The sequence below is a fragment of the Bosea sp. OAE506 genome, assembly GCF_040546595.1.
GTDB lineage: Bacteria > Pseudomonadota > Alphaproteobacteria > Rhizobiales > Beijerinckiaceae > Allobosea.
The window spans coordinates 1,222,009-1,332,341 of record NZ_JBEPOB010000001.1 but is presented as its reverse complement, the minus strand read 5'-3'; the positions used below and the strand labels follow the sequence as shown (position 1 = coordinate 1,332,341).

Sequence of the window (110,333 nt, the reverse complement as noted above, 5' to 3'; positions counted from 1 at the left end):
TCCTCCCAGCGATATGGCTCGATCAATGGGCTTTTCGCTAGCCAGCCTTAGGCGCGGGTACAACATTGATAAGCTGGCAAGACTGGTCGGATGCGATGAGTTACTCCTGGCATTAAACTCCTTCAGCTTCGCGGTCGGCGAGAAGGTCACGATACGCGGCCAAACGATTGGGCTGCGGCGGGATCTTTTGCGCAAGAAGCGTCGCGTTTGCCGATGCTGTCTCGCGGAAGCTCCTTATCACCGATTTTGGTGGGATCTAAGATTTATAGACTTCTGCCCTCGTCATTGGATCAATTTAGAGGACCGATGTTTCTGTGAAAATTCTCATCATTGGAGTTGGTTTGACAGCAGCGTTGGTATATGTCGGCATTGCTCAGAGCAAATGACATCGCGAAAGCCTGATGAGCTCGCTGAAAGGAAGACCGCTTTCGACCGGCACATCATCGATACAAACGCATATCTTTTGGGTCGTCTCGGTGTATGTACAAAGAAATTTGTTCCGATACTGGATGAATTGCCGTTAGATGAGGTCATCGACGTCATAGAGCGCGTTGGGGCATTTGAGCTCGGTGGCTACTCAAAAAAATGGAAAACAGCCGCCAATCTCCGACTACCTGTTGAGGAAGTTCGGGCGCGAGGATTCAGCATGCTTGCAACAGGTTTCTGGGCCGAATCGCGTGCCCGTGATCCCAGCAAATATATTGAAGCATTTTCTCACGATCCGAACCCTACGATTAACAAGAAGCTCGGATGGTTTTACCATTGGTTCAACGGAAAGGGAGGCAAACGTTTCTCGCCCCTAGAGATCGTGACCTGGTTCGGAAGGGGCTCCCTTTTCGACTCGAAGCCGAATTCGTAGATAATCTGCGGAGCGTGCTAGAAGAAAAATGCAACTTTGATGAAGTCCGAAGAATTCTCGGCGCAGGCCATCTGAGCGTTCAGCGTTTCATCAAGTCAGGCTTTTTCACCCCAGTTGTAAAGGGTGGCGGTGATCGCCACGAATATGCGTTTCGCCGTGATCATATTGAAAAGTTTCTCGAACTCCTAGGAAGGGGCGCTCCTGAGCTGACAGACTGTCCCGACGACGCGCTTCCACTCCAGACGGCTGCGCGCACGTACGCCACGCCACTCGACCGGTTATGTATGAGTATCATCCTTGGCCATACTGAGCTTGCGGGTCGTATCAAGGACGCAAGCGGGCTGGGGCAGTTCGTCATCACGAGGGCGGCCATCAAAAACTTCAAACGACAGTTCCGCGAGGAGGGAGAGGATTACCTCTTAGAAGGCATGTTCCGATTTCGGCATATGCAGCAGTTGGAATTTGATCTCGATGAAAAGGCAGTGCGGTCGGCGGGCTAGCGTAGCAGCCAAGGGCAACCATCGGTTTCCCGGCGATAGCCGGAACCATGAGGTATGACAGAGCAAGAGGCCCGCCGTACCCCACGGCGGGCTTATTCATTTGAAGGCACAATTGATAAGTTGTGACGCCGGCGCCGGCTTCTGTCCGCGATGAGTAGTCCGTTTCGCGTCGAACGCCCAGTCCCAACCGCTCTTTAGCTTCCGCCATATGAGGTGCAAACGCTGTTGCATTTCGCTTTTATGGGGTGAAATGCGACAAAGTTATGCAGGTCAGCGGCGACCAGATTTCAATGAGTTAGATGGTTAACGCTGTTCACCTTATAGGGTGCGGCACACCTCGTCTCAGCCGCGCATCGTGCCCTTCAGGCCGAGCAGGGCCAGCCCCAGCAGGCCGAGCGAGGCCAGCGCGTTCCAGCCCGCCAGCGACAGCCCGAGCCAGCGCCAGGCCGCTTCCGTGCAGGCGACCACACGCGTGGTCTGGAGCTGCTTCATGAAGTCCTGCACGCCCGCCGCGACGGGCGCAGCCGCGCCGCCGCAATCATTGGGGCCGGCGAACCAGCCCCATTCGACGCCGGCATGGTAGATGCCGAGCCCGGTGCTCCAGGCCATCAGCCCCGCGAGCCCCAGCAGCGCGAACCATTGCAGCCGCGGCGAACGCGCCAGCACAAGCCCGGCCGCAGCGAGGCCCATCGCGGCGTAATGCGGCAGCCGCTGCTCGAGGCAGAGCTTGCAGGGCCTGAGGCCCACCACGATCTCGAAGAACCAGGCGCCTGCGATCAGGGCGAGGCAGCCGAGCCCGACCAGGGCGATGACGCGCGACGGCGCGAGCGCGGGGCGCGGCGGATTGAGCGGGATGGACGTCATGGCCGAGGCCCTCAGCAGGACAGAAGCTGGCCGGACCCTGCGACCAGCTTGAGGCCGAAATACAGCAGGATCGCCGCGCCCGCAGCCAGCACGGCCATCACTTTCAGGCGACGCTCGATGAAGTGGCTGATGGCCGGGCCGTAGCGCCGGAGCAGGAAGGCCAGCGCGAAGAAGCGCAGGCCACGCGCCAGCACACAGGAGAGCACGAAGAAGCCGAGCCCGATATGGACGGCCCCGGCCAGGATCGTGACGACCTTGATCGGCGGCAGATGCGCCAGCCCCGAAGTCGCGAGCAGGATCAGCGTGGTGTCCGGCCCCGCACAAGCGCGCAGGCTCTCGAAGGCGGCGAGCTTGCCGTAGAAGGCCAGCACCGGCCGCGCCAGAGCCTCGAACGCGTAATAGCCCAGCGCATAGCCGGCGATGCCGCCCAGCGTCGAGAACAGGGTGGCGATCAGCGCCAGCCGGTAGGCCCGCAGCGGCCGCGCCATCGCCATCGGCACGAACAGCACATCCGCCGGGATCAGGAAGAAGGAGCTCTCGACGAAGGCGACGACGGCGAGCCAGATCTCGGCCCGCGGCCGCCCCGCCAGCGACATCGTCCAGGCATAGAGGCGCCGGATGGGGCCGCCGCGCGAGGGCTCGGCGGCGGGAGCGGAAGCGGGGCTGGACATGGACGGGCTCGGGATCGGGGGCGCATGCGCTGGCAGCGCGGTCTAGCCCCCCCAAGGGGCGGCGTCCATCCGGCCAGGCCTTTTTCGACCCCTCCGGTCCGATTGACCGCCCGCGGTCGATCGCTATAGTCCGCCCCGCCCGCAAGGGGCCCCTGTGGCGGAATTGGTAGACGCGCTCGACTCAAAATCGAGTTCCGCAAGGAGTGCTGGTTCGATCCCGGCCAGGGGCACCATCTCGCATGCGAGGCTGTGGCGCGGCGGAACGGTCAGCCCCAGCTGTCGCCGTCGTCCTCGTGGCGGGCTTCCCACTTCTCGATCGCGTCGACGAGCCCGATCAACTCGGCTTCCTCGGGGCTTCCAGGCGCCGGATGGCCGAGCTCGGCCACCCGTTCAAGCGCGCGGTCGTAATCGTCGGCGCAGCGCACGATCGCCTTGCGTTCAAGGATCATCCTGGCCTCCCTGATTGAGCGCGGGGTGGTTGCGGGTCTCATAGGCCAGCATCGCCGCGCTGATCGCGAGAAATTCGTCCTCCTCGGCCCCTTCGCCTGGGGTATTCCCCAGAGCCGTGAGCCGGGCGAGCGCGGCATCGTAATCGTCGCTGGTCTCGATGGTCATGATGCCCTGCCCGCTCGTCCGCTCCAGCGGAAAACCGATGGCAGCCGGGATCGTTCCCGGCCCCGCCGCTTCAGCGCATCAGGCCCGCCGCGCGCAACGCGTCCTCGATGATCCGGCCAGGGCCCGAAGCGACCGCCGGGCCAGCCTGTCCGCCCGCGAAACCGGCTATCGGCGGGGATATGGGCGCGGCTTGACCTGCTGCCTCCCTCGCCGTGGTCGGCTTCGTCGCGGCGAGCGCCACGGGGTCGCCGATGCCCCAGAAGGCTGCGATATGGCGGGTCGACGAGATCCCCGCCTGCAGCATGTGCGGGCCCGGCACGCCGATGCCGTCGCCGGCGTCGATCGGTGTGCCATGGCCCATCCCTGCGATGGTGAAGGCCTCGATCCGGGCGATGCCGCCGCCATCGCGCCAGACCCGGCGGCGATGCGGCCCGATCGACTGGGTCTCGGACGGGCTCTCGGAAAGGCCGTGCAGGCCGCGCCATTGCAACAGGACGGCCTCGCCCGCGGCCGGCACCACGACATGATCCTGCTGGCCGTGCCAGACCGAGAGCGTCGGCCAGGGGCACGCATGGGGCGAGGCGTTGCGGACAGCCCTAAGCAGCGCGGCCTCGCCCGGCAGGCCCTGGCCCCGCATCCGCTCCAGCGCCTCGGGCACACCCGAGGCGCTGCCATAGGGCAGCCCGGCGATGACCGCGCCCCCGGCGAAGAGCTCCGGATAGGTCGCCAGCATCGCCGCGGTCATGGCCCCGCCCGCAGAGAGGCCGGTGACGAAGACGCGACGGCGGTCGAGACCATAGCCGGCGATCGTGCCCTCGATCATCTGCGCGATCGAGTGGGCTTCGCCAGAGTCCCGGCGGATATCGCCGGGCGCGAACCAGTTGAAGCAGAGATTGGCGTTGTTGCCGCGCTGCTGCTCTGGAAAGAGCAGGGCAAAGCCGTGCCGGTCGGCCAATTGCGACCAGCCGGAGCCGAGATCATAGGCCGCCGCGCTCTGCGTACAACCATGCAGCACGACGACCAGCGGCGCTCCGGGCGCGAGCCCCTCGGGCTTGTAGCGATAGGCCCGCAGCGCACCCGGATTGGACCCGAACCCGGCCCATTCGATCAGCCGGGATGGCTGCGTGGTGCCCTGGCCCGGGCCGCGTGCGGCGGCGAGGCGGGCGATGGTGTCGGACAGTCGGGGCATGATGCGCTCCTGCGCCGGCCGCGACGACATGACGACGGCCCTGATCCTCAACGCGACCATAGCGGTTTATGTTGCGATGCAACATGATCAATCTGCAGCCGGCCTCGCGGGATTGCCGCGCAAGGGCCGATCGCGGAGAGTGGCGCGCCTCCAACGGACGACGACCCGCCTTGCGCATCCTGCTGATCAATCCAAACACCACCGCCGAGGTGACGGCGCTGATGGCGCGCCTGCTCGCGCCGAAACTGCCGCCGGGCGTGACGCTGAAGCCCGTCACCGGCCGCTTCGGCGCGCGCTACATCGCCAGCCGCAGCGCCGCCGCCATCGCTGGCCATGCCACGCTCGATGCCTTTGCCGAGCATGGCGGGGATTGCGACGCGGTCTATCTCGCCTGCTTCGGCGACCCCGGCCTGCTGGCGCTGAAGGAGTTGGCGGGCGTGCCGGTGATCGGCATGGCCGAGGCGAGCTGCCTCGACGCCGCGACGCGCCCGGGGCGCTTCGCCATCGTCACCGGCGGCGAACGCTGGGGCCCGATGCTGCAGGAATTCGTCGGCACCCTCGGGCTGGGAGATCGGCTCGCCGGCATCGAGACCGTCGCCCCGACGGGCGCCGAGATCGCGCGCGATCCCGATGGCGCCGTCGAACTGCTGGCGCAGGCCTGCCGGGACGTGGCCGCGCGCACCGGCGCGACCACCGTCATTCTGGGCGGCGCGGGGCTCGCCGGCCTCGCGCCGCGGATTCGCCCGCAGGTCGGGCTCGACGTGATCTGCTCGGTCGAGGCTGGCCTCGCGGCCGTGCTGGCCGCCCTGCGGACGGCCCAGCAAAAACCGCATCAGGGCGACCTCGCCTTTCCGGCAGGGATCGCCAGCATCGGCCTCGGCGAGAGCCTCGCGGCCCGTCTCGCCGAGCCGGCGCCGACCGGCCGCGCCTGAGCGGGACGGGCTGTCTCAGCCCTTCGCGCCGAGCGACAGGCCGTTCTCGGCGGCGATGAAGTCCGACAGCATCGGCACATAATCGTCGCTCTTCCCGGCGGCGACCGCGCGGGAGAAGCTGTTCTTCACGGCGTTGCCGATCGGGTTCGGGACGCCGGCGGCGTTGGCGACGCTTTCGAGATAGCGGACATCCTTGAGCGCGTTGACCAGCGTGAACTTGTGCGCATCACGGTCGCGCTCCAGCACATACTGCATGAAGGTCTGGTAGAAGCCGCAATCCATCCGGCTGCCGCGCAGCACGCTGTCGAAGGTCTGCGGGGTGATGCCGATCTTCGAGGCCAGCGTCAGCGCCTCGGCATAGATCGCCGCATAGCCCATCGAGAGGAAGTTGTTCAGAAGCTTCATCTTGTGGCCATCGCCGACCGGGCCGAGATGAACGACCTTCTGCGCCCAGGCCTCGATCGCCGGCTTGATCCGCGCGAAGACCTCAGGCGTCGTCCCGACCATCGCCGAGAGCTGGCCGAGCGCGGCCTGGGCCGGTGTCCCGCCGAGCGGCGCATCGGCCAGGTGCAGGCCCTTGGCCTCCAGTTCCGCGGCGATCCGCACGGTCACCGTCGGATCCGAGGTCGAGCAGTCGACGATCACCGTGCCGGGCTTGGCGCCCGCCGCGATGCCGTCGGGCCCGTTCACCACGGCCTCGACCTGAGCCGAGCCGGTCACGCACAGGAAGATGATGCTGGCGTTCTGAGCAAGCTCCCGAGGGGTCTTGGCTTCCCTCGCGCCGCCGGCCACGAGGGTCTCGACCGGCTTGCGGTTGCGATGCCCCATGACCGTCAGAGGGAAGCCCTTGTTGAGCAGGCTCTGCGCCATGCCCTGCCCCATCAGACCGACGCCGATGAAGCCCACTGATTCTTTGGTTGCAGTCATCTTCAATTTCTCCAGTTTATATGAGAATGACGGATCGACGTGACGGAACGCCCGACCCCGAACCGGTCGCAAGCTCGTGCTTCCGGCGCCGGAGAAGAGGGTCATGACCAACAGCGGGCCCAGCGGGGCAGGGCACTCCCTCAAGCCGCCGGCGGCCGCTCCGGGGCCCCGCAGCCGCGTCACGCTGCAGATCATCGCGGATCGGCTGGCGGTCTCGACCGCGACGGTGTCGCTGGCCCTGCGCGGATCGCCGCTGGTGGCGGAGGCGACGCGCAGCCGCGTGCAGCAGATGGCCCGCGACATGGGCTACAGCTACAACCGCAGCGCAGCCTCGCTGCGCACCGACCGCACCAACATCCTGGGCGTCGGCTTCCACGACATCACCAATCCCTACTTCGCCGAGCTGCTGGCAGCGATCGAGGAGACCACCACCGCCCATGGCCGCTCGATCCTGCTCGGCACCTATGGCGAGGATCTCGAGCGGCAGGACCGGGTGCTGAACACGCTGAAGGAATACCGGCCCGACGGGATGATCCTCTGCGCGGCCGGCGGCTCGACGCCCGAGACCTTTGCCCATCTCGTTGCCGCCGGGGTGCCGATGGTGCAGCTCTCGCGCGAGATCACGCCCGCGCTCGACTTCGTCGGCTCCGACGACCGCCACGGCACGACGCTCGCCATGGAGCACCTGATCGGGCTGGGGCACCGCCGCATCGCCTTCATCTGCGCCAATGAGAGGATCTCGACCGGGCGCAACCGCTATCTCGGCTATTGCGAGGCCCTCGCGCGTCACGGCCTGACCTTCGATCCGGCACTGGTCTATTCGGGCTACGGCACCCGTGAGAACGGCTCCAAGGGCATCCAGACGGTGCTCGACGCGCCAAATCCGCCGACCGCCGCGATCTGCATGAACGATCTCGCCGCGTTCGGTGCCATGCTCGGCCTGCGCCATCGCGGCCGCGAGGCCGGCATCGACTTCTCGATCATCGGCTGCGACGACGTGCAGGAGGCGGCGCAATGGTATCCCGCCCTGACCACGATCCGGAACTTCCAGGACGAGATGGGCCGGACCAGCGCCGAATTCCTGATCAGCCGGATCGCCGATCCCGACGCGCCGCCTCGGCGCCATCTGCTGACGCCCGCGCTCGTCATCCGCGGCACGACGACGGCGCCCCGCGGCTGACGCAGCTGGCGGCTCAGGCATCGTTCGCCGGCTTGGCGTTGAGCGCGCGATAGGCCCGCACCACCTGCGAATCGTCGCGGCCGCCATGGCCGAGGCCCGATGCCGCCAGGAACATTTGGTGGGCCGCTGCCGCCAGCGGCAGCGCCGTGCGCGCCGCCCGGCCCGCGTCCAGCACGATCGAGAGATCCTTGACGAAGATGTCGACGGCGCTGGAGACCGGCGGTTCGGCCTCGTGCATGCGCGGCCCGCGATCCTTGAGCATCCAGGACGAAGCGGCCGAGCCGCCCATGATCTCGAACAGCACCCGGCCGTCGATGCCCGCCTTCTCGGCAAGCGACAGCGCCTCGGCCGCCACCGCGATATGCACGCCGCAGAGCAGCTGGTTGACCGTCTTCACCGTCGCGCCCTGCCCGGCCGACTGGCCGACATGGAAGACCTTGTCGCCCATCGCATCCAGGATCGGCCTGGCGAGGGCGAAGCTGTCATCGGGCGCGCCGACCATGATCGAGAGCGTCGCGGCACGTGCGCCGACGACGCCGCCCGAAACCGGCGCATCGACGAAGCGGCGCCCGCTGGCCGCGACCTGCGCCGCGATCGCCTCGACCTCGCCGGGCGGGCAGGTCGCCATCAGGATCACGATCGCGCCGGGCGCCAGCGCCTCCAGCGCTCCGCCCTCGAACAGCACCGCGCGCGCCTGGGCGGCGTTGACCACCATCAGCACCAGAGCCCCGGCCCCGGCGGCAGCCTCCTTCGCGCTCGCCGCAGCATGCCCGCCGGCCGCCACCAGCGCCTCGCGCGCGCTCTCGCGCATATCGAAGCCGGTGACGCGGAACTGGCGCCGGACGAGGTTCTCGGCCATCGGCGCGCCCATGGCGCCGAGCCCGACGAAGGCGATGGAGGGGGTGGTCATGCGATCAGCACTTTCGGCTCTGCCGTCGCCCCCGAGACAGCGGCGAGGCGGGGTCCATCCGGGCGGGGCACGCCCCGGGACAGACCCCGCCTCGCTGCGTCAGGCATGACGGCGCAGTTAGAACGGGCGGCGATCCTGGCCGGGGCGGCCTACTCCTTCACGGCCCCGGTCATCGCCGACACATAATGCTCGACGAAGAAGGCGTAGAGGATCACCAGCGGCAGCGAGCCGATCAGGGCGCCTGCCATCAGCGAACCCCAGCGGAAGATGTCGCCATCGACGAAGTTGGAGATGATCGCCACCGGCACCGTCTTGTTGTGGTCCGAGGAGATGAAGGTCAGCGCGTAGATGAACTCGTTCCAGCACAGCGTGAAGGCGAAGATGAACGCCGAGATCAGCCCCGGAATCGCCAGCGGCAGCACGATCTTGGTCAGGATCTGCCAACGGCTCGCCCCGTCCATCAGGGCGCATTCCTCCAGCTCGTAGGGAATGGTCTTGAAGTAGCCCATCAGCAGCCAGGTGCAGAACGGGATCAGGATCGTCGGATAGGTCAGGATCAGCGCAAACGGCGTATCGAACAGGCCATAGGCGTGGATCACCGCCGAGAGCGGGATGAACAGGATCGAGGGCGGCACGAGATAGGCCAGGAAGATCAGCCCGCCCACCGTCGCCGCGCCCTTGTAGCGGATGCGGGTGATCGCATAGGCCGAGAGCACGCTCGCGAAGATCGACAGGAAGGTCGCCGCGGTCGCGACCGTCATCGTCGTCAGTAGCCAGCGCGGATAGGCGCTGTCGAACAGCAGCTTGTAGATGTGCTGGAACGTCGGCTGGCTGACCCAGAGCGGGTTGCTGTTCTCGAGATCGAGCAGCTGCGAGTCGGGTTTGATGGAGGTGATCACCATCCAGTAGAACGGGAACAGCAGCACGAACAGGATGATCGCGAGCGGCATGTAGACGGTGACCAGCTTGCGCGGCAGCGTCTCCAGATAGGCCATGCCCTCGCGGTGATCGGTCAGCGAGCCCGCGTTGGCGCCGGACTTGAGGGCGGCGTCAGTCATTGCTCTCTCCCTGCTGCCACTTGCGGCGCTGAAGGCCGAACCAGCTCACCATGATCGCGGCGAGGAGGAAGGGCACCATGGCTGTGGCGATGGCCGCGCCCTCGCCCAGCCGCCCGCCGAGGATGCCGCGCTGATAGGACAACGTCGCCATCAGCTGCGTCGCGTTCACCGGGCCGCCGCGGGTCATGGCCCAGATCAACTGGAAATCGGTGAAGGTGAACAGCACCGAGAATGTCATCACCACCGCGATGATCGGGGTCAGCAGCGGATAGGTCACAAAGCGGAAGCGCTGCCAGCCCGAAGCGCCGTCGAGCGTCGCGGCCTCGTAGAGCGAGGGCGAGACCGTCTGCAGACCGGCCAGCAGCGTGATCGCGATGAACGGAATGCCGCGCCAGATATTGGCGAAGATCACGCTGCACTGCGCGAGGAACGGATCGCCGAGCCAGTTGATGTACTGGCCCTTGGCGAGGATTCCGGCCTTCTGCAGCAGCCAGGTGAAGATCGAGAACTGCGTATCGAAGATCCACCAGAACGCCACGGCCGAGAGCACGGTGGGCACGATGAAGGGGATCAGCACAATGGCGCGGATGAACGCCTTGAACGGCATGTGGTTGTTCAGCAGGATCGCCAGATAGAGGCCGACCGCGAACTTCACCACCGAGGCGACGGCCGTGTAGACCAGCGTGAAGGCGGTCGCGTTCAGGAAATCGCTGTCTTCCAGCAGGTACTGGTAATTCTCCAGGCCGATGAACACGCCGCCGCGGCCGATGCGCATGTCGGTCATGCTCATCCACATGCCCAGGAGCAGCGGCCAGGCCAGGAAGAACACCAGGAAGATCATGGTCGGAACCATGAACCAGAAACCCAGCCAGTTGCGGTTGACCATCAGCCGCGACCAGGCGGTGGTCTCCGGCGGAGCGGCGAACGAGCCTGCAGCCATCGCGAGCGCTTCCTCGATAGGGGGGTGCCATCCTCCCCGGCGACGCGACAGACGCCGGGGAGGAGGCCCGCAGATGTGGATCAGTATAAATCCCTCGGCGCCCTTGGGGCGCTCCGGCCGGCGGTGAAGCCGGCCGGAAAGGGGTCGGTCAGCGGTAGATGCGCTGGAGCTGCCGTTCGGCGAGTTGCATCGCGCCCGCAGCGGTCTCGCGACCGGTGCAGAAGCTCGCGAACATGTCGACCACGATGAAGTCCGCCATCGCGGTCGCCGCTTTCTCGTCCAGCTTGCCGCGATGACCCGCGACGAGGCTGCGCTTGGAAGCGTCGCGGAACACCTTGTTCTTCGGGTCCTTGGTCCAGACCGGATTGTTGTCGAAGGCGTTCAGCGTATGCGTGAGGTAGCCAGCGGCCGCCTCCAGCCACGGGTTGAACTGGTCGGCTTCCAGCATGAAGGCCATGAACGCTTTGCAGGCGTTCGGGAACTTCGTGTAGGTCATCGCCATCATCGGGAAGCAGAGCTGGATCTCGGTCGGCTTGCCCGCCGGGCCGATCGGCCAGTAGGCGTGGTCCATATCCGCCGCAATTTCCTTCTGCTTCGGATCGTTGGAGGCGTTCGCCGCGGCATAGATCGAGATGCCGTTGGCGGTCAGCCCGAGTTCGCCCGATAGGAACAGACGGTTGTTGGAGGCGTCGTTCCAGGCCGCCGTGCCCTGGATGAAGGTGTCGTAGAGCGACTTGGCGTAGTTCAGCGCCGCTTCCGTCTCGGCCGAGCGGATGATCACCTTGCTGTTCTCGTCGACCTGCGCGGCGTTGTGCGACCACAGCAGCCAGTAGGCGTAGGAGTTGCCGTCACCCGAGGCGCGCCCGAGCGGGAAGCCCGCCGGCGTGTTCTTGGCCTTCAGCGCCTTGCAGAGCTCCAGGAACCCGGCGGTCGTCTGCGGCACCTCGTTGAAGCCGGCCGCTTTGACCTGCGAGATGCGATAGTTGATGTAGCCGCCGTTGATCGCCGCGGGGATCGCGATCCACTTGTTGCCGAGCTTGCCATAGGCCTCGGCCACCGGGACCCAGCCGCCATACTTCTTGCCGAGGTAATCGGCGACGTCGCTGACGTCGACGCAGCGGTTCGGGAACAGATGGGGCGTCGAATAGAGCGACCAGAAGATGTCCGGCCCCGTGCCGGTGTTGGCCGCGACGGACGCCTTCGGCTGCATGTCGTCGAAGGATTCGGAGGTGACGGTGACGCGCACGCCCGTCGCCGCGGTGAAGGCTGCGACGATCTTGTTGAACTGCTCGTCCTCGGCGACGACGAAGCGGCGCCAACGCATCAGGTTGAGCGTCGCGCCCGCCTCGGGCTTGAAGGGCGAGGCCTGCGCCCAGGCCTTGGCCCATTCGGTCATGCCGGAGCCGACGAGAGCGCCGGCGCCCGCCACGCCGGCGAGGCCCTTCAATGCGGAACGTCGTGTCGGTTTGGTCATCAGCGTCCTCCCATGGACTCGGTTGTTCGGCCCGGGGTCTCGAGCGCCCCGTCGGCCCTGCGCTACATCGCGCCCCGGGGGTTTGTCCCCCGTGAGCCCGGATGATGCTGTTACGCAGCCAGGCTTTTCCCCGTGGCGGCGTCGAAGAGATGCGTCACATTAGTGTCGGGCGTGATGCCGATCAGCTCGCCAGGTTTGGCGGTGATGCGCTCACGGAACACGCAGGTCAGGCTCTGCCCGCCGCAACGGACGACGACCTGCGTCTCGGAGCCCATCGGCTCGACCACGATGACCTCGGCCTTGAGGCCGTTCTCGTCGAGCTGGATGTGCTCGGGGCGGATGCCGAGCACCGCCGCCTTGCCGTTGGCATCGACCGGATGCGTGCCGATCGGCCAGACCACGCCGCCTTCGGTCTCGAAGCCCGCAGGCGTGATCTTGCCGTTCAGCAGGTTCATCGAGGGCGAGCCAATGAAGGCCGCCACGAAGAGATTGGCCGGGCGGTCATAAAGGTCGAGCGGCGCGCCCATCTGCTCGACGATGCCGTCATGCATCACCACGATCTTGTCGGCCATGGTCATGGCCTCGATCTGGTCGTGCGTGACGTAGACCGTGGTGGTCTTCAGGCGCTGGTGCAGCTCCTTGATCTCGGTGCGCATCTGCACGCGCAGCTTGGCGTCAAGATTGGAGAGCGGCTCGTCGAACAGGAAGACCTGCGGATCGCGCACGATGGCGCGGCCCATCGCGACGCGCTGGCGCTGGCCGCCCGAGAGCTGGCGCGGATAGCGATCGAGCAGCTTCTCGAGCCCGAGGATGGCGGCCGCCTTGCCGACGCGGTCGGCGATCTCCTCCTTGGGAGCCTTCCGCAGCTTCATCGAGAAGGCCATGTTGTCAGCCACCGTCATGTGCGGATAGAGCGCGTAGTTCTGGAACACCATCGCGATGTCGCGCTCTTTCGGCGGCACGTCGTTGACAACGCGCGGGCCGATGCGGATCTCGCCGCCCGAAATGTTCTCGAGCCCCGCGATCATCCGCAGGAGCGTGGACTTGCCGCAGCCCGAGGGGCCGACCAGAATTACGAACTCGCCGTCCTCGATGTCGATGTCGACACCGTGGATGACCTGGGTCGAGCCATACGCCTTGCGCACGTCGGCAATCTGCACTGAGGCCATCGGCCCTGCCTCCTCAACGTCGTTTCCTCTGGGCCCGGTGATCCGCCGTGTCGGGCGAGGTCCGGGCCGCATCGTCTATCGGCCTGTTGCGACCGATCGATGAAGGTCACGGTCGGCTAAGCACCGCCTCGCTCCGCGAGGAACGGTCGCTTGCGCCGGCCTTCATCTGCGATAAAGTCATACCATACATGCAGGCGTGTCAAGCGCCGGACCGGGGGAGGAGGAGAAGCCAGACGATGCGGGTGCGCGACTATTCGCGACCGACCACGCTCAACCCCGACCGGCTCTTCGGCCAGGTCGCGCAGAAGCTCGCCGTCGCGATCATCACCGGGGCCGTCAAGGCCGGCGAGGTGCTGCCGGACGAGGACGATCTGCGCAGCGACATCTCGGTCTCGCGCACGGCCTATCGCGAAGCGGTGAAAGTGCTCACCGCCAAGGGGCTGGTCGAGGCGAGGCCCAAGAGCGGCACCCGCGCCGCGCCGCGCGAAAGCTGGAACCTGCTCGATCCGGACGTCCTCGCCTGGCATTTCGAGGCCGACGCGAACGAGAAATTCATTCGCGATCTCTTCGAGTTGCGGCGCTTCGCCGAGCCCGCCGCGGCACGCCTGGCGGCGCAGCGGCGCACCGCCGCCGACATCGCGCGAATCGAGGCCGCCTATCGCGGGATGGCCGAGAACCAGCCCTATGACGACGTCACCATCAGGGCCGACCTCGCCTTCCACGAGGCGGTCTTCGCCGCCTCCCACAACGCCACGCTGATGTGCCTTTCCAGCGCGGTCGCGGCCACGCTGCAATGGTCCCTTCTGCTGAAATCGATCGACGACCGCGAGTTCTTCGTGGCCTCGCTGGTCGATCACGAGCGCGTCCTGGATGCGATCGTGCAGCGCGACGGCGAGCTCGCCGCAGCCCGGATGAAGGCGCTGGTGATCGACAGCCTGAACACCACGCTGGCGATGCTAACGCCTCTTTCAGCGGCCGCGATCCAGAAAACAGCGTGATTAAATCATATTATATATGCGTCCGCGCGGCTTTCGCGGAACGGCCCGGCATGGTGGGATGGCCAAGCGCCGGACGACCTCGAACGGTCTTTCCAAAGGCCGGCGATTGCCGCATTTAATCGATTCATCCGCCCCTGATCAAGCCGCCCATCCCTCTCAGAAGCCTTCGGAAACGCTCCCATGACCCGGCCCAACGCCACCGACATCCTGATGACCGGCCCGATGATGGCCTATGCGGCCGACCAGCTGAAGGCCCGCTTCACCGTGCATGAGCTGTGGAAGGCCGAGGACAAGGCGGCCTTCCTGCGCGAGATTTCGGACCGGGTGCGCGGCATCGCCGGCGGCGGCCATGTCCGCATCGACGGGGCGCTGTTCGACGCGCTGCCCAAGGTCGAGATGATCGCCAATTTCGGCGTCGGCTACGACAATGTCGACGCGGCCGAGGCCGGCCGCCGCGGACTGGTGGTCTCCAACACCCCCGACGTGCTGACCGACGAGGTCGCCGATCTCGCTATCGGCCTGCTGATCGCCACCGTCCGCCAGCTGCCGCAGGTCGACCGCTATCTGCGCGAGGGCAAGTGGCTGAAGGCGCCCTACCCGCTGACGACCTCGCTGCGCAAGCGCAAGGTCGGCATCGTCGGGCTCGGCCGCATCGGCAAGGCCGTGGCGCAGCGCGTCGAGGCCTTCGGCCTGCCGGTCGTCTATCACGGCCGCTCGCGCCAGGCCGACGTCGCCTATCGCTACTATCCCTCGCTGGTCGAGATGGCCCAGGATGTCGACACACTGATCTCGGTCGCGCCCGGCGGCGCCTCGACCCACCACATCATCAACGCCGAGGTGCTGAAGGCGCTCGGCCCCGATGGCATCCTGGTCAATGTCGGCCGCGGCACTGTCGTCGACGAGCAGGCGCTGATCGCGGCCCTGCGCGACAAGACCATCCTCTCGGCCGGCCTCGATGTCTTCGAGGACGAGCCGCGCGTCCCGGCCGAGCTGATCGCGATCGACCATGTCGTGCTGCTGCCCCATGTCGGCTCGGCCTCGGTCCACACCCGCGAGCAGATGGGCCAGCTGGTCGTCGACAATCTGGTCTCCTGGTTCGCGGGCAAGGGTCCCCTGACGCCCGTCGCCGAGACCCCCTGGCCCAAGGGCTGATCAGGTTGGCCGGCGGGCTGCGATACGCGCTGGCCGCGGGCGGACTGGCTCTCTGGGGCCATGCCGCCGCGGCGCAGACGGCTCCGCTGCCGCGTGGGGCGGAGCGAGCGCCGGCCGCGATCGCGCCCCTGCTCGGCGCCTGGACGCTCGAGCAGGTCGGGGCTTCCCGCCAGTGCACGATCACGCTGGGTCCGGAGGCGGCCGGACAGGGCCGCCAGATCCGCTTTCCCGCGACCTGCCGGCGCGCTCTGCCGATTCTCGACACCGTCAGCGCCTGGGCGCCGACCGCCGATGGCGGGATTGCGCTCAGCGATGCCGGCGGCAAGCCCGTGATCCCGTTCGGCCCCGCCAGCGGACAGCGCCGGCAGGGCCGCGGCTCCGATGGCAGGGATTACGGGCTCGACGCCACCGGCTTCGCCCGGGCCTCGCCGCGCGCTCCGGCCGGCCCGGCCGAGACGGCGGCAACCGCTGCCCAGCGTCCGACCGTCGTCGACCTCGCCCGTGCGCCCGCGCCCGAGACGCTGCCGGGCCTCTATGCGTTGATGCGTCAGCCGGGCCGCGAGGCCTGCCGCATCCGCCTTGCGGCGCCCGCGGCGGGACAGCAGGGAGCCGCCCGTTTCGACGGTCTCTGCGCCGATACCGGCATCACGATCTTCGACCCCGTGGGCTGGCGCTATGACGCCGGCCGGCTGACCCTGCTCGCCCGCAAGGGCCACAGCGTCGAGCTGGTCTTCGAGAACGGCCAGTGGCGCAAGGATCCGGCGGTGGGCGCGCCGCTGCTGCTGCGCCGGTCGTCGCCCTGAGGCGGTGCGCCGCCGCCGCCGCACATCGGTGCCGCAGTCCTGCGTGGCCTCTCTGGCAGTCCGGCAGGATCGTTCCTAGATGGGCTGCGGGCGCCCGACACTCCGGCGCCGACCGGAGGAGAGCCCGATGTTCAATGCCAAGTCGCTTCTCGATGCCCTCGTCAGCGCCGGCACGCAGGCCGGCAAGCCAGGCGGCCAGGGCCAGACCGGTTCACTCGGCCAGATCCTCGGCGGGCTGGCCGGGAAGATGCAGCAGGGCGGCGGTTTGGGCGGGCTTGCGGGAATGGCGGGCCAGATCCTGACCCAGGCCTCGCAGGGCGTCGGCGACGCCGCCCGCCAGACGGGTGTCCAGCAGAAGGCCGGCGATGTCGTCGGCCAGGTCACGGGCGGGCGCTCGGCGCAGGACGTGCTGGCCCAGGCCAAGGCGATGTTCGACAAGAACCCGGCGATGGCGACCGCCGTGCTCGGCGGTCTCGGCGCGCTGGTCTTCGGGTCTTCGACCGGCCGGGCCGTCGTTGGCTCCGCAGCCAAGCTCGGCGGCATGGCCCTGATCGGCGGCCTCGCCTACAAGGCCTACCAGAACTACCAGTCCGGCAAGCCCCTGCTCGACGGCGGCAGCCCCGAACTCCTGCCGGCGCCCCGCGGCACCGGCTTCGAGCCGGAGGCGGCGACCGAGGCCACCGCCCTCCTCTTCATCCGCGCCATGATCGCGGCCGCCGCGGCTGACGGCGCCATCGACGCCGAGGAGCGCACCGCGATTCTCGGCGGGCTGCGCGAGGCCGGCTTCGACCAGGAGGCCAATGCCTGGCTGGAGAGCGAGATGGCCAACCCGGCTTCGATCGAGACCTTGGTCGAGGGGGCCGAGAGCCCTGAACTCGCGGCGCAGATCTATACCGCGGCACGCATCGCCATCAATCCGGACACGCCGAAGGAGAAGGACTTCCTCGCGGGCCTCTCCGCCTCGCTCGGCCTCGACGCCGAGCTCGTCGCCAACATCGACGCCGCCGCCAGCGCAGCCAAGGTCTGACGCGCGTCAGGGTTGCTGCCTGATGCCTGACGCGGCGGCGCAAAATGGCGCCGCCGCGTCAGCATGCCATTAAGCATCCGCGTCAAATCGCGGTCGATCATTCCAGTCATCCACGGAGGTTTAGGATTTATCGGCGAGGAAGGCGGGTGCCAGGACGGCGCAAGGCCGTTTGATGCTCGCCCGGAACCGACTTTCGGATTCCCGGATGCAGTAACGGCGCTGGGGAGGGAAAGACGAGATCATGTCGGCGAAAGCGATGATCAGGGCGATGCGTCCGCATCACTGGCTCAAGAACGGGCTGGTCTTCGTTCCCATTCTCCTGAATCACGATGTCTTCGACATTGCCGCACTGGGCCATGGCGTCGTCGCCTTCGTCGCCTTCAGCCTCGTCGCCTCAGCCATCTACCTCCTCAACGACATCGTCGATGTCGAGGCCGACCGGCGCCATCCGACCAAATGCAAGCGCCCGCTCGCCGCGGGCGAGATCAGCGAAGCCCAGGCCTATGCGGCCGTGCCCCTGCTGATCGTCGCCTCCTTCGCCATGGCCTGGCTCCTGCCCCAGCCGCGGCTCTTCGTGCTGGCGCTCGGCGCCTATCTCGCTTTGGCGCTGGCCTATCTCTTCGTGCTCAAGCGCAAGCTGCTGGTCGATGTGCTCGGGCTCGCCGCGCTGCACACGCTGCGCATCCTCGCCGGCAATGCCGCCGCCGCGATTCCGCTCTCTTCCTGGCTCCTCGCCTTCTCGATCTTCCTCTTCCTCAGCCTCGCCTTGGTGAAGCGCTATGCCGAACTGCGGATCACGCAGGATCAGTCCGGCCTGAAAAAGGCCGGTCGCGGCTATCAGGCCGAGGACATCGAGGCGCTGTCGCAGCTCGGCATGGCCTCGGGCTGCACGTGCGCGCTGATCATGGCCCTCTATGTCGACAGCGCCGCCGTCAAGGAACTCTACCGCCATCCCGAGCTGATCTGGCTGATCTGCCCGATCATCCTCTACCAGATGGCGCGGATCTGGTTCCTGGCCCGGCGCGGCCACATGCCGGACGATCCGCTCGTCTTCATGATCCGCGACTGGCGCAGCCAGGTCACCGGCGCGGCGGTCGTCGTCATCATGATCGCCGCGACGCTGCTGCCGTGATCCCCCCGCGCCTCGCGCCCGGCTCCTGGGGCGGCCTTCGGGCCCGCGACAGCCTCCTGCTCGCACCCGCCGCCTGGATCGCCGACCCCACGCCGCAGGACGGCCCCGTGCTCGCCTATGGCAACGGGCGCTCCTATGGCGATTCCTGCCTCAACGATGGCGGGCGCCTGATCCTGACGCGCAGCCTCGACCGGGTCCTCGCCTTTGATCGAGAGAGCGGCGTCGTGACCTGCGAGGCCGGCGTCCTGCTTGACGACCTGATGAACCTCGTGGTCCCGGCCGGCTGGTTTCCTCCGGTCACGCCCGGCACCTGCTTCGTCACCATCGGCGGCGCGCTCGCCAACGATGTCCATGGCAAGAACCACCACCGCGCCGGCACCTTCGGCCGCCATGTCCTGGCCTTCGAGCTGATCCGCTCCGATGGCCGGCGCCTGACCTGCGCACCGGACATCAACCGGGAGCTTTTCTCCGCCACCATCGGCGGCATGGGGCTCACCGGCCTCGTCACGCAGGTGACACTCCAGCTGATGCCAGTCGCCTCGGCGCAGATGCAGCAGGAGGCGATCCGCTTCAGCGGCCTCGACGACTTCTTCGCCATCGCCGCCGCCGCCGACGCCACGCACGACTACACGGTCGCCTGGATCGATTCGCTCGCGTCCGGCCGCGATTTCGGCCGCGGCGTCTTCTTCCGCGCCAATCACGCGCCGGCTTCCGAGGAACCCGAGCCCCGCCCCACCCGCCGCCTGACCTTTCCCGTGCAGCCGCCCTTCCCGCTGATCAACGGGCTGACGCTGCGTGCCTTCAACTGGCTCTACCGGGCCGCCCAGCCACGGACGGCCGAACCGCGCCGCATTCCCTACCGGCCCTTCTTCTATCCGCTCGACCGTGTCGCCCATTGGAACCGCGCCTATGGGCCGGGAGGCCTGCGCCAGTTCCAATGCGTGATCCCGATGGGCCAGGCCCGCGGTGCGGTCGAGGAGATGCTGCGACGGACGCTCGCGGCGGGCGAAGCCTCCTTCCTCACCGTGCTAAAGCTCTTCGGCGACGTGCCCTCTCCGGGAATGATGTCCTTCCCCGTCGCAGGCGCGACGCTGACGCTCGACTTTCCCAATCGCGGTGCGCGCACCGAGCGACTGCTGGCGGAGCTGGATGCCGTGACGCTGGCCGCCGGGGGCCGCGTCAACCCCTACAAGGACGCGCGCATGTCGCCGGCGACCTTCGAGGCTTCATTCCCCCACTGGCGCGACTTCGCCGCCCATCTCGATCCGGGCTTCTCGTCGAGCTTCTGGCGCCGCGTCACCACCGGCTGAGAGAGCCCGTCGCGACCAGCCGAAAAAAAACAGACCTCGCCTTGAACCTCCCCGCCGTGGGCCGCGACCAACGGTCATGGAGGGCGAATGGTTCGCTCCCGACGCCTCAGGGAGATCCTGACGATGACCCGCTTCAAGACGATCGCCACCGGCACCCTCGCCGCTCTGACCCTGGCCACCACCCTCGCCGCCACCTCCGCCGAAGCCCGCCCGCGCTACTGGGGCTATGGCCGTGGCCCCGCCATCGGGGCCGGCATCGTGGGAGCGCTCGCCGCCGGCGCCCTCGTCGCCGCTGCCACCCGCCCGGCCTATGGCTACAGCGCTTACGGCTACGCCCCGGTGCGCCAGTGCGACATGGTCGAGCGCATCAACCGCTATGGCGAGGTCGTCGGCTACCGCCGCGTCTGCGGCTACTACTGAGCCGGTCTTCCGGGGCCAGGAACCCCGGCTCGACCGCTCGATAGTCGCCTCCCCCGTTCGAGACCCCTGATACGACTTGGGCTCCCCGGTTTACCGGAGAGCCCTTTTTCGTTGGGTCGAGCGTGCGCAGGGCACGTCAGGCGACGCGGGCCAGCTCCGCCTTGGCGTCGTTGATCGCCTGCTCGCGGGCCTCGGGGCCGTAGCCCAGCTTCTCGGCACGCACGAAGGTGACGTCGCTGATGCCGATGAAGCCCAGCATCGTGCGCAGATGCGGCTCTTGCGAATCCAGCGCCTGGGTCGGGCCGGAGCTGTAGATGCCGCCGCGGCTCTCGACGACGATGGCGCGCTTGCCCTCGAGCAGGCCGACCGGGCCCTTCTCGCCATATTTGAAGGTCACGCCGGCCCGCAGCACATGGTCGAACCACGACTTCAGCGTCGAGGGGATGCCGAAATTATACATCGGCGCGCCGATGATGAGGGTGTCGGCCGCCTTCAGCTCGGCGACCAGCGAGTCCGACAGGGCCTTCGCGGCGCGCTGCGCGTCATTGGCGGGCTCGGCGCCACGGATCGCGGCGGTGGAATCCGGGGTCAGATGCGGCACGGGGTCGGCGCCGAGATCGCGCTCCACCACGACCAGCGCGGGATCGGCAGCACGCAGACGGGCGACCGTCTCGTCGATGAGCTGCTTCGAGACCGAAGCCGCACCGGCGGCGCTGCTGTTGATGACGAGAAGATGGGACATGGTGCTTGATCCTGAAACCGGGAACGGGTTCGATGCCGCTGATGTAGCGGCGCAGGTCCAGCAACGGAATGCGCAGCCCAAGCACCAAGCTGTTGCACCAACGGGAACACCACCATGTCCGAGCTGGACGACATCCGCAGCTTCGTCGCCGTGGTCGAGAGCGGCGGCTTCGGGCGCGCCGGTCATCGGCTCGGCCTGTCCAAGTCGATCATCAGCCGCCGCGTCGCGCGGCTGGAGGCCGAACTCGGCACGCGCCTGCTCAGCCGCACCACGCGCGGCATCGCCGCCACCGAGGCCGGCCTCGAATTCAAGGCGCGCGGCGAGCGCATCCTGGCCGATCTGGCCGAGGCCCGCGATGCGGTGGCGCAGCAGGCGGGCGGGGTCGTCGGGCGGCTGCGCCTGTCGATGCCGCTGACCTTCGGCAACCGGCATGTCGCGCCGATCCTCGGCGAACTCGCCAGACGCCATCCCGGCCTCGAACTCGATGTCGAGGCCAGCGATCGCTATGTCGACCTGATCGGCGAGCGCTTCGACGCAGCCATCCGCATCGGCACGCTCAAGGATTCGAGCCTGATCGCCCGCAGGATCGCGCCGATCCATGGCGTCATCCTGGCGAGCCCGGCCTATCTCTCGGCGCGGGGGCGGCCCGCCATGCCGGCAGATCTCGCGGGCCATGACTGCCTGCTCTACACCGGCACCAGCAATCCCGAATGGACCTTCAGGGTCGGCCGGCGCCGCGTGTCTATACGTCCCGCCGGACGCCTGCGCTCCGACAGCGGCGAGACCCTGCTGGACTGGGCCAAAGCGGGGCTTGGCATCGTGCTGTTGCCGACCTTCATCGCCAGCGATGCCATTCGCGACGGCGCGCTCGAGCCGCTGCTCTGGGAGTTCCCGCTGCAGGAACACGGCCTCTTCGTCGTCAGGCCGCCGGGGGCCTATGTGCCGGGCAAGGTCCGCGTGCTGATCGACCTGTTGGTCGAGCGCTTCGGCGGCGCGCCCTATTGGGACCCCTGCCAGGCTGCCGCACGCGAGCGCGGCGTCACGCTGGGGTTCAAGCCAGGCTTCGAGGCCGAAGTGGAGGAAGCGCAAGAAGATCATCAGCTGGCGTGATCGGGCTCATCACCCGATTTCGCGTGGCTTTGCGCGGCCGCCCCGGCACTCTGTGGTCTGGCCGGATGGAGACCACCGATGCTGCTCGTGGGAATGCTCGATAGCCCCTATGTCCGCCGGGCTGCGGTCACAGGGACCTTGCTGGGGCTGGAATTCGAGCACCGCTCCGTCTCCGTCTTCCGGCACATGGACGAATTCCGGGCGATCAACCCGCTGATCAAGGCGCCGAGCCTCGTGACCGACGATGGCACGGTGATCAGCGAATCCCTGCTGATCATCCAGCATTTCGAGGATGTCGCCGGCCGCTCGCTGCGCCCGGTCGAGGCGAGCGCCCGGATACGGGACCTGTCGCTGACCGGCATCGGCATCGTCGCTGCCGACAAGGCGGTCGCGATCGGATACGAGCGCCGGCGGCCGGAAGCCCAGCGCCATGCGCCCTGGCAGGAGCGCATCCTCGCGCAGCTTCACACTGCCTTCGATCTGCTCGACGCCGCCGCAGGACGGGGCGAGCTGACGGCTGGCCCCGAATTGCTACCGAGCGACATCGCCGCGGCGATCGCCTGGGGCTATTGCCGCTTCGCGCTCGCCGAACACGCTCTCCCGGAGCGCTGGCCGGCCCTGGCCGAGCAGGCGCGTGCCTGCGAGGCGCTGGATGTCTTCAAACACTGGCCGATCGACCGGGAATAGCGCTGAGAACGGCGATATCGGCGGTTTCGCATTCACCATGCCGAAAATTGCTGCACTGCAACAGTCCGCGCCTCTTGCAATCGGGCGTCGCGGGCGCATCTTCCGAAGCGAGTTAGGGAAGAATCGCCTCCTGGTCGGTCCCGCGCCTTCAGCGCTGACAGCAGGAGATGACTATTGGCTCGTTCCAAGAAGGCCGGCACCACGACCGGCCATGGCGAAGTCCGCCGGCTCTGGCCCGCGGAGCGCGACCTCTTCAAGGCCCATTTGTTGAGGCTCGACGAGGTGACCCGCCGCGAACGCTTCGGCACCGCGGTGAATGACGGCTTTCTCGAGAACTACGCGGTCACCACCTTCGGTGTCGGCGGGCTCGTCTATGCCTATCTCGAGGATGGCGCGGTGCGCGGCGCCGCAGAGCTGCGCGGGCTCGAGGACATCATGGCCCAGACCGGCGAAGCCGCCTTCAGCGTCGAGCGCGACTGGCGCCGGCGCGGCATCGGCGGCGTTCTCTTCGGCCGGCTGATCACCGCCGCGCGCAACCGCGGCATCCGCACGCTCTACATGACCTGCCTGCCGGAAAATGCCGCGATGCGCCGCCTCGCCCGCAAGTTCGAGGCCGATCTCGCCGGCGGCTACGCCGATGTCGAGGGCGTGATCGCCACCGGCGGACCGACGCCCTTCACCATCCTCAACGAGGCGCTCGACACCGCCCGCGGCTTCGCCGCGATGGCACTGTCCCTGCAGCGGCGCCTCTGGCGGCCGGCCCTGTTCGGCCGCTCGCCCGGCGCCTGAACGCTCAGCGGCTGAGCGAGAGCGCAGCGCCCGACTTGGTGACGGCGCCGTCCATCGCGCCGCCGCCGCTGGTGCGCAGCCGCGCCACCACCGTGCCGCCCTGCTGGTAGAGATAAACCTCGCCGTCGCGGTAATCCCAGGCCGTGACCTTCTGCAGATCGCGGTTCGAGCAACCCGCGGCGCTGGCGCGGTAGAGGTCGAGCGCCGGCGCGCTCGAAAGCTGCACGCGACAGGACCCGCCGGTCGCCTCGCGGGCGGTCCAGTTCCCGATCACGCCGTCGCGCGAGGTCACCGCGGGCCGGGCGGCATTGCTGCCGGCCCCGAGGGTGGCGATCTGGCCGCCGCCGCCACGGATCGTCTGGATCTCGGAGGGCTGCGGCGCAGCGGGGCTCGTCGGCGTCGGCTGCGGCATGCCGGGCGCGGCGGGCGACGGGCTGTAATAGGGATCCTGCGGCGGCGGAAGCGCACCGGGCTGGCCGATGGGCGGCGCCGACGCGACCGGATAACCGCCCGGCGGCGGAAGCGGCTCGGAGATGACGGGCGCCGAGCTGATCGCGGGCGCAGGCGGCAGGCTGGGCTGGCCGTAGGATTGCGGCGCGCCGCCGACGAAGCGCTGCGAGCCGGCGCAGGCGGTCAGCGCCAGCAGCGGCAGCAGCCCGGCGGCCTTGAGGGTCATGGCCATGGTCGCTGTCTTCTTGGTCATGAGACGTCGGTTCCGATCCATCATACGGCAGGCCGCTTCGAGCGGGCCCAAAGCGGTTGAAATCTAGCTCATTCCCGTGAACGTGGCATGAGCAAGATCGCGCCGCGCGTCCATAGCCGAGCCCGTCGCGTTTGCGAACCCGCGGCGGAGCCTCAGGTTCCGCAGCGTCGGCCCGTCTCGACCTGCCTTCTCAGGAGCTGCCTGCCATGTCGTCGTCTCCAGCCCCCGCCCTGACGCCGCTGCTCCCGGCGGCAATCGCGCCGCCTTTCGCCCGCTACAGCCATGGCGTCGCCGTGCCGGCCGGCCATCGGCTCGTCGCCTGCTCGGGCCAACTCGGGATGGCGCGCGACGGCTCGATCCCCGAGGATGTCCGGGCGCAGGCCGATCTCTGTTTCGCCAACATCGCCGCGATCCTGGCCGAGGCCGGCATGACTCTGGCCGACATCGTGCGCCTCAACGCCTATGTCACCGACCGCGCTCACATGAAGGGCTACATGGAATCGCGCGACGCCCATGTCGGCACGCCCCCGCCCGCCTCGACGCTGATGATCGTCTCGGGCTTCACCCTGCCGGCCTTCAAGGTCGAGATCGAGGTCCTCGCAGCCGCGCTCTAGCCACCAGCGAACCCTCAGCCCTTGCGGACCATCAGGACGGCGGCGAGAATCGCGACGCCGCCGAAGGCCTGGGCTGGCGAGGGCTGCTCGCCGAAAATCGCCCATGCGGCGAGCACCGACACCAGCGCCGGCCAGACCATGACCAGCGAGGCGGCGCTGGCGCCGTACTGGCCGAGCGAGAGCGTGATCAGGCCCTGGCCAAGCGCATGCGAGACGAGGCCGAGCGCGATCACCGCGAGCCAGCCCTGCAGGCTCGACGGCAGGATCGTCTCGCCCAGCGCCAGCGCGGCGACGAGACAGAAGACAGCACAGATCGCGCTCGCGATCAGGCTGATGCGACCGGCCTCGGCCCCGTCCCGGGCGCGGCGCACGGCCATGATATAGGCGGCGTAGGACAGGGCGGCACCAATGGCCAGGCTGTCCCCGAACAGGCCGCCGGACAGGGCCGCTGCCCCGCCTGTGAATTTGGGCAGGATCAGCATCAGCGCACCGCCGATGGCCAGGGCCAATGCCCCGAGGATGCGCCGGCTCGGGCGCTCGGCGAACAGCAGCCAGCCGCCCAGAACCACCGCGACGGGCGAGAGATTGCCGAGCAGCGAGGCGTTGGCGATCGTCGTGAAGCCGAGCGCGGCATTGTAGAGGACGACATCGACGCCGAAGGCGAGACCGGCGACCACGATCGGCAGCAGCACGCCACTGGTCGTCGTCGGGCGTCCCGGGCGACGACGCTCCAGCCCCATCCAGAGGGCGAGCACCGGCAGGGCGAAGATCATCCGCCAGAACCCGGCCGCCGCCGGCCCGACATCGGCAAAGCGCACGAACACGCCCGAGAAGCCGATGCAGGTCGCGCCCGTGAGAAGCGCGAGAAACATGGCGAGCGCAGGCGCGGTCGGGGCTCGCATGACGGTCGCGGGGGCGGACATGGGTGGGACCTAATTTGACCGTTGCGAGCCCTCATCCTGAGGAGGCCGCCCTGGCGGCCGTCTCGAAGGATGGTCCAGGAGGCTCCGAAGCTGACTGGAGCATCCTTCGAGACGCGGCCTTTCGGCCGCTCCTCAGGATGAGGGCTGAGGATGATGCGTGACCAGGATCGCTTTACCCCGCTTCTATCCATCGGAAAAACGGATTATTCTGATTTAACCATTCTTAAAACCGATCGACGGAGGCGGCGCCATGTCCACGCATTTCGATCTGGCGGCGCTCGACATGCTGGTGGCGGTGGTCGAGAGCGGCGGCTTCACCGCGGCTGGCGCGCGGCTCGGGCGCACGCAATCGGCGATCTCGGTCCGCATCCAGGATCTCGAGAACCAGCTCGGCCACCGGCTGCTCGAACGCTCGCGCCGCGGCGTGGTCCCGACGCCGGCCGGCGAGCGGCTGCTCGCCCATGCGCGGCGGCTGCTGGCGATCCAGCGCGAGGCGCTCGATGATCTCGGCGGCTCCAGCGCCTCGGGGCGGCTGCGGATCGGCATTCCCGACGACTATGTCGACGCCTTTCTGCGCCCGCTGATCGCGCGCTTCGCCGCCGAGCATCCCAAGGTCGAGCTGGAACTCCATTGCGATCTCTCGAAGCGGATCGAGCCCGCCGTCGCGGCCGGCGAATTCGACCTCGCGGTGGTGACGCAGGACCCGAGACGCCCGGTCGGCGAGGTGATCAGGCGCGAGCCGGTCGTCTGGATCGCGGCCCGCGGACACCGGCCGGAATTGCAGGAGCCTCTGCCGCTGGCGCTGTTCTCGGAGGGCTGCCGGGTCAGGCCGCGCCTGCTGGCGGCGCTGGCGGAGGCCGGGACGGATCATCGCCTCGTCTTTTCCTGTTCCCACACCTCGGGCATGCTGTCGGCGGTCGAGGCGGGTTTCTGCGTCACCGCCGTCACCGAGAGCGCCGTGCCGCCGACGGCGCGGCGGCTCGGCCCGGCGGAGGGCCTTCCGGCGCTGTTCGAGCTCTCGGTCGGGCTGATCATGGGCCCTCAGCCGGGGCTGGCGGCGCGCCGTTTCGCCGATGCGCTGCGCGAAGAGATGGCAGCGCCACGGTTGGCCGCGTGAGGCTGTCGCCGTCGCCGCATTGCCCTTTGCCCCCGCGAACACTACTGAGAGCCCATGAAATTCCTCGACCAGGCCAAGATCTATGTGAAGGCGGGAGATGGCGGCGCCGGCTGCGTCTCCTTCCGTCGCGAAAAATTCATCGAGTTCGGCGGGCCCAACGGGGGTGACGGCGGGCGCGGCGGCGACATCGTGATCGAATGCGTGCAGGGCCTCAACACCCTGATCGACTTCCGCTTCCAGCAGCATTTCAAGGCGAAGATCGGCGGCCACGGCATGGGCGCCGACCGCCATGGCGCCAATGGCGAGACCAAGGTGCTCAAGGTGCCGCCGGGAACGCAGGTCTTCGACGAGGATGGCGAGACGCTGATCGCCGACCTGACCGAACCCGGCCAGCGCTTCGTCCTGTGCAAGGGCGGCAATGGCGGCTTCGGCAACGCCTATTTCAAGACCTCGACCAACCAGGCGCCGCGCCATGCCAATCCGGGCCTGATCGGCGAGGAGCGCTGGGTCTGGCTGCGGCTGAAGCTGATCGCCGATGCCGGGCTGATCGGCCTGCCCAATGCCGGCAAGTCGACCTTCCTGGCGACCGTGACCGCCGCCAAGCCCAAGATCGCCGACTATCCCTTCACCACCCTGCATCCGGGGCTGGGCGTGGTGCGGGTCGACGGGCGCGAGATGGTGCTGGCCGATATTCCCGGCCTGATCGAGGGCGCCCATGAGGGCCATGGCCTCGGCGACCGCTTCCTCGGCCATGTCGAGCGCTGCCGCGTGCTGCTGCACCTCGTCGAGGGCACCAGCGAGCACGCCGGCAAGGCCTACAAGACCGTGCGCAACGAACTCAGTCTCTATGGCGAAGGGCTGGACGAGAAGCCGGAGATCGTGGCGCTGTCGAAGTGCGACGCGCTCTCGCCCGAGCTTCTGAAGGAGCAGGTGGCGCGGCTGAAGCGGGCCGCCAAGCGCATGCCGATCGTGCTGTCATCCGCCTCGGGCGAGGGCGTTGAGGCGGCGCTGCGTGCGCTCTTCGTTCATGTCGAGGAGGCGCGTCGTGACGAGGACGCGCAGAACGCCCCCGTCGAGGAGACCGGCTGGCGACCCTGAGGCCGCCAGCCCTTTCCCTCAGCGGGTCGCGCGGCGCGTTTCGCGCACGACGCTCGGCGCGGCCACGGCGCCGGCTGCTCCACCCACGACGGCACCGACCGGCCCCGCCACGAGCGCGCCCGTGCCGGCTCCGGCGGCCGCGCCGCCGATGCGCTGCTCGGTGGTATTGCCGCAGGCTCCGAGCGTGAGGGCGGCGGCAGCGAGCAGGCTCAAGGTCGAGATTTTCATGATGGGGTACCCAGCGTAACGGTCAGCGGGAAACGCCCTGTCCGCAGTTTAGGTTCCGCTCGCCGCGGCGGCGGTGTGGGCGGCAGCCCGAGGCGTGCTTTTCCTGCCTTGGCCGCACCATCCGCCCTTGCGATCTCCGCAAAAATCCGTATACAGCCGGCATCGCATCAGCCGCACCATTCGCGTGGTCGATGAGGGCCGGGTCCGGCCAACGTCGCTGATCTCGTTTTGGCAGGTTCCGTTTTTGACCGGTTCGCCCCTTCAAAAGAGCGGATCGATGGAGTTGAGATTATGAAGATCCGCAATTCGCTGAAGTCGCTGCGCGCCCGTCACCGCGACAACCAGCTCGTGCGCCGCAAGGGCCGCGTCTACATCATCAACAAGGTCCAGAAGCGCTTCAAGGCGCGCCAGGGCTGAGGCTGCGGCGGGCTTTCGCCCGCCTGTGGCACGACCCTGTGGAGATCGCAGAGCGGGGCGCTTTCGGGCGCGCCCGCTTTTTGCGTTGGCGGGTCGCCGCTCCGTGAATTGACCTGCCGCCGACCGCGGCTAGACTGACCCGATGATGACCGCGCGCAAGCTCACGGCCGCCGCTCTTCTCGCTGTGCTGGCGGCCGCCCCCTCGATCGCCGCCGCCCAGGCACCCGCCCCTTCGGACCGCGCGGCGCCACCGCAACGGCCCGGCGCCGTCGCGCCATCCGACAAGGACGACAATCCCGCCGCCTCCGCCGCGCCCTCGCGCGGCCCTGCCGCGACGCTGGACCGGCTCTTCGAGCGGCTCGCGGCTGCCCCCTCCGCCGAGGAGGCCAAGGGCATCGCCAATCTGATCCAGCGCCGCTGGGCGCGTTCGGGCTCCTCGACGGCCGATCTGCTGATGACGCGGGCCCAGACCGCGATGAAGGAGAAGCGTCTGGAGCTGGCGATCGAACTGCTCGACCGCGTGATCAGCCTGGAGCCGGACTGGGCGGAAGCCTGGAACCAGCGGGCCAACGCCCTCTTCCTCGCCGGGGACCCGATCCGCTCGATCATCGATATCGGCGAGACGCTGAAGCGCGAGCCGCGCCATTACGGCGCCATGCTGGGCCTCGGCACGATCCTGCGCCAGCAGGGGGACGACAAGCGTGCCATGGTCGCCTATCGCCGCGCGCTGGAGATCTACCCGCAGCTCGAGGCGGTGAAGAACGCCGTCGATTCGCTGAAGACCGAGGTCGACGGTCGCGACGCCTGAAGGCGCCGCAGAACCGGGACGAGGTCTGGCGCGTATCCGCCGCATGCTGATCCGCACTGTTCTCCTTCTCGCCGTCATCGCCGCCGCCGGGCTGATCCTCTGGTCCGAATCGCTGGGCGCCCAGGCCGCCCGCCGCTACCCGCCGACGGGTAGCTTCGTCTCCTTCGATTCCGGCCGGCTGCATTATCGCGAGCGCCGGCCCGATGGCCCCTCCCGCGGCACCGTCGTGCTGATCCATGGCGCCTCCTCCAGCCATGCCGACATGCTGACGACGCTGGGGCCGGAACTGGCGCATTACCGCATCGTCGCCTTCGACCGGCCCGGCCATGGCTGGAGCGACCGGCTGGACGGCGATGCGATGGCCGATCCCGCCCGCCAGGCCGCCGCCCTGATGCGCGGCATCGATGCCATCGTGCCGGAGCGCTTCGTCCTCGTCGCGCACTCGCTCGGCGGGGCCGCCTCGACCCGCATCGCGCTCGAGCGGCCCGACCGGCTGCGCGGGCTGGTTCTGCTCGGCGCGGTGACGCATCCCTGGCCGGGCGGCATCGCCTGGTATCATCACCTCACGGTCTGGCCGGTCATCGGCCCGCTCTTCACCCGGCTCGTCGGCGTCCCTGCCGCGAGCGGGCTGCTGGAGGGCGGCGCACAGAGCGTGTTCGCGCCGCGGCCGGTGACGCCAGGCTATCTCGAGGCGGCACAGATCACCCTGCTGCTGCGCCCGGCGACCTTCCGCGCCAATTCGCAGGACATCGCCGCGACGCTCGATTTCGTCACCTCCCAGGTGCCGCGCTACCGCGAGATGCAGGTACCGGTCATCGCGATCACCGGCGACAGCGACGCCATCGTCTCGCCGGTGATCCATTCGGCCGCGATCGCACGCCAGGTGCCGCAGGGGCGCTTCGTGCTGCTTCCGGGCGTCGGCCACATGCCGCATCACGCTGCGCCCGAGATTGTCGCGGCGGCGGTGGACGAGCTCTCCACCAGCCGCTCCGGGCTCGCCGCCCTGTCGACGCAGGGAAGCGTCTACGACTAAAGGTATAAGACTTTTGTCGTCCTTCTCGCGGAATAGGGTTTCCGCCACGTTACCCGGCGCTTTAGTCAAAAACTGACGTAACGATGCCGTCCCCTCGCTCAACATCCGCGGGGCGGAATGCGTACTCGCGCGTCGCGACGGGGGAACGTCCATGCCACCAGACGATAAAGTCAAAGCCCATTGGGCCGAGACCCAACGCCTGACCTACATCATGCTCGGGATCTGGGCCTTTTTCGCCTTCTTCATCCATATGTTCGCGCTGGTCTTCAACGGCGTGAAGATCGCTGGCTTCCCGATGGGCTTCTATATGGCAGCCCAGGGCTCACTGATCGTATTCGTGCTCCAGCTCTTCTGGTTCGCCAAGGCCCAGGACAAGGTGGATCGCAAATACGGCATGGCCGAAGACGATTGAGGGGGCCGGGTTCATGTCCGCAGAATCACAGAAAAGCGATTTCACGTCCAATCTCGGGCGGATCTACGGCATCTATACAGGCGGCTTCGTCGCCTTCGTCGTCTTCATCGGCGTGCTCGAACGCGCTGGTGTGCCCAACCACATCCTGGGCTATCTCTTCGTCGCCTTCACCATCGGCGTCTATGCCGCGATCGGCATCATGTCGCGCACCATGCAGGTCGACGAATACTACGTCGCCGGTCGCAAGGTGCCGTCCTTCTACAACGGCATGGCGACCGCGGCGGACTGGATGTCGGCGGCCTCCTTCATCGGCATGGCCGGCACGCTCTACCTGCTCGGCTATGACGGTCTGGCCTTCATCCTCGGCTGGACCGGCGGCTATGTGCTGGTGGCGACGCTGATTGCGCCCTATCTGCGCAAGTTCGGCTGCTACACGGTGCCGGACTTCCTGGCCTTCCGCTTCGGCGGCAATGCCGCGCGCATCGCCGGCATCGTCGTGCTGATGAGCTGCTCCTTCACCTATGTGGTGGCGCAGATCGTGGGCACGGGCCTGATCGGCGCGCGTCTGCTCGGGATGAGCTTCGAGCTGGCGGTCTTCGTCGGCCTCGTCGGCATCCTCGTCTGCTCCATGCTGGGCGGCATGCGCGCCGTCACCTGGACGCAGGTCGCGCAGTACATCGTGCTCATCATCGCCTATCTCGTCCCGGTCGTGATCCTCTCGACCCAGAAGTTCGGCATCCCGATCCCGCAGCTCACCTACGGCACGGTTCTCTCCGAGATCCAGGCCAAAGAAGCCGCGCTCGGCGTCTCGGCGGCGGCCTCGCATGTCGTGCCCTTCGCCCGCTACGACCCCCTGAACTTCTTCGCCCTCGTGCTCTGCCTGATGGTCGGCACGGCCTCTCTGCCCCACGTGCTGATGCGCTACTTCACCACGCCCTCCGTGCGTGAGGCGCGCTCCTCCGTGGCCTGGACGCTGCTGTTCATCTTCATCCTCTACTTCACGGCGCCGGCCTATGCCGCCTTCGCGAAGCTCGAGGTGTTCGAGAACGTCATCGGCAAGCCGCTCGCCCAGCTGCCGGGCTGGATCTACAGCTACGGCAAGATCGGCCTGATCCAGATCTGCGGCACCAACGCCGTCGATGTCGCAACCATCACCGCGGCCTGCGGCAAGATCGCCGGGCATACCGGTATCCTGCAGCTCGCCAACTTCACGATCCAGGCGGATGCGATCGTGATCGCCACGCCCGAGATCGCGGGCCTGCCCTATGTCGTCTCCGGCCTCGTCGCCGCCGGCGGCCTGGCGGCGGCGCTCTCGACCGCCGACGGCCTGCTGCTGGCGATCGCGAACGCGCTCTCGCACGACGTCTATGCCCGCATGATCAACAAGGACGCGCCGGTGGCGAGGAAGCTCGTCATCGCCCGCGTTCTGCTGATCCTGGTGGCGATCATCGCAGCCTGGGTGGCGTCGGGTCGTCCCGCCGACATCGTGGCGATGGTGGCCTGGGCCTTCTCGCTGGCGGCGGCAGGGCTCTTCCCGGCGCTGGTCATGGGCATCTGGTCGAAGAAGACCACCGCGGCTGCGGCCGTGGCGGGCATCTGGGCCGGCTTCCTGACGACGCTGACCTATCTCGTCGTAACCCGTTACTTCCCGGGCTTCGGCGTGAACGTGCTCGGCATGTACTCGAACGTGAACCCGGTCACCGGGGCCGCGCTCGTCGACATCGCCAAGCTCAAGGTGGAGCAGCCGCAGCTCTTCCAGCAGGGCTGGGTCGCGATCAGCCATCCGCTCGCGTCCAAGGTCGGCTACTTCAACGTCGCCAACATCTCGGCCGGCCTCTTCGGCATGCCGATCGGCTTCCTGACGATGTACATCGTCTCGAAGTTCACCACGGCGCCGAACAAGGAGTTGCAGGACTTCATCGACCAGATCCGTCAGCCGCGCGGCGCGACGGTGATGATCGAAAAGTGAGCCTGACGCCGCGGGCGCCCGCCGCCCGCGGCACCCTTTCCCTCTTCGGGGGCGGACCTTCGTCTGCCCCCGTTTCGTCTGGGCAAGCCGCGGCTTGTCCGCGCCCCTGACTTGCGGAAAAGTCGAACGCGTTTCGACCGTGCGAGGATTTCCCTGAATGGCCGATGTCGACAGCCAGGGCCTGTTCTGGCTCTACCAGGCTCCCAATCTCGCCCTTGCCGCGCTCATGTACACGCTGCTCGGCCGGTTCCTGCTGTCTCTCGTCTTTCCGGACGACAGCGAAAAGGTGATCTGGCGGACCTTCCGGCAGGTCACGCAGCCGGCCGTCGAGGCCGTGCGGATCATCACCCCGGCAGCGGTTCACGAGCGCATCCTCGTGCTGCTCGCCTTCGTCTGGCTGCTCTTCATCCGCATGCTGGTCTTCGTCGGCTTCGCGGCCGCGGGCTGGCTCCCGGCGATCACGGGAGTGGCACGGCCATGACCGAGGATCGGGAGGACATTCTCCGCCGCGACGGCATCGTCATCGGCATCGCCGGGACATCGCTGCTCAACGGCATGCATTTCTCGGCCTGGTTCGACCCTGCCTTCATCCTGATGAAGCAGTTCGCACCCGGCTTCTTCATCTCCTCGCCCTTGCTGATCTTTTACATGACCTCGCTCTTCCTCTCGGCCCTGACGCTCGCCCTCGGCGGCATTCCGGCCGCCATCTACGAGCGCGGCAAGCGGCTGGAGACCAGCACCCCGACCTCGCTCTGGATCTGGTTCGGCGCCATCGTCCTGCTGACGATCCCGACCCTGCTGCAGATGACGGCGCGACCGGCCTGAGCAGCGGTGCGGCGGCACGCCGCACCCGCTCAATCTTGCGAGGCGCCCCGCGGCTGTGTCGTGCTGACGATCTGTCGTCTGGGAGAGGCCACGGCATGGACGCATCCCGCATGCGGGAGCTGGCGCTGCTGTCCGTTTCACGCGGCTGCGGCTTCGCCGGCCTCGCCATCATCTGCTTCATGATCGGCCTCGCGGGCTATCCGCGCGTGGCGATGGAAAGCGGCGCGATCCTGATGATGGCGACGGCCGCCATCCTTCTGCTGAAGGGCGACGCATCCACGACACGACCCTACCAGCGCACCGAACTCTGGATCCTGCTGGCGCCCGAAGAGCGGCCCCGGGCGGATTATGCCCAGCAGCTCATCGGCCGCACCCTGCGGGAGGTCTACCGCCGGTTCGCGCAGTATTTCGCGGTCGGCGGCACGATCTGCTTCCTGGGCTCGATGGTGCTGCCCGGCTGATCAGGCCTTCTCGACATGCTCCTTCGCCACGAAGGCGATACGGACCATGTTGGTCGCGCCCGGCGTCCCGAAGGGCACGCCGGCGACGACGATGATCCGGTCCCCGAGCTTGGCGAACTTCTCGCGCACGGCGAATTTGCAGGCGCGCGAGGCCATGTCGTCGACGTCGCTGGCATCCTTCGTCACCACCGAATGCACGCCCCAGACGAGGGTCAGCTGGCGCGCCGTGGCCCGGTTGGGCGTGAGCGCGATGACGGTCGAGTTCGGCCGCTCGCGCGCCAGGCGGAAGGCGGTCGAGCCCGAGGAGGTCCAGGCGGCGATGACCTTGAGGTTCAGCGTGTCGGCGATCTCGTGCGAGGCCTTGGCGATGGCGTCCGCCCCCGTGGCCTCCGGCTCGGCGCGCTGCGCCTCCAGGATCGAGCGATAGACCGATTCGCTTTCGACCTCCTCGGCGATGCGGTTCATCATCGTCACCGCTTCGATCGGGAACTGCCCCGCCGCGCTCTCGGCCGAGAGCATCACCGCGTCCGCGCCCTCGAAGACGGCGGTCGCGACGTCGGAAACCTCGGCGCGCGTCGGCACAGGGCTGGTGATCATGCTCTCCAGCATCTGCGTCGCCACGACGACGGGCTTGCCCATACGCCGGCACGTCCGGGTGATGCGCTTCTGCGTGCCGGGCACCTTCTCCAGCGGCATCTCGACGCCGAGATCGCCACGCGCGACCATGATCGCGTCCGACGCCTCGATGATCTCCTCCAGCCGCAGCAGCGCCTGCGGCTTCTCGATCTTGGCCAGGGCCAGCGCCCGCCCGCGCACGATCTTGCGCAGATCGGCCATGTCCTCCGGCCGCTGCACGAAGGACAGCGCGATCCAGTCGACACCCGCCTCGGCCGCGGCTTCCGCGTCGGAGCGGTCCTTGTCGGTCATCGCCGAGACCGCGATCGTCGTATCCGGCAGGCTGACGCCCTTGCGCGAGGACAGCCGCCCGCCGACGACGACGCGCGTCACCGCCTGCGTCTCGCTCGCCTTCTCGACCACGAGCCGCAGCTTGCCGTCATCGAGGATCAGCGTATGGCCGGGCTCGAGCGCGGTCAGGATTTCCGGATGAGGCAGATGCACGCGCTTGACCGTGCCCGGGGTCGGGTCGGCATCGAGCGTGAAGCGGGCACCGTTCTCCAGCGTCACGCCGCCATCGCCACCGAAGGCTCCGACGCGCAGCTTCGGCCCCTGGAGGTCGGCGAGAATGCCGACCGGGCGGCGGAACTGGCCTTCCAGCGCGCGCAGCATCGCGACCTTCTCGGGCAGCGTCTCGCGCTGGGTATGGCTCATATTGATGCGGAAGACGTCGACACCCGCCGCAAACAGCTTTGCGCACATCTCCGGGGTGGAGGAGGCCGGCCCCAGCGTGGCGATGATCTTGATGCGGCGCTCGCGCTTCATGGAAACATGTCCTCAGGGGCGGGCGGGGGCGCCGCCGGTGGTGTCGGTGAGCTGGATCGTCCAGCTCTTTTGTTCGCCGGTGTCGACCTCGAAGAAGCCAGCCCGTTCATAGCCGCGCGCCAGGCAGTCCTCGATGCCGCGAATCGTGAATTCCTTGTTGCGGGTGCACATGACGGATTTGCCCGTCCACTCGCCGCCGCGGTCGTAATCGACCGCATGGACATAATAGAACCGCGCCGCCAGCGTGCCGCGCAGCAGGGTCTCGCAGGCCCGCGGCGCGATGTTCCACCAGCCTTCCGTCGTCCAGCCCTGCGCATCGCGATAGCCGATGGCGACGCCGACACGGCTGCTCGTGGTGTTGCACATGCGCAGATCCGCCAGCGCCGGCGCGGTGCCGGCGAGCAGAGCGCCCGCGAGGAGCAGCAGACGCAAGGTCGAGGTCGGGGTCCGGCTCATCTCAGGGTTCGATCAGGATGACGCGGCAGTCATTGACGTTGGTGAGGGTCGGCCCGGTCCGCAACAGATCGCCCAGCGGCTCGAAGAAGCCGGTGGAATCGTTGTCCGCGAGGGATCGGGCGGGATCAAGGCCGAGTGCGACGGCGCGCACGAGTGTCGTCTCGTCGATCATTGCGCCGGCCGGGTCGCTCGCCTCGCCGCCGCCGCCATCCGTGCCGTCGGTATCGCCCGAGAGCGCCACGATGCCGGGCGCCCCTCCGAGCGCGATCGCCAGCGCCAGTGCATATTCCTGGTTCGGCCCACCGCGGCCCTGCCCACGGAGCGTCACGGTGAGTTCGCCGCCGGAGAGGATGGCGGCGCGTTTGCCCGCCTGTTTAAGCGAAAGCGCCAGTTCCGCATGGCGCGCCGCGACGTCACGCGCCTCGCCTTCCAGATCGGCGCCGAGATCATGGACTTCGTAGCCCGCTGCCGCAGCCGCGGCATGGGCGGCTGCGATGGCCTCCGCCGGTCGGGCGATGATGCGGAATTCGCTGCGGGCAAAGGCGGGGTGCCCGGGCTTGGGCGTCTCGCTGGCCTCGTCATCAAGGAGCGCCTTCGCCGCCGCCGGCAGGTCGAGACCATAGCGCGCGACGATCTCCCACGCCTGCGCCATCGTCGTCGGATCGGGCACCGTCGGCCCCGAGGCGATCGCCGTCGGCTCGTCGGCCGGCACGTCGGAGATGGCGAGCGTCAGGAGCCGGGCCGGCGCAGCCGCCAGCGCCAGCCGCCCACCCTTGATCCGCGACAGGCGCTTGCGGACGATGTTCATCTCTCCGATCGGCGCGCCCGAGCGCAGCAGCGCCTTGTTGACCGCCTGCTTCTCGGCCAGCGTCAGCGCGCCGGCCGGCGCGACCCAGTTCGCAGAGCCGCCGCCTGAAAGCAGCACCAGCACGAGGTCTTCAGCCGTGGCGCTGCCCGCCAGCTCCAGCGCGCGGGCAGCGCTGTCGATGCTGCCCTGGTCCGGCACGGGATGGCCGGCCGCGACCATCGGAATATGGCGTGTGGCGGTCTCGTAGCCGTGACGCGCGACCGCATGGCCGATAAGGCGCTCCGGCGGAAAGCCGCCATCGAGATAATGCGCCTCGGCCAGCACGGTCATGCTGCCGGCTGCCTTTCCGGCCGCGAGCAGGATCAGCCGGCCCGACGCAGGCGCGGGCGGAAGATGCGCCGGCAGGCAGCCGGAGGGATGCGCCCGCGCCACCGCCGCGTCGAAGACCGCACGCACGGTTGCGCGCATCCGCTGCTGATGGTCGGCGTGCTGCAAGGCCCCTCGTCGTCCCCCGGTTCCGCGAGCCCTTTCGCCCGCTGGCATCATTGCCGAATCTTTTAAGTGCGCGCCGCGCCGCCGTCACCAGCGTTTTGCGGCAATAATCATACTTATCGATAGAGCCGGAGGCTTGTGTGGCCCCTTCCGGGCCACGGGCCTGTTGAGAGCGACCCGCCGCAGGGCGAAGCCGGCTTGACGCCGGGGCGCGCGGGGTGCGAACCCTCCGGCCAAATCTCCCCATCACCGAGAAGGACATTCAGATGGACGATCCGATCGCGGGCGACCAGCTCAAGAGCATCGTGGAGCGCATCGAGCGTCTCGAGGAAGAGAAGAAGACCATCGCCGACGACATCAAGGAGGTCTATGCCGAGGCCAAGGGCAACGGCTACGACGTCAAGGTGCTCCGCAAGGTCATCGCCATCCGCAAGCGCGACGCCAATGAGCGCGCCGAGGAGGAGGCGATCCTCGACCTCTACCTCCAGGCCGTCGGCGAGAGCGCCTGAGCAATCCCCGGTCGTGAGAATCGAAACGCCCGCCCCGGTCTCCCGAGGCGGGCGTTTCTCGTTTTGAAGGCTGGCGTCGAGGCGGAAGGCCTCAGCCCTTCGAGACGGCGACCTTGCGCAGGTAATCCGTGACGATGCGGGTGATGCCGCGCGAGAGCAGGTCATCCAGGGCATTGACGAAGGTGTCGCAATCCTCGCGCGTCGCGATCAGCGGCGGCTCGAGGCGGATGACATTGCGGTTGTACTCGGTGAAGGCGACGAGCACGTCGTAATCCTTCAGCAGGAGCGCGCCGACGAAGCCGCAGAGCGAGCCCTTCAGCTTGTCGTCGAGCAGCGCGACCATGTGCTTGAGCCCGAAGGGCATGGTCTCGCTGATGTCCTGGAACTCGACGCCGATCATCAGGCCGCGCCCGCGGATTTCCTTCAGCAGGCTCGGATGCTTGGCGCGCAGCGCGTTGAGCCGCTCGATCAGGTAGTCGCCCTGGCGCTGGGCGTTGCCCATGAGGTCTTCCTCATAGAGCACGTTCAGCCCCTCGATCGCCGAGATGCAGGCCTCGCCCATGCCCCCGAAGGTCGCTTGGGCATGGATCAGCGCGGTCTTGGGCTTGCCATAGGCCTTCATGTAGAGCTCGCGGCGGGCGATCATAGCGCCCATCGCGGCCTTGGAGCCGCCCAGCGCCTTGGCCAGCGCCGTGACATCCGGCACCACGCCGTCGCGTTCGAAAGCGAAGAACTGCCCGGTGCGGCCGAGACCGCACTGCACCTCGTCGGCGACCCAGAGCACGCCGTGCTTGTCGCAGAGCGCGCGGAGTTCACGCCAGAAACCGAGCGGCGCCTCGACGATGCCGCCGCCGCCCTGGATCGTCTCCATCACCACAATGCCGATCGACGGATCGCTCTCCAGTGCCCGGCGCACCGCCTCGATGTCGCCGAAGGGCACCTTGACCCGGTTCTCGACCAGCTTGAACTGCGACTGGTAGAGCGTCGAATCCGTGACCGAGAGCACGCCCTTGGTCTTGCCGTGGAAGGAATTCGCGGCATGCAGGATCTTGGACTTGCCCGGCCCCTGCGCCTGCTCCGCGACCTTCAGCGCCGCTTCCATGGCCTCCGAGCCGGTCGAGCCGAGGAAGACCATGTCGAGATCGCCGGGCGAGATCGCGGCGAGATTGGCCGCGAGCGCCGAGGCGTATTGCGACATGAACGCCATGCAGATCTCATGGCGGTTCTCGTCCTGGAATTTCTTCCGGGCCGCCACGATGCGCGGATGGTTGTGGCCGAAGGCGACCGAGCAGAACCCGCCGAAGAAATCGAGGATCTTGCGGCCGTCCTTGGTGATGTAGTGCATGCCCTCGGCACGATCGACGAGGATCTTGTCGAAGCCGAGCAGCTTCAGGAAATGAACCTGGCCCGGGTTGATATGGCTGGTGAAGAGCTCCTTCACCGTCTGCACGTCGAGCTGCTTGGCGTCCTCGACGCTGTAGAGCTTCGGGCGGGCAGGAATGGCCGCGTCATCGGCCTTGAAAGCGGGCATGCTCATGCGGCGAGGCTCCTCTGGGCCTGGACCTGCGGATCCTTGGCCTTGCGATATTCGGTATAGGCGGCGAGCAGCATGTCCTCGTCGCGGTGCAGCGGCTTCCAGCCCAGCTCGCGCTTGGCCTTGGAGGTGTCGAGAATGCAGATCTCGTCGGCGATCATGTACTGCTCGGGGTCCATGATCGGCATGTTGATCGCGTCGAGCGCGTTCAGCGTCAGCTTCACCAGCGGCGCAGGCGTCGGCAGCAGGATCGACTTCGAGCCGGCATGCGCGATCAGGTCGCCGAGCAGCTTCCTCACCGGCGGCGGATCGTCCGAGCCGAGATTATAGGCGCTGTTGGGGAAGTCCGCCTTCCAGGCCGCGACGCAGGCGCTGGCGCAATCGAACACCGAGATAAACTGATAGGGGTTCTTGCCCGAACCGATCATCGGCACCGGCAGATTGAGATCGATCAGCTTGAACAGCTTGACGAGGATGCCCAGCCGCCCGGGCCCGATGATCAGCCTCGGCCGGAAGATCGGGATCTGGAAGCCGCGGTCGCGATAGGTCTGGGCCAGCGTCTCGGTCGCGAGCTTGCTCTCGCCATACTCGCCGAGCGGCTTGGCGGGATGCGTCTCGTCCTGCGGCACGGTCACCGAATGGCCGTAGATCATGTCGGTGGTGAAGTGGACGAGCTTGTGGGCGCCCGCCTTCTCCATCCAGCTCAGGATGTTCTGCGTGCCGTGATAATTCACCGGCCAGAAGAAGTCGTGCCGCTCCGCGCGGGTCACGATCGGCGAGAGCATCTTGGCCGAGAGATTGTAGACCAGGTCGTCCTGGCGCAGCGGAATGCCGGCGACGCTCTCGGCATCGGTCACGTCGATGCGGTGGAAGGGCACCGTGGCATAATGCGGATGCCGGCTCTTGACGATGTCGGCGACCAGCACCTCCTCGCCCATGGCCGCAAGATCGGCCGCCAGATGCGAGCCGACGAAGCCGTCGCCTCCGATGATGATGTGCTTCATGGATCGCGTCTCCGGCTCAGCGCGGCAAATGCGGGCGCTGGGCGCGCACCGGAACGGGGACGGGAACCGGCTGCGGTTCCAGCAGCGCGCCGAGGCGCATGAACAGGCGAACGATCAGATCCATGATGTCCCTCAGCTTTGAGCGATGAAGATGGTGCCGAGCACGATGAGACCGATGCCGGCGATGCGCGCGGGCCCCAGATCCTCGTGGAAGACGAAGAAGGCGTAGGCCGCGACCACGACATAGGCGAGGCTCAGGAAGGGGTAGGCGTAGGAGATCTGCACCTTCGAGAGCACGATCAGATGCGACGCCATGCTGATGACGAAGGTGCACAGCCCCGCGAACACGAAGGGGTTGAAGACCACGCGGAAGACGGTCGAGATCAGGCCGTCGCCGGCGACGTCGAGCGTCCCCACGCCGGTCATGCCGCGCTTCAGCATGAGCTGCGCCGCGGCGTTGGTCAGCACCGTGAACAGGATCAGAGGAAGAAAGGCGTTCATCGGCGCAGAAACTCTTTGAAGGTCATCCGCTTTTCCAAGGTCATCCCGCAACGGCTCGTCGTGCGGCTCTTGGATGGAGCGGAAAATACTTCAAATGCGTTGCGCCGCGGGTCTTACCTCGCTGTAACGTTAAGATGATCCTGACGGGATCGTAGAAAGGAGCAGGCTATCCGCCGGCCCGCTCGGGCGCCGGCCGCGTCCCGCTACGCGGCGCGATGCCCAGCGTCTTCATCCGCGAGGCCAGCGTTGTCGCCGGCAGGCCCAGAAGCGCCGCCGCACCCTGGGGCCCGCTGACGCGTCCGCGCGCCGTCTCCAGCGCCGCGAGAATGCTGACCCGGTCGCGCTCCCGCCGCTCCGCCTCGGTGAGGATCGCCCCGCCTGCCGCCACCGGCACCGGCGCCGCCGCGGGCGGGCGCCCCCCCTCGGGCAGCGCGATGAAGAGCCGCCCGTTACGCGCCAGGATCGCCGCGCGCTCGATGACGTTCTGCAACTCGCGGACATTGCCCGGCCAGTCATAGGCCCGCAGCCGGGCGACATCGCCCTCGCTCAGCTTCAGCCCCTCGGTCTTCAGCTTGCGCTGCGCCCCGCCGAGGAAATGCAGCGCCAGCAACGGGATATCCTCGGGCCGCTCGCGCAGCGGAACCGAGACGATCGGGAAGACGTCGAGCCGGAAATAGAGATCCTCGCGGAAGCGGCCCTCGCGGACCTCGCGGCGTAGATCCTTGTTGGTCGCCGCGATGATGCGGACATTGACGTGCCGCGTGCGTTCCTCGCCGACGCGCTCGAACTGCCCTTCCTGCAGCACGCGCAGCAGCTTGCCCTGGAGTTCGAGCGGAATCTCGCCGACCTCGTCGAGGAAGAGCGTGCCGCCATCGGCGAGCTCGAAGCGGCCGATCCGGTCGCGCAGCGCCCCGGTGAAGGCGCCCTTCACATGGCCGAAGAACTCGCTCTCGAACAGCTCGCGCGGGATCGCGGCGCAGTTGACCCGGATCAGCGGCCGCACATGGCGCTCGCTGGCTTCATGGATCGCGCTGGCGATCAGCTCCTTGCCGGTACCGGATTCGCCGGTGATCAGCACGGCGGCATCCGTCCGCGCCACCAGCTCGACCTGGCTCAGGATCTTCTGGATCGCGCCCGAGCGTCCGACGACGCCGCGATGATTGCGCTCCAGCCGCATCTCCTCCTGCAGATAGGCGTTCTCCTGCTGCAGCCGCTCGCGCAGGCTGTCGACCTCGGCGAGCGCCGCCCGCAGGCGCTCGTCGGCCTCGTGACGCTGGCTGATGTCGCGGAAGATGATCACCGCCCCGACGAGCCGGCCCCGGTCGCGGATCGGCGTCGAGGTGTACTCGACCCAGAAGCCCGAGCCGTCCTTGCGGAAGAACATCTCGTTCTCGACATGGTGGACGGCTCCGTCGCGGAAGGCGGCGTAGATCGGGCATTGCTCATGCGGGTAATGCGTGCCGTCGGGGCGGTGGTGATGCACGCAGGCATGCATGTCCCGCCCGATTAGCTCGCCTGTCTCCCATCCTAGCATCGCCTCGCCGGCCGGATTGACGAAGGTCGTGCGCCCATCCGCATTGACGCCGAAGATGCCCTCGCCCGCCGCGCGCAGGATCAGCTGGTTGCTGCGCTCGATCTCCTGAAACAGCCGTTCGGTGCGCCGCCATTCGGTCAACCCGGCGCGCACATGCTCCTGCGCGTCGGCATCGAGATCGCGCCGGTGCCGCGCCTCGAGATCGTAGAGTGTCAGCAGGATCGACGGGTCGGGTTGGGTAAGCAGCCGCGCGCCGATGCACTCGGCATGGAGCGCCTCGCCATCGCCCCGCTGCGGCGAAAGCGAGCGTGTCCAGTAGCGGCCCTTATGCAGCACCGCTTCTGTAAAGACCGTCAGCGCGGCCGCCTGGCCCGGGAACACCGAGAGCACCGAGGCGCCGACGATCTCGCGCTCCGACGGCGTCAGCAGACGCCGCGCCTCCTCATTGGCCGCCAGGATCTGTCCCGTCGTCACATCCACCGCCAGCGCGGCGTCGACCATGCTCTCGAACAGCCAAGTGGTCTGCGGCGAAACGGACGAGGCGATCACGGCAGCTCACGAATTTTCGTTACTGAGGGCACGATTTTTCGTGATTCACGAGAATTCGTCAAGCGCAATCCGGCGCTAAGTCCTTGATGTTTCGTCGCCCGTTGCGCTCGGCCGGGTTGGCCCGCCGCTTGCTATCGCTCTTGCAGCGACCAGCCGCCCACTCGATCAGCCGGAGGACACGCGCATGGCCTTGTTCAAGAACCCGTTCGACGCCGACCGCCGTATCCGCCGTGGCTGCGATTGCGGCCGGCATGAGAGCCAGTCTGCGCATGAGCGAGCGATTCGGGCCGAGGCCGTTGAAGTATCCTCGACGGAGGACGGGCGCTATCAGCGCGTCGTCGAGAACGCCGTGATGCGGGCGCTGTTTCCACAGGATGCGCAGCGCCGCTTCTTCCTGAAGCAGGTCGGCGCGTCGACCGCCCTGGCGGCGATTTCGAGCCTCTTCCCGCTGGCTGCCGCCACCGAGGCCTTCGCCCAGGCGGTGCCGGAGAAGAAGGACCTCAAGGTCGGCTTCATCCCGATCACCTGCGCGACGCCGATCATCATGGCCTCGCCGATGGGCTTTTACGCGAAGCACGGCCTGAACGTCGAAGTGATCAAGACCGCCGGCTGGGCCGTCATCCGCGACAAGACGATCAACAAGGAATACGACGCCGCCCACATGCTCTCGCCGATGCCGCTGGCGATCTCGATGGGCGCGGGCTCGAACCCGATCCCCTACACGATGCCCGCGGTCGAGAACATCAACGGCCAGGCCATCACGCTCGCGATGAAGCACAAGGACAAGCGCGATCCGAAGTCCTGGAAGGGCTTCAAATTCGCCGTGCCCTTCGACTATTCGATGCACAACTACCTGCTGCGCTACTATCTCGCCGAGAACGGCATCGATCCCGACACGGACGTCCAGATCCGTGCGGTGCCGCCGCCGGAGATGGTCGCAAACCTGCGCGCCGACAACATCGACGGCTTCCTCGCGCCCGATCCGGTCAACCAGCGCGCGGTCTTCGACGGCGTCGGCTTCATCCACATGCTCTCCAAGGAGATCTGGGACGGGCATCCTTGCTGCGCCTTCGCGGCCTCCAGGGAGTTCGTGACGCAGACCCCCAACACCTATGCCGCGCTGCTGAAGGCGATCATCGACGCCACCGCCTTTGCCTCCAAGGCCGACAACCGCAAGCAGATCGCCGAGGCGATTGCGCCGGCAAACTACCTCAACCAGCCGGTCACAGTGGTCGAGCAGGTGCTGACCGGGACCTATGCCGACGGGCTCGGCAACATCAAGCGCGACCCCAAGCGCATCGACTTCGACCCCTTCCCCTGGGAGGGTTTCGCGGTCTGGATCCTCACCCAGATGAAGCGCTGGGGCCAGATAAAGGGCGATGTCGACTACGCCAAGGTGGCCAAGGAGGTCTTCCTCCAGACCGACACGGCGCGGCTGATGCAGGAAGTCGGCCTCACCCCGCCGGCCTCGGGCTCGAAGACCATCGTCGTGATGGGCAAGACCTTCGATGCCACCAAGCCGGAGGACTACATCAAGAGCTTCGCGATCAAGCGGACATGACCATGGCCGAGGTCGAGAGCGAGCCGCCGCGTCCGCCGCTGCCGCCCTTCACGGCCGAGAGCGCGGCCGCGAAGGCACGCGCTGCCGAGGATGCCTGGAACCACCGCGATCCGGACAGGGTCGCCGCGGCCTACACGCCCGACAGCCGCTGGCGCAATCGCGCCGAGTTCTTCTCCGGTCGCGAGGCAATCGCCACCTTCCTGAAGCGGAAATGGCAGCGCGAGCTCGACTATCGCCTGATCAAGGAGGTTTGGGCCTTCCACGGTGCGCGCATCGCCGTGCGCTTTGCCTATGAATGGCACGATGACGGCGGCCACTGGTTCCGTTCGCATGGTAACGAGCAGTGGGAGTTCGCCGCCGACGGGCGCATGGCGCGGCGCGAGGCCTCGATCAACGACGTCGCGATCACAGAGGCGCAGCGGCTGTTCCGCTGGCCGCTGGGACCTCGCCCGACCGACCATCCGGGGCTGACGGAGCTCGGGCTGTGACGGCGTCTCTCAACCTGCGCGCGCTGGTGCTCTCGCTGGCGATCCTCGTCGTCTTCCTCACCGCCTGGCATGTCGGCACCCAGTCCGGCGGGGCCGGGCCTGCCGCCAACATCGACCCCGAATACGCCAAGCTGATGGGCCAGCAGGTGACGCAGGGCAAATCGGCCATGCCGGGCCCGCTCGACGTGGCCAAGACGATCTGGGGCCATCTGCGCGACCCGTTCTACGACAAGGGGCCCAATGACAAGGGGCTGGGCATCCAGCTCGCCTATTCGCTCGGCCGCGTCCTGCTGGGCTATGCCTTGGCCGTGCTGCTCGCCGTCCCGCTCGGCTTCCTGATCGGCATGTCGCCGCTGATCTCGAAGGCGCTCGACCCGTTCATCCAGGTCCTGAAGCCGATCTCGCCCTTGGCGTGGATGCCGCTGGCGCTCTACACGATCAAGGATTCCAGCGTCTCCGCGATCTTCGTGATCTTCATCTGCTCGGTCTGGCCGATGCTGCTGAACACGGCCTTCGGTGTGTCCGCCGTGCGCAAGGAATGGCTCAACGTTGCCCGCACGCTCGAGGTCGGGCCCGTCCGGCGCGCCTTCACCATCATCCTGCCGGCGGCCGCGCCGACGATCCTGACCGGCATGCGCATCTCGATCGGCATCGCCTGGCTCGTCATCGTCGCCGCCGAGATGCTCGTGGGCGGCACCGGCATCGGCTACTTCGTCTGGAACGAGTGGAACAACCTCTCGATCACCAATGTCATCGTCGCCATCACCGTCATCGGCGTGATGGGCATGATCCTCGACCAGACGCTCGCCCGCCTGCAGCGCGCCGTGACCTATCCGGATTGAGGCGATGAGCGACCGTTACATCTCGATCGAAGGCATCGCCCGCCGCTATCCCAAGGCCGGCGGCGGCACCACCACCGTCTTCGAGGACCTCTGGTTCTCGATGAAGAAGGGCGAGTTCGTCTGCGTCATCGGCCATTCCGGCTGCGGCAAGACCACCGTGCTCAACATCCTCAACGGGCTCGACGCGCCCGATGACGGCGCGGCCATCGTCGACGGAAAGGCCATCGAGGGCCCCTCGCTCGCCCGCGCCGTGATTTTCCAGGGCCATTCGCTGCTGCCCTGGCGCACGGTCCTGGGCAATGTCGCCTATGCCGTCGCCGCCAAGCATCGCGACTGGCCGAAGGCGAAGGTCACGGCCCACGCCATGGCCTTTATCGAGAAGGTCGGCCTCAAGGGCTCGGAGCTGAAGAAGCCCTCCGAGCTCTCCGGCGGCATGAAGCAGCGCGTCGGCATCGCCCGCGCGCTCTCGATCGAACCCAAGATGATGCTGATGGACGAGCCCTTCTCGGCGCTCGACGCGCTCACCCGCGGCACGCTGCAGGACGAGGTCCGCCGCATCTGCCTGGAGACCGGCCAGACCGCCTTCATAATCACCCATGACGTCGACGAGGCGATCTATCTCGCCGACCGCATCGTGCTGATGACCAACGGCCCGCAGGCGATGATCGCCGAGATCGTCGAGAACCCGCTGCCGCGCGACCGCATCCGCACCGAGGTCCACCACCACCGCGACTACTACGCCATCCGCAACCACCTGATCGACTTCCTCGTGGTGCGCTCGAAGAGCTTCAGGGACGACATCCCCGAGGGCTACGACCGCCGCCACCCGCCGATCGTGCGACCGGGTGCCGACGGGCCCGGCCCCGACGCCGGCCGCAAGGCGGCCTGACGACCACCACCTCAAGAAACTGACACGCCAAGGAGACCGACCCCATGAAGCGCGAAGAGCTCACCGAGAAGATCCTCGACATCAAGCGCGAGAAGGGCTGGAGCTGGAAATACATCACCGAAGAGATCGGCGGCATGTCCGAGGTGCTGATCGTCGGCGCCCTGCTCGGCCAGATGAAGCTGGTCAAGCCGCTGGCCGAGAAGGCCGCCGCCCTCTTCGGCCTGACCGAGAACGAGAAGCGCATGCTCAACGAGGTGCCCTATCGCGGCACCGGCACGCCGATGCCGCCGACCGACCCGCTGATCTACCGCTTCTACGAGATGGTGATGGTCAACGGCCCGGCCTGGAAGGCGCTGATCGAGGAGGAGTTCGGCGACGGCATCATGTCGGCGATCGACTTCAACATCGAGTTCGAGCGCGAGCCGAACCCCAAGGGCGACCGCGTCAAGATCGGCATGTCCGGCAAGTTCCTGCCCTACAAATACTACGGCAACGAGCAGGGCATCCCCGATTACGGCTTCAAGGAAGCCTGAGCCCGGCGGCGGGGGCGCTCAGCCCTCGCCATGACCCCGGCGGATGCGTCGCACCGCCCCCCAGACCCCGAGCAGCGCGACCGGCACGAACAGCGCCGTCGCGAGGCCGGGCTCCATCTTGAGCCAGCCCGTATCCTTCGCGCCCTTGGCGAGATAGCCGAACAGGCTGACGATGTAATAGGCGATCGCCGCGACCGAGAGCCCCTCGACCGTCTGCTGCAACCGCAATTGCAGCCGCGTGCGCTCGTTCATCGCCGCCAGCAGGTCGCGGTTCTGCTGCTCGAGCGCGACATCGACGCGCGTGCGCAGCAGATTGGCGGCGCGCGCCAGCTTGGTCGCCAGATCGGCCTGGCGCTCCTGCAGCATCTGGCAGGTGCGCATCGCCGGTGCCATCCGCCTTGCCAGGAAGGCGGAGATCGTCGGCCAGCCGCCATGGCCCTGCTCGCCGATGGCGACGAGCCGCTGCTGGACGATGTTGTCATAGGCGCGGCTCGCCCCGAAGCGGTAGTTCGCGGAGGCGGCTTCCGCCTCCAGCCGCGAGGCGAGCGCCGTCATCTCGTCGAGCAACGCATGGTCGGCCGCTAGCCCGTTGGTCTGCGTCATCGTGCCGGCGATGCGCACCAGAGTCTCCTCGGCGCTGCGCACGGAGGGGCCGATGCGCTGCGATTCCGGCATGCCCAGCAAAGCGAGCGTGCGATAGGTCTCGATCTCGAGCATGCGCTGCACCAGCGCGCCCGCCCGGGCCGGAGTCAGTTCGCGGTCGAGCACCAGGATCCGCACGAAGCCATCCGCCCCCGCCCGGAAATCGGTTGCCGCAATCGCGCCGCCATTGTCGACCAGCGAAGCCGCGAGGCTGGCGGGGTCGAACAGCGCGCCGAGATCGGGCTCGGCCGTGGCCGGCATCAGATGCAGATCGGCGGAGACCAGATGCGGACCCGGCTGCGGCAGGCCGCGCATGCCATGCGGCAGCGCGCCGGTCGGCGGCAGGAAGGGGGTCGCATCCGTGCCCGGAAGCTCCCAGCTATAGGTGGTGAACTCGCTGTGCTGCTCCCAGCGCAGGCTGGTTTCACCGAAGCGGGCGCGGTGATGCTTGGCGTCGTCGAGAGGCCCCGGCACGCCGCGCTCGGCGCAGAAGCGGCCCAGCGCCGTACGGTCGGCCGCCGCCTGGCGGGAATCGGTCATGAAGGCGAAATGCAGAAGCCGCCGCGGCGTCTCCAGCGGCGCGAAGGGCCGGGCATGGACCTCCGCGAGGATGGCGCCGCGCTCGGGATGCGGAACGAGCGATGCCGGATCGTCGAAACTGCTGGCCGCCATGCCCCACCCCTCCGGAGGGGGTCTGCCGCCCTCTCCCACCGGAAGCTTGCGTCATTGCGGGGCAGCTTGCCAACCCCACCCGCCGCCGCAGCCCGATCCTCAGGGGCTGCTGTCGCGATCGGGCCCCGCGATCGCTAGGTTGGCGCCATGCAGCTGGAGAGCCCCATGCCCCTGCCCAACCGCATCGCGCCCGATGGCAGCCTGCTGGCCTCCCCGGCCCGCGGCCTGCTGATGGGCAATCGTGGCGGGCGCTTCCATGATCCGCAGACCCGCGCTCTGCCCCTTCGCATTCAGGCCAGCCGGCAATGGATCTGCTGTGTCCTGTCCTTCAAGAACCGCAGTCGCCACGTCTGGGGCAGCGGCTACACCGAGCTGTTCTTCTGCGACGAGGTTACCGCGCTCGCCGCCGGCCACCGCCCGTGCATGGAATGCCGCCGCGCGGATGCGCTGGCCTACCGCGCTGCTCTGGTGCGGGGTCTGGAACTACGCGAGACGCCGCTCTTTCCAGAGATCGACCGGCTGCTGGACAGGGAACGTCGCGACGGCCGGGTGAAGCGCATCCACCGGCTGCCGGCCGAGACCCTGCCGGACGCAACGATGATCCGCGACGGCGGTCGCTTCCTGGCGCTGCGTGCCGATGCGGCCCTGCTCTGGTCGCCCGGGGGCTATGTCGGCAAGGTGCCCTGGCCGACGGGAATGGTGACGGTGCTGACGCCGCCGGCCTCGCTCGCCGCCCTGGCGCAGGGCTATCGGCCGCTCTGGCATCCGAGCGCGCAGCCGGCGGCCTGACCATTTTTGGGAAGCGCAGGCTTCGCCGTTGATTTGGGCCGCCCGCTGCCCCATCTGGCCCCGCGTTGCGAAGGCCCGCAGGACGACAGGGGATTCGCGATGAAAAGACTCTTCGGTGTGCTGGCACTGGCGGCGGCTCTCGCCGGCCCGGCCGCGATCGGCGCCGCCATGGCGGGCGCCGTCCCCATCACCGCCGCCGAGCCTGTGGCCGTCGTGACCATTCCCGACGCCTGGCCGCAGTCGAAGATCGAACGCGGCGTCCAGATCAAGACGCCCGATGAGGAGATCTATGTCTGGTTCGAGCTGGTGCCGGCCGACCAGATCGACGCGCTGCAGAAGGAGCACGACGCCTATTTCGCACGGGAGGGCGTCAAATTCACCGGCTCGACCGAAACGCTCACGCGGGAGGTCAACGGGCGCCCCTGGTCCTTTACCGAGCTCAAGGCGACCAGCAGCGACGGCCCGTCGATCGTCCGCTACCTCGCGATCAATCCCAAGGTCGCCAGCGGCAAGATCATCATGATGACCTACTGGGCGTCGGAAGAGGGCCATGTGAAGCACGACAAGGCGATGCAGGCGGTGATCGACAGCATCGCCTTCAAATAACCGGAGCCGAAAACGGGCACGGAACCTTCCGCGCGCGGCCGGCGTTGCAACCGCATCGTTATCACCAATCATTGGGGGCTGATTTCCATGCGTTCGATTGCTCTCTGGCTGCTCGGCGTTCCGATTCCGATCATCATTCTGCTATGGTTCTTCATGCGCTGACGGCTCGCCGTCACGATGACGAAATGGCCGGGTTCGCCCGGCCATTTTGCGTTGGCGAGCCCCGCTCCCGACAGGAGGCGACAGTGGTGCGGTGTTAGGGCGAGGCGAGGACGCAATGCCGACCTGCGTCGGCGTGCCATCGCCCCGCTGCCGGACCCGCCCTATATGCCGCCCATGACACCGATCATTTCCGTCTCCGGTCTGTCGAAGACCTATGCCTCCGGCTTCCAGGCGCTGAAGACGGTCGATCTCGACATCCGCCGCGGCGAGATTTTCGCCCTTCTCGGCCCCAACGGCGCCGGCAAGACGACGCTGATCAGCATCATCTGCGGGCTGGTCAATCCCAGCACCGGCAGTGTCCGCGCCGATGGTCACGACATCGCCAGCGACTACCGCGCCGCGCGCGCCAAGATCGGGCTGGTGCCGCAGGAGCTGAACACCGACGCCTTCGAGACGGTGCGGGCCACGGTTTCCTTCAGTCGCGGCCTCTTCGGGAAGCCGAAAGACCCCGCCTTCATCGAGCAGATCCTCAAGGACCTCTCACTCTGGGACAAGCGCGACACGCAGATCCGCCGGCTCTCGGGCGGCATGAAGCGGCGTGTGATGATCGCCAAGGCGCTGGCCCATGAACCGCGGATCCTCTTCCTGGACGAGCCCACGGCCGGCGTCGATGTCGAGCTGCGCCAGGACATGTGGCAGCTCGTGCGCCGCCTGCGCGACAACGGCGTCACCATCATCCTGACCACGCATTACATCGAGGAGGCCGAGGAGATGGCCGACCGGATCGGCGTGATCAGCAAGGGCGAGATCATCCTCGTCGAGGACAAGACGGAGCTGATGCGCAAGCTCGGCCGCAAGCAGCTCTCGCTCAGCCTTCAGGCCCCGCTCGCAACCCTGCCCGACAGCCTGGCCGGCTACGATCTCGCGCTTGCGGCGGGCGGCGAAGAACTCGTCTTCACCTATGACACCAAGGCCGAGCGCACCGGCATCACCGCCCTGCTGCACGCGCTGGGCGAGGCCGGCATCCGTTTCAACGATCTGCGCACCAGCCAGAGTTCGCTGGAGGACATCTTCGTCAGCCTCGTCAGGAGCCGCTCATGAGACCCTTCGACGAGGCGGCCGCCCCGCGCTTCAATTGGCGCGCGATCGCGGCGATCTATCACTTCGAGATGGCGCGGACCCTGCGCACGCCCTTGCAGAGCGTGGTGTCCCCCGTGCTCTCGACCTCGCTCTATTTCGTCGTCTTCGGCGCCGCGATCGGCTCGCGCATGCAGGCGATCGACGGCGTCGCCTATGGCGCCTTCATCGTGCCCGGCCTGATCATGCTGACGCTGCTCACCCAGAGCATCGCCAACGCCTCCTTCGCGATCTATTTCCCGAAATTTACCGGCACCATCTACGAGCTGCTCTCGGCCCCCGTGGCGTGGTGGGAGGTGGTGATCGGCTATGTCGGGGCGGCCGCGACCAAATCCGTCGTGCTCGGGCTGATCATCCTGCTGACCGCCACCTTCTTCGTCCCGCTGCGGATCGAGCATCCGCTCTGGATGCTGCTCTTCCTCGTGCTGACGGCCGTGACCTTCAGCCTTTTCGGCTTCATCGTCGGCATCTGGGCGGACGGGTTCGAGCGGCTGCAGGTCATTCCGCTGCTGGTGGTGACCCCGCTCGCCTTCCTCGGCGGCTCCTTCTACTCGATCGAGATGCTGCCGCCGTTCTGGCGCACGGTCGCGCTGTTCAACCCGGTCGTCTATCTGATCAGCGGTTTCCGCTGGAGCTTCTTCGGCATTGCCGATGTCGGCATCGGCATCAGCCTCGGCATGACGCTGGTCTTCCTGCTCGTCTGCATCGTCGCCACCGCCTGGATCTTCCGCACCGGCTACCGCCTCAAGAACTGAGGCGGTAGCCGGCGACGAAGGCTCAGCTCGCGCTGCGCGTGGCCTGCCAATCCTGCGCCTGGCCCGTGCCCTCGCTGCGCCCGCTCATCCGCCCGTCCGAGACGTTGCCGGTATAGCGCCGGCCTTCCGCGACGAAGCTGATCTCGCTGCCGCGCATCCGCGCCTCGGTGATCGGCAGCGCCTTGCCGCCACGCGTCAGCGTGCCCTCGAGCATCTGGAAGGTCTGCTTCAGGTTCAGTTCGCCGTCGCCGAGGCGCCAGGTGCCGGCAACCTTGGCGGGCACCACCCAGAAATGCGCCCGGCAGAAATTGACGCAGTTCTCGGCGAGAACCGCCGTCTCGTCGGGCGTCCATTCATCCATGGTGAAGGTGTTGGAGACGACGCGGGTGCCGGGCTTCATGTCCAGCAGCGTCGGCCGCAGCCGCACGTTCAGCTCCGGCAGCAGGAACAGCGTCACCACCGTCGCCTCCGAGAAGTCAGTCTCGAAGATGTCGCCGCGCTCGAACCGGGCCCGCTCGGTGACGCCCTCCGCCTCGGCATTGCGCTGGGAGAGCGTGACGAGATCGGGATTGTACTCGATGCCGCGTGCGCTGATCCCGCGCTTGGCGGCGGCGATGACGGTGCGCCCGTCGCCGGAGCCGAGATCGACCAGCTTGTCCTCCTTGGTCACCTTGGCCATGTCGAGCATGCGCTGGACCAGCGCATCCTGCGTCGGCACCCAGACCACATCCTTGCCGGCCTGGCCTGTCTGCGGGACATAGTCCGGCGCCGCGGTGGTGGAATCCTTGCCGGCCTGAGCCGGCTGCGCATGGGACTGGACGGCGCTCAGCGCGAGCAGCGAGACCGCGCAGGCGGCCGCCAAGGTTCGGAACGTCTTCATCGTCTCTCTCCTGGTTGAATGAGGATCGGCGAGGGGGCCGCGGCGAGCGCGACGTCGGCCGGAGGGGCGGAAGGGCTTCGTTCGGTCTCGTCGCGCCGGCTCTGGAACAGCAGCAGCGGCAGGCCGGCCAGCACGACGCCGAGCCCGATCAGCGCGCCCTTGCCCGTATAGGCGAGGCTCGCATGCAGCATGTAGGCGCAGCTCAGGACGAACAGGGCCGGCGTCAGCGGGTAGAGCGGAACCTTGAACGGCAGGACCCGGTCCGGCTCGCGCCAGCGCAGGATCGGCAGCGCGAGGCCGACCAGCAGCAGGAAGGCCCAGAACACCGGAGCGCTGTAGTCGACCATCGCCTGGAAACCGTCGCGGCTGGCGGCGCCGAGCGCGACCAGCAACAGCGCGACGGCGCCCTGCGCGATCAACCCGTTGGCCGGAGCCCGGCCGCGCTCGTTCCAGTCGCCGACGCGCGGCAGCAGCGTGATGTCGCGCGCCATCGCGAAATAGACCCGCGCACCGGTGAAGATCGTCGCATTGAGTGTTGACAGCGCCGCCACCACGATCGCGAGGCTGACGATCAGCGCCCCGGACTCGCCCGCCACCAACCGCATCATGTCGGTGGCGACGGCCTGCGAGCCCCGCAAACCGTCGAGCCCCAGGATCGCCAGCAGCGCCGCATTGGCGGCGACATACAGCGCGACCAGCACGGCTGTCCCGATCACCAGCACGCGGACCATGTTGCGGCCGGGGTCGCGCAGCTCGCCCGAGAGATAGGCCGCCTCGTTCCAGCCGCCATAGGTGAGGAGGACGAAGATCATCGCCATGCCCAGCGCAGCGGAGGACGGCGCCGTCGCCGCGACGGGAGCGGCGGCACCCGCACCGGCGCTGCCGAGCAGGCCCCAGCCGATGATCGCCGCGATTAGCCCGACCTCGATGAAGGTCACCGCGATCTGCAGTGTCTTGCTCTGGATCGTCCCCGCCACATTGAGGCCGGTGAGCACGATGATGGCCAGCCCGGCGTAGAGCGCCGGGCCATAGGGACCGAGCGGCTGGACCTGGGCGGCATAATCGCCGAGCACGAAGGCGACGGCGGCGATCGCGCCTGTCTGGATCACCGAGCCACGCGCCCAGCCGAACAGCACGGCAACGGGCCGGCCGTAGGCCCGGCCGAGGAAATGATACTCGCCGCCCGCATGGGGATGGGCTGCCGCGAGTTCGGCATAGCAGAGTGCGCCGATCAGCGTGACAAGGCCGCCCGCCACCCAGACGCCGAGAAAGGCCGCCTCGCTGCCGACATTCGCCGCAATCAGGGACGGCGTCTTGAAGATGCCGATGCCGACGACGATCCCGACCATGATCGTCACGGCGTCGAAGACCGACAGCGTCGGCTGCGGGTCGGTCCGGTGCGGTTCGCTCATCCTGCCCCCTTCTGCAATGGCGCAGCGAGGGAAACGCATGACGGCGCGATATGACAGCGCCGGGTCCGTCACGAAGCCGTCCGAAGCGATCACGGACCCGTGAACGCCATCCGATCAGGCTGTGAGAATGACGATTTGGCTCAGGCCGCCTTCATGTCGGCGAAGAAGGTCCCCACCGCACTGCGCAGCGCATGAGCCTCCCGCGCCAGATTTTCGGCGGTGCTCAGCGCCCGGTTCGCCGACAGCATGGCCGACTGGGAGGTCGCGGTCACCTGCTCCATCTGATGGGCCACACCCGCCGTGCCATTGGCGGTGGCCTGCGCGCTGCTGGCGATCTCCGAGGTCGCGCCCATCTGCTGGGAGGTGGCGCCCGCGATGGCGACCGTGTGCTGCGCAACCTCGCCCATGACGCGCGCGATCGTCTCGATCGCCGCAACAGCACCCTTCGTTTCACTCTCGAAAGCAACGATGCGCTCGGCGATCTCGTCAGTGGCCTGAGCGGTGCGCTCGGCCAGCAGCTTGACCTCGCCGGCGACGACCGCAAAGCCGCGCCCCGCCTCGCCGGCGCGAGCCGCCTCGATCGTCGCGTTGAGCGCCAGCAGATTGGTCTGCGCCGCGATCTCGCGGATCAGGCCAACGACCCGGGCAATGCTTTCCGAGGCACCCAGCAGGTTGCCGACATTGACGCGTGCCCGCGCCGCATCCTCGGCCGCCGACCGGACCACGCCATCCGTATGGCCGATGCGTTCGGCGATTTCGGTGATCGACTCCGACAGCTGCTCGGAGGCGGCCGCGATGGAGCGGACGTTGTCGGACGCGTCGAGGGCTGCGCCCCTTGCCTCATTGGCCTGGGACGTGGCGCTGGTGGCGACGGCGTTGAGGCTGCGGGCCGTCTCCTCCATCTCGTCGACGCTGACCCGAACCGTGTCGAGAACCTGGTCGATGCGGATGTTGAACTCGGCTGTGAGTTCGTCGCGCTTGGCCTGGCGGCGGATCCGCGCCACGTCGGCGCTCTTGGCATCGGCCTCCAGCGCCGCCCGTGCGGCCGCGGTTTCGTGAAACACGGCCACGGAGCGCGCCATGTCGCCCACCTCGTCGCGCTGCTTGACCGACGGAATGTCGTCCACGTCCTGCCCGGCCGCGAGCCGCTGCATCGTCTTGGCAAGGCTGCGCAGCGGCCGCGACACGCGGAAATGCACGAGGGTCAGCGCGACCGAAAGACCGATCACGACCAGCAGCGCACCCGCAGCCTGCAGCCACAGGCTGTTGTTCTGCAGCGCGTCACGCTCGGCATCCGTCACGGCGGCCCGGCTCTCGTTCAGCATGGCGACGTTCCTCAGCGCCATGTTGAGAGCCTTGCGGTTGCTCCGGTTGTCTTCGTTGTTGCCGAAGACACTGGCGGCGAGAGGGCCCAGCTCTCTCCCGCGCCGGACGAGCTCCGTCCGGAAGGCGACGAAATCGTCGAGCTGCCGCGCCACCGCCTCGAAGACGGCCCGCTCCTGAGGGTCATGGAGAGCCCGCCACTCGCCAAGCAGCCGCTTCATCTCGCTGAGATCGGCGAGCAGCGGCAGGGCGAAGCGTTCCGCGTCCTGCGCATCCGCGCTCATATAGATGCCCCGCGATTCCATCACGATGGCATTGACGAGGCCGTCCATGCGCTCGGCGAGGACGGTGCGCCGTGTCACGGCCTCCATCTCGCTCGTCATCGCGGCGTAACGCGAAAGCGTCTGCGCCCCGATGCCGACGGCGATGACAGCGGCGACCGCGAAAACCGCAAAGGCCCCGAAGATCTGTGTCGAGATTTTGCGCGGGCCGACCATCGCGAAACTTTCCGCTAGGGAAACTGGTATCCCCTTATCGCGGGATGATGGTGAGAAAGGGTTAATGCGGCCTGACTCCGTCTCTGTGTTAAACGAGCGACGATCCGCGCGGGCCGCAGCAATTGACTTCGCAGCCCCCATCCTGTTCTCACACCGCCATGACCGACATTCAGACCTCCGCCGCGCCGGCAGGCGACGCTGCCCCGCATGCGCGCCGCCGCACCTTCGCGATCATCTCCCACCCGGACGCCGGCAAGACCACGCTGACCGAGAAGCTGCTCTATTTCGGCGGCGCGATTCAGCTCGCCGGCGAAGTGCGCGCCAAGCAGGGCCGGCGCCAGACCTCCTCGGACTGGATGAAGATCGAGCGCCAGCGCGGCATCTCGGTCGTCACCTCGGTGATGACTTTCGAATATGGCGGCCACGTCTTCAACCTGCTGGACACGCCGGGCCACGAGGACTTCTCGGAAGACACCTACCGCACCCTCACCGCCGTCGATTCCGCCGTGATGGTGATCGACGCCGCCAAGGGCATCGAGGCGCGCACCAAGAAGCTGTTCGAGGTCTGCCGCCTGCGCGACATCCCGATCGTCACCTTCATCAACAAGGTCGACCGCGAGACGCGCGACCTGTTCGACCTGATCAACGAGATCGAGACCACGCTTGCGCTCGACGTCGCGCCGATGACCTGGCCGGTCGGGCGCGGCAGGGAGTTCGTCGGCACCTATGATCTCAAGGCCAACAGCTTCCGCCGCAACCAGAAGGGCGACGAGAGCGCCGAGGATTTGGCCGTCACGGGCCCCGACGACAAGCTCTTCGACGAGTTGCTGCCGCATGGCGCCGCCGAGACCTGGCGCGAGGAGGTCTTCCTCGCCAGCGAGGGGCTGAAGCCCTTCGATCTCGAGGCTTTCCGCGAGGGCCATCTGACGCCGCTCTATTTCGGCGCGGCGCTGCGCGACTACGGCGTGCGCGATCTCATCGATGCGCTGGGCGCGCTGGCGCCGAGCCCCCGCGCGCAGATCGCCGACAAGCGGACGATCCAGTCGGATGAGCCGAAGATGACCGGCTTCGTCTTCAAGATCCAGGCGAACATGGACCCCAACCACCGCGACCGCATCGCCTTCATGCGCGTCTGCTCGGGCAAGCTCTCGCGCGGCATGAAGGCCAAGCTGGTGCGCACCGGCAAGCCGATGCCGCTCAACGCGCCGCAGTTCTTCTTCGCGCGCGACCGCTCGATCGCCGAAGAGGCCTTCGCGGGCGACATCGTCGGCCTGCCCAACCATGGCACGCTGCGCATCGGCGACACGCTGACCGAGGGCGAGGACGTCGTCTTCAAGGGCGTGCCGAGCTTCGCGCCGGAAATCCTGCGCCGTGTGAAGCTCAAGGACGCGATGAAGGCCAAGAAGCTGCGCGAGGCGCTGCAGCAGATGGCCGAGGAAGGCGTGGTCCAGATCTTCCTGCCCCATGACGGCGCGCCCGCCATCGTCGGCGTCGTCGGCGCGCTGCAGCTCGACGTGCTCAAGGAGCGCATGGACGTCGAATACTCGCTGCCAGTCGATTTCGAGCCCTGCCAGTTCTCGATCGCCCGCTGGGTCTCCTCCTCCGACAAGGCGGCGCTGCAGAAATTCGTCGCCGCAAAGCCCTCCTCGATGGCCGACGACCTCGACGGCGACCCGGTGTTCATGGCCTCCAGCCAGTTCACCCTGAAATACGATTCCGAGCGCGTACCGGACGTCACATTCTCCGACATCAAGGACTACCAGAAGGTCGCGCGCGGCTGAGGCGCCGCTGCGCCTGTTGCATCGAGGCCACAGAGGGCCAGACTGTCCCCGGATTTGATCCCGATCAAATCGACGATGGCGGGATTGAGGCTCTTGGACGACGGGAGCTGCGAGCACGGAACGTGCCGCGGTCTCGTTTCTGGGGGCCTTCGCCATGTCACGTCTTGTTCGTCTCACCGCCTGCGCAGCCCTGCTCGCTGGCACCGCCCTGACCTCTGCGGGAGCGGCCGATCTGCCCTCCGCCAAGACCGCGCCGATCGCGCCGGTGCTGACGCAGTGGAGCCCGTGGATGATCCGCGGCCGCGCGCTGGCGGTGGTCCCGCAGGAGAGCGCCAAGCTCAAGCTCGGCGGGGCGCCGATCCTCGGTGGCGACGTCGACATCTCGAACTCGATCGTGCCCGAGCTCGACATCAGCTACTTCTTCACCAAGAACATCGCCGTCGAGCTCGTTCTCGGCGTCACCCCTCACAAGGTGAAGGGCGCGGGCGCTCTGGCCGGGGCGCGCATCGGCTCGGCCTGGCTGCTGCCGCCGACCCTGATGCTGCAGTATCACTTCACCGACCTCGGCGCGTTCAAGCCCTATGTCGGCGTCGGCGTGAACTACACCGTCTTCTTCAATGAGAAGGCCAAGGGCGGCTTCACCAGCTTCGATCTGAAGGACAGCTTCGGCCTCGCCCTGCAGGGCGGCTTCGACTACATGATCGACAAGAACTGGGGCTTCAACTTCGACGTCAAGAAGATCTTCCTCGAGCCCAAGGTCAAGGTCAACAACGGCCTGATCTCCGGCAAGGTCAAGATCGATCCCTGGCTGATCGGCGCCGGCGTCACCTATCGGTTCTGAGATCCGCTCCCGTTCGGCTGGGGGGCCTCGGGAGGCCGGGGGGAGAAGGGAGCGGTTTGCCGCTCCCTTCTTTCGTTGGCGCTTCAGCCTTCCGGCTGCACGAAGCCGAGCGGGATCGCCGTCGTCGATTTCAGCTCCTCCATCGCGAACATCGAGGTGACGTCGTTGAGGTCGATACGCGAGATTAGCTTCTTGTAGAGCGCGTCATAAGCCGCGATGTCCGGCACGCAGGCCTTGAGCAGATAGTCGATCTCGCCGCTCATCCGGTAGAAGTCGACGATCTCGGGCAGGTCGCGCACCGCCGTGTGGAACCGCTCCAGCCATTCCATCGAATGCCGGGCCGTCTTCACCGCGATGAAGACGGTGACGCCCGCCTGCAGCTTGCTGCGGTCGAGCAGCGCCACGCGCTTGCGGATATAGCCCGCCGCTTCCAGCTTCTGCACCCGCCGCCAGCACGGCGTCGCCGACAGGCCGACCGCCTCCGACAGCTCGGCGAGAGGCAGGCTCGCATCCTCCTGCAGGCAGGCGAGGATCCGCAGATCGAAGGCGTCGAGCTTGGCCATGGCCCCCGGGACTCGCAAAGGGATCGCTTTGTCAGCGCTCTCAAAGGAACGGAATTCTCCATTTGATGCCATAGGCGATATTCATTTCCAAGATCGCGGCATCTTATCGCAAGATAGCAAACCATTTTCCCGCTGCGCCGCTATCCTGAGTGAGTGGACGGTGCGACGGGAGTTTGCGGATGCAGGGGTTCTTGAACGCGGAGCGGCGCGGCGCCGTTCTCGCCAGCCTGCGGACGGATGAGGGCACTCTCTCGCGCGATTATCTTGCCGCCGCCCGCTCGGTTCTGCGCGAACTCGTTGCGCTGCCCGACCTCGTTGCGCGCCTGCCGCTCGAGCGCAAACCCGGCGGCTACACCCGCAATCTCCTGGCCGGCGACGAGTCGGTCAGCGTCTGGGCGATCGTCTGGGCGGCCGATGCGACCACCTGCATCCACGACCACCACTGCTCCTGCTGCTTCGGCGTCGTCAGCGGCACCGTGACCGAAACCTGGTATCGCGCCATCGATACGCAGCGGGCCATCGCGACCGAGCAGCATGACCGCGAGGCGGGCTATGTCGCCTGCATGCTGCCGACCGGCCCCAACATCCACCGCATGCGCAATCTCGGGACCGAAGACGCGATTTCGATCCACATTTACGGCTTCGACCACGAGGCCCACGATTCCTCGATCGAGACGCAGTACAGCGCCGTCGAGGGCTGACCCCGCACACGAAACCGACCCTGGCTCATAGGCCCAGGGGGTGCCCCGGGTGGATTAGGCCACGCCGAGCGAGAGCAGGTCGTGGACATGGACCAGCCCGACAGGGCGGTTCTCGCCATCTGCGACGATCAGCGCGGTGATCCGCAGCCGGTTGACCATCTCCAGCGCCTCGCCGGCCAGCGCGTCCGGTGCAATGCGACGCGGATTGGCGCTCATCACGTCGCGCGCCCGCTGGGCCGGTCCGGCCCGCAGCAATGTGCGGCGCAGATCGCCATCGGTCACGACGCCGGCAAGAACCCCGTCCGCATCCACCACGATGGCGCAGCCGAAGCCCTTGCCCGAGATCAGCGCGACCACATCCGCGATCCCCGTATCCAGCCCGCAGAGCGGCAGCGCCGCATCACGGTGCATGATGCTGGCGACCGTCTTGAGCTGCGCGCCGAGCTTGCCGCCCGGGTGATAGACGAAGAAATCCTGGCGCGAGAAGCCGCGCGCCTCGAGCAGCGCGACCGCCAGCGCGTCACCCAGCGCCATCTGCATCGTCGTCGAGGTCGTCGGTGCCAACCCGTTCGGGCAGGCCTCCTGCGCCTTCGGCAGGAGCAGCGTCACATCCGCCTCGCGGCCCAGCGCGCTGTCGGCATTGGCGGTGATCGCGATCAGCCCGACGCGGAAGCGCCGCGTATGCCCGACGATCGCCGCAAGCTCCGCCGTCTCGCCCGACCAGGAGAGGGCGATGACCACATCCTCCGGTTGCACCATGCCGAGATCGCCATGGCTGGCTTCGGCCGGATGGACGAAATGCGCCGGCGTGCCGGTGGAAGCGAGCGTCGCCGCGATCTTGCGCCCGACATGGCCGGACTTGCCCATGCCGGAGACGATGACGCGCCCGCCGGCTGCCCGGATCATCGAGACCGCGGCAACGAAAGCCTCACCCATGCCGTTGGCGAGGGCCTGGTGAAGCGTGTCGAGCCCGGCGCGTTCGGTCGCGACGGTGCGGAGCGCGGAGGCGCGGATATCGGCTGTCATGGCGCGCGCTCTAGCACAGCCGGGCGCGCCGGGGCCAGCTTCGGGCCGCCCCGTTATTGACGGCCCGTTAACCCCCTTCGTTTTAACTCCGTTAACCATGCGCGCGCTGTCCGGCGCGCCAAAGCCTGTTCCTGGAGCCACGACGCCCCGTGCCCCGGCCTTCCCCGTCCCTGCTGCTGACCGGCGTCGCCGCCGCGAGCCTCATGCTCGCCGCGTCGTCGGTCGATGCGCAGCAGGTCCGGCGCACGCCGCTGCGGCCGAGCGTGCCGGCCTATGTCGCCCAGCAACCGGTGCCCGATGCGCCGGCGGCCTCGCTCTCAGCCACGCCCGACTCGGTTCGTGATCCCGCCGCACTGATCCAGAACCAGCCGACCACCGTGTCGCGGCGCCCGCCGCCCTATGCCAGCCGGCCCGTTCGGGCGAGTGGCGTGCGCGGCGTCACCCAGCGCCAGTTCCGCGCCCAGCAGACGGGCGTGGCGGGTTTGCCGACCACGCCGCCGCCTCCGCCTCCCCCACGCCGGCGCTCGGCTGCCGAGGAGGATCCCTATGCCGCGCTCGGCCTGCGGCTCGGCAACGTCACGCTCAAGCCCGGGCTGACCAGCAGCGTCGGCTACGACACCAACCCGCAGCGCACGGCGGGCTCGACCCGCAAGAGCTCCGCCTTCGGCCGGCTCGAGGGCGATCTCGACGTCCAGTCGGACTGGAACGTGCACGAGCTGAAGGGCAAGCTGCGCGGCGGCTACAGCCGCTTCTTCCGCGACGAGAACGCCTCGCGCCCCGATGGCGAGGGCAATCTCGACCTGCGCCTCGACGCCTCGCGCGACACGCGCATTCTTCTGGAGACGCGGGCGAAGATCGACACCCAGCGCCCCGGCTCGCCGGATTTGACCGCGGCCGTCATCGGTCGCCCCCTCGTCTATCAGTACGGCGCCTCGGCCGGCGTCACCCATGACATCAACCGCCTGCAGATGACGCTGCGCGGTTCGGTCGACCGCAGCGACTACGAGGACGGCAAGCTGAGCAATGGCGGCATCGTCAGCCAGCGCGACCGCAATCAGACGCAAGTCGGGCTGCGCCTGCGCGCGTCCTACGAGGTCACACCCGGTTTCAGGCCTTTCGTCCAGGGTGAGGTCGACACCCGCGAATTCGACCAGGCCGTGGATTCCAGCGGCTATCGCCGCTCCTCGGACGGCGCCACGCTGCGCGTCGGCTCGACCTTCGAGATCAGCCGCCAGCTCACCGGCGAAATCTCGGCCGGCTATCAGGATCGCAAATATGACGATGCCCGGCTGCGCGACCTGAAGGGCTTCGTCGGCGATGCCGCGATCCTGTGGTCGCCGACGCCGCTGACCACCGTCACCCTGCGCGGCACCTCCGAACTCGGCGACACGACGATTGCGGGCTCATCGGGCACCACGGCGCGGCGCGTCTCGCTGGAGATCGCCCACGCCTTGCGGCGCAACCTCACCGTCACCGGCGTCGCCAGCTTCGGGCGCACCGAATATGACGGGCAGGGTCTGCGCGAGGACTTCTCCAGCGTCGGCGCCCGGGTCGAATACAAGCTGACGCGCACCTTCTCGGTCCGCGCGAGCTTCACCCATGAGCGGCTGAACTCGACCGCCCAGGGCTCGGACTACACCGCCAATGTCGCGCAGGTGGGCCTGAGGGTGCAGTTCTGACAGCAACCCGTCATGGTCGGGCTTGACCCGACCATCTCGTCATCCAGCGCCAGCCGGTCATGAGATGGTCGGGTCAGGCCCGACCATGACGGCGAAGAAGCGCCCCTACTCCATCCCTTCCAGCTCGATGATCATGCCCTCGATCATCGTGAGCCCGATCTGCCAGAACGCCGGGTCGCGCGCGTCGAGGCCGAAGGGCGCCAGCAGCTCGGCATGGTGCTTGGTGCCACCGGCCGAGAGCAGGGCGAAATAGCGCTCCTGGAAGCCCTCGGCCGCATTCTGGTAGACGCCGTAGAGCGAATTCACCAGGCAGTCACCGAAGGCATAGGCGTAGACATAGAAGGGCGAATGGATGAAGTGCGGGATGTAGCACCAGAACGGCTCGTAACCGGGGCCAAGCCGGATCGCCGGCCCCAGGCTCTCCGCCTGCACGCTCATCCAGAGTTCGCATAAGGTCTCTGCGGTCAGCTCGCCCGACTTGCGCGCCTCATGCACCTTCCGCTCGAAGGAGTAGAACGCGATCTGGCGCACGACCGTGTTGATCATGTCCTCGACCTTGGCCGCCAGCATTGCCTTGCGCTGCTGGGGATTCGACGTCGAATTCAGCAGGCGGCGGAAGGTCAGCATCTCCCCGAAGACGCTTGCCGTCTCGGCCAGCGTGAGAGGCGTCGGTGCCATCAGCGCGCCGTTATGGGCTGCCAGCACCTGATGCACGCCATGCCCGAGCTCATGGGCGAGCGTCATCACGTCGCGCGGCTTGCCTTGGTAGTTGACCAGAACATAGGGGTGCGCGGAGGGCACCGTCGGATGGGCGAAGGCGCCGGGCGCCTTGCCGGGCCGCACCGGCGCGTCGATCCACTGCTCGTCGAAGAAGCGGCGCGCAATGCCGGCCATCTCGGGAGAGAAGGCGCCATAGGCGTCGAGCACCGTATCGCGGGCTTCCGTCCAGGGAATGGTGCGCTGCTCGACCTTGGGAAGCGGCGCGTTGCGGTCCCAGAAATCCAGCGCCTCGCGCCCGAACCACTTCGCCTTCAGCTTGTAGTAGCGGTGCGACAGGCGCGGATAGGCTTCGCGCACGGCGCTCACCAGCGCATCCACGACCTCGCGCTCGACGCGGTTGGCGAGATGGCGCGAATCCGCAACATCCTCGAACTTGCGCCAGCGGTCGGAGATCTCCTTGTCCTTGGCGAGCGTGTTGGTGATCAGCGCGAAAGTCCGCAGCTGACCGCGGAAAACCTCGCTCAGCGCCTCGGCGGCGGCCTTGCGCACGGCGCCGTCGGCGTCCTGCAGCTTGTTGAGCGTCGGCTCCAGCGTCAGCTCCTCGCCGCCGATCCGGAAGCGCAGCGAGGCGATCGTCTCGTCGAACAGCCGGTTCCAGGCGGCGTGCCCGGTCATCGACTTCTCGTGGAAGAGGGCCTCGATCCGGTCTTCGAGCTGATGTGGCTTGTCCTTGGCGAGGTCGTCGAGCCAGGGCTTCCAGTGCGACAGCGGCGCCGTCGCGGCGACCCGCGCCAGATGCTCGGGCTCGATCCGGTTGAGCTCGAGCTCGAAGAACAGCAGCTCCGTCACGGCGGCGTTCAGCTTGTCCTGCGTATCGCCATAGAACTTGGCGCGCTGGGGATCGGTGGTGTCGCCCGCATAGACCAGGCCCGCATAGGCGCCGATCCGGCCGAGCAGGTCGCTCAACGCCTCGAACGCCTTCACCGCCTCGGCCAGCACCGCAGCACCGTCCTGCCGCTCGGCGAGCGCCCCGAGCTTGCCGCGATAGAGCGTCGCGAAGCTCTGCGAATCGCTCAACGCCCGGCTCAGATCCGCCTTCAGCTCGGCCGAGTCGAGGCCCGGATAGAGGTGGCTCAGATCCCATTCCGGCAGCGTGCCCAAGGATTTGGCGGCCGAGGCGGCGGTCGCCGTCGCTGTGGCGCGCAGCACCTGGTCGAACGCATTGGTCATCGTCGGCAACCTCACAGATGGGAACCCCGGCTTGCCCTCATATGCGCGGGGCAAAGGCCGGGATCAATCTCCGCCTGCGTCGCGGCAGCGATGCCCCGCCCTTAAGCGCCGCTTAACCGTTCTGGCCGAGGATGACCCAGAACGGAACAGCGCGCGCCGCCCTCGGCGGCCGGCTTCCTTATCGCCTGAGCCTCGAGGTGTCATGACCGCCACCGTTCTCGTCGTCGACGACGATCCCGTCCAGCGCCGCCTGCTGGACGCCATGCTGAAGCGCTGCGGATACGACGCCGTCGTCGCGGAGACCGGGCAGGCCGCTCTCCAGATGCTGACGGGCCCCGAGGGCGACCGCTTCGACGCGATCGTGCTGGATCTCGTCATGCCCGAGCTCGACGGCATGGGCGTGCTGGCGGCGCTGCGCGAGCGCGCGATCGAGACCCCCGTCATCGTGCAGACCGCCAATGGCTCGATCGAAACGGTCGTCCAGGCGATGCGCGCCGGTGCTGTCGACTTCGTCGTCAAGCCGGTCGGCGCCGAGCGGCTGCAGATCTCGCTCAAGAACGCGCTCAAGCTCGGCGCGCTCGAGCACGAGCTGCGCCACATCAAGCGCCGCGCGTCGGGCACGCTGGGCTTCCGCGACCTCGCCACCAAGAGCGCCGACATGGCGCGGGTGGTGCGCCTGGCCGAGCGGGCGGCGAAATCCAACATACCGATCCTGATCGAGGGTGAATCCGGCGTCGGCAAGGAGGTGCTGGCCCGCGCCATCCAGGGTTCGAGCGACCGCAAGGGCAAGCCCTTCGTCACCGTCAATTGCGGCGCGATCCCGCACAATCTCGTCGAGTCGATCCTCTTCGGCCACGAGAAGGGCGCCTTCACCGGCGCCACCGAGCGCCATGTCGGCAAATTCGTCGAGGCGAGCGGCGGCACGCTCTTCCTCGACGAGGTCGGCGAATTGCCGCTGGATGCGCAGGTCAAGCTCCTGCGCGCGATCCAGGAGGGCGAGGTCGATCCCGTCGGCGGCAAGAAGTCGGTGCGCGTCGACATCCGCATCATCTCGGCGACGAACAAGAGCTTGCTCGACCAGGTCAAGGCCGGCGAGTTCCGCGAAGACCTCTACTACCGCCTCAACGTCTTCCCGATCACGCTGCCGCCGCTACGCCAGCGTCACGAGGACATTCCCGATCTGGCGCGCGGCTTCCTCGCCCGCTTCGCCGCCGACGAGGAGGGCAAGAAGCTGCGCGGCATCGGCGCCGAGGCGCTCTCCCTGATCGGTGGCTATGACTGGCCGGGCAATGTCCGCCAGCTCGAAAATGCGATGTTCCGCGCCGTGGTGCTGGCCGATGGCGACGAGCTGACGGTGGCCGAGTTCCCGCAGATCGCCGCGCAGATGGAAGGCTACGATATCCGCATCCCGCCCGCCCCGGCGCCACTCGGCCCGGCCGAGGCGCGCAGCGAGCCCCCGCGCATCATCCAGATGCCGGTGCGCGACCCCAACTCGCTGGAGCTCGTGGCCGGCTCCGACATGCGCACGCTCGACGAGCTCGAGCGCGAGATCATCAAGTTCGCCCTCGCCCATTACCGCGGGCACATGTCCGAGATCTCGCGCAAGCTCGGCATCGGCCGCTCGACGCTCTACCGCAAGCTCAAGGATTACGGGCTGATCGAGGCGGGAGCGGGCGCCGACGAAACCGACGCGGCCTGAGCCGCGACCAACCGAATGGCAGCGCGTGTTGCGCTGCCGCATCTTGTCGAAACCGGCCGAGTCACGCAGGAATGCGGCTCTCGGCAGAATTCAGGAATAGCGACCATGCGTCGTCGCCACTGGGCGAATCTGGCTTGCGTCTCGGCTCTGGCCCTGTCCCTGACCGCCACCGCAGTCTCCGCCGAAGGCCAGGCCACCGATCCGACGCTGGGCATCCCGCTGCCGGAACAGCCCGCCTTGCTCCTGCATGCCGATGAGCGGCCGCAAGCCGCGCAGGCTCCGGTCAGCGCGGAAGCCGCTCCCGCCGAGCCCGCCCTGCAGACGGACACCGCAACCGCGCCCGCCGCCGAACCCGGCATGGTCACCGGCGCGGTGACACCTTCCGCGCGCCCCGAGGGCAGCCTCGCCACGCCGGAGCTGCCGGCCGCCACCGTCGCTGTGCCCGACCAGCCGGTGACCCTGGATATCCCCGAGATCGAGCTGCCGCCGGCCGATCCGGCGCTCGCGGCGCCGCAGGCCGCACCCGTGCTGCGCAGTGCCGAGCCGGCGATCACCCCGCCCGACCTGCCGAAGGTCGTCGTCGACCTGCCCGCCGGCTCCGAATACGCGGCCGACATCGCTGCTCGCGCCACCGATGCGCTGGCCCTGCCGCGCCTTGCCGAGCGCGAGCGCGCCGAAATCCTCGCCGCCTATGAGGCCAACGGCAACCGACCGCTCTGGATCGAGGGACGCGGTTGGAGCACCGCCGGACTGCGTCTGACCGAGCGTCTCGGGCGCGCCGGCGAGGACGGTCTCAGGCCGGCCGACTATCCGCTCCCCGCTTTCGAGGCGAGTGACAAGGGCAGCCTGGCCGAGGCCGACGTCCGGCTGTCCGCGCTCGCCGTGCTCTATGCGCGCGACGCCCGCGGCGCCCGCGTCGACCCGCGCCGCCTCTCGAAGCTGCTGACGCCCACGCTGTCGCTGCCCTCCGCCACCGAGGTGCTCTCGGAACTCGCGGGCTCTGGAGATGCCGGCGCCGTGCTCGCCGCCTACAACCCGCCCCATGAGGGCTATCGCCGGCTCAAGGCCAAGCTCGCCGAGCTGCGCGAGCATCTCGACGACACTCCGCTGGTGCGCATCCCCGCAGGCCCGGCGCTGAAGCTCGGCATGCGCGACGAGCGCGTCCCGCTGGTGCGGGCCCGGCTCGGCCTCGGCCCCAGCGAGGAGCCGGTCTTCGACCGCTCCACCGCGACCGCGCTCGCCGCCTTCCAGAAGCAGGCCGGCCTCCCCGCCAATGGCGTGCTCGGCGCCCAGACTCTCGCCGCTCTCGGCACGCCCGCCACCGCCCGCGGCGAGCAGGACATCGTCGCCCAGATGGAGCGCTGGCGCTGGCTGCCCGCCGATCTCGGCGCCGACCACATCATGGTCAACGTCCCGGAATTTCGCGTCCGCGTCATCCGCCAGGGCCATGTCGTTCACGAGACCCGCGCCATCGTCGGCAAGCCGGAGACCGCGACGCCCATCTTTTCGCACAAGATGGACCACGTCATCGTCAATCCGTCCTGGTTCGTCCCGCCCTCGATCCTGCGCAAGGAGTTCATCCCGGGCCTGGCAGCCGACCCCGAATACGCCGCCAAGCGCGGCTATGTGGTGACGCGCAGCAAGGGCGGCGGCATCTCGGTGCGCCAGCCGCCGGGCGAGCGCAACGCGCTCGGCTGGATCAAGTTCATGTTCCCCAACGACCATGCGGTCTATCTGCACGACACGCCCAATCGCCGGCTCTTCGCCCAGGAGCGCCGCGCCTTCAGCCATGGCTGCGTGCGTGTCGACAATCCCTTCCTGCTCGCCGACCAGGTGCTCGGGCCGGAATGGACGCATGAGCGCCTGAAGCGCCTGATCGGCTCGGGCGAGCGCCGCATCAACCTGCCCCAGCCGCTGGCGATCCACCTCGTCTACAACACCCATGTCGTCGGCGCCGATGGCGGCCTGACCACCTTCGAGGATCTCTACGGCTTCCACCGCCTCGTCCGGCAGGCACTCGAATCGCGCAGCTGACACCGCAGCCGCGGAACAGGGCGGCGAGCCGGCTCCGTTTCGCCACGATCGGGGCGTAGCGGAGGGGCGCGCAGAAAGGGCTGGCCGGGCGATTGCCGGCTTGCTAACGAGGCGTTAACGCTTCTCCGCAACTGTTCGTTCACGTTCATCACGCGCCGCCCAAGCGGGGCATCGAGACGGGTCAGCAGATTGGGCAGCTCAGACGCCACGCTTTCGGCACGCAATGCGCGCCCGAAACAGGTCTTCCGCAGGGCGTTGACGCTCGGTGTGGCGGCCGGGGCCCTCCTGCTCGGCGTACGCGGGACGCAGGATGCGGTCGCCAATGGCGACACGCGGACGATCTCGATCCGCCACATGCACACCAAGGAAGAGACCACCGTCACCTTCAAGCGGGACGGGCGCTATGTCGCCGAGGGTCTCGAGAAGCTGAACTGGGCCCTGCGCGACTGGCGCACCGACGAGCCGATCCGCATGGATCCCCGCCTCTTCGACGTCGCCTGGGAGGTCCAGCGCCAGGTCGGCTCCGAGCAGCCCTTCCACGTCGTCTCCGCCTATCGCTCGCCAGGCACCAATTCCATGCTGCGGCGGCGCTCGCGCGCAGTCGCCAAGCACAGCCAGCACATGCTCGGCAAGGCGATGGATTTCTATTTGCCGGACGCCGCGACGGCCCGTGTCCGCGAGGCGGGCATGCGCCTGCAGCGCGGTGGTGTCGGCTTTTATCCCGGCGCCCACACGCCCTTCGTCCATCTCGATGCCGGCTCGGTTCGCTCCTGGCCGCGCATGACGCGCGACCAGCTCGTACGCCTGTTCCCGGACGAGAAGACCGTCCATCTGCCCGCCGACGGGCAGCCGCTGGGGGGCTACGAGATCGCCAAGGCGGAGATACTTGCCGGCGGCGGCGCGGTGGCCGGCTATGCCGCGGCCGATCTCGACGAGGGCGCCGTCATCTCCTCGGGCCGCAAGAGCCTGTGGGCCTCGCTCTTCGGCGGCGACGAAGAGGAGGCGGATGCCCGCCCGACCCGCGGCCGGCGCGCGGCCCCCAAGCCGCAGCCCGCCGTCATGGCCTATGCCAGCCCCAATCCCTATGCCGACAGCAACGCCTCCGATGGCGGGCGCTTCGCCGTCGCCGTGGCGCCGGCACCGGCGACCCGCTCGCTCGCGCAGGAGCGTGCCGAGCGCCTCAGCCCTCGGGCGCCCGAGCCGCCCGAGGCGCAGGCCGTCGCACCCGTCAATGCCGCCGCCGCGCCGCCGCCACCACCGCCCCCCGCTCAGGACAAACGGCCGGCGCTCGTCGATGCGCCGCTGCCGCTCGCCCGCCCGCGCGGCCTGACGGTGCCGGGAGAGGCCGAGGGCGCCGTTCAGGTCGCGGCACTGCCTGCGGCGGGCGGAGCGCTCGCCTTCGCCCAGGCCACCGCCGGCGCAGACCAGAAGCTCGTCCTGGCCGCGCTGCCTCCGCGGCGCCCGGGCGAGATCGCGCCGCCGGTCGAGACCGTTATCGCCGGCAAGCCGACCAATGCCCCCCTCCCGCCGCTGCGCCCCGCAGCCCTGGCGGGCCTCGCACTCGCCGGCCAATCGACCCCGCTGCCGGTCCAGGCCGCGGCGCTGCGCGGCAGCGAGGCGGCCCAGCCGGAAGGTCGGCTCGTCGCCGTCACCCATCCGCTCCCGCCCAGCCGTCCCGGCGGCAGCCCGGCGGTCAGCGCCGCGGTCGCGACGCCCGCCCGCCCGGCGCCGACCCCGATCGAGGCCCAATACGATTCGGACCGCGCCGGCCTGGATTCGCTCTTTGCAACCGTCACGCGCGCGCCGGCTCCTGCCGGGCGCAGCGTCAACGTCGCCACCGCCCGGGCCCGCACGACCGCCCCCGCCGCCTCGCCGATTGCCGGCCCGAGCCCGGCCGCTGCGCTCGGCTTCAGCCATGCCGAACCGAACGACGCGCGCACGGGCTCCTTCAGCGGCCCCGCGGTGAAGCCGCTGCCGACCAATTTCATCCAGAACTGAGCGATTGCGCCGGCATTAACCGATTGCTGACCGCCCGCAGCCCACACTCACGGCGATTCGCCAACAGTGAGAGTGACATGGGACAGGTTCTGCAGTTTCGGCTTCCGCCGGCACGCGAGGAAAGCCAGGCGGGCACCGCGCTCGATCTGCTCTCGGCGGTGGATTTCGCGCTCCGCGACCTCGTCGAGATCGCCAACCACGTTACCCTCGAAGCGGTCCGCGAGCAGGCCGCGGCCTGCCACGCCATGCTGGCAGCCGCTTACAACGCCGAGTTCGAGCACGGCTGAGCGCATTCGCGCTCTTCGAAGAAGCCTCGAACATACAAAAAATTAAGTCTGGCAGGGGGGCGCGGAGCGTTCCCACCAAGACCTGCCGAACAGCGCGACGATGCGGGTTTCGGAGGCCTTGGTGGAGCTGAGGGGATTCGAACCCCTGACCTCTGCAGTGCGATTGCAGCGCTCTCCCAACTGAGCTACAGCCCCGAGGCGCTGGCCTTCTAGGCCGCGCGTCGCCTGTCTGTCAATCGCTTGCGCCAGGAGTTTTGCGCCGGCGTCCTGCGGGTGGCGACGTGTGGCGAGGGCGCCCGACGACGATCCAGAGGAATGACGATGCGTGCCGTTCTCGACGTGGTGCTGCTGGCCCTGCAGATCTACACCTGGCTGCTGATCATCTCGGCCATTCTGAGCTGGCTGATCGCCTTCAACGTCGTCAACACGCGCAACCAGTTCGTCTCGACGGTCTGGGACATGCTCTACCGCGTCACCGAACCGGTGCTGCGCCCGATCCGCAACATGCTGCCCAATATGGGCGGGCTCGACATCTCGCCGATCATCCTGCTGCTGATCATCTTCTTCATCGAGCGCGTCATCGTCCTCTATCTCTACCCTGCCGTTTTCTGAGGTGGCGTCCCAGGTTGCGGGTCGGCTCTCCGCGCCCCTGCCCTGGACCGCGAGCAGCGACGGCCTGAGGCTGGCGGTGAGGCTCACGCCCCGCGGCGGGCGCGATGCCATCGACGGTGTCGACATCCTCTCCGACGGTAAGGCCGTTCTGAAGGTCAGGGTGCGCGCCGCGCCCAGCGAGGGCGAGGCCAATGCTGCCCTCATCGCCCTGATCGCCCGCGAACTGGGCGTTTCGCGCGCGGCGGTGACGCTGGCGACGGGGGCGACCTCGCGGGTGAAGCTGCTCGCGATTGCGGGCGATGCGAGCGCCCTGGCCGCCCGTCTCGAGGCCGCCTGCGGGCCTCGCTGAGGGCCCGGCGTCCATCCCGCAGCGCAGCATCAACTTGACGAAACCGCCCGCCTCCTGTTCGAAGGCGGCATGGAGACGCCCGCATCCCCCTTCCCCGACCGGCTGACCGAGGGGTACCGCGCCTTTCTCGACGATCGCTTCGACCGGGAGAAGGATCGCTACGAACAGCTCGCCGAAACCGGCCAGACGCCGAAGATCATGCTGATCGGCTGCTGCGACTCGCGTGTTTCGCCGGAAGTGATCTTCGATGCGCGGCCCGGCGAGATGTTCGTCGTGCGCAACGTCGCCAATCTAGTGCCGCCCTTCTCGCCGGACGACCAGCTCCACGGCACCTCGGCCGCACTCGAATATGCCGTCCAGGCCCTGAGGGTCGAACATATCGTCGTGCTCGGACATGGCCGCTGCGGCGGCATCCGCGCCTTCGCCGACGATGCCCAGGGCCCTCTCTCCTCGGGCGACTTCATCGGCAAATGGATCACGCTGATCGGCCCCGCCGCCGAGCGCACGGGCGGGCGCGGGCGGCACGAGACGCTGGACGGCTATGTCGAGCGCCTCGCCTTCGCCTCGATCCAGCAATCGCTCGCCAATCTGCGCAGCTTCCCCTGCGTGCAGATCCTCGAGAGCAAGGGCAGGCTGCACCTGCACGGCGCTTATTTCGCCGTCGCCACGGGCGTCCTGATGCTGCTCGACCCGGCGACGGGCCAGTTCGTTCCCGCCATCGGCGAGCTGCCGCGCAAGGCCGTTCCGCTGCGCTGCGACTAGCGCAGCCTGATGGTCGCCAGCAGGGCGCGGCCGGCCTCCACCGTGAGCGAGACGCTGGCCTCCGCGTCGATCCGCAGGGCATGCCCACCGGGAACGGCGATGGCTTCGCCCCCGCAGCGCGCCGTCACCGCCTCGCCCGGCGCGTAGAGGATGTGGATGGCGGGCGCCAGGGCGACCGTTGCGCCCAGCTCCGGCACCGTAAGATCGGCGCTGCACAGGGCGCGGTCGACGATGAGATTGACGACCTCGACCGGCCCGTTCTCCAGCCGGCTGACCAGCGGCAGTCCGCCGTCATAGTGCACGGGCATGAAGGGCTGGCGCAGATCGATCTCGCCGGAGGCGCCCTCCAGCACCAAGCCCGAGCCGACGATCACCGCCTGCAGCCGCTCATAGCCGGTGAGATCCGAGAACGGGCCGGGCTGGACGATGGCCGTGCGCCCGAGCCGCCAGACCATCCCCTCCCAGCCGGAAGGATCCGCGCCGGGCCGGCTGGCATCGGCGATGTCGAGCGTGACGCCGCCGCCATTCTTCCAGGGCTTGCTGCGGAAGGTTTCGGGAGAGAGGGGCGTCAGCACGACTTGGGTCATTGGAGGTCTCGCTTCAGGCTTCGTCCGCCAGCGGGTGCAGGTCGCGCACCAGGCTCTTCAGGCGGTCATCGAGGACATGGGTGTAGATCTGCGTGGTCGCGATGTCGGAATGCCCCAGCAGCTCCTGCACGACGCGCAGGTCGGCGCCGTTCTGGAGCAGATGGCTGGCGAAGGCATGCCGCAGCACATGCGGGCTCAAGGCAGCGCCCGAGAGCCCGGCCGCCCCGCCCAAAGCCTTGAGATCGCGCCCGAAGGCCTGGCGCGTGAGATGGCCGCTTTCGCCCTCGGCGGGAAAGAGCAAGCGCCCCTCTGCAGCCCCCGACTCGCGCAGCGCCGCGAGCCAGAGCTTCGCGGCCTCGCGCGCCGGCTCGTTCAGCGGCACCAGCCGGTCCTTGTTGCCCTTGCCGCGCACCACCAGGAAGCGCTCGCGCGTCGTTGCCGCCGAAAGCGGCAGCGCGATCAGCTCCGAGACGCGCAAGCCCGTGGCGTAGAGCATCTCGATCAGGCAGCGCATCCGCAGCGCCCGCAGCCGCGCCACAGGCGTCAATCCCTCGCGCGTGCAGGCCTCCCGCGCGGTGGCGATCAGCCGTTCGACATCGGCGACCGAGATCACCTTCGGCAGCGGCCGCCCGAGTCGCGGCCCCTGAATCGCCGCGGTCGGGTCGTTGGACGCGAAGCCTTCGGTGTAGAGGAAGCGGTGGAACTGCCGCACCGCCGAGAGCCGCCGCGCAGCGGAGGACGCTTTCAGACCCCGCTCAGAGAGATCCGCCAGCCAGCCGCGGATATCATCGGCCGTCGCGGCCTCAAGAACCCGCCCGCCGAGAAATTCCAGATAATCGTCGATGTCGCGCTGATAGGCGTCGAGCGTGTTGCGGGCGGCGCCGCGCTCGGCGGCGAGCATGTCGAGGAAGCCGTTGCGCCGCGCCTGCGCGATCCGGCTCATTTCGGCTGGAGCCGGGCAGGCGGAACCGTCTCGACCATCTCGCGCGGCACCGGCTGGACGAAGGTGACGAGCGCGACCATGCCGCCGAAGACGAGTCCGCCGAGCAGGGCCAGGAAGGCGACGAATCGGAACAGCGTCGGCACGGTGAGGCGGATCCTTCGGGGCGGTGACTGCGATGGCCCCACGCATCTTTCAGGAGATGGCGGATGCCGGCAAGGACGGCAAGGCCACAAGCGCCGCAAAATGCGGCACGGGGCCTGACGTTGTGTGACGGCTCATGTTAAAGGGCGCTGAAGACAAGGCTTCCATCGCTATGACGATCGTCGAGACGCTCGACCAGCCACGAGGTGAGGATATCGGCCCGGACCCGGCGGCGCTGCGGACCGCGATCGGCCCGCGGGCGATCGTGCTCGTCGGCATGATGGGCTCCGGCAAGAGCTCCGTCGGCCGCAGGCTGGCGACGCGGCTGGGCATGCCCTTCGTCGATGCCGACACGGAGATCGAGACCGCCGCCGGCATGACGATCCCGGAGATCTTCGCGCAACGCGGCGAGAGCGAGTTCCGCGATGGCGAGCGCCGCGTCATCAGCCGCATCCTGACGACGCGCGCGCCCCTCGTTCTCGCGACCGGCGGCGGCGCCTTCATGAACGCCGAGACCCGCGCGCGCATCGCCGATCTCGGCATCTCGATCTGGCTCAAGGCCGAGCCCGATGTGCTGATGCGCCGCGTCCGCAAGCGCTCCAACCGCCCCCTGCTCCAGACCGCCGACCCCGAGGCGACGCTGCGGCGGATGCTGGCCGAGCGCGAGCCGGTCTATGCGCTCTCCGATCTCACGCTCCTCTCGCGCGACGACCCCCATGACGTCGTCGTGACGGCGGCGCTGGCCGCGCTCGACCGGCATCTGAGCACTCCTCCGGACCGGAAGCCCGCACCATGACCACCCCTGCCCCGCAGACCGGCGCCCGGATCACCGTCCCGGTCGCGCTGGAAGGCCGCGCCTATGACATCCACATCGGCCGCCACCAGCTCTGCGAGGCGGCGTCCCTGATCGCCGCGATGGCGCCGGGCGCCAAAGTCGCTGTTGTCACCGACGAGCGTGTCGGTCCGCTGCATGCCCCGGCGCTGGAGGCCTCCCTGCAGCAGGAGGGCATCGGCTTCACCCGCATCACCGTGCCGCCCGGCGAGGCGACCAAATCCTACGCGCAGTTGACGACGCTGTGCGACGCGCTTTTGGCGGCGAAGATCGAGCGCGACGACCTCGTCATCGCGCTCGGCGGCGGCGTGGTGGGCGACCTCACCGGCTTCGCGGCGGCCGTGCTGCGCCGGGGCGTGCGTTTCGTGCAGATCCCGACCACCCTGCTGGCGCAGGTCGATTCCTCCGTCGGCGGCAAAACCGGCATCAATTCGAGCCATGGCAAGAACCTGATCGGCGCCTTCCACCAGCCGCGCACTGGTGATCGCTGACACCGCGCTGCTCGACACGCTCAGCGAACGCGAGTTCAAGGCCGGCTATGCCGAGGTGGTCAAATACGGGCTGATCGACGACCCCGCCTTCTTCGACTGGTGCGAGGTCAACTGGAGCCGCATCATCGAAGGCGGCCCTGAGCGTGACCATGCCGTCGCGGTCTCCTGTAAGGCCAAGGCGGCGATCGTCGCCCGCGACGAGCGCGAGGAGGGCGACCGCGCCTTGCTCAATCTGGGCCACACTTTTGCGCACGCGCTGGAGCGGCTGACGCGCTACGACTCCACCCGTCTCGTCCATGGCGAGGCGGTCGCGATCGGGCTCGCACTCGCCTTCCGCTTCTCGCAGCGGCTGGGTCTCTGCTCCGGCCAGGACGCGACCCGCGTCGCGCGCCATCTCGACGCTGTGGGCCTGCCCTCGACGCTCCAGCAGGTGCCGGGTGGGGCCGGCACGGCGCAGGAGATCGTCGCGGCGATGGGCCAGGACAAGAAGGTGAAGCGCGGCGTCCTGACCTTCATCCTCGCCCGCGGCATCGGCCAGAGCTTCATCGCGCCCGGCGTCGCGGCGGAGGAGGTCCAAGCCTTCATCGAGGGCGAGCTCGTCGCCAACGGGCAGGCGCATTGAGTGCGCGGACCCATGCAACGGATGTGTGAAATGACAGCGCAGCCGATTTGGCGGCGTGGCAGGCCCATGCGATAAGCCCGCACGGCGAATGCACGGTGGGACTGGGGGCCTGGTGACACCTGAACTGAGTGATGCCCGCTTTATGCGGAGCCTGCTGGCGGCTTCGGACGACTGCATCAAGGTCATCGCGCTCGATGGGACGCTTTCCTTCATGAGCGAAGGGGGGCAGCGGACCATGGAGGTCAGCGACTTCAATGCGCTCAAGGGCTGCCCCTGGCCGGATTTCTGGCAGGGCCAGGGCAATGCGGATGCGCTGCATGCCCTCGATGAAGCACGGGCTGGCCGCAGCGCGCGCTTTCAGGGCGCGGCGAATACCGCGGCCGGCAACCCGCGCTATTGGGACGTCCAGGTCTCCCCGATCCTCGACGCCCAGGGCCGTGTCGAGAACATCCTATCGGTCTCGCGGGACATCTCAGCGATGAAGGCGGCCGAGGAGCAGCAGCGGCTGCTCGCGCTCGAACTGAAGCACCGCATGAAGAACACGATCGCCATGATCCAGGCGATCGCAAACCAGACCCTGCGGGGCGGCGACGAGACGGAGAAGGTCAAGGCGCTGTTTCTCGGCAGGCTGGGCACTTTGAGCGCTGCTCAGGACGTGCTGACCCAGTCGGTCTGGGCGCGCGCCAGCCTGTCCTTCCTGATCAGCGAAACGCTGAAGGCCCATTGCAGCACAGCGCAGTTCAGTGTGGACGGGCCGGAGGTCGAGCTTTCGTCGAAAATGGCCCTGGCAATGGCTCTCGCGCTGCACGAGCTCGCGACCAACGCCACGAAGTATGGCGCCCTGAGCCGGGATGACGGGCGCATCGCCATCGGCTGGTCGATGACCGCCGACGAATTCCATTTCCGCTGGCAGGAGATCGGCGGCCCCCCTGTCGCGCTTCCCACCCACAGGGGCTTCGGATCGCGCATGATCGAGAAGGCCCTGGCGAGTTCCGTCCAGGGCATTTCGAAGATCGCCTACGAGCCGGCGGGCATCGTCTTCACGCTGACGGCGCCGATCGAGGCACTCACGACCGATTGAGGGCGCCGGCCGAATTGAACTGAGGGTGTCCGCGAACCCTCACCTCATCCCGGACAAGCTGCGAAGCAGCGCCGCTCCGGGATGACCTGTGGTCTCGCGTGCAGCAGAGGTCGTCAGTCCTTCGCCTCGGCCATCACATAGGCGACGATGGCGTTGGCGTGCCCATGGCCCAGCGCGTGCTCGCTCTTCAGCATGGAGACGATCTCCATATGCTTGGCCGGCAGCCGGTCCCGGACGATCTGCAGCCAGTCGCCGATCGGCCGCCCATAGGTCTTTTCGATGGATGGGAAGTAGGACGCCGGTCCCTTGATGCGCTGGTCGGCCACGATCGATCTCTCGCGGATGGGCTGGAAGCGACATTCGCAGACGATTGAGCAGCCCGCAATCCGGTCCAGGCCCGCCCGAAACGCGGCCGCCCTACGGGCTGAACACCAGCACCAGGAACACGAAGAATACGCTCAGATGCACGGCGCCCTCGAGCATCGTCGTGCGTGTGCCCGTGAAGGTGAGCGTCGAGAGCAGCAGCGTCATGCCCAGGATCACCATATTGGCGCCCGACAGCCCGAGCACGACCTCCTGCCCCGTGAACAGGCCGATCGCCAGCACGGCCGGCACGGTCAGCCCCAGCGTCGAGGCGGCGGCGCCCAGGCAAAGATTGATCGCACGCTGGAGCTGATTGGCGCTGATGGCGCGCAGCGCTGCGATGCACTCCGGCGTGAACACGACCATCGCGATCAGGATGCCGCCCAGCGCCACCGGCGCGCCGAGGCGGACGATGCCGAAATCGAGCACCACGGCGAGGCTCTTCGCCAGGATCACGATGGGGAGAATGTTGGCGAGCAGCAGGACGACATGGGTCGACGTCGCGCCGCCGGGATCCTCATGCCCGTCATGCTCGACGATCTCGATATCCTCGGCGTCGGGCGTGTGGCCGTGCGGGGCCGAGCGCACCGGCGGTGCCTGTTCCCGTGTCGGCTCGACGAAAAAGGAGCGGTGGCGCCCGGTCTGCAGGACGAGGAAGGCGCCGTAGAGCGCCATCGTGAACACCGAGAAGCTGATCGCCTGCAGCGTCGTCAGCGTGCCCTCGCCGGTCGAGGTGGTGAAGTTGGGCAGGACGAGCGGGATCACCGTCAGCGGGATGATCACGGCCAGATACGACGAGGCGCCCTTCATGTTGTAGCTCTGGGCGAAGTGGCGCAGCCCGCCGACCAAGAGGCCGATGCCGACCACGCCGTTGAGCACGATCATCAGCACCGCAAACATCGTGTCGCGACCCAGCGTCGGGGCGCCCTTGGCGCCGAGCATCACCGCCGAGATCAGCGCCACCTCGATGATGACGATCGAGAGCGTCAGGATCAGCGTGCCGAAAGGCTCGCCGAGCCGGCCCGCCAGGACCTCCGCCTCATGCACCACGCCGAACGCCGCCCAGATGATGACGCCGAGCAGCCAGGCGAAGACCAGCGCCGCAACCAGCGGTTCGCCGAGCCGCCCGAGCAGGGCGTCCCCGAACAGCAGGAAGGCAGCGACAGTCGCCCAGGCGCAGGCGAGGCGGAGGATGGTGACGGGCAAGGCTAGTCCTTTCGACGGATGCGGATGGTGCCCGCCGCGGCGCGGACATGCGAAAAGGGCCGCGCGCGGCGACCCTGCACGAGATCAACGCGCGTCCTGCGATCCGGTTGCCTCCGCGGCCCGGAAAACCGCCGATGTCAGTCGAGCGCGATGGTGCGCGCCAGCGGGCTGGCCGCTTCCTCGGACAGCGCGGCCGCCTTGTCCGTGACGAGATACTGCGCGCGCGCCAGGGCGGCGAAACGCCCGCCCTTGGCCACGAGCTCCTCGAAGGAGCCCATCTCGATGACCTGCCCCTGCTCGAAGACGAGGATGCGGTCGGCATTGCGGATGGTGGCGAGTCGATGGGCGATGACAAACGTGGTGCGCCCCTTCATCACCTCCTCCAGCGCCTTCTGCAGCTTGACTTCGGTGGAGGCATCGAGCGCCGAGGTCGCCTCGTCGAGGATCAGGATCGGCGGGTTCTTGAGCAGCGCCCGGGCGATGGAAAGGCGCTGGCGCTCGCCGCCGGACAGCGTGCGGCCGCGCTCGCCCACCAGCGTGTCGAGCCCGTCGGTCTGACGCGCCATCACCTCGCTGGCCTGCGCGCGCTCGAGCGCCTGCATGATCTCCTCTTCCGTCGCGTCCGGCTTGCCGACGCTGAGATTCTCCCGGATCGAGCGGGCAAACAGCATCGGCTCCTGGAAGACGACGCCGATGTTCCGCCGCAGCGAGATCAGCGAGATCTCCCGGATGTCCTGACCGTCGACGGTGATGCGGCCCGATTGCGGGTCGAAGGCGCGGTGCAGCAGCCCGAGCGTCGTCGACTTGCCCGAGCCCGTCGAGCCGACGATGGCGATGGTCTCGCCCGGCGAGACGGAGAAGGAGACGTCCTGCACCGCCGCGCGCTTGCCGTCATAGGAGAAGGACACGTTCTCGAAGGCGACCGCGCCGGAAAGCCTTCCCGCATCGGGCGCGCTCGGCAGGTCGCGGACCGCCGGCAGCGTGTCCATCACCTCGAAGAACTCGCGCATCTTCGGCGCCTGCATGAAGATGAAGTTCACGAAGGCGACGATCTGCTCGAGCCGGCCGACGAGCATGGTCGCGAAGCCCATGAAGGTCACGATCTCGCCGACGGTGGTCAGCCCCTGCATCAGCAGCCAGGCGCCGACGACGAAGATCGAGAGCACCGTGAGCGTCGCCGAAGCCCGGGTCGCCACCGTCGCAATCGCCCACCAGGACAGGACCGGCAGCTGCGCGTCGAGCAGGCTCGCGATGGTCGAGCGCAAGCCGCGCACCTCCGCCTCGATGCGCGTGAAGCTCTGGATCACCGGCACGTTGCCGAGCGCATCCGAGGCCCGCTCGGCAAGGTTGGAGTGGTAGGCCTCGACATTGCTCTGCAGCGTGTCGGTCTTGCGCAGCACATAGGCGGTCAGCGTGCCGAACAGGACCACGAGTGTGATCAGCAGCAGGCCGAGCTGCCAGTTCTTCCACAGCGTGAAGGGCAGCAGGATGAAGAGCGCGACGAGGCTGGCGCAATGCTCGCGGAAGAAGGACAGCCACAGCGCCCACATGCCGCTGGTGCCGTCGAGCATCACCTTCAGCACGCGGCCCGAATGGGTCTGCGTGTGATAGGCCAGCGGCAGGGTCAGCGCATGCTCGAAATAATTCGCCATCACCGCCAGGCGCCGGCGATGGGCGAGCCGGTCGGAATGCAGCGAGACGAAGACGCTGGCGCCGATGGTGAACAGGCCGAAACCGGCCCAGGCGGCGATCAGCGGCCCGATATCGGCCCAGCTCAGCCTGAGCCCCGCCCCCTGGATGCTGGTCAGCTTGTCGATCAGCGCGCCGAACAGCATCGGCTCGGCAAAGGACGCTGCGGCCAGCAGGACATTGGCCAGGGCCAGAACGACGCCGAGGCGCCGCTCCGGGCCGAGCTCGCCGAGGACCCGCGCATAGATCGAGAAAAGCGACATGGCCGCCAGCTTTAGCTGACGCAGCGCCCCGGGCAAGCGGCGCGCTGAACCTTCTCGACGTCACGCTGTCTTTCGGGCTGCAACGACCGTGGCCGGCGCCCGCCGGAGGGCGGTTGCGCCGCCCGTCAGGGCGCGAGGACCAGCGCCCAGTAGACCTGGTATTTCGAGCCCGGCGCATAGGCCGTCGCAATCCCCATCCGGGTGGCCCCAGGCGTTTTCATCACGCGGTCATGCTGCGGCGAATCCCGCCATCCCGAGAAGGCTTCCGCCAGCCGCCGATACCCCGCCGAGAGATTGGCCTCCGCACCCGCCTGCCCGCTGCGGGCGAGCCGCCCCTTCACGGCTTCTGCCTGCGCGGGCTTGTCGGCCGCAGCCATCGCATCCGCCTCCTGCTGCGCCGCCGCGACGAGGCCGGGGTCCAGCGTCAGCGTGTTCAGCCCGGCGTTCAGGCGGTAGGCCGAGATCATCGCGCGGGCCTCGCTGGCATCGACGCGCGCCGAGGCCGAGCCGAGATCGCGATAGAAGGCGGGTTGGCTGGTGCGGGCGGGCTCGGTACAGCCGGCGGCGCCCATCAGGGCGAGCGCCCCGGCGAGCAAAGCGGGGCAGCTCATCGACCGGGCTTTCGTCCGGCCGCGCGGGAGGCAATCCATCGCATCATTCCTTGCTGTCGTCCTTGGCGGGTTCGGGCGGCGCGGGCGGTGGCGGCGCAGGCGCAGCCTCGCTCTCCTCCTCCTCGACGGGCGGCGCCGGCCGGCGGCGCGCGCGCGCAGGCGCTGGCTTCGCCTCGGCCGCAGCGCGCGCCGGGACGGCCGCGCCTTCGCGCGTGACCGCGGCGGCGATGCTGCCCAGCGACTGCTCGACCCCCTCCAGCCCCTTCACCAGCAGCTCCGGCGTACCCGCGGCGGGCTCCATCTCGGTCAGGCGCTTGTGGAGGGCGAAGTTCAGGTCGCTGGTGACGCGACCGACGATGTCGACATCCGCCACCACGCAGACGAGATCGAAATCCATCGTCGAGGTGCCGATCTTCTTGAACAGGATCGCCGGCGGCGGCTTCTGCATGACGTCGCCATGGGCATTGGCGACCTCGCCCAGCATCGTCCGGACATCGCCGGCATCGAGGCTGCGCGGGACCGAGAGCGAGATCAGGATGCGGCCCGTGCGGTCGTTGCGGACGCGGTTGCGCACCACGCCGGAGACGAGATTGGAGTTGGGCACGATCACCGAGGAGCGGTCGAAGGTCGCGATCTCGGTCGAGCGGACATTGATCTTCTTGACGATGCCCTCGGCGTCCCCGACCACGACCTGGTCGCCCACGCGGATCGGCCGCTCCCAGAGCAGGATCAGCCCCGAGACGAAGTTCGAGACGACGGACTGCAGGCCGAAACCGATGCCGACCGAGAGCGCGCTCGCCACCAGCGTCAGGCGCTCGAAGCTGAGCCCCAGCGCCGAGACCGCCAGCGCCACCGCCGCGAGATAGCCGACATAGCCGGCCGCGGTGGTGATCGAGTTCCGCAGGCCCGTGTCGAGCTGCGTCGTCGGCAGGAACTTCACCTCGAGCCAGCCCTGCATCGAGCGGGTGGCGGTGAGGCCGGCGGCAAAGAGCAGGCCGGAGAAGATGATCGAGGACAGCGAGATCGTGACGCCGCCGACCTGGAAGCCGAAGAAGGCCGCCCGCAGCGAGGTGAAGAAATCGGTCGATTCCAGCCCCCAGGGCGCCATCACCAGCAGGAAGGCGATGACCACCAGCATCAGCTTGAGCACGCCGGCCGTGATCACCGCGATCTTTTCGAGCGTGTGGGCGCGGATGCCGAGCCCGGCCTTGAGCGTCAGGGCAAGGCGGCCCTTGCCGGTCATCGCATGCGGGATGCCCTGGTCGACGAGCTGGTAGGTCAGCAGCACGCTGCAGGCGACCATGACGATCCAGATCACCTGCTCGGTCAGGAACGAGGCGAAGACGACGTAACCGCTGAGGACCGCGAGCGAGAGCGCCAGCCCGACGATCCAGCCGAAGATGCGGATCGGCCCGAGGCTCGCACCCTCGACCGCGACATAGGGGCCAAGACAGGCCTCCTCCTCGATCTCCTCATTGTCGCGCAGCCGGTAGAGCCCGACGACCAGCGTCACCGCGAACACGACGACGAGGATGCTCCGCAGGATGATCGAGACCGCGAGGCCCGCGGCGATCGCAGTCAGCCAGGCCTCGAGCACCTTGCTGGCCGACAGAACCAGAGCCAGCGACGTGCCGAGCCAAACGACCGTCGAGGCGGTCGAATCCATCACGCTGACGAGGCGGCGCTGCGGCTGGCTGGGCGCAAACAGCGCATCGAGCAGCGCCTGGACGAAGGCGACGACGGCGAGGCCGGCGACAACCGCGGCCACGACGGGCTGGATGCGCGGCGGCAGCAGCCCCGCCGTGTTGAGCGCGGCATAGATCAGCCAGCTCGCCAGGGCCGGCGGCGCGGCGCCGGCGACGACATGGGCCAGCGCGACATAAAGGCAGTGCAGGCTGTCGCGGTCCTGCGTGGTGCTGAAGCGCGCCTTGAACCGCGGCAGATAGCGCCGACGCAGATAGTAGAGCAGCACCGCCCCGATGAAGGCGAGGATGACGAGCCCGCCGCGGGCGCCCGACATCGCATCGCTGACGCCGGAGAGCCAGCCCCCGAAGATGTATCCGGAGGCGCGCAGGTCTTCCGGGACCGTCGACAGCGCATTGCCCCACATGTCCGGGCTGAGCACGCTCGGTCCCGCGGCAAACAGGGCCTGGGCGAAGAGCGCGCGGCGGCGGTCGCCGATCGCCGTCTGCAGCTGCTCCGCCTGCAGGAACGCGGCACGGGCGATCTTCATCGTCTCGTCCGCATCGGCGAACGCCTTCAGCCTCGTCTCACGTTCGCGCAGCACCTCGGCGCTCTCGGGCGGCGCGGAGGCGTCGGGTTTTGGCCCCAGCTGGTCGAGCCGGATCTTGGCCTGCTCGACGCGCGGCGTCTGCTCCTCGATGAGCTGTCGCAGCTGGTCGAGCGAGGGCTGGAGTCGCATGCGCTGGCGCTGCAGCTCGGCCTCGGAGGCTGTCGGCGCGGCCAGCGTCGCCTCGATCTGGGTCAGCTCGAAACGGATCGAGTCCAGCCGCGCCCGCGGCGAGGAGGGATCGACCGCCGGCTGCTGGGCGAAAGCCTGGACGGCGCCGAGAAGCAGCGCCAGCAGCATTGCCGCCAGAAGGGGGAGGCCGCGCCCCGGCGCGGGCCTCGGGACGGGGGCTGGCCCGCTGCGCGCTGCCATCACGGTTGGCCCTCGTTCGGAAAGATGATTCGACGCTGGCTCGACCGTCGCCACAGCTTCGCCCGCAAGGCAAGCGCGGGCAGGACAGGCCCCGGCGGGGCGAAGGCGGTGAGAAGCGTCGAGCGGCAAGCGGCAATCATCCGGATGGAGGGCACACCCGGGCGGAAGCGCCGGGTGGCGACGCTTCCTTCCATGCCAAACCGGACATCATCATGGCGAGGTCGTCACCGCATCGAGCGGACGACCGCGATCAGCGGCATATCCCGCGTCAGTCCTTGCGCGCCTTGCCGGTCTCGCCCTTGCCCTCGCGCTTGCCTTTCTTGCCGGACTTGCCGTTGCGATGCGGCTTGGCCCGGTTGTGATAGCTCGCATTGCCGAGCCCGGTGCCGATGGTCAGCACCGCCCAATGCTCGACATCCTGCATCGCCGGCATTTCGCTCAGGCCCTGGATCACGGCATCGTTGTGCATGGTCACGAGGGTCTCGTGGTCGCCGATCATCGGCACCAGCGCTTTCACGCTGTCGACGAGGTTGAAGCGGCTGCTTTCCCAGTTTCCGGGCAGGTTCTGCGCGCCACGGTCGATCGTGCCGTCGGGCTCGATCAGGCCGGGGCAGCCGATGCCGATAAACGGCGCGACCCTCAGCCCGTCCTTCTTGGCCTGCTTGATCTGCTCCTTGAGCATCTCGCCAAGCCGCGCGATCGCCTTGTCCCGGCTGGTCTCCTCATCGGCATGGCGCCACAGTTCTGAGGATGAGACCCGCGCCTTGCTCAGGTCGGGCGCCTTGTCCTGGCGCAGCTCGACGATGCCGGCACGGATGTTGGAGCCGCCGATATCGACCGCCACCAGGCTGTCGAAGGCCTCGAAGATCCATTTCGGTGCCAGATGCGCGCTGCCGACCAGACCGGCCTCGTCGGGGTGATGGCTCACGGGCACGAGATCGATGCTGTGCCCATCCGTGCTCAGGATGATGCCGGCGCGTCCGATCGCCAGTTCGCCGACGCGGCTGTCGCGAAAGCCCCCGCCGACGACGATGCGCTCGACCTCGGCCCAGCTCTTCAGCCGCACGAAGCGCCGGATCACGAAGGCGAGCGACTGCGCAAAACGCTCGATCGCGCTGAGAACGAGCGCCGCCTCATGCGGATCGCCATCCTTCAACAACGCATCGAGATCGCGCTTGCTGATCTCGGCGGTCTCGCCCTGCAAGGGATCGGCGCTCTGCTCGCGCAGATGACGGCGCAGCGCATCGAGATGCTCGACGAAGGCCCCCCGACTCGCCTTGTCGCCGATGAAGCCGTCGTCGTCGCGGATTTCGAGATTGTAGCCGACGACGCTGACGGACGGCAGCTCCAGCGCCCCATGCGGTCCGTGCGGCCGCGCCTCGCCCGAACGCCCTGCTCCTGCCGTGGCAGTTCCCATCGCATCACCCCCCGTTTGTGGTCCCAAGGCGCAACCCGGGAGGGCGTCGCGAGGTTCCGCAGCCTGCGGGACGGCGTGGCGCGCATGGCCTGCCTGCGCCCGCCGCGGCGCTCGGCGCCCCTTGCCCGGTTGACCCGCCGGCCGGTTCTCCGCTCCATGACGTCCCTGCAGAAAGACGCCGCCAACCGGCGCGAGACGCGCGGGCTGCAGCGCGCTGGGGGGATGACGGAATGGATCTGCTGATCAGGACGGTGCTCATCGGCATCGGCGCCACGGCCTTGCTCGATCTCTGGGCGATGCTTCTGAGGCGCGTCTTCGGCTTTCCCCTGCCGAACTGGGCCCTGGTCGGTCGATGGTTCGCGCATCTGCCCCGCGGACGCTTCCTGCACGAGGACATCACCCGCTCGGAGCCCGTCCGCAACGAGCTCGCGATCGGCTGGATCGCGCATTACGCGGTCGGCATCCTCTTCGCCGGCATCGTCGTTGCCTTCTGGGGCGCGAACTGGGTCCGCAACCCGTCCTTCCTGCCGGCCTTGATCGTCGGCCTCGCCACGGTCGGCTGCGGCTGGTTCATCCTCCAGCCCGGCATGGGCGCCGGCATCGCCGCCTCGAAGCGGGCCAATGCCAACACGCTGCGGACCCTGAACATCGTCGGCCACACCGTCTTCGCGGTCGGCCTCTGGGGCACCGCCCTCCTCATCCGCTGAATTCCAGCTTCCTCCTGTCGAGACTGACATCATGGCCAGCACGCTCTTCACCAATGCCCGCATCGTCGACGGCACCGCGCCGGAGGCCGGCGCTCCCGTCAGCGTCCTCGTCGAGGGCGGCACCATCCGGGAGGTCGGCAAGGCCGTTTCCTCCGCCAAGGCCAAAATCGTCGACCTCAAGGGCAAGACCCTGATGCCGGGCCTGATCGACGCCCATGTCCATGTCGTCGCTGGCGTCGCCGATCTCGGCCGCAACGCGCAGCTGCCGGATTCCCTCGTCACCGCCCGCTCCTTCGTGATCATGCGCGAGATGCTGATGCGCGGCTTCACCACCGTGCGCGATGTCGGCGGCGCCGATTTCGGCCTGAAGCAGGCGACCGAGGAAGGCCATTTTCCGACGCCGCGGCTGGTCATCTCCGGCAAGGCGCTCAGCCAGACCGGCGGCCATGCCGATTTCCGCGGCCGCTATGACGATGCCGCGACGCCGCTGACCCGCCACCGCCTCGGCGCGCTCGGCCGCGTCTGCGACGGGCTCGACCAGGTCCGCCGCGCCGCCCGCGAGGAGATGAAGGGCGGTGCCGACTTCATCAAGATCATGGCCAATGGCGGCTGCGCCTCGCCGACCGACCCGATCCATTTCCTCGGCTTCTCGGTCAGCGAGCTCGAGGCGATCGTCGAGGAGGCGCGGATGGCAGGAACTTACGTCTCCGCCCATGTCTATACCGACGAGGCGATCCGCCGCTGCGTCGAGGCCGGCGTCCACTCGCTCGAACACTGCAACCTGATCGAAGCCGAGACGGCCAAGCTCGCCGCCTCCAAGGGCGCCGTCGCGGTGCCCACCCTCGTGACCTACGACAAGCTGGTCTCCGACGGCCCCAAGCTCGGCTTCCCGCCGGATTCGGTCGCCAAGGTCGATGTCGTCCGCTCGGCCGGCATGAACTCGCTCGCGGTCATGAAGAAGGCCGGCCTCGCCATGGCCTATGGCTCAGACCTGCTCGGCGAGATGCACAAATATCAGTCTGAAGAGTTCGTCATCCGCGGCCGCGCCCTGCCCGCCCATGAGGTCATCGCCTCGGCGACCCATGTCGCGGCCAAGCTGCTCAGGCTCGAGGGCAAGATCGGCACGATCGCGCCCGGCGCCCATGCCGATTTGATCGTCGTCGACGGCGACCCGCTGAAGGACCTCTCGCTGCTGACCCGCCAGGGCAAGCACATGCCGTTGATCATGAAGGGCGGCGCCTTCATGAAGCGCGCCAGCCTGGGCTGAGGGCAATCGCGTCATGCTCGGGCGAAGACCCGAGCATCTCGTGACCAGATGTCTCCAGCGCCTCATCGAGCCGGGGATTCTCGGGTCTGCGCTTCGCTTCGCCGGAGAATGACGTTCATTCACGCCGCCAGGTCGAGCACCCGCGTCTCATAGGCGTAGAGCTGACGGAAGCCCATCGAGCCGTAGAGCCCGTTGGCGACGGCGTTGGTCTGGTCGACCTGCAGATAGGCCTGCCGGCAGTCCATCGCGCGGCCCCAGCCCATCAGCCCGGCGATCAGGCGCCGGCCGAGTCCCTGGCCGCGATGGGCGGGATCGACCACGACGCTGCCGATCTCGGCCATGCCGCGCTCGGCGACGCTCATGCCGTAGGCCACCGGCTCGCCCGCGATCAGCCAGGTCGCGAAGGCCGCCGGCAGCCGCACGCCCTCGACGATCGCCGCGAGCTTGCCGGCATCGGCCTTGATGCCGCTCTGCCGTGCTGCCACCCCGGCGATCCAGTCGGCACTCGGCCGCGCCTCGATCTGCAGGTCAGGCTCGATCTCTGCCTTCACATCGTCGAGCGCGCGGATCAGCCCAAAGGAGGCGTCGCGCACGACGTAGCCGCGCGCCTGCACCATCGCCAGCGTCGCCTCGCCGACGAGCGGCGTCAGCCGGATGCAGGGCGGCAGCCCGTCCGACCGGAACAGCTCCTCGATCAGCGACAGCGTGTCCTCGTCGAGCTCGGCGCCGGGCTTCAGCGGCGAGGCGGAGTTCGCCCGTCCGGAATAGCCGCCCGCGAAGCGCACCACCCAGTCGTCGATCAGCAGCGTCGCCGGCGAAGGCCAGGCATTGACGATGCGCCGCTCGCAATCGAGCACGAGGTCGAGCTCCGGCACCGCATCGGCCATCACGCGGCTCCTCCGGATTGACGCGGGGTCGGCCGCCAGCCGGGCGGCGCCATCTCGAAACCGTCGAAGGAAAACCCCGGCGACACGGTGCAGCCGACCAGCGTCCAGGCGCCGAGCGAGGTCGCGCTCTGCCACCAGCCCGCCGGCACCACGAATTGCGGCCGCTGTCCGGCGGCGAGATCGCTGCCGAGATGATGGGCCGAGGCGTCGTGCCCGTTGGGCGAGACGCTGATCACCAGCGGTGCACCGGCATAGTGGTGCCAGATTTCGGCCGCGTCGCAGCGATGCCACTCGGAAGTCTCGCCCGTATCGAGCAGATAGTAGATCGCGGTGCCGACGCTGCGGCCGTCGATCTCCTTCGGGTCCCGGAAGGTCTCGCGGTAGTGTCCACCCTCGGGATGAGGCTTCAGCTCGAGCAGGCGGATCACTTCCGCTGCGGTCAGGCCGTTGAGTGTCATGCGGGACGCCCCTTCAGAACCGGTTCTTGGCTTCGCGCAGCGCGGCGAAGACCTCGCCCGCCGGCGCGCCCACGAGCCCGACCGCGGCCGCCAGCGAACCCTCGCCGGCGCGGAAGAACGGGTTGGTCGCGGCTTCCTCGGCCACCGTCGTCAGGGCCCAGAACCGGCCTTCCGCCTTGGACGCCTCGGCTTCGGCCAGCCTTGCGGCCAGCGCCGCATTGGCGGGTTCCATCGCCGCGGCGAAGCGCGCATTGGACAGCGTGTAGTCATGGCCGGCGAGCAGGCGGATGTCGCCCGGAAGGGCCATCAGCCGCGACAGCGAAGTCCACATCGCCGCCATCTGGCCCGGCTGGACGCGCCCGCAGCCCATCAGGAAGACCACATCGCCGACGAAGGCGAGCTTCTCGCCGCGAGAGACGAAGCTCAGATGCCCGTCCGAATGGCCCGGCGTATGCCAGATCTCGAAGCTCACTCCGCCGAAGGACACCGCATCACCCTCGGACAGGATGCGGTCGAGCGGCGCCTGGCCGGCGGCATCGGCCGGGCCGCAGACCTTCGCGCCGGTCGCCTGCTTGACGGCGGCGACGCCTTGCGTGTGGTCGGCATGGGCGTGGGTGACGAAGATCTCGCTGATCGTCCAGCCCTTCGCCTGGGCTGCCGCCATCACCTGGCCGGCGTCGGGCACGTCGATGGCGGCACAAGTGCCGCTGGCGGGGTCGTGGAGCAGCGCCCCGGCATTGTCGCCGAGCGTGCGGAAGACGTGGAGATCGAGTGCCATCGGGGCCTCCGGAAAGCCGTTTGCCTGTCGCGCATACCCAATGCCGCCGCCCGGCACCAGCCCGCCGGCACGCGCGGCGGCATCCCTGCCCTTGCGGAGCCCGCGGCGACATCACATCTCAGCGACGCATGCCGCTCGACGTCGCCGATCTGCGCAGCTTCTACGCCAGCCCGCTCGGCCATGTCGCGCGGCGCTTCATCGGCACGGCCATGCTGCGCTTCTGGCCCGACTGCACCCGCCAGCGCGTGCTCGGGCTGGGCTACGCCACCCCCTATCTCTCGGTGCTCGGCATGGATGCCGAGCGGGTGATCGCCTTCATGCCGGCGGCGCAGGGCGTGGTGAACTGGCCCCATCAGGGCCTCTCGGCCTCCGCTCTGGTCGAGCCGACGCTGCTGCCGCTGCCCACGGCCTCGATCGACCGTGTCGTGCTCGTCCATGCGCTGGAGGAGACCGAAAGCCCCGACGACCTGATCGAGGAGGTCGGCCGCGTGCTGTCGCCGGGCGGTCGGCTGATGCTCGTCGTGCCCAACCGGCGCGGGCTCTGGGCGCGCATGGACGGCACACCCTTCGGCCAGGGACGTCCCTTCAGTCGCTCCCAGATCGAAGCGCTGATGCGCTCGGCCGAGTTTTCGCCCGAGGGCTGGCGCGAGGCGCTTTATGTTCCGCCCTTGCGCCGGCGGCTCCTGATGCGCTCGGCAGCCGCCTGGGAGCGTCTCGGCGCGAGCCTCGCGCTGCCCTTCGCGGGCGTCCACGTCATCGACGCGACCAAGCAGGTCTATCGCCGCGTGCCGCTGCGGGCGACGCGGCGCAGCTTCGCCTTCCGCCCGATCCTGCTGCCGCAGCCCACCCCGGCCCCGCGCATCGGCAGGGATCCGGACCGCCTCCCGCCGGGTTGACAAAGAACCCGCCGCGCGACCAAGGTCCGCCGCTTTTCGCGAGCCCGGTTCCGCATGACGCTCGATGCGCAGGGACCTCCCGGCGCGGAACCTGAACTGGACCACGATGCGAAGCTATCTCGATTTCGAAAAACCGGTCGCCGAACTGGAGGCGAAGGCCGACGAATTGCGGGTTCTCCAGGCCAAGGGCGAAGGCTACGCGCTGGCTGACGAGATCGGCCGGCTCGACGCCAAGGCCGGCCAGGCGCTGAAGGAACTCTATGCCGCGCTGACGCCCTGGCAGAAGACGCTGGTTGCCCGCCATCCGCAGCGCCCGCATTTCAAGGATTACTGCGCCGCGCTGATCGAGGAGTTCACGCCTCTCGCCGGTGACCGCGCCTTTGGCGAGGACGAGGCCATCGTCGGCGGCTTCGGCCGCTTCCGGGGCGAGCCCGTCTGCGTCATCGGGCAGGAGAAGGGTGATTCGACCGAGACCCGCATCCGGCACAATTTCGGCATGGCCAAGCCCGAGGGCTATCGCAAGGCGGTGCGCCTGGTCGAGCTGGCCGACCGCTTTGGCCTCCCGGTGCTGAGCTTCGTCGACACGGCCGGCGCCTATCCGGGCATCGAGGCGGAGGAACGCGGCCAGGCCGAGGCCATCGCCCGCTCCACGGAGACCTGGCTTGGCCTGCGCACGCCCAGCATCGCGCTCGTCATCGGCGAGGGCGGCTCGGGCGGCGCCATCGCGATCGCGGCCGCCAGCCGCGTGATGATGCTGGAACATGCGATCTACTCGGTGATCTCGCCGGAAGGCGCGGCCTCGATCCTTTGGCGCGACACCGCGCGCGCCCAGGACGCCGCCACCGGCATGAAGATCACTGCGCAGGACCTGCTGAAATTCGGCATCATCGACCGGATCGTCAGCGAGCCGACCGGCGGCGCCCATCGCGACCGCGAGGCCGTGATCGGCCGTGCCGGCGATGCGCTCGCCTCGGCCCTGCAGGAGATGGCGGGGCTGTCCCAGGACGAACTCGTCGAGCGCCGCGCCGAGAAGTTTCTCGCCATCGGCCGCAATCTCTGAGGGGCCAGGCCGGCGATGCGGCCCTTAACCTCGTCTTGACCATGGCCTTGTGGCCGCCCGTTGTGGTAAGGAAGCTTCAAGGCTAACGCTTCTACAACACGTTGGCGGGCACAATTTGGCCGCCTTGCGAAGTCAGAGGTCAGGCCCTGGCCGGCCCTTCGAGGATATGACGACGTGGCATTGAAGCAATTCGCGCTCGTAGCTTTCGTTGCACTGTCCCTGGCGGCCTGCGAGGAAGACCGTTACCGCGGCTCCGCCCGGCACAACATTCCGATCCCGTCCGCGACCTACACGCTGATGTCCGAGAAGGGCATGAGCAAGGACCAGCCCATCCTGATCCGCTCCTACAAGAAGGAGTCGGAGCTCGAGATCTGGAAGCGCAAGGCCAACGGCCAGTACGCCCTGCTCAAGACCTATCCGATGTGCCGCTGGTCCGGCCAGCTCGGCCCGAAGGTCCGCGAGGGCGACCGCATGGCACCCGAAGGGTTCTACGCCATCTCGCCGGCGCAGATGAACCCGAACTCTTCCTATTACGTCTCCTTCAACATGGGCTATCCGAACGCTTTCGACCGGGCCCATGGCCGCACCGGCTCGCACCTGATGGTGCACGGCGCCTGCTCCTCGGCCGGCTGCTATTCGATGACGGACGACCAGATCGGCGAGATCTACGCCCTCGTCCGCGAGGCGCATAACGCCGGGCAGAGGGCGGTGCAGATGCAGGCCCTGCCCTTCCGCATGACGCCGGAGAACCTCGCCAAGCACCGGCTCGATTCCAACATCGCCTTCTGGAAGAACCTGAAGGAAGGCACCGACTATTTCGAGGTCACGGGCGACGAGCCGCAGGTCGGCGTCAATGGCGGCCGCTATGTCTTCAACGGCAATGGCGATCCCAGCGTCGTCCAGGCCGTGCAGCGCAAGCGCCAGCAGGACGAGACGCAGGTCGCGGCCCTCGTCGCCAAGGGCACGCCGGCGATCAAGCTGATCTATGACGACGGCGACCAGCACGGCTCCTTCAAGCGCACGCTCGTCGCCAACGGCTCGGACTCGCTGAACCGCTCCGTCTCCTGGGCCTCGCGCGACGTCGGCGTCAGCCGGCCGGATGCTCTGACGACCGGTCCGCGCGTCGTCGTGCTCGACGACAAGGGCAAGCCGAAGGCGACGATCCGGGCGGAATCGGCCGACAACGAGGTCGTGCTGGCCGCGGTCGCCGCAGCCGGCGCCGAGCCGGCGGCCAAGCCCGAACAGGCGAAGCCCGAAACCGCCAGGGCCGAGCCGGCCCGCGCCGAGGCGCCCCGCGTCGCGCCGGCTGCTGCGGCCACCACGCAGCTCGCCCGCGTCCAGCCGGGCGCCGCCGCCCCGGAACCCGTCACCACCGGCTCCTTCGGCACGGCCTCGGCCGAGAGCGAGCCCTTCTACCGCCGTGCGCTGAGCTTCGTGCCGGTGATCGGCGCAAGGCCCGCCGAGGCGAGCGCCGCGGCGCCTGTCGCCTCCGTGGTGCCCGCGTCGCCGACCGAGGTCGTTGCACCGCTGCCGCCGCGCCGCGCCGACAAGCTGCGCACCAGCCAGCTCGACCAGCCGGCCGCGGCCTTCGCCAGCCAGCCGACGACGCGCTGAGCGACGCTGCCGGCGTGGCTTGAAAGCCACACCGGCGGATGCTTCGTCGGCTTCGTCGATTTCGAAGGCATGAAAGCCCCGCTTCGCGGGGCTTTTGCTTATTCGGCAGGCAAGGTGGCGAAAAGCTCGTCTTGCCCAAAATGGCGAGTAAGCGGCTTCATTGTGACGAAAGCGCGCAAAGGGGCGCGCCGACGCGCACGGAGCAGATGATGGTCTTTGATATCCTGAGGTCTTCGGTCACGGGTCTGTCCCTGTCCCTCGCCGCCTTCGCGGGCGCCGCGCAGGCTGCGGATCTGCCGAGCCGGAAGGCTGCCCCCGTCGCCCCGATCCCGCCGAGCATCACCTGGATCGACGCCGCCATCAGCGTGAAGGCGATGACGGACTACAACTTCCGCGGCATTTCGCAGACCGACCGCAAGCCCGCCATCCAGGGCGGCGTCGAGCTGCAGTTCTACAACAACCTGGTCTATGCCGGCGTCTACGCCTCGAACCTCGACCTGGTGACCCGTCCAGACGCCGAGATCGACTTCTACGCCGGTATCCGTCCGAAGTTCGGCGACCTGACCTTCGACTTCGGCGTGTGGCAGTACTACTACCCCGGCGAGAAGCAGTTCATCTTCCCCGCCGGCGTGTTCTGGACCCCGAAGAACACCGACTACACCGAGGTCTACGGCAAGGTCTCCTACACCTACAAGGACAGCCTGACCGTCGGCGCCAACGTCTTCTACGCCTGGGACTGGCTCGGCACCGGCGCGAGCGGCACCTACGCCTCGATCACCGCAAAATACGCCCTGCCCTTCCTCGAGGGCCTCTCGGTCTCCGGCGAGTTCGGCCATTACTGGCTCGGCCGCACCAACCAGGCGATCTGGTCGACGACGCCGCCGACCAACCTGCCCGACTATCTCTACTGGAACGCGGGTGTCTCCTACACCTACAAGAACCTGACGGCCGACGTTCGCTACCACGACACCAACCTGTCGAAGCGCGAGTGCTTCCTGAACACGACCGACCCGCGCGGCGTGATCAGCGGCTCGGCCAGCTCGAAATGGTGCGGCCCGACCGTCGTCGGCACGCTCTCCTTCGACATCACGGCGAGCAGCCTCGGCATCTTCGCCCCGGCGAAGTAAGCCGCCTCCTACCGTCTACCCCGAAGGGCCGCTCGCGAGAGCGGCCCTTTCTCGTGCCCCGCGCTCTGCCTAGCGGGCCATGGAGGCCGCGATCCGGCGCATCATCTCGCCGACGGCATCGCATTCGGCATCGCTGAGAACGGTCATCATCGCCTCCAGCCGCTCGACATGGATCGCCATGGCCCGGTCGGTCAGCGCCTGCCCTTCGGGCGTCAGCCAGAGCCGGCGCAGCCGACGGTCGGCCTCGTCGGCCCGCCGCTCGATCAGCCCGCGCCGCTCCAGCTCCGGCAGCAGCATGCTCATCGCGCTGCGCCCGACCAGCAGCTTCTCCGCCAGCGCCTGCTGCGTCAGGCCCGGCACATGGGCGATATTGGCCAGCACGTCGTAATGCGCGACCTGGATGCCGAGCGGCGCCAGCGCCTCCCCAAACACCTTCTTCCAGAGCTGGTGCACGCGCGCGACGGCGATCCAGTTGCGGAAACGCGGCAGATCCCAGGGGCGAACCGGGCCGGCCGTCTCGACCGCGACGACCTCTTGCTTTTTGTTCACCATTGAACATACTCGTTCAGCATTGAACAAATCGAGGTCAGCATCATGTCGGACTTGCTCCTGCGTCTCATGCGGCCTCTGGCCCGCCTCGGCGAAAACCTGGCCCCCGGCTTGACCGGCCGGATCGCGTTTCGCCTGTTCTGCACCCCGCCACGCCCCAAGCAGGGCAACCATCGGGCCGCCTCGGTCAAGTCCCTCGCAACGCGGCTCGAAGCCGGCACGCCCCTTTCGGTCCCTTTTCCCTGCAGCTCGGTCGCCGCGCGTCTGTTCGAACCGCCGCAACGCGACGGCGTCGGCACGTTGCCCTGCGTGATCCTGCTGCATGGCTGGACCGGGCAGGCGGCGGTGATGGCGGCGTTCATCAAGCCTTTGCTGAAGGCCGGCTTGAGGGTCGTCGCCTTCGACCTGCCGGCACATGGGGACTCGACCGGCGCGACCCTCGACCTGCCCACCGGGGTCGCGAGCCTGGCGGCGGTGGCGCGCGCGGTCGGCCCGGTCGAGGCGATCGTCGCCCACTCCTTCGGTGGTTCGATCGCACTGGCCGCGCTTGCCGGAACGCTGCCGGCCCAGCCCCGTATTGTCGCCAGGCGCCTGGTGCTGATCGCGCCGCCTTCCTCGATGCGGGAAGTCGCGGGCTGGTTCGGTGCGCGCATCGGGCTCGGCCCGCGCGGTCTGCAGGCGCTGGAGGCGCGCATCCATACGGTCGCGGGCGTGCCGGTCACCGCCTTCGCAGGCGCTGCCCAGTTGCAGCGTTACGGCGGGCCGACACTGCTGCTGCATTGCCGGGACGACCGCGAGGTGCCTTTCGCCCATGCACAGGCGCTGGCGGATGCCGGGCCCTTCGTTCGGCTGGAGGCCCAGAATGGTCTCGGGCACCGGCGCATCCTGACGGCGCCGCGGGTTGTGGCGCTGGTCGCGGATTTCGTGACCGGCCGGGCGGAACCTGCCCTGGATCAGACCCAGCCCATCAATTCGCGGCGCACCACGGCCTCGATCGCGTCGACGCCCGCGGGTGAATCGTTCAGGCAGGGCAGATAGGCGAACTGCTGGCCGCCATTGTGCATGAAGATCTCGCGGTTCTCGACATCGAGCTCTTCCAGTGTCTCCAGACAATCCGCCGAGAAGCCCGGCGCCACGATCGCCATCGACTTGACGCCCGACGAGGCCAGGCTCTTCACCGTCTCGTCGGTATAGGGCTTCAGCCACTCGTCCGGTCCGAAGCGCGACTGGAAGGTCATCTTGAAGCGCTCGCGGCTGTAGCCCAGCTCCTCGCGCAGCAGCCGCCAGGTCTTGGCGCAGTGGCAGTGATACGGGTCGCCCTTGAGCAGGTAGTCCTTCGGCATCCCGTGGAAGGAGCAGAGGATGACCTCGGGGTCGAAGTCGAGCTTGGCCAGCGAGGCACGCATCGAATCGGCCAAGGCTTTGATGTAGGCCGGGTCGTCGTGATAGGGCGGCGCCACGCGAACCGCCGGCTGCCAGCGCATCGTCATCAGCGCGCGGAAAGCCTGGTCGCAGGCCGTGGCCGAGGTCGGCGCCGCATATTGCGGATAGAGCGGCACCATCAGGATGCGGTCGCAGCCCTGGGCCAGCAGCGCCTCCAGCCGGCTCTTCACGTCGGGCAGGCCGTAGCGCATCGCCCAGTCGAACACGAGGCGCTCGCCATGCTCGGCAGAGAGGCGCGCCGCGAGCTGTTCGGTCTGCGAGCGGGTGATCGTCTTCAGCGGCCCCTCGTCGCGCTCGTTGTTCCAGACCGAGGCGTAGTCCTTGCCCTTGCGGCTGGGGCGCGTCGTCAGGATCACGAGGTTGAGCAGCGGCCACCACAGCCAGCGCGAGGTCTCGATCACGCGGCGGTCCGAGAGGAATTCCTTGAGATAGGCCCGCATCGGCCAGTAGGTCGTGCCCTCGGGCGTGCCGAGATTCATCAGCAGCACGCCGATGCGCCCGGTGCGAACCGGCGGATGGTCGGGCGGGAGCATGACGGCTCTCATGTCGGCGGCCGGCTTGGTCTGGACTGTCATGATCGCGGATGTCCTTCAGGCACCGGCCGGGGACCGGGAACGCGGCTTGCGGCAAGGCCGGATGCGAAATTCACGCCCGTGGCGACGGATCGCCCGGGCGGTCGCCTCCGCCGCAGCCGTGATTTAGACGAGTTACCAGTTTCGTCCAGTGTCGCGCAAAGGGGTGCGACATCACATGACGCCGCGGAGGCCGCGGCGCGGCACCCGGTTCCGCTGGTCAGCATGGCTCAGGCTTTGCTACTCTGGAGGCGTTCTCAAGCAGAGGCTCCCTCGCATGACCAAGCTTACCCGCCGCAACGCGCTCGGCGTCCTCGCCGCCCCGGCCGCGCTCGCCGCCACCGCCCCGGCCGCGATCGCCCAGACTCCTGCGCCGGCCTTCACCCTGCTGCTGGTCAACGACATCTACAAGATGAGCGACGACAAGGGCCGCGGCGGCTTCGCCCGGGCGGCGGGCATCGCCAGGGCCGAGCGCGCCAAGGGCGTGCCGCTGCTCTTCTGCCATGCCGGTGACTGCTACTCGCCCTCGCTGATGTCGGGCTTCGACCAGGGCGCCCATATCGTCGCGATGCAGAACAAGATGGGGCTCGACGTCTTCGTGCCGGGCAATCACGAATTCGACTTCGGCAAGGAGAACTATCTCAAGCTCACCGCCGCACAGACCTATCCCACCTTCGCCGCGAACCTGCGCGACGCCGCCGGCCAGCCGCTGCCCGGCCACAAGGATTCGCAGCTCTTCGAACTCGGCGGCATCAAGGTTGGCGTCATCGGCACGACCTACGACCCCACGCCCCAGATCTCGAACACCGGCGACCTGAAATTCTCCTCCACCATGGAGGCGCTGCGCCGCGAGGCCAAGGTGCTGAAGAGCCAGGGCGCCGACGTGCTGGTCGCGGTCGTCCATGCCGACCGGGCCATGGACAACGAGATCGTCCGCTCGCGCGTCGTCGACATCCTGCTGACCGGCCACGATCATGACCTCGCCATCGCCTATGACGGCAAGGTCGTGATGGTGGAGTCCAACGAGGAGGGCAACTACGTCACCGCCATCGACGTCGCCGTCAGCGTGCGCGGCGAGGGCGCGGCCCGTCAGGTCTCCTGGACGCCGACCTTCCGCGTCAACGATTCCCGCGCCGCGACGCCCGATCCCGAGGTCGCCGCCCTGGTGAAGGGCTACGAATCCGAGCTCTCGAAGGAGCTCGACATCGACGTCGCCGTGCTGGCCTCTCCGCTCGATTCCCGCACCGGCGTCATCCGGACCCAGGAGGCGGCGATGGGCAACCTCATCGCCGACGCCATCCGCGCCGCCACGGGGGCCAAGCTAGCCATCACCAATGCCGGCGGCATTCGCGCCAACAAGCAATATCCGGCCGGCCACAAGCTGACCCGCCGCGACGTGCTGAGCGAGCTGCCCTTCGGCAATGCCACCGTAATGGTCGAGATCACCGGCAAGGACGTGAAGGACGCGCTCGAGAACGGCCTGCGCGACGCGCCCCAGGGCGCCGGCCGCTTCCCGGTCGTCTCCGGCCTGAAATTCGAGGCGGATCTGAAGCAGCCGCAGGGCTCGCGGGTCATCGCCGTCACGGTCGACGGCCAGCCGATCGACCCGGCCGGCAAATACACCGTCGCCTCGAACAACTTCATGCTGGAGGGTGGCGACGGCTACACGGCGCTGGGGCGCGGCAAGACGCTGATCGGCCTGACCGACGGCAAGCTGATGGCCAATGAGGTGATGGTCTATCTGCGCAAGCTCGGCACGATCGATGCCAAGGTCGAGGGCCGGGTCGTCCTGAAGTGAGCTGCCTTGCTGCGCTCGCCGCTTTTCGCGCGAGCGCAGGAGCGGCGGGCTGGGGCGCGCTGCCGGTCTTTGCCCCCGGCGGAGCGGCGGAGCGCGCCTGCACGGCCGTCGATGCCGAGCGCGAGGCCGGCCATGTCGTGGCGCCGGCGCCGGAGCGGGTTTTTGCGGCATTGGCGCTGACGCCGCTGGAGAGCGTGCGCGTCGTCATTCTCGGCCAGGACCCCTATCCGACGCCGGGCCATGCCAACGGGCTGGCCTTCTCCTATGTCGGGCCCCCGCCGCTGCCGCGCTCGCTGGTCAACATCTTCCGCGAGCGCCGCGACGATCTCGGCCTCGTTCCACCCGCCGATGGCGACCTCACCCCATGGGCACGTCAGGGCGTGCTGCTGCTCAACACGGCGCTGACCGTGCGCGAGGGGGCCTCGAAAGCCGGTTCACACCTGCTGCTCGGCTGGGGCGCGGTGACCGATGCGCTGATTGCCGCCGTTTCCGCGACGCGGCCGCATGTCGTCTTCATCCTCTGGGGCAAGCCCGCTCAGGCCAAGCGCACCCTCGTCGACGAGAGCCGCCACCAGGTGCTGGAAAGCCCCCATCCGTCGCCGCTGTCCGCCAGCCGCGGCTTCTTCGGCTCCCGGCCCTTCTCCCGTGCCAATGCCTGGCTGGAGCGGCAGGGCGAGGCGCCGATCCGCTGGTAAGCGCCTCCTCCTGGGCCAAGGAACCTCCGTAGGTCGAGCGACGTTGCTTGCACGAACGGCAGGGGCTGTCAGACCTTCAGGAGGACGCCATGCGTTTGGAAGCCAAGGAATATGTCGCATTCGGCCTGATCGCCGTAATGATGCTGTCGCCGCTTGCCGCTGCGGTTTTCAGTGCGGATTTGCCCGAGCTGCAGCACAAGGCCCGTACGGACCTGATCCAGCCGGATCCCGCCAAGGCTCCCACCGGCGCTCCCCCGCCCCCAGGTGCGCCCCAGCAGTAATGGCGTCAGCCGGGCGCCTCAGCCGACGGGGCGCTCGTCCGCGATGACCTTGCCGTCATTCGGCAGCGAGCCCAGCGGCAGGATTTCGACCAAGCCTTTGAGCTTGGTGACCTGCTGCAGGGTCGACGACATCGCATCGATCAGCCCCGCCGGCTGGGCGTAAATCTCGGCCTTCAGCGTCATCGTGTCGGCCTCATTGGCGCGGCCGACGACGAGGCGCAGCTTGTGCACCTCGCTGTGACGGCGCGCGATCTCGGCGACCTGCTCGGGCCGCACGAACATGCCCTTGATCTTCGCCGTCTGATCGGCGCGGCCCATCCAGCCCTTGATGCGGGCATTCGTGCGCCCGCAGGCGCTTGCCCCCGGCATCAGCGCCGTGAGGTCGCCGACTGCGAGGCGGATCTGGGGGTGGTGCGGGTCGAGATTGGTGACGACGATCTCGCCGACTTCGCCTTCCGCCACGGGATTTCCCGTGCCCGGGCGGACGATCTCGACGATCAGGTTTTCGTTCAGCACCATCCCCTCGCGCGCCGAGGTTTCGTAGGCGATGATGCCGACATCGGCCGTGGCGTAGAGCTGATAGGCGTCGATCCCGCGCTCGCGGACCCAGGCCTGCAGCGAGGGCGGGAAGGCGGCGCCCGAGACCACCGCGCGCTTGATGCAGGAGATGTCGACGCCACGGGTCTCGGCGGCCTCGACCAGGATCTTCAGGAAATCAGGCGTGCCGGCATAAGCCGTCGGCCGGTAGGCGGCGATCACCTCCATCTGCTGCTCGGTATTGCCCGGCCCCGCGGGAATGACGGCACAGCCCAGTGCGCGCGCACCGGAATCCATGATGAAACCGCCCGGCGTCAGATGGTAGCCGAAGGTGTTGAGCACGATGTCGCCGGGCCGGAAGCCGGCCGCGAACAGCCCGCGCGCCGAACCCCAGGGATCGGCCCCCGTCCCTTCCGGCTCGAAGATCGGCCCCGGCGAGGTGAAGAGCCGGCCGAAGCCGCCGGGCGAAACGGACACGAAGCCGCCGAAGGGCCAGGCCTCCTTCTGCAACGCCGGCAGATCCGCCTTGCGCAGCACCGGCAGGGTGGACAACGCATTGCGGTCCGTGATGGCGGCGGGATCGATGGCGCCGAGATGCCGTGCATAGGCAGGCGCCTGCATCGCAGCCGCCAGCACAGCCGGGAGCCGCGCGAACAGATCCGCCTCGCGGGCGTCGGCCGCGCGGGTTTCGAGAGCGTCGTGATGCTCGGTCATGGCGCGGTCCCTTCCGTCACGATGGCTCGGCGCCGTCTGGCAGGCCTGGCCGGTTCGTCATTGCGCGGGAGCGTCCCGCTCACGACAGCCACCGCTTGCGGCGCTTGTAGCTCTTCACCTCGCGGAAGGACTTCTTGTCGCCCTCGGATACGCCGAGATAGAACTCCTTCACGTCCTCGTTCTCGCGCAGCATCTTGGCCTCGCCGTCCATGACGATGCGGCCGGTCTCCATGATGTAGCCATAGGTCGCGTAGCGCAGGGCCATGTTGGTGTTCTGCTCGGCGACGAGGAAGGACACGCCCTCCTCGGCATTGAGACGGCGCACGATCTCGAAGATCTCCTCGACGATCTGCGGCGCCAGCCCCATCGAGGGTTCGTCGAGCAGGATCATCTTGGGCTTCGACATCATTGCGCGGCCGACCGCGCACATCTGCTGCTCGCCGCCCGAGGTGTAGCCGGCCTGCGAGTTGCGGCGCTGCTTCAGCCGGGGGAACAGCTCGTAGATCTTCTCGAGATCACGCTTGATCGCGGCATTGCCGTCGCGACGGGTGAAGGCGCCGGTCAGCAGGTTCTCCTCGATCGAGAGATGGCCGAAGCAGTGGCGCCCCTCCATCACCTGGATGCAGCCGCGCCGCACCAGCTCGTTGGGCGACATCTTGTCGACGCGCTCGCCCTCGAAGGTGATCGAGCCCTTGGTGACCTCCCCGCGCTCGGCCTTGAGCAGGTTCGAGATCGCCTTCAGCGTCGTCGTCTTGCCCGCGCCATTGGCGCCGAGGATCGCGACGATGCCCTTGCGCGGCACCTGCAGCGACACCCCCTTCAGCACGAGGATGACGTGGTCGTAGATCACCTCGATGTTGTTCAGCGACAGGATCGTGTCCGCTGCGGGGGTCGTGGCGGTCGGCTGGGCGAGGGTGGCGGTGGACATGGCGGTCTCCCGGCGGCGGCCAGCATGCTGGCCTGGACAAGCCCCGCATCATCCCGGCTCGGACCCGGGACGACGGCGAGGCGGCGGCGGCCGGAGCGATCCGGCCGCCGCTTCAGCTCAAGACGACTTCTCGCAGGACTCCGTCCGCTTCGGCCAGTTGCCGGCCTTCTCGGTGTAATCCTTGGCGGCGGCCTCGATCAGCGGCCGGACCTCTTCCTTCATCGGCTCGAGCCAGTCGCCCTTCTTGGTCCATTTCGTGCCGTCCCACTCGGCCACATAGGCCTTGCTGTGGCCGGAATGGTCGGTGCAGGAGATCGTGGTCGGCGTGGCGAAGCCTTCCATGCCGATCTCCTTCAGGCGCGCCTCGGTGATGTTCAGCGACTCGAGCCCGCGGCGCATGTCCTCGCCCGTGATCACCTTCTTGCCGGTGATGCGCTGGGCGTTGCGGATGCCCTCGACCAGCAGCATCGAGTTGTAGACGCCGCGATTGTAGAGGTTCTCGCCGACCTTCTCCTTCGGCGCGAGGCTCTTGCCCTTCTCGACGACGAACTTCTGGATGTCCTGGATGACCGGGAAATTGGTGCCGGCCGCATTCAGGTTGAGCGACTTGTAGCCCTTCGCCTCCGGCCCGCCGGCGCGCGCATCGTCGTCGCCGCCAGCCCACCAGACGCCGACCAGCTTGTTGATCGGGAAGTTGTTCTTGATCGCCTCCTTGACCGCGGTCGGGTTCATCGCGCCCCAGCCCTGGTTGTAGAGGTAGTCGGGCCGGTCACGCCGGATCGAGAGCCAGAGCGAGCCCTGGTTCTGCATGTCGGCCGCGGCGACCGGATAGAGCTTGACCTCGAAGCCGTATTTCTTGGCGAGGTTCTCGAGCACCGGGATCGGCTCTTTGCCGAAGGGCGCATCGAGATGGATCAGGCCGAGCTTCTTGCCCTTGAGCTTGTCCATGCCGCCGAGCTCGGCGGCCATGTGCTTCACCATCAGGGACGCGCCGTCCCAGTAGGTGAAGGGCGGGATGAAGACCCAGGGGAAATTGGTGCCGTCGGCCGAGGCCGAGAGGCCGTAGGCCATCGACAGGATCGGGATCTTGTCGATATGGGCGCGCGGGATCGCGGCCAGCGTCGCACCCGTCGACCACGGCGAATAGACGACCGTGTTCTTCGCCTTCGCCTGCTCGTAGCACTCGATCGACTTCTTGGTGTCGTAGCCGGTCTCGCACTCCTCATAGACGATCTTGACGCCGTTCACGCCGCCGTCGCGCTCGTTGATCATCGTCATGTAGTCGCGCATGCCGTCGCCGATCGGGATGCCCGAGCCGGCGAAGGGCCCGGTACGATAGGCGTTGTTGGAGACGTAGATCGAGTCCTGCGCGGCGGCGGGGGCCGCGAAGCCGGCCGCGGCCAGCAATGCGCCGAGTGCGGCGCCCTTCATCAGATGCTGTGTCTTCATCGGTCGTCCTCCGTTCGTTTCCCTCCGGCGGTGGTGTCGAGACCCCGCCGGTCTTTTGTCCGCCCGCATCCTTGAAGGCCGATGCGGGTCGTCGTCCGGTCCGCCCCCTCAGTAGGGGAACGGCCATGTCCGCAGTTTCTGCTTCCCGATCTGCCAGAGCCGCGCGAGCCCGTGCGGCTCGACGATCAGGAACAGGATGATCAGCCCGCCGATCAGCATGAAGGTGACGTGCTCGGCCGTCGCGCCGGCCATCGGCACGCCCAGCGCCGGCAGGCCGAACTTCATCGCGGTGGGCAGGATCGAGAGGAAGGCGGCCCCGAAGAAGGAGCCGATCAGCGAGCCCAGCCCGCCGATGATGACCATGAACAGGATGTTGAACGACAGCCGGATGCCGAACACGTCGGCCGCTTCGCCGCCGCCATACCAGAGGAAGATCATCATCGCCCCGGCGACGCCCGCATAGAAGGACGACACCGCGAAGGCGAGGAGCTTGGCGTTGAGCAGCTTGATGCCCATCAGCTCTGCGGCGATGTCCATGTCGCGCACCGCCATCCAGGAGCGGCCGATCTTGCCGTGGACGAGGTTCGAGGCAAACCAGGTCAGCCCCACCACCAGCACGAGGCAGACAAAATAGCGCGTCTCCGGCGCGGCCGAGGCGCCCGTCACCGGAATCCCGAACAGCAGGCGCTGCGGCACCTCGATGGCGCCCGAGGCATTGTAGTTGAACAGCCAGGGCACGCGCACGAAGGCCCATTGCAGGAAGAACTGCGCCGCCAGCGTCGCCACCGCGAGGTAGAAGCCCTTGATCCGCAGCGAGGGCAGGCCGAAGAGCACGCCGATCGCCGCCGAGAACAGCCCCGAGGCCAGGATCAGCACGATGATGTTCACGTTCGGGAACATCGTCGTCAGCTTGTAGCAGGCATAGGCTCCCACCCCCATGAACGCCGCCGTGCCCAGCGAGATCAGCCCGGTATAGCCGGTGAGGATGTTGAGCCCGATCGCCGCCAGCGAGAAGACGAGGAAGGGGATCATCACCGAGGTAATGAAGAAGTCGTCCCCGAAATAGGGAATCACGACGAAGGCGATGGCGAGAATGATCGCCAGCCCGATCCGGTCCTGCCGGATCGGGAACACGGCCATATCGGCCTGGTAAGTGGATTTGAACTGGCCGGCCTCGCGGTAAAACATGTCCCGGCCCTCAAATCCGCTCGATGATCTTGTCGCCGAACAGGCCCTGCGGCCGGAACAGCAGGAAGCCCAGCGCGATGAAATAAGCGAGCCAGCTCTCGATGCCGCCGCCGATCAGCGGCCCCCAGTAGAACTCGCCCATCTTCTCGCCGATGCCGATGATCAGCCCGCCGATGATCGCGCCGGGGATCGAGGTGAAGCCGCCGAGGATCAGCACCGGCAGGGCCTTCAGCGCCACGATCTCGAGCGCGAAGGACACGTCCGAGCGAGCGCCCCACATGATGCCGGTGATCAGCGCGACGATGCCGGCGGTGAACCAGACGATGACCCAGATCTGGTTCAGCGAGATGCCAACCGAGAGCGCCGCCTTGTGGCTGTCGGCGACCGCGCGCAGCGCCCGCCCGATGCGGGTGTACTGGAAGAACAGCGCCAGCGCCGCGATCATCACCGAGGCGATCACCGCGGCGGCAATGTCGATCTTCTGCAGCGAAACCAGCCCGCCGAGGATCTTCAGGTCGATCGCGCCCTTGGGCAGATAGAGCTGCTCGGCGATCATCTGCTTGGGATTGCCACCGAAAACGGATTCGCCGAGCCCGATCAGGAAATAGGTGATCCCGAAGGTCGCCATGAACAGGATGATGTCGGGCTGGTTGACCAGCGGCCGCAGCACCACGCGCTCAATCGCCACCGCCAGCACGAACATCACGCCCAGCGTCAGGATCACCGCCAGGAAGGCCGGCACCCCCTTTTCGTAGAGCCCGACCAGCGTCAGCGCGGCGAACACCACCATGATGCCCTGGGCGAAGTTGAACACGCCCGACGCCTTGAAGATCAGCACGAAGCCGAGCGCGATCAGCGCGTAGAGCACGCCCGAGACCAGCCCCTCCCAGACGGTCTGGGCCAGCAGGTCCGGCGCCGACGCCATCTGCGCGAAGGGGTCGATGAAGATCTTGTAGAGCGTCCCCGATCCGTCGAGGCGCGCGCCGACGAGCGCGAAGGCAACGATGGCGGCCAGGATCAGGGCAGCCTTGACCCAGCCATTGGCGAGAAGGTTCGGCGCGGGCCGTGCGGCGACGTCGCTCATGGCTGCGCCTTCCAGTTCAATGGACCCTGAAACGAGCCCTCATCCTGAGGAGCCGCGCAGCGGCGTCTCGAAGGATGGACCAGCTCGCGGGTGAGGAGCCCTCCGGAGCATCCTTCGAGACGTGCTCCTGTGGAGCACTCCTCAGGATGAGGGCTGAGAGTGAGAGGGCTGTGGTTCATCAATGCGCCACTCCCAGATAGGCATCGATCACCTTCTGGTCGGCCTTGACCTCGGCCGGCGTGCCGTCGGCGATCTTGCGGCCGTATTCGAGCACGACAACGCGATCGGAGAGGTCCATGACCACGCCCATGTCGTGCTCGATCAGCGCGATCGTGGTGCCGAACTGCTGGTTCACGTCGAGGATGAAGCGGCACATGTCCTCCTTCTCCTCGAGGTTCATGCCGGCCATCGGCTCGTCCAGCAGCAGCAGCTCCGGCTCCATCGCCAGCGCCCGGCCGAGCTCGACGCGCTTCTGCAGCCCATAGGGCAGCTTGCCGACGGGCAGCTTGCGGATGTGCTCGATCTGCAGGAAGTCGATGATGTCCTCGACGACCTTGCGATGCGCGATCTCCTCCGTCATCGCCGGCCCGTGGCGCAGCACCTGCCAGAAGAAGCCGCGGTTCATCTTGAGCGTGCGGCCGGTCATGATGTTGTCGAGCGTCGACATGCCCTTGAACAGGGCGACGTTCTGGAAGGTGCGGGCGATGCCGGCCGCCGCGGCGCGATGCGGCCGCATCTTGTGGCGGCGCTCGCCCTTGAAGGTGATCTGCCCTTCCTGCGGCTGGTAGAAGCCATTGATGCAGTTGAGCATCGAGGTCTTTCCGGCTCCGTTGGGGCCGATGATGGCGCGCACCTCGCCCTTGCGGATGTCGAAGGAGACGTCCGTGATCGCCTTTACTCCGCCGAAACGCAGCGACACGTTCTCCACCGAGAGCAGCACCTCGCGCACCGGCGCACCCGTCATGGTCATCGGTTCCGCATTCATGCCGCAGCCCTCGCCGGTGCCGGCCGCTCGGCGGCGGTCGAGGGATAGATCGTCGCGTCGCGCACCTTGACGCGGGCCGAGATCACGCCCTTGCGGCCATCCTCGAAGGTGACCTCGGTGGAGATGTCCGCCTCGTTCGAGCCGTCATAGAGCGCGTTGACGAGCGGCGCGTAGCGATCGGCGATGAAGCCGCGCCGGACCTTCTGGGTCCGCGTCAGCTCGCCATCGTCGGCGTCGAGCTCCTTGTGCAGGATCAGGAAGCGCTTGATCTGGGCGCCCCCCATCAGCGGCTCGGACGCGAGCGAGCGGTTCACCTCGTCCACATGCTGGGCGATCATGTCGTAGACGAGATCGTGCCCGGCCAGCTCCTGATAGGAGGCGTAGACGACGTTGTTGCGCTCGGCCCAGTTGCCCACCGCCGTCAGGTCGATGTTCACCGCCACGGTGGCGTAGTCGCGGTCCTGCCCGAAGGCGACCGCCTCCTTGATGTTGGGGAAGAACTTCAGCTTGTTCTCGATGTATTTCGGCGGGAACAGCTCCCCGTTGCAGAGCTTGCCGACATCCTTGGCCCGGTCGATGATCTTGAGATGGCCTTCCTCGTCGAAGAAGCCGGCATCGCCGGAGCGGACATAGCCGTCCGCCGTCATCGTCTCGGCGGTCTTCTCGGGATCCTTGTAGTAGCCGCCGAAGATCGAGGGCGAGCGGTAGAGCACCTCGCCATTGTCGTCGATCCGGATCTCGACCAGCGGCGCCGGCCGGCCGACCGTGTCGGCCCGGATCTCGCCATTGGGCTGCATGGTGATGTAGACGCCGGCTTCCGTCTGTCCGTAGAGCTGCTTCAGGTTGACGCCGATCGAGCGGTAGAAGCGGAACAGCTCGGGGCCGATCGCCTCGCCCGCGGTATAGCCGACCTTGATCCGCGTCAGGCCGAAACGGTTGCGCAAGGGGCCGTAGACCAGCATGTCGCCGAGCCCGTAGAGCAGGCGCGCGCCCAGCGGGACGCTCTCGCCGTTCAGGATCTTCTCGCCATGCTCCTTGGCCACGCCGAGGAAGTAGTGGAACATCTTCCGCTTCAGCGCGCCGGCATCCTCCATCCGCACCATCGTCAGGGTCAGCATCGTCTCGAAGACGCGCGGCGGCGCGAAGGCATAGGTGGTGCCGACCTCGCGGCGGTCCTCGATCACCGTCTCCGGCCCTTCCGGACAGTTGACGCAGAAGCCGGCGACGATCGCCTGCGCATAGGAGAAGATGTGGTCGCCGACCCAGGCGATCGGCAGATAGGCGATGATCTCGTCGCTCTCGTTCAGCCCGTCGAACTGGCAGCCGATCTCGGCCGCCGCGATCACATTGGTATGGCTGAGCATCACGCCCTTGGGCCGCCCGGTCGTGCCGGAGGTGTAGAGGATGATGCCGAGATCGGCGCCCGAGCCCGCCAGCATCTCGCGCTCGAGAGCGGTTGTCGCCTCCGCGGTGCCGGCGAGGTCCTTCAGGCCGCCCGCGATCACATCGTCGATCGGGTGCAGCGTGCCGTGGTCGTAGTCGCGCAGGCCGCGGGGCTCGTCATAGAGCATGTGCCGCAGGCTCGGCAGGCGCTCGGCGATGGAGAGAATCTTGTCGACCTGCTCCTGGTCCTGAACCACGGCGAAGACGGCCTCGGCATGGTCGAGGACATAGGCCATCTCGTCGGCGACGCTGTCGGCATAAACCGGCACCGGCACGGCGCCGAGCCACTGCGCGGCGGCCATCGCCCAATAGAGCCGCGGCCGATTGTAGCCAACGATCGCAACCTTCTCGCCGCGCTTCAGCCCGAGATTCTGCAGGCCGCGCGCGAAGCCGCGCACCTGCTCGGTCACTTCAGCCCAGTTCCAGGACTGCCAGATGCCGAGATCCTTGTGGCGGAACGCGATGCGCCCGCCCCGCTCGCGCGCATTGCGCAGCAGCAATTTCGGAAAGGTATCCGCCTGGCCGGCGCTCGCGCTTGCCATCGTCCGTCTCCACCCTGAGCAGGCTGGCGTACATCGCACCAGCCTTCGTTCGGGCCGCTTCGGGCCTCGTTGGATGCAAGCCTCGCAGCGGCGCATGCGCTTTGCAAGGGGGGGCTTGACAGACGGATCGCGTTTTGGTCGCTATTGTCTTGGGTTATTGTTTGCGCGAGGCGGATCGGGCGGTCGACCATGCGGCCGATGGCCCGAATGGGCGCCCTGATGCCCCGCTTTCACTCCAGTTTCGATCGCTCAAGAACGACGAAGCCGCGCCGGTGGAACCGGCGCGGCCGCAATGACGGGGTCGGTTCCCGCTCGGAGGCAGATCAGCGGATCGGCGGCGCGTATTGCAGGCCGCCCCTGGTCCAGAGGTCGTTCTTGCCACGCGCGATCTTCAGGACCGATGCGGCGCCGACATTGCGCTCGAAGGCTTCGCCATAATTCCCGACATGCATGACGACCCGGTAGGCCCAGTCCGGCGTCAGGCCGATCGCCTCGCCGAACTTGCCCTCGACGCCGAGCAGGCGCCGGATCTCGGGATTGGTCGAAGACTTCTGCTGGTCGACATTGGCCTGGGTCACACCGAGTTCCTCGGCGTTCAGCATGGCGAAATGCACCCATTTGACCAGGTTGAACCAGGACATGTCGCTGCTGCGCACGACCGGGCCGAGCGGCTCCTTGGAAATGATCTCGGGCAGGACGACCGCCTCCTCCGGCTTCACCAGCTTGAGCCGGAGCGCGTAGAGCGCCGAGGCATCGTCGGTCAGCGCGTCGCAGCGGCCGGACTGGAAGGCGGTGATCGCCTCGTCGCCCTTGTCGAAGGTCACCGGCTCGTACTTGATGCCGTTCTTGCGGAAATAGTCGGCGACGTTGAGCTCGGTCGTCGTGCCCTGCTGCAGGCAGATCGAGGCACCGTTGAGCTTCAGCGCGCTGTCGACGCCCAGTGTCTTCTTCACCAGGAAGGCTTGGCCGTCATAGTAGTTGACGCCCGCGAAGCTCAAGCCCAGCGAGGTGTCGCGCGCCATCGTCCAGGTGCTGGTGCGCGACAACAGGTCGACCTCGCCGGACTGGAGCGCCGTGAAGCGGTCCTTCGACGACAGCGGCGTGAACTTGACCTTGGCCGGATCGTCGAAGACAGCGGCGGCGATGCCGCGGCACAGGTCGACGTCGAGGCCGGCCCATTGTCCCTGCGCATCCGGCAATCCGAAGCCGGCGAGACCGGGGCTCACGCCGCAGATGAGATGGCCGCGGCTCTTCACGGTCGTCAGCAGTGGGGTCTGGGCGTGGACGGCGGGCGCCAAAGCGGTGGCCGCACAGGCGAGCATGGCTGCGAAGGCGATTTTCATGGTGAACCCTCTTCAGGGCAGTTCCTCTGCCCGCGCGGAAGATGGCTCACCGTCGTCCCAACTTTGTGCCGTTGTCGGCGCGGATTTGGCAGCGCGCCGTCGCCATCGCCGCCTCGAAACGGCTTGCATGCGGGTCGGGTCCTGACGAATTACCCCTCGTAACGCGCCAGGCCCTCGACATCGAGGATGGTTACGCTGCCGTGTCCGATCTCGAGCAGGCCGAGCGCGGCGAGGCGCGAGAGGCCCTGATTGGCGACCTGTCGCGACATGCCGGCGAGCAGACCCAGCTCCTCCTGGCTGACCTCGAGCGTGCGGTCCTCGTCGGGATAGAGGGTCGGGTTGAACAGCCAGGCGAGGTTGCGCGCCAGCCGCCCGGTCGAATCCAGCGTCCGTTCCGTCTCCGCCAGCGCGATGAACTGGGCGAGGCGCTCGTTGAACTGGTGGACGAGGAAGCGGTTGAAGGCGGCGGAATGCTCGAACAGCCAGAGGAAGGTCTGGCGTCGCATCAAGGCGAGCTTGGTTTCCCGCAGCGCCACCAGCTCGTAGCGCCGCAGCTCGCCCTTGATCACCGTGCCCTCGCCGAACCAGGCTCCGGCCCGCATGCCGGCGAGCGTCGCGGCCTTCCCTGTCTTCGAGGTCGTCGACATCTTGACCAGCCCCTCGGCGACGCCGGTCCAGGCCTCCATCCGGTCGCCGACATGGCAGATATGGGCGCCC

The 110,333-nt window shown here is 68.0% G+C and carries 110 protein-coding genes, 2 tRNA genes and 1 pseudogene (2 of these 113 only partly in view); 60 read left to right on the top strand and 53 right to left on the bottom strand.

Translation table 11 applies throughout. The features are described from left to right. Positions 1–859, top strand: the 3' portion of a protein-coding gene (locus ABIE41_RS06490; RefSeq protein WP_192645023.1) for a TniQ family protein. 107 nt of this gene lie to the left of the window's left edge; only the last 859 of its 966 coding nucleotides appear in the window; its start codon lies off the left edge, out of view; the stop codon is at positions 857–859. A gap of 14 nt (positions 860–873) precedes the next feature. Beyond that, the gene (locus ABIE41_RS06485) at positions 874–1,359 is read left to right on the top strand and encodes a hypothetical protein (RefSeq protein ID WP_192645022.1); all 486 of its coding nucleotides are present in this window, start codon (positions 874–876) and stop codon (positions 1,357–1,359) included. Between the two features lie 342 nt (positions 1,360–1,701). Here ABIE41_RS06485 and ABIE41_RS06480 read toward each other — a convergent pair whose 3' ends face one another. Further along, entirely contained in the window at positions 1,702–2,223 is a 522-nt protein-coding gene (locus tag ABIE41_RS06480) for a disulfide bond formation protein B (RefSeq protein ID WP_192645021.1), read from the bottom strand. 11 nt (positions 2,224–2,234) lie between these two features. After that, entirely contained in the window at positions 2,235–2,894 is a 660-nt protein-coding gene (locus ABIE41_RS06475; protein ID WP_192645020.1) for a YqaA family protein, read from the bottom strand. A 148-nt stretch (positions 2,895–3,042) separates the two neighbouring features. On the opposite strand from ABIE41_RS06475, the gene ABIE41_RS06470 reads away from it, so the two are divergent. Next, a tRNA-Leu gene (locus ABIE41_RS06470) sits at positions 3,043–3,127 on the top strand. 33 nt (positions 3,128–3,160) lie between these two features. Here the strand turns inward: ABIE41_RS06470 and ABIE41_RS06465 are convergent. The 3 genes from ABIE41_RS06465 to ABIE41_RS06455 form a co-directional block, all read right to left on the bottom strand. Further along, a complete protein-coding gene (locus ABIE41_RS06465) occupies positions 3,161–3,343 on the bottom strand; it encodes a hypothetical protein (RefSeq protein ID WP_192645019.1) in 183 nt (60 codons plus the stop codon). Next, complete coding sequence (locus ABIE41_RS06460; protein ID WP_192645018.1) at positions 3,333–3,509, bottom strand: hypothetical protein; 177 nt, start codon at positions 3,507–3,509, stop codon at positions 3,333–3,335. The genes ABIE41_RS06465 and ABIE41_RS06460 overlap by 11 nt, the downstream gene beginning before the upstream one ends. Before the next feature lie 70 nt (positions 3,510–3,579). Continuing rightward, complete coding sequence (locus ABIE41_RS06455) at positions 3,580–4,698, bottom strand: extracellular catalytic domain type 1 short-chain-length polyhydroxyalkanoate depolymerase (RefSeq protein ID WP_192645017.1); 1,119 nt, start codon at positions 4,696–4,698, stop codon at positions 3,580–3,582. A 170-nt stretch (positions 4,699–4,868) separates the two neighbouring features. Here ABIE41_RS06455 and ABIE41_RS06450 point away from each other — a divergent pair, with 170 nt between their 5' ends. Further along, positions 4,869–5,630 carry an aspartate/glutamate racemase family protein gene (locus ABIE41_RS06450; RefSeq protein ID WP_192645150.1) on the top strand — a complete coding sequence of 254 codons (762 nt, stop codon included), beginning with the start codon at positions 4,869–4,871 and terminating at the stop codon, positions 5,628–5,630. Between the two features lie 15 nt (positions 5,631–5,645). Here the strand turns inward: ABIE41_RS06450 and ABIE41_RS06445 are convergent, their stop codons facing one another. Beyond that, the gene (locus ABIE41_RS06445) at positions 5,646–6,557 is read right to left on the bottom strand and encodes an NAD(P)-dependent oxidoreductase (RefSeq protein WP_192645016.1); all 912 of its coding nucleotides are present in this window, start codon (positions 6,555–6,557) and stop codon (positions 5,646–5,648) included. A 103-nt stretch (positions 6,558–6,660) separates the two neighbouring features. Between ABIE41_RS06445 and ABIE41_RS06440 the strand changes: the two genes are divergently transcribed. After that, complete coding sequence (locus ABIE41_RS06440) at positions 6,661–7,737, top strand: LacI family DNA-binding transcriptional regulator (RefSeq protein ID WP_192645015.1); 1,077 nt, start codon at positions 6,661–6,663, stop codon at positions 7,735–7,737. Between the two features lie 13 nt (positions 7,738–7,750). Here the strand turns inward: ABIE41_RS06440 and ABIE41_RS06435 are convergent, their stop codons facing one another. The 5 genes from ABIE41_RS06435 to ABIE41_RS06415 form a co-directional block, all read right to left on the bottom strand. After that, positions 7,751–8,647 carry an NAD(P)-dependent oxidoreductase gene (locus tag ABIE41_RS06435; protein WP_192645014.1) on the bottom strand — a complete coding sequence of 299 codons (897 nt, stop codon included), beginning with the start codon at positions 8,645–8,647 and terminating at the stop codon, positions 7,751–7,753. 149 nt (positions 8,648–8,796) lie between these two features. Beyond that, positions 8,797–9,705 carry a carbohydrate ABC transporter permease gene (locus tag ABIE41_RS06430; protein ID WP_192645013.1) on the bottom strand — a complete coding sequence of 303 codons (909 nt, stop codon included), beginning with the start codon at positions 9,703–9,705 and terminating at the stop codon, positions 8,797–8,799. Further along, the gene (locus ABIE41_RS06425) at positions 9,698–10,645 is read right to left on the bottom strand and encodes a carbohydrate ABC transporter permease (RefSeq protein WP_192645012.1); all 948 of its coding nucleotides are present in this window, start codon (positions 10,643–10,645) and stop codon (positions 9,698–9,700) included. The genes ABIE41_RS06430 and ABIE41_RS06425 overlap by 8 nt, the downstream gene beginning before the upstream one ends. A 148-nt stretch (positions 10,646–10,793) precedes the next feature. Then, positions 10,794–12,119, bottom strand: coding sequence for an ABC transporter substrate-binding protein (locus ABIE41_RS06420; RefSeq protein WP_192645011.1), 1,326 nt, complete (start codon positions 12,117–12,119; stop codon positions 10,794–10,796). Between the two features lie 110 nt (positions 12,120–12,229). Beyond that, positions 12,230–13,288: an ABC transporter ATP-binding protein gene (locus ABIE41_RS06415; protein ID WP_192645010.1), complete on the bottom strand. Its 1,059-nt coding sequence runs from the start codon at positions 13,286–13,288 to the stop codon at positions 12,230–12,232. A 236-nt stretch (positions 13,289–13,524) separates the two neighbouring features. Here ABIE41_RS06415 and ABIE41_RS06410 point away from each other — a divergent pair, with 236 nt between their 5' ends. The 7 genes from ABIE41_RS06410 (at position 13,525) to ABIE41_RS06380 (ending at position 20,130) form a co-directional block, all read left to right on the top strand. Continuing rightward, the gene (locus ABIE41_RS06410) at positions 13,525–14,286 is read left to right on the top strand and encodes a FadR/GntR family transcriptional regulator (protein ID WP_192645009.1); all 762 of its coding nucleotides are present in this window, start codon (positions 13,525–13,527) and stop codon (positions 14,284–14,286) included. A 180-nt stretch (positions 14,287–14,466) separates the two neighbouring features. Then, positions 14,467–15,438 carry a 2-hydroxyacid dehydrogenase gene (locus ABIE41_RS06405; RefSeq protein ID WP_192645008.1) on the top strand — a complete coding sequence of 324 codons (972 nt, stop codon included), beginning with the start codon at positions 14,467–14,469 and terminating at the stop codon, positions 15,436–15,438. A 5-nt stretch (positions 15,439–15,443) separates the two neighbouring features. Continuing rightward, entirely contained in the window at positions 15,444–16,241 is a 798-nt protein-coding gene (locus tag ABIE41_RS06400; RefSeq protein ID WP_192645007.1) for an AprI/Inh family metalloprotease inhibitor, read from the top strand. A gap of 127 nt (positions 16,242–16,368) precedes the next feature. Beyond that, the gene (locus ABIE41_RS06395) at positions 16,369–17,268 is read left to right on the top strand and encodes a tellurite resistance TerB family protein (protein WP_192645006.1); all 900 of its coding nucleotides are present in this window, start codon (positions 16,369–16,371) and stop codon (positions 17,266–17,268) included. 241 nt (positions 17,269–17,509) lie between these two features. Continuing rightward, positions 17,510–18,400 carry a UbiA family prenyltransferase gene (locus ABIE41_RS06390; protein WP_192645005.1) on the top strand — a complete coding sequence of 297 codons (891 nt, stop codon included), beginning with the start codon at positions 17,510–17,512 and terminating at the stop codon, positions 18,398–18,400. Beyond that, entirely contained in the window at positions 18,397–19,710 is a 1,314-nt protein-coding gene (locus ABIE41_RS06385) for an FAD-binding oxidoreductase (protein ID WP_192645004.1), read from the top strand. Before ABIE41_RS06390 ends, ABIE41_RS06385 begins: the two co-directional genes overlap by 4 nt. A gap of 123 nt (positions 19,711–19,833) precedes the next feature. Continuing rightward, entirely contained in the window at positions 19,834–20,130 is a 297-nt protein-coding gene (locus ABIE41_RS06380; RefSeq protein ID WP_192645003.1) for a hypothetical protein, read from the top strand. A 136-nt stretch (positions 20,131–20,266) separates the two neighbouring features. Here the strand turns inward: ABIE41_RS06380 and ABIE41_RS06375 are convergent, their stop codons facing one another. Then, positions 20,267–20,872 carry an FMN-dependent NADH-azoreductase gene (locus tag ABIE41_RS06375; protein WP_192645002.1) on the bottom strand — a complete coding sequence of 202 codons (606 nt, stop codon included), beginning with the start codon at positions 20,870–20,872 and terminating at the stop codon, positions 20,267–20,269. A gap of 114 nt (positions 20,873–20,986) precedes the next feature. Between ABIE41_RS06375 and ABIE41_RS06370 the strand changes: the two genes are divergently transcribed. From ABIE41_RS06370 to ABIE41_RS06360, 3 genes are all read left to right on the top strand, one after another. Beyond that, the gene (locus ABIE41_RS06370) at positions 20,987–21,982 is read left to right on the top strand and encodes a LysR family transcriptional regulator (protein ID WP_192645001.1); all 996 of its coding nucleotides are present in this window, start codon (positions 20,987–20,989) and stop codon (positions 21,980–21,982) included. Between the two features lie 78 nt (positions 21,983–22,060). Beyond that, entirely contained in the window at positions 22,061–22,669 is a 609-nt protein-coding gene (locus ABIE41_RS06365) for a glutathione S-transferase family protein (RefSeq protein WP_192645000.1), read from the top strand. Between the two features lie 174 nt (positions 22,670–22,843). Continuing rightward, entirely contained in the window at positions 22,844–23,458 is a 615-nt protein-coding gene (locus ABIE41_RS06360) for a GNAT family N-acetyltransferase (RefSeq protein WP_192644999.1), read from the top strand. A 4-nt stretch (positions 23,459–23,462) separates the two neighbouring features. Here the strand turns inward: ABIE41_RS06360 and ABIE41_RS06355 are convergent, their stop codons facing one another. Then, complete coding sequence (locus ABIE41_RS06355) at positions 23,463–24,161, bottom strand: AprI/Inh family metalloprotease inhibitor (RefSeq protein ID WP_354191804.1); 699 nt, start codon at positions 24,159–24,161, stop codon at positions 23,463–23,465. A gap of 206 nt (positions 24,162–24,367) precedes the next feature. Between ABIE41_RS06355 and ABIE41_RS06350 the strand changes: the two genes are divergently transcribed. Further along, positions 24,368–24,775 (top strand): RidA family protein, encoded by a 408-nt coding sequence (locus ABIE41_RS06350; protein WP_192644998.1) that lies wholly within the window; start codon positions 24,368–24,370, stop codon positions 24,773–24,775. 14 nt (positions 24,776–24,789) lie between these two features. On the opposite strand, the gene ABIE41_RS06345 is transcribed toward ABIE41_RS06350, so the two are convergent. Next, positions 24,790–25,698 carry a DMT family transporter gene (locus tag ABIE41_RS06345; protein ID WP_192644997.1) on the bottom strand — a complete coding sequence of 303 codons (909 nt, stop codon included), beginning with the start codon at positions 25,696–25,698 and terminating at the stop codon, positions 24,790–24,792. Positions 25,699–25,948: 250 nt separating this feature from the next. Here ABIE41_RS06345 and ABIE41_RS06340 point away from each other — a divergent pair, with 250 nt between their 5' ends. Together ABIE41_RS06340 and obgE are read left to right on the top strand one after the other, a co-directional pair. Continuing rightward, positions 25,949–26,815: a LysR family transcriptional regulator gene (locus ABIE41_RS06340; protein WP_192644996.1), complete on the top strand. Its 867-nt coding sequence runs from the start codon at positions 25,949–25,951 to the stop codon at positions 26,813–26,815. 54 nt (positions 26,816–26,869) lie between these two features. Beyond that, positions 26,870–27,913, top strand: a complete 1,044-nt coding sequence (obgE, locus tag ABIE41_RS06335; protein WP_192644995.1) for a GTPase ObgE — start codon at positions 26,870–26,872, stop codon at positions 27,911–27,913. Positions 27,914–27,931: 18 nt separating this feature from the next. On the opposite strand, the gene ABIE41_RS06330 is transcribed toward obgE, so the two are convergent. Then, complete coding sequence (locus ABIE41_RS06330; RefSeq protein WP_192644994.1) at positions 27,932–28,141, bottom strand: hypothetical protein; 210 nt, start codon at positions 28,139–28,141, stop codon at positions 27,932–27,934. 291 nt (positions 28,142–28,432) lie between these two features. Here ABIE41_RS06330 and ykgO point away from each other — a divergent pair, with 291 nt between their 5' ends. The 8 genes from ykgO (at position 28,433) to ABIE41_RS06290 (ending at position 34,066) form a co-directional block, all read left to right on the top strand. Then, a complete protein-coding gene (ykgO, locus tag ABIE41_RS06325) occupies positions 28,433–28,558 on the top strand; it encodes a type B 50S ribosomal protein L36 (protein ID WP_038363015.1) in 126 nt (41 codons plus the stop codon). A 142-nt stretch (positions 28,559–28,700) separates the two neighbouring features. Continuing rightward, positions 28,701–29,366 (top strand): tetratricopeptide repeat protein, encoded by a 666-nt coding sequence (locus ABIE41_RS06320; RefSeq protein ID WP_354191803.1) that lies wholly within the window; start codon positions 28,701–28,703, stop codon positions 29,364–29,366. 43 nt (positions 29,367–29,409) lie between these two features. After that, positions 29,410–30,399: an alpha/beta fold hydrolase gene (locus ABIE41_RS06315; protein ID WP_192644992.1), complete on the top strand. Its 990-nt coding sequence runs from the start codon at positions 29,410–29,412 to the stop codon at positions 30,397–30,399. A gap of 151 nt (positions 30,400–30,550) precedes the next feature. Then, positions 30,551–30,811 (top strand): DUF4212 domain-containing protein, encoded by a 261-nt coding sequence (locus ABIE41_RS06310; protein ID WP_192644991.1) that lies wholly within the window; start codon positions 30,551–30,553, stop codon positions 30,809–30,811. A gap of 13 nt (positions 30,812–30,824) precedes the next feature. Next, a complete protein-coding gene (locus ABIE41_RS06305; RefSeq protein ID WP_192644990.1) occupies positions 30,825–32,780 on the top strand; it encodes a sodium:solute symporter family protein in 1,956 nt (651 codons plus the stop codon). A 157-nt stretch (positions 32,781–32,937) separates the two neighbouring features. Next, the gene (locus ABIE41_RS06300) at positions 32,938–33,261 is read left to right on the top strand and encodes a YggT family protein (RefSeq protein WP_192644989.1); all 324 of its coding nucleotides are present in this window, start codon (positions 32,938–32,940) and stop codon (positions 33,259–33,261) included. Next, positions 33,258–33,605: a hypothetical protein gene (locus tag ABIE41_RS06295; RefSeq protein WP_192644988.1), complete on the top strand. Its 348-nt coding sequence runs from the start codon at positions 33,258–33,260 to the stop codon at positions 33,603–33,605. Before ABIE41_RS06300 ends, ABIE41_RS06295 begins: the two co-directional genes overlap by 4 nt. A 95-nt stretch (positions 33,606–33,700) precedes the next feature. Further along, complete coding sequence (locus tag ABIE41_RS06290) at positions 33,701–34,066, top strand: hypothetical protein (protein WP_192644987.1); 366 nt, start codon at positions 33,701–33,703, stop codon at positions 34,064–34,066. Here the strand turns inward: ABIE41_RS06290 and pyk are convergent, their stop codons facing one another. Genes pyk through ABIE41_RS06275 form a run of 3 tightly spaced genes read right to left on the bottom strand, consistent with a single transcriptional unit; the run spans position 34,067 to position 37,238 of the window. Then, positions 34,067–35,506: a pyruvate kinase gene (pyk, locus tag ABIE41_RS06285; protein ID WP_192644986.1), complete on the bottom strand. Its 1,440-nt coding sequence runs from the start codon at positions 35,504–35,506 to the stop codon at positions 34,067–34,069. It abuts the gene before it with no gap. A 12-nt stretch (positions 35,507–35,518) separates the two neighbouring features. After that, positions 35,519–35,962 carry a DUF1036 domain-containing protein gene (locus ABIE41_RS06280; RefSeq protein WP_192644985.1) on the bottom strand — a complete coding sequence of 148 codons (444 nt, stop codon included), beginning with the start codon at positions 35,960–35,962 and terminating at the stop codon, positions 35,519–35,521. Position 35,963: 1 nt separating this feature from the next. Beyond that, positions 35,964–37,238 (bottom strand): glycerate kinase type-2 family protein, encoded by a 1,275-nt coding sequence (locus ABIE41_RS06275; protein WP_192645148.1) that lies wholly within the window; start codon positions 37,236–37,238, stop codon positions 35,964–35,966. A gap of 290 nt (positions 37,239–37,528) precedes the next feature. On the opposite strand from ABIE41_RS06275, the gene ABIE41_RS06270 reads away from it, so the two are divergent. Continuing rightward, positions 37,529–37,771, top strand: coding sequence for a DUF2312 domain-containing protein (locus ABIE41_RS06270; RefSeq protein WP_066717565.1), 243 nt, complete (start codon positions 37,529–37,531; stop codon positions 37,769–37,771). Between the two features lie 91 nt (positions 37,772–37,862). On the opposite strand, the gene ABIE41_RS06265 is transcribed toward ABIE41_RS06270, so the two are convergent. The 4 genes from ABIE41_RS06265 to ABIE41_RS06250 form a co-directional block, all read right to left on the bottom strand. Beyond that, entirely contained in the window at positions 37,863–39,308 is a 1,446-nt protein-coding gene (locus ABIE41_RS06265; RefSeq protein WP_192644984.1) for an aspartate aminotransferase family protein, read from the bottom strand. Next, on the bottom strand, positions 39,305–40,309 hold the full coding sequence (locus ABIE41_RS06260; protein ID WP_192644983.1) for an NAD-dependent epimerase/dehydratase family protein: 1,005 nt from the start codon (positions 40,307–40,309) through the stop codon (positions 39,305–39,307). Before ABIE41_RS06260 ends, ABIE41_RS06265 begins: the two co-directional genes overlap by 4 nt. 132 nt (positions 40,310–40,441) lie before the next feature. Further along, positions 40,442–40,810, bottom strand: a complete 369-nt coding sequence (locus ABIE41_RS06255; RefSeq protein WP_067996808.1) for a DMT family transporter — start codon at positions 40,808–40,810, stop codon at positions 40,442–40,444. Between the two features lie 166 nt (positions 40,811–40,976). Further along, positions 40,977–42,845, bottom strand: coding sequence for a sigma 54-interacting transcriptional regulator (locus tag ABIE41_RS06250; protein ID WP_192645147.1), 1,869 nt, complete (start codon positions 42,843–42,845; stop codon positions 40,977–40,979). 232 nt (positions 42,846–43,077) lie between these two features. On the opposite strand from ABIE41_RS06250, the gene ABIE41_RS06245 reads away from it, so the two are divergent. The 5 genes from ABIE41_RS06245 to cynS are packed head-to-tail and all read left to right on the top strand — an operon-like array spanning position 43,078 to position 47,206. After that, the gene (locus tag ABIE41_RS06245) at positions 43,078–44,454 is read left to right on the top strand and encodes a CmpA/NrtA family ABC transporter substrate-binding protein (RefSeq protein WP_192644982.1); all 1,377 of its coding nucleotides are present in this window, start codon (positions 43,078–43,080) and stop codon (positions 44,452–44,454) included. Between the two features lie 2 nt (positions 44,455–44,456). Beyond that, positions 44,457–44,942, top strand: a complete 486-nt coding sequence (locus ABIE41_RS06240; protein WP_192645146.1) for a nuclear transport factor 2 family protein — start codon at positions 44,457–44,459, stop codon at positions 44,940–44,942. Then, positions 44,939–45,784 (top strand): nitrate ABC transporter permease, encoded by an 846-nt coding sequence (ntrB, locus tag ABIE41_RS06235; RefSeq protein ID WP_192644981.1) that lies wholly within the window; start codon positions 44,939–44,941, stop codon positions 45,782–45,784. Before ABIE41_RS06240 ends, ntrB begins: the two co-directional genes overlap by 4 nt. Positions 45,785–45,788: 4 nt before the next feature. Then, the gene (locus ABIE41_RS06230) at positions 45,789–46,673 is read left to right on the top strand and encodes an ABC transporter ATP-binding protein (protein WP_192644980.1); all 885 of its coding nucleotides are present in this window, start codon (positions 45,789–45,791) and stop codon (positions 46,671–46,673) included. Between the two features lie 44 nt (positions 46,674–46,717). Then, positions 46,718–47,206, top strand: coding sequence for a cyanase (gene cynS, locus ABIE41_RS06225; protein WP_066717228.1), 489 nt, complete (start codon positions 46,718–46,720; stop codon positions 47,204–47,206). 18 nt (positions 47,207–47,224) lie between these two features. On the opposite strand, the gene ABIE41_RS06220 is transcribed toward cynS, so the two are convergent. Beyond that, positions 47,225–48,520 carry a DUF3422 family protein gene (locus ABIE41_RS06220; RefSeq protein WP_192644979.1) on the bottom strand — a complete coding sequence of 432 codons (1,296 nt, stop codon included), beginning with the start codon at positions 48,518–48,520 and terminating at the stop codon, positions 47,225–47,227. A gap of 165 nt (positions 48,521–48,685) precedes the next feature. On the opposite strand from ABIE41_RS06220, the gene ABIE41_RS06215 reads away from it, so the two are divergent. From ABIE41_RS06215 to ABIE41_RS06200, 4 genes are all read left to right on the top strand, one after another. Then, entirely contained in the window at positions 48,686–49,309 is a 624-nt protein-coding gene (locus ABIE41_RS06215) for a hypothetical protein (RefSeq protein WP_192644978.1), read from the top strand. A gap of 99 nt (positions 49,310–49,408) precedes the next feature. Further along, on the top strand, positions 49,409–49,915 hold the full coding sequence (locus ABIE41_RS06210) for a hypothetical protein (protein ID WP_192644977.1): 507 nt from the start codon (positions 49,409–49,411) through the stop codon (positions 49,913–49,915). A 336-nt stretch (positions 49,916–50,251) separates the two neighbouring features. Further along, positions 50,252–51,178 carry an ABC transporter ATP-binding protein gene (locus ABIE41_RS06205; protein ID WP_192645145.1) on the top strand — a complete coding sequence of 309 codons (927 nt, stop codon included), beginning with the start codon at positions 50,252–50,254 and terminating at the stop codon, positions 51,176–51,178. Then, positions 51,175–51,969, top strand: a complete 795-nt coding sequence (locus ABIE41_RS06200) for an ABC transporter permease (RefSeq protein ID WP_192644976.1) — start codon at positions 51,175–51,177, stop codon at positions 51,967–51,969. Before ABIE41_RS06205 ends, ABIE41_RS06200 begins: the two co-directional genes overlap by 4 nt. 22 nt (positions 51,970–51,991) lie before the next feature. Here the strand turns inward: ABIE41_RS06200 and ABIE41_RS06195 are convergent, their stop codons facing one another. The 3 genes from ABIE41_RS06195 to ABIE41_RS06185 form a co-directional block, all read right to left on the bottom strand. Then, positions 51,992–52,849, bottom strand: a complete 858-nt coding sequence (locus ABIE41_RS06195; protein WP_192644975.1) for an SAM-dependent methyltransferase — start codon at positions 52,847–52,849, stop codon at positions 51,992–51,994. After that, complete coding sequence (locus ABIE41_RS06190; RefSeq protein WP_192644974.1) at positions 52,846–54,261, bottom strand: APC family permease; 1,416 nt, start codon at positions 54,259–54,261, stop codon at positions 52,846–52,848. Before ABIE41_RS06190 ends, ABIE41_RS06195 begins: the two co-directional genes overlap by 4 nt. Before the next feature lie 140 nt (positions 54,262–54,401). Continuing rightward, positions 54,402–56,081, bottom strand: a complete 1,680-nt coding sequence (locus tag ABIE41_RS06185; protein ID WP_192644973.1) for a methyl-accepting chemotaxis protein — start codon at positions 56,079–56,081, stop codon at positions 54,402–54,404. Positions 56,082–56,239: 158 nt separating this feature from the next. Between ABIE41_RS06185 and ABIE41_RS06180 the strand changes: the two genes are divergently transcribed. Next, the gene (locus tag ABIE41_RS06180; RefSeq protein ID WP_192644972.1) at positions 56,240–57,862 is read left to right on the top strand and encodes a peptide chain release factor 3; all 1,623 of its coding nucleotides are present in this window, start codon (positions 56,240–56,242) and stop codon (positions 57,860–57,862) included. Between the two features lie 154 nt (positions 57,863–58,016). Continuing rightward, a complete protein-coding gene (locus ABIE41_RS06175) occupies positions 58,017–58,703 on the top strand; it encodes an OmpW/AlkL family protein (protein WP_192644971.1) in 687 nt (228 codons plus the stop codon). An 83-nt stretch (positions 58,704–58,786) separates the two neighbouring features. Here ABIE41_RS06175 and ABIE41_RS06170 read toward each other — a convergent pair whose 3' ends face one another. After that, positions 58,787–59,266 (bottom strand): Lrp/AsnC family transcriptional regulator, encoded by a 480-nt coding sequence (locus ABIE41_RS06170; RefSeq protein ID WP_192644970.1) that lies wholly within the window; start codon positions 59,264–59,266, stop codon positions 58,787–58,789. A 179-nt stretch (positions 59,267–59,445) separates the two neighbouring features. On the opposite strand from ABIE41_RS06170, the gene ABIE41_RS06165 reads away from it, so the two are divergent. Next, positions 59,446–59,967 (top strand): cysteine dioxygenase, encoded by a 522-nt coding sequence (locus tag ABIE41_RS06165; RefSeq protein WP_192644969.1) that lies wholly within the window; start codon positions 59,446–59,448, stop codon positions 59,965–59,967. A 54-nt stretch (positions 59,968–60,021) separates the two neighbouring features. Here ABIE41_RS06165 and ABIE41_RS06160 read toward each other — a convergent pair whose 3' ends face one another. Continuing rightward, positions 60,022–60,993 carry a KpsF/GutQ family sugar-phosphate isomerase gene (locus ABIE41_RS06160; protein WP_192644968.1) on the bottom strand — a complete coding sequence of 324 codons (972 nt, stop codon included), beginning with the start codon at positions 60,991–60,993 and terminating at the stop codon, positions 60,022–60,024. Positions 60,994–61,142: 149 nt separating this feature from the next. Between ABIE41_RS06160 and ABIE41_RS06155 the strand changes: the two genes are divergently transcribed. After that, positions 61,143–62,672 carry an outer membrane beta-barrel protein gene (locus ABIE41_RS06155; RefSeq protein ID WP_192644967.1) on the top strand — a complete coding sequence of 510 codons (1,530 nt, stop codon included), beginning with the start codon at positions 61,143–61,145 and terminating at the stop codon, positions 62,670–62,672. 105 nt (positions 62,673–62,777) lie between these two features. Here the strand turns inward: ABIE41_RS06155 and ABIE41_RS06150 are convergent, their stop codons facing one another. Beyond that, a complete protein-coding gene (locus ABIE41_RS06150) occupies positions 62,778–64,622 on the bottom strand; it encodes a M3 family oligoendopeptidase (RefSeq protein ID WP_192644966.1) in 1,845 nt (614 codons plus the stop codon). A 202-nt stretch (positions 64,623–64,824) separates the two neighbouring features. Here ABIE41_RS06150 and ABIE41_RS06145 point away from each other — a divergent pair, with 202 nt between their 5' ends. From ABIE41_RS06145 to ABIE41_RS06130, 4 genes are all read left to right on the top strand, one after another. Then, positions 64,825–66,321, top strand: a complete 1,497-nt coding sequence (locus tag ABIE41_RS06145) for a sigma-54-dependent transcriptional regulator (RefSeq protein WP_354191802.1) — start codon at positions 64,825–64,827, stop codon at positions 66,319–66,321. A gap of 105 nt (positions 66,322–66,426) precedes the next feature. Then, positions 66,427–68,355: a L,D-transpeptidase scaffold domain-containing protein gene (locus tag ABIE41_RS06140; protein ID WP_192644964.1), complete on the top strand. Its 1,929-nt coding sequence runs from the start codon at positions 66,427–66,429 to the stop codon at positions 68,353–68,355. 189 nt (positions 68,356–68,544) lie between these two features. Continuing rightward, entirely contained in the window at positions 68,545–70,353 is a 1,809-nt protein-coding gene (locus tag ABIE41_RS06135; protein WP_210321102.1) for a peptidoglycan L,D-endopeptidase MepK, read from the top strand. A 77-nt stretch (positions 70,354–70,430) separates the two neighbouring features. After that, positions 70,431–70,640: a hypothetical protein gene (locus tag ABIE41_RS06130; protein ID WP_192644963.1), complete on the top strand. Its 210-nt coding sequence runs from the start codon at positions 70,431–70,433 to the stop codon at positions 70,638–70,640. Positions 70,641–70,759: 119 nt separating this feature from the next. Here ABIE41_RS06130 and ABIE41_RS06125 read toward each other — a convergent pair. Beyond that, positions 70,760–70,835: transfer RNA gene (locus tag ABIE41_RS06125), tRNA-Ala, on the bottom strand. Positions 70,836–70,961: 126 nt separating this feature from the next. Between ABIE41_RS06125 and ABIE41_RS06120 the strand changes: the two genes are divergently transcribed. The 3 genes from ABIE41_RS06120 (at position 70,962) to ABIE41_RS06110 (ending at position 72,363) form a co-directional block, all read left to right on the top strand. Beyond that, a complete protein-coding gene (locus ABIE41_RS06120; RefSeq protein WP_192645143.1) occupies positions 70,962–71,252 on the top strand; it encodes a YggT family protein in 291 nt (96 codons plus the stop codon). A 37-nt stretch (positions 71,253–71,289) separates the two neighbouring features. Then, positions 71,290–71,601 (top strand): DUF167 family protein, encoded by a 312-nt coding sequence (locus ABIE41_RS06115; RefSeq protein ID WP_192645142.1) that lies wholly within the window; start codon positions 71,290–71,292, stop codon positions 71,599–71,601. 69 nt (positions 71,602–71,670) lie between these two features. Further along, a complete protein-coding gene (locus ABIE41_RS06110) occupies positions 71,671–72,363 on the top strand; it encodes a carbonic anhydrase (protein ID WP_192644962.1) in 693 nt (230 codons plus the stop codon). Here ABIE41_RS06110 and ABIE41_RS06105 read toward each other — a convergent pair. The 3 genes from ABIE41_RS06105 to ABIE41_RS06095 are packed head-to-tail and all read right to left on the bottom strand — an operon-like array spanning position 72,360 to position 74,036. After that, positions 72,360–72,950 carry a HutD/Ves family protein gene (locus ABIE41_RS06105; RefSeq protein WP_192644961.1) on the bottom strand — a complete coding sequence of 197 codons (591 nt, stop codon included), beginning with the start codon at positions 72,948–72,950 and terminating at the stop codon, positions 72,360–72,362. The two genes, ABIE41_RS06110 and ABIE41_RS06105, sit on opposite strands and share 4 nt — an antisense overlap. Positions 72,951–72,963: 13 nt before the next feature. Continuing rightward, positions 72,964–73,893: a site-specific tyrosine recombinase XerD gene (locus ABIE41_RS06100; protein ID WP_192644960.1), complete on the bottom strand. Its 930-nt coding sequence runs from the start codon at positions 73,891–73,893 to the stop codon at positions 72,964–72,966. After that, on the bottom strand, positions 73,890–74,036 hold the full coding sequence (locus ABIE41_RS06095) for a histidine kinase (RefSeq protein ID WP_192644959.1): 147 nt from the start codon (positions 74,034–74,036) through the stop codon (positions 73,890–73,892). The genes ABIE41_RS06100 and ABIE41_RS06095 overlap by 4 nt, the downstream gene beginning before the upstream one ends. A 170-nt stretch (positions 74,037–74,206) precedes the next feature. Here ABIE41_RS06095 and ABIE41_RS06090 point away from each other — a divergent pair, with 170 nt between their 5' ends. The 3 genes and pseudogenes from ABIE41_RS06090 (at position 74,207) to ABIE41_RS06080 (ending at position 77,060) form a co-directional block, all read left to right on the top strand. Continuing rightward, complete coding sequence (locus ABIE41_RS06090; RefSeq protein ID WP_192644958.1) at positions 74,207–74,830, top strand: shikimate kinase; 624 nt, start codon at positions 74,207–74,209, stop codon at positions 74,828–74,830. Beyond that, a pseudogene (aroB, locus tag ABIE41_RS06085) lies at positions 74,827–75,979 on the top strand (3-dehydroquinate synthase). The gene ABIE41_RS06090 and the pseudogene aroB overlap by 4 nt, the downstream one beginning before the upstream one ends. Before the next feature lie 112 nt (positions 75,980–76,091). Continuing rightward, positions 76,092–77,060, top strand: coding sequence for a sensor histidine kinase (locus ABIE41_RS06080; protein WP_192644956.1), 969 nt, complete (start codon positions 76,092–76,094; stop codon positions 77,058–77,060). Positions 77,061–77,173: 113 nt separating this feature from the next. Here ABIE41_RS06080 and ABIE41_RS06075 read toward each other — a convergent pair whose 3' ends face one another. The 6 genes from ABIE41_RS06075 to ABIE41_RS06050 form a co-directional block, all read right to left on the bottom strand. Further along, the gene (locus tag ABIE41_RS06075; RefSeq protein ID WP_192644955.1) at positions 77,174–77,386 is read right to left on the bottom strand and encodes a DUF4287 domain-containing protein; all 213 of its coding nucleotides are present in this window, start codon (positions 77,384–77,386) and stop codon (positions 77,174–77,176) included. A gap of 91 nt (positions 77,387–77,477) precedes the next feature. Next, complete coding sequence (locus ABIE41_RS06070) at positions 77,478–78,629, bottom strand: calcium:cation antiporter (protein ID WP_192644954.1); 1,152 nt, start codon at positions 78,627–78,629, stop codon at positions 77,478–77,480. A 137-nt stretch (positions 78,630–78,766) separates the two neighbouring features. Then, positions 78,767–80,581, bottom strand: coding sequence for a glucan ABC transporter ATP-binding protein/ permease (locus tag ABIE41_RS06065; RefSeq protein ID WP_192644953.1), 1,815 nt, complete (start codon positions 80,579–80,581; stop codon positions 78,767–78,769). Between the two features lie 125 nt (positions 80,582–80,706). Beyond that, a complete protein-coding gene (locus tag ABIE41_RS06060; RefSeq protein WP_192644952.1) occupies positions 80,707–81,192 on the bottom strand; it encodes a CAP domain-containing protein in 486 nt (161 codons plus the stop codon). A 43-nt stretch (positions 81,193–81,235) separates the two neighbouring features. Further along, positions 81,236–83,854, bottom strand: a complete 2,619-nt coding sequence (locus tag ABIE41_RS06055; protein WP_192644951.1) for a DUF3772 domain-containing protein — start codon at positions 83,852–83,854, stop codon at positions 81,236–81,238. Between the two features lie 268 nt (positions 83,855–84,122). Beyond that, positions 84,123–85,271, bottom strand: a complete 1,149-nt coding sequence (locus ABIE41_RS06050; protein ID WP_192644950.1) for an ROK family protein — start codon at positions 85,269–85,271, stop codon at positions 84,123–84,125. A gap of 230 nt (positions 85,272–85,501) precedes the next feature. On the opposite strand from ABIE41_RS06050, the gene ABIE41_RS06045 reads away from it, so the two are divergent. Beyond that, on the top strand, positions 85,502–85,978 hold the full coding sequence (locus ABIE41_RS06045; RefSeq protein ID WP_192644949.1) for a DUF2938 domain-containing protein: 477 nt from the start codon (positions 85,502–85,504) through the stop codon (positions 85,976–85,978). A 31-nt stretch (positions 85,979–86,009) separates the two neighbouring features. Next, a complete protein-coding gene (locus tag ABIE41_RS06040; protein WP_192644948.1) occupies positions 86,010–87,245 on the top strand; it encodes a metal-dependent hydrolase family protein in 1,236 nt (411 codons plus the stop codon). A gap of 119 nt (positions 87,246–87,364) precedes the next feature. On the opposite strand, the gene ABIE41_RS06035 is transcribed toward ABIE41_RS06040, so the two are convergent. From ABIE41_RS06035 to gloB, 3 genes are read right to left on the bottom strand one after another with little or no spacing between them, the layout of a single operon-like run. Further along, on the bottom strand, positions 87,365–88,132 hold the full coding sequence (locus ABIE41_RS06035; RefSeq protein ID WP_192644947.1) for a GNAT family N-acetyltransferase: 768 nt from the start codon (positions 88,130–88,132) through the stop codon (positions 87,365–87,367). Further along, on the bottom strand, positions 88,132–88,590 hold the full coding sequence (locus tag ABIE41_RS06030) for a cupin domain-containing protein (RefSeq protein WP_192644946.1): 459 nt from the start codon (positions 88,588–88,590) through the stop codon (positions 88,132–88,134). Before ABIE41_RS06030 ends, ABIE41_RS06035 begins: the two co-directional genes overlap by 1 nt. A 13-nt stretch (positions 88,591–88,603) precedes the next feature. Next, positions 88,604–89,368 carry a hydroxyacylglutathione hydrolase gene (gene gloB, locus ABIE41_RS06025; RefSeq protein WP_192644945.1) on the bottom strand — a complete coding sequence of 255 codons (765 nt, stop codon included), beginning with the start codon at positions 89,366–89,368 and terminating at the stop codon, positions 88,604–88,606. A gap of 128 nt (positions 89,369–89,496) precedes the next feature. Between gloB and ABIE41_RS06020 the strand changes: the two genes are divergently transcribed. The 4 genes from ABIE41_RS06020 (at position 89,497) to ABIE41_RS06005 (ending at position 94,065) form a co-directional block, all read left to right on the top strand. After that, positions 89,497–90,264, top strand: coding sequence for a class I SAM-dependent methyltransferase (locus ABIE41_RS06020; RefSeq protein WP_192644944.1), 768 nt, complete (start codon positions 89,497–89,499; stop codon positions 90,262–90,264). A 106-nt stretch (positions 90,265–90,370) separates the two neighbouring features. Continuing rightward, positions 90,371–91,324 (top strand): acetyl-CoA carboxylase carboxyltransferase subunit alpha, encoded by a 954-nt coding sequence (locus ABIE41_RS06015; RefSeq protein ID WP_192645141.1) that lies wholly within the window; start codon positions 90,371–90,373, stop codon positions 91,322–91,324. Between the two features lie 174 nt (positions 91,325–91,498). Next, the gene (locus ABIE41_RS06010) at positions 91,499–92,938 is read left to right on the top strand and encodes a murein L,D-transpeptidase family protein (RefSeq protein WP_354191801.1); all 1,440 of its coding nucleotides are present in this window, start codon (positions 91,499–91,501) and stop codon (positions 92,936–92,938) included. Between the two features lie 206 nt (positions 92,939–93,144). After that, a complete protein-coding gene (locus ABIE41_RS06005) occupies positions 93,145–94,065 on the top strand; it encodes a TorF family putative porin (protein ID WP_354191800.1) in 921 nt (306 codons plus the stop codon). Between the two features lie 69 nt (positions 94,066–94,134). Here ABIE41_RS06005 and ABIE41_RS06000 read toward each other — a convergent pair whose 3' ends face one another. Beyond that, a complete protein-coding gene (locus tag ABIE41_RS06000) occupies positions 94,135–94,617 on the bottom strand; it encodes a MarR family winged helix-turn-helix transcriptional regulator (protein ID WP_192644942.1) in 483 nt (160 codons plus the stop codon). 66 nt (positions 94,618–94,683) lie between these two features. On the opposite strand from ABIE41_RS06000, the gene ABIE41_RS05995 reads away from it, so the two are divergent. Then, entirely contained in the window at positions 94,684–95,652 is a 969-nt protein-coding gene (locus tag ABIE41_RS05995; RefSeq protein ID WP_192644941.1) for an alpha/beta fold hydrolase, read from the top strand. Here ABIE41_RS05995 and hemH read toward each other — a convergent pair. Further along, the gene (gene hemH / locus ABIE41_RS05990; protein ID WP_192644940.1) at positions 95,568–96,632 is read right to left on the bottom strand and encodes a ferrochelatase; all 1,065 of its coding nucleotides are present in this window, start codon (positions 96,630–96,632) and stop codon (positions 95,568–95,570) included. The two genes, ABIE41_RS05995 and hemH, sit on opposite strands and share 85 nt — an antisense overlap. A 274-nt stretch (positions 96,633–96,906) precedes the next feature. Between hemH and ABIE41_RS05985 the strand changes: the two genes are divergently transcribed. From ABIE41_RS05985 to ABIE41_RS05975, 3 genes are all read left to right on the top strand, one after another. Next, positions 96,907–98,427 (top strand): bifunctional metallophosphatase/5'-nucleotidase, encoded by a 1,521-nt coding sequence (locus tag ABIE41_RS05985; protein ID WP_192644939.1) that lies wholly within the window; start codon positions 96,907–96,909, stop codon positions 98,425–98,427. Continuing rightward, the gene (gene ung, locus ABIE41_RS05980; protein WP_192644938.1) at positions 98,424–99,122 is read left to right on the top strand and encodes a uracil-DNA glycosylase; all 699 of its coding nucleotides are present in this window, start codon (positions 98,424–98,426) and stop codon (positions 99,120–99,122) included. Before ABIE41_RS05985 ends, ung begins: the two co-directional genes overlap by 4 nt. An 89-nt stretch (positions 99,123–99,211) precedes the next feature. Further along, a complete protein-coding gene (locus ABIE41_RS05975; protein WP_192644937.1) occupies positions 99,212–99,403 on the top strand; it encodes a hypothetical protein in 192 nt (63 codons plus the stop codon). Between the two features lie 18 nt (positions 99,404–99,421). On the opposite strand, the gene ABIE41_RS05970 is transcribed toward ABIE41_RS05975, so the two are convergent. The 9 genes from ABIE41_RS05970 to ABIE41_RS05930 all read right to left on the bottom strand — a co-directional run. Then, on the bottom strand, positions 99,422–100,654 hold the full coding sequence (locus ABIE41_RS05970; protein WP_192644936.1) for a phenylacetate--CoA ligase family protein: 1,233 nt from the start codon (positions 100,652–100,654) through the stop codon (positions 99,422–99,424). Between the two features lie 79 nt (positions 100,655–100,733). Beyond that, complete coding sequence (locus tag ABIE41_RS05965; protein ID WP_192644935.1) at positions 100,734–101,582, bottom strand: ABC transporter ATP-binding protein; 849 nt, start codon at positions 101,580–101,582, stop codon at positions 100,734–100,736. Between the two features lie 117 nt (positions 101,583–101,699). Beyond that, positions 101,700–103,031 carry an ABC transporter substrate-binding protein gene (locus ABIE41_RS05960; protein ID WP_192644934.1) on the bottom strand — a complete coding sequence of 444 codons (1,332 nt, stop codon included), beginning with the start codon at positions 103,029–103,031 and terminating at the stop codon, positions 101,700–101,702. Between the two features lie 108 nt (positions 103,032–103,139). Further along, positions 103,140–104,219, bottom strand: coding sequence for a branched-chain amino acid ABC transporter permease (locus tag ABIE41_RS05955; RefSeq protein WP_192644933.1), 1,080 nt, complete (start codon positions 104,217–104,219; stop codon positions 103,140–103,142). A gap of 10 nt (positions 104,220–104,229) precedes the next feature. Beyond that, entirely contained in the window at positions 104,230–105,144 is a 915-nt protein-coding gene (locus ABIE41_RS05950; RefSeq protein ID WP_192645140.1) for a branched-chain amino acid ABC transporter permease, read from the bottom strand. A 337-nt stretch (positions 105,145–105,481) separates the two neighbouring features. Beyond that, positions 105,482–106,288: an ABC transporter ATP-binding protein gene (locus ABIE41_RS05945; protein WP_192644932.1), complete on the bottom strand. Its 807-nt coding sequence runs from the start codon at positions 106,286–106,288 to the stop codon at positions 105,482–105,484. Next, complete coding sequence (locus ABIE41_RS05940) at positions 106,285–108,273, bottom strand: AMP-dependent synthetase/ligase (protein ID WP_192644931.1); 1,989 nt, start codon at positions 108,271–108,273, stop codon at positions 106,285–106,287. Before ABIE41_RS05940 ends, ABIE41_RS05945 begins: the two co-directional genes overlap by 4 nt. A gap of 323 nt (positions 108,274–108,596) precedes the next feature. After that, positions 108,597–109,616 carry an amino acid ABC transporter substrate-binding protein gene (locus ABIE41_RS05935; RefSeq protein WP_192644930.1) on the bottom strand — a complete coding sequence of 340 codons (1,020 nt, stop codon included), beginning with the start codon at positions 109,614–109,616 and terminating at the stop codon, positions 108,597–108,599. Positions 109,617–109,765: 149 nt separating this feature from the next. Beyond that, positions 109,766–110,333, bottom strand: partial view of a Crp/Fnr family transcriptional regulator gene (locus ABIE41_RS05930; protein WP_192644929.1) — the 3' portion only. 107 nt of this gene lie beyond the right edge of the window; 568 of the gene's 675 nt are visible here — the last part of the coding sequence; its start codon lies beyond the right edge, outside the window — the gene reads right to left on this strand; the stop codon is at positions 109,766–109,768.

Coding starts and splice junctions, on each gene's coding strand:
- ABIE41_RS06480 (WP_192645021.1), bottom strand. CDS start 2,223: ATGACGTCCATCCCGCTCAATCCGCCGCGCCCCGCGCTCGCGCCGTCG.
- ABIE41_RS06475 (WP_192645020.1), bottom strand. CDS start 2,894: ATGTCCAGCCCCGCTTCCGCTCCCGCCGCCGAGCCCTCGCGCGGCGGC.
- ABIE41_RS06465 (WP_192645019.1), bottom strand. CDS start 3,343: ATGATCCTTGAACGCAAGGCGATCGTGCGCTGCGCCGACGATTACGAC.
- ABIE41_RS06460 (WP_192645018.1), bottom strand. CDS start 3,509: ATGACCATCGAGACCAGCGACGATTACGATGCCGCGCTCGCCCGGCTC.
- ABIE41_RS06455 (WP_192645017.1), bottom strand. CDS start 4,698: ATGCCCCGACTGTCCGACACCATCGCCCGCCTCGCCGCCGCACGCGGC.
- ABIE41_RS06445 (WP_192645016.1), bottom strand. CDS start 6,557: ATGACTGCAACCAAAGAATCAGTGGGCTTCATCGGCGTCGGTCTGATG.
- ABIE41_RS06440 (WP_192645015.1), top strand. CDS start 6,661: ATGACCAACAGCGGGCCCAGCGGGGCAGGGCACTCCCTCAAGCCGCCG.
- ABIE41_RS06435 (WP_192645014.1), bottom strand. CDS start 8,647: ATGACCACCCCCTCCATCGCCTTCGTCGGGCTCGGCGCCATGGGCGCG.
- ABIE41_RS06430 (WP_192645013.1), bottom strand. CDS start 9,705: ATGACTGACGCCGCCCTCAAGTCCGGCGCCAACGCGGGCTCGCTGACC.
- ABIE41_RS06425 (WP_192645012.1), bottom strand. CDS start 10,645: ATGGCTGCAGGCTCGTTCGCCGCTCCGCCGGAGACCACCGCCTGGTCG.
- ABIE41_RS06420 (WP_192645011.1), bottom strand. CDS start 12,119: ATGACCAAACCGACACGACGTTCCGCATTGAAGGGCCTCGCCGGCGTG.
- ABIE41_RS06415 (WP_192645010.1), bottom strand. CDS start 13,288: ATGGCCTCAGTGCAGATTGCCGACGTGCGCAAGGCGTATGGCTCGACC.
- ABIE41_RS06410 (WP_192645009.1), top strand. CDS start 13,525: ATGCGGGTGCGCGACTATTCGCGACCGACCACGCTCAACCCCGACCGG.
- ABIE41_RS06405 (WP_192645008.1), top strand. CDS start 14,467: ATGACCCGGCCCAACGCCACCGACATCCTGATGACCGGCCCGATGATG.
- ABIE41_RS06395 (WP_192645006.1), top strand. CDS start 16,369: ATGTTCAATGCCAAGTCGCTTCTCGATGCCCTCGTCAGCGCCGGCACG.
- ABIE41_RS06390 (WP_192645005.1), top strand. CDS start 17,510: ATGTCGGCGAAAGCGATGATCAGGGCGATGCGTCCGCATCACTGGCTC.
- ABIE41_RS06380 (WP_192645003.1), top strand. CDS start 19,834: ATGACCCGCTTCAAGACGATCGCCACCGGCACCCTCGCCGCTCTGACC.
- ABIE41_RS06375 (WP_192645002.1), bottom strand. CDS start 20,872: ATGTCCCATCTTCTCGTCATCAACAGCAGCGCCGCCGGTGCGGCTTCG.
- ABIE41_RS06370 (WP_192645001.1), top strand. CDS start 20,987: ATGTCCGAGCTGGACGACATCCGCAGCTTCGTCGCCGTGGTCGAGAGC.
- ABIE41_RS06365 (WP_192645000.1), top strand. CDS start 22,061: ATGCTGCTCGTGGGAATGCTCGATAGCCCCTATGTCCGCCGGGCTGCG.
- ABIE41_RS06355 (WP_354191804.1), bottom strand. CDS start 24,161: ATGACCAAGAAGACAGCGACCATGGCCATGACCCTCAAGGCCGCCGGG.
- ABIE41_RS06350 (WP_192644998.1), top strand. CDS start 24,368: ATGTCGTCGTCTCCAGCCCCCGCCCTGACGCCGCTGCTCCCGGCGGCA.
- ABIE41_RS06345 (WP_192644997.1), bottom strand. CDS start 25,698: ATGTCCGCCCCCGCGACCGTCATGCGAGCCCCGACCGCGCCTGCGCTC.
- ABIE41_RS06340 (WP_192644996.1), top strand. CDS start 25,949: ATGTCCACGCATTTCGATCTGGCGGCGCTCGACATGCTGGTGGCGGTG.
- obgE (WP_192644995.1), top strand. CDS start 26,870: ATGAAATTCCTCGACCAGGCCAAGATCTATGTGAAGGCGGGAGATGGC.
- ABIE41_RS06330 (WP_192644994.1), bottom strand. CDS start 28,141: ATGAAAATCTCGACCTTGAGCCTGCTCGCTGCCGCCGCCCTCACGCTC.
- ykgO (WP_038363015.1), top strand. CDS start 28,433: ATGAAGATCCGCAATTCGCTGAAGTCGCTGCGCGCCCGTCACCGCGAC.
- ABIE41_RS06320 (WP_354191803.1), top strand. CDS start 28,701: ATGATGACCGCGCGCAAGCTCACGGCCGCCGCTCTTCTCGCTGTGCTG.
- ABIE41_RS06315 (WP_192644992.1), top strand. CDS start 29,410: ATGCTGATCCGCACTGTTCTCCTTCTCGCCGTCATCGCCGCCGCCGGG.
- ABIE41_RS06310 (WP_192644991.1), top strand. CDS start 30,551: ATGCCACCAGACGATAAAGTCAAAGCCCATTGGGCCGAGACCCAACGC.
- ABIE41_RS06305 (WP_192644990.1), top strand. CDS start 30,825: ATGTCCGCAGAATCACAGAAAAGCGATTTCACGTCCAATCTCGGGCGG.
- ABIE41_RS06300 (WP_192644989.1), top strand. CDS start 32,938: ATGGCCGATGTCGACAGCCAGGGCCTGTTCTGGCTCTACCAGGCTCCC.
- ABIE41_RS06295 (WP_192644988.1), top strand. CDS start 33,258: ATGACCGAGGATCGGGAGGACATTCTCCGCCGCGACGGCATCGTCATC.
- ABIE41_RS06290 (WP_192644987.1), top strand. CDS start 33,701: ATGGACGCATCCCGCATGCGGGAGCTGGCGCTGCTGTCCGTTTCACGC.
- pyk (WP_192644986.1), bottom strand. CDS start 35,506: ATGAAGCGCGAGCGCCGCATCAAGATCATCGCCACGCTGGGGCCGGCC.
- ABIE41_RS06280 (WP_192644985.1), bottom strand. CDS start 35,962: ATGAGCCGGACCCCGACCTCGACCTTGCGTCTGCTGCTCCTCGCGGGC.
- ABIE41_RS06275 (WP_192645148.1), bottom strand. CDS start 37,238: ATGCGCGCAACCGTGCGTGCGGTCTTCGACGCGGCGGTGGCGCGGGCG.
- ABIE41_RS06270 (WP_066717565.1), top strand. CDS start 37,529: ATGGACGATCCGATCGCGGGCGACCAGCTCAAGAGCATCGTGGAGCGC.
- ABIE41_RS06265 (WP_192644984.1), bottom strand. CDS start 39,308: ATGAGCATGCCCGCTTTCAAGGCCGATGACGCGGCCATTCCTGCCCGC.
- ABIE41_RS06260 (WP_192644983.1), bottom strand. CDS start 40,309: ATGAAGCACATCATCATCGGAGGCGACGGCTTCGTCGGCTCGCATCTG.
- ABIE41_RS06255 (WP_067996808.1), bottom strand. CDS start 40,810: ATGAACGCCTTTCTTCCTCTGATCCTGTTCACGGTGCTGACCAACGCC.
- ABIE41_RS06250 (WP_192645147.1), bottom strand. CDS start 42,845: ATGGTCGACGCCGCGCTGGCGGTGGATGTGACGACGGGACAGATCCTG.
- ABIE41_RS06245 (WP_192644982.1), top strand. CDS start 43,078: ATGGCCTTGTTCAAGAACCCGTTCGACGCCGACCGCCGTATCCGCCGT.
- ABIE41_RS06240 (WP_192645146.1), top strand. CDS start 44,457: ATGGCCGAGGTCGAGAGCGAGCCGCCGCGTCCGCCGCTGCCGCCCTTC.
- ABIE41_RS06230 (WP_192644980.1), top strand. CDS start 45,789: ATGAGCGACCGTTACATCTCGATCGAAGGCATCGCCCGCCGCTATCCC.
- cynS (WP_066717228.1), top strand. CDS start 46,718: ATGAAGCGCGAAGAGCTCACCGAGAAGATCCTCGACATCAAGCGCGAG.
- ABIE41_RS06220 (WP_192644979.1), bottom strand. CDS start 48,520: ATGGCGGCCAGCAGTTTCGACGATCCGGCATCGCTCGTTCCGCATCCC.
- ABIE41_RS06215 (WP_192644978.1), top strand. CDS start 48,686: ATGCCCCTGCCCAACCGCATCGCGCCCGATGGCAGCCTGCTGGCCTCC.
- ABIE41_RS06210 (WP_192644977.1), top strand. CDS start 49,409: ATGAAAAGACTCTTCGGTGTGCTGGCACTGGCGGCGGCTCTCGCCGGC.
- ABIE41_RS06205 (WP_192645145.1), top strand. CDS start 50,252: ATGACACCGATCATTTCCGTCTCCGGTCTGTCGAAGACCTATGCCTCC.
- ABIE41_RS06200 (WP_192644976.1), top strand. CDS start 51,175: ATGAGACCCTTCGACGAGGCGGCCGCCCCGCGCTTCAATTGGCGCGCG.
- ABIE41_RS06195 (WP_192644975.1), bottom strand. CDS start 52,849: ATGAAGACGTTCCGAACCTTGGCGGCCGCCTGCGCGGTCTCGCTGCTC.
- ABIE41_RS06190 (WP_192644974.1), bottom strand. CDS start 54,261: ATGAGCGAACCGCACCGGACCGACCCGCAGCCGACGCTGTCGGTCTTC.
- ABIE41_RS06185 (WP_192644973.1), bottom strand. CDS start 56,081: ATGGTCGGCCCGCGCAAAATCTCGACACAGATCTTCGGGGCCTTTGCG.
- ABIE41_RS06180 (WP_192644972.1), top strand. CDS start 56,240: ATGACCGACATTCAGACCTCCGCCGCGCCGGCAGGCGACGCTGCCCCG.
- ABIE41_RS06175 (WP_192644971.1), top strand. CDS start 58,017: ATGTCACGTCTTGTTCGTCTCACCGCCTGCGCAGCCCTGCTCGCTGGC.
- ABIE41_RS06170 (WP_192644970.1), bottom strand. CDS start 59,266: ATGGCCAAGCTCGACGCCTTCGATCTGCGGATCCTCGCCTGCCTGCAG.
- ABIE41_RS06165 (WP_192644969.1), top strand. CDS start 59,446: ATGCAGGGGTTCTTGAACGCGGAGCGGCGCGGCGCCGTTCTCGCCAGC.
- ABIE41_RS06160 (WP_192644968.1), bottom strand. CDS start 60,993: ATGACAGCCGATATCCGCGCCTCCGCGCTCCGCACCGTCGCGACCGAA.
- ABIE41_RS06150 (WP_192644966.1), bottom strand. CDS start 64,622: ATGACCAATGCGTTCGACCAGGTGCTGCGCGCCACAGCGACGGCGACC.
- ABIE41_RS06145 (WP_354191802.1), top strand. CDS start 64,825: ATGACCGCCACCGTTCTCGTCGTCGACGACGATCCCGTCCAGCGCCGC.
- ABIE41_RS06140 (WP_192644964.1), top strand. CDS start 66,427: ATGCGTCGTCGCCACTGGGCGAATCTGGCTTGCGTCTCGGCTCTGGCC.
- ABIE41_RS06130 (WP_192644963.1), top strand. CDS start 70,431: ATGGGACAGGTTCTGCAGTTTCGGCTTCCGCCGGCACGCGAGGAAAGC.
- ABIE41_RS06120 (WP_192645143.1), top strand. CDS start 70,962: ATGCGTGCCGTTCTCGACGTGGTGCTGCTGGCCCTGCAGATCTACACC.
- ABIE41_RS06110 (WP_192644962.1), top strand. CDS start 71,671: ATGGAGACGCCCGCATCCCCCTTCCCCGACCGGCTGACCGAGGGGTAC.
- ABIE41_RS06105 (WP_192644961.1), bottom strand. CDS start 72,950: ATGACCCAAGTCGTGCTGACGCCCCTCTCTCCCGAAACCTTCCGCAGC.
- ABIE41_RS06100 (WP_192644960.1), bottom strand. CDS start 73,893: ATGAGCCGGATCGCGCAGGCGCGGCGCAACGGCTTCCTCGACATGCTC.
- ABIE41_RS06090 (WP_192644958.1), top strand. CDS start 74,207: ATGACGATCGTCGAGACGCTCGACCAGCCACGAGGTGAGGATATCGGC.
- ABIE41_RS06065 (WP_192644953.1), bottom strand. CDS start 80,581: ATGTCGCTTTTCTCGATCTATGCGCGGGTCCTCGGCGAGCTCGGCCCG.
- ABIE41_RS06060 (WP_192644952.1), bottom strand. CDS start 81,192: ATGAGCTGCCCCGCTTTGCTCGCCGGGGCGCTCGCCCTGATGGGCGCC.
- ABIE41_RS06055 (WP_192644951.1), bottom strand. CDS start 83,854: ATGGCAGCGCGCAGCGGGCCAGCCCCCGTCCCGAGGCCCGCGCCGGGG.
- ABIE41_RS06050 (WP_192644950.1), bottom strand. CDS start 85,271: ATGGGAACTGCCACGGCAGGAGCAGGGCGTTCGGGCGAGGCGCGGCCG.
- ABIE41_RS06045 (WP_192644949.1), top strand. CDS start 85,502: ATGGATCTGCTGATCAGGACGGTGCTCATCGGCATCGGCGCCACGGCC.
- ABIE41_RS06040 (WP_192644948.1), top strand. CDS start 86,010: ATGGCCAGCACGCTCTTCACCAATGCCCGCATCGTCGACGGCACCGCG.
- ABIE41_RS06035 (WP_192644947.1), bottom strand. CDS start 88,132: ATGGCCGATGCGGTGCCGGAGCTCGACCTCGTGCTCGATTGCGAGCGG.
- ABIE41_RS06030 (WP_192644946.1), bottom strand. CDS start 88,590: ATGACACTCAACGGCCTGACCGCAGCGGAAGTGATCCGCCTGCTCGAG.
- gloB (WP_192644945.1), bottom strand. CDS start 89,368: ATGGCACTCGATCTCCACGTCTTCCGCACGCTCGGCGACAATGCCGGG.
- ABIE41_RS06020 (WP_192644944.1), top strand. CDS start 89,497: ATGCCGCTCGACGTCGCCGATCTGCGCAGCTTCTACGCCAGCCCGCTC.
- ABIE41_RS06015 (WP_192645141.1), top strand. CDS start 90,371: ATGCGAAGCTATCTCGATTTCGAAAAACCGGTCGCCGAACTGGAGGCG.
- ABIE41_RS06005 (WP_354191800.1), top strand. CDS start 93,145: ATGATGGTCTTTGATATCCTGAGGTCTTCGGTCACGGGTCTGTCCCTG.
- ABIE41_RS06000 (WP_192644942.1), bottom strand. CDS start 94,617: ATGGTGAACAAAAAGCAAGAGGTCGTCGCGGTCGAGACGGCCGGCCCG.
- ABIE41_RS05995 (WP_192644941.1), top strand. CDS start 94,684: ATGCGGCCTCTGGCCCGCCTCGGCGAAAACCTGGCCCCCGGCTTGACC.
- hemH (WP_192644940.1), bottom strand. CDS start 96,632: ATGACAGTCCAGACCAAGCCGGCCGCCGACATGAGAGCCGTCATGCTC.
- ABIE41_RS05985 (WP_192644939.1), top strand. CDS start 96,907: ATGACCAAGCTTACCCGCCGCAACGCGCTCGGCGTCCTCGCCGCCCCG.
- ABIE41_RS05975 (WP_192644937.1), top strand. CDS start 99,212: ATGCGTTTGGAAGCCAAGGAATATGTCGCATTCGGCCTGATCGCCGTA.
- ABIE41_RS05970 (WP_192644936.1), bottom strand. CDS start 100,654: ATGACCGAGCATCACGACGCTCTCGAAACCCGCGCGGCCGACGCCCGC.
- ABIE41_RS05965 (WP_192644935.1), bottom strand. CDS start 101,582: ATGTCCACCGCCACCCTCGCCCAGCCGACCGCCACGACCCCCGCAGCG.
- ABIE41_RS05960 (WP_192644934.1), bottom strand. CDS start 103,031: ATGAAGACACAGCATCTGATGAAGGGCGCCGCACTCGGCGCATTGCTG.
- ABIE41_RS05955 (WP_192644933.1), bottom strand. CDS start 104,219: ATGTTTTACCGCGAGGCCGGCCAGTTCAAATCCACTTACCAGGCCGAT.
- ABIE41_RS05950 (WP_192645140.1), bottom strand. CDS start 105,144: ATGGCGTCGGCGCCGGACCTGCTGGCCCAGACCGTCTGGGAGGGGCTG.
- ABIE41_RS05945 (WP_192644932.1), bottom strand. CDS start 106,288: ATGAATGCGGAACCGATGACCATGACGGGTGCGCCGGTGCGCGAGGTG.
- ABIE41_RS05940 (WP_192644931.1), bottom strand. CDS start 108,273: ATGGCAAGCGCGAGCGCCGGCCAGGCGGATACCTTTCCGAAATTGCTG.
- ABIE41_RS05935 (WP_192644930.1), bottom strand. CDS start 109,616: ATGAAAATCGCCTTCGCAGCCATGCTCGCCTGTGCGGCCACCGCTTTG.